The sequence below is a fragment of the Leisingera sp. UBA4491 genome (assembly GCF_002388965.1).
GTDB classification, from domain to species: domain Bacteria; phylum Pseudomonadota; class Alphaproteobacteria; order Rhodobacterales; family Rhodobacteraceae; genus Leisingera; species Leisingera aquaemixtae.
On the sequence record NZ_DGNN01000028.1, the window covers coordinates 167334 to 278429 of the forward strand.

Consider the following 111096-nt stretch of genomic DNA (forward strand, 5'->3'; position numbering starts at 1 on the left):
CATTGTCCAGAATGTTGCGCACCGCGTTTTGCAGCAGGATGGCATCGCCCTTGATGCTGACATCGCCATCGCTTTGGAAATGCAGGCCGATGTCCTTCAGCTCCGCCACCGGCTGCAGCCGCTCGGCCAGATCGCGGGCCAGCGCGGTCAGGTTGACCTCCTGCCGCTCCAGGCTGTCGGTGCGAAACGACACCATCGCGTGATCCAAAAGCTGCCCCGCCGCGCGGGAGCTTTCGTCGATGGCGCGGATCATCTCGCGCAGGCTGGCCCGGTTGTCTTCATTCTCCACCCGCATCAGGGTGACCTCAGCCTGGGCGCGCACCGTCGCCAGCGGCGTGCGCACCCGGTGCGCGGCCTCGGCGATGAAATCCTCGGACCGGGCCAGCGAGGCCTGCAAGCGGCGGATGAAGCTGTTGAGCGACAAGACCAGCGGCGACATCTCGGCGGGGACCGGGCGGGTGACCGGGCGCAGATCCTTGGGGCCGCGCCGCGAGATCGCCTCGGTCAGCGAGCGCAGCGGGGTGATGCTGGACTGGGCGGCCCACACCGCCAGGCCCGAGGCCAGCACGAAAAAGCCCACCCCCAGAAACAGCGCGGACCTGAACAGCTGTTCCAGCAAGGCCGCCTGGCCGGTGCGGGTCTGGGCCACCGACACCTGCACCGCCACCGGCGCGCCCTGCGCCGCCAGGCGGCGCGACACGGTCACCGCCCGGATCGTCTCCCCCTTGTACGCGGCAGTTTCGAACAGCGGCTGCCGCGGCTGCACCGGCTCTTCCGCCACCGGCAGATCGGCATATCCGGTCAGCACCCCGGCGGGGCTTGCGATCCGGTAAAACACCCGGTCATCGCTGACATTGCCCAGCATCGACAGGGCGGCATAGGGGATGTCGGCGGTGATCTCCCCCGCCTGCACCGACACGGAGTCCAGTATCGAGGTTGCCGAGGCCAGCAGGATCCTGTCGTGGCTTTCCTCCGCAACCGTGCGGACAAACCCCAGCACCGCGAAGAACAGCACCGCCGCCAGCAGCGCTGCGCTGCCCACCAGCTGCAGCAGCAGGCGGCGGCGGAGGGAGCCGCTGACATTGACCGCTGCGTTCATTCCAGGCTCAGCCGGTAGCCCAGGCCACGCACCGTGGTGATCTGCACGCCGGAGCCGGCCAGATGCTTGCGCAGCCGCGCGACATAGACCTCGATGGCGTTTTCCGATCCCTCCTCGTCATAGGAAAACAGCCGGTCGACCAGATTCGGTTTGGAAAAAATCCGGTCCGGCGCGTTCAGAAACACCTCCAGCAGCCGCAATTCCCGGTTGCGCAGTGCCACGGTCCTGCCGCCAGCGGACAGGGTTCCCGCCATCGGATCGAACTGCAGGTTTCCGAATCGCCGCAGGTTGGAACTGCCGCCGCCGCGCCGCCGCAGCACCGCCCGGCAGCGCGCCTCAAGCTCGGAAAAATCAAACGGCTTGGTGATGTAATCGTCGGCGCCAAGGTCCAGCATCCCAACCCGGTCAGACACCTCCGAGCGGGCCGTCAGCACGATGACGGGGGTTTCCTTGCGGTTCTCCCGATGCGCCTTCAGGAAGCTGCGCCCGTCCCCATCTGGCAGCATAATATCCAGTAAAATCAGATCGTAATCCGTCGTGCCGGAAAATGCAGAGGCGGTGCTCACATCCGGCGCGTGGTCCACAACATGCCCGTCCAGCCGCAGCCGGTCCAGAACCGCCTTTGCCAGGCTTTCGTTGTCTTCAACCAGCAGGAAGCGCATCGGCGCCGCTCCTTCCCAATCGGGCCTTGGCGGCCCCGTGACAGGTTTGTGTCAGCTTGCTGTGCTTCCTTCAGTCATGAGCGGCTTGACCGCGATTTGTCAAATGGGAGGACAACATGAACAAATGGACCCTGACCCGCCGCGCAGCGCTGGCGGCAACAGCGGCAGCACTGGCGTTCGCCACCCCGTCCTGGGCCGGCGAGCAGGTGGCCGACAGCATCCACTTCCTGATCCCCGGCGGCGCAGGCGGCGGCTGGGATGGCACCGCCCGCGGCACCGGCGAAGCGCTGACGGAGGCCAGGCTGGTGGGCAAGGTGTCTTATGAAAACATGTCCGGCGGCGGCGGCGGCAAGGCGATCGGCTACCTGATCGAAAACGCCGCCAGCAACCACGGCACGCTGATGGTGAATTCCACCCCGATCGTGATCCGTTCGCTCACCGGTGTGTTCCCGCAGAACTTCCGCGATCTGACCCTGGTGGCAGGCACCATCGGCGACTATGCCGCCATCGTGGTGGGCAAGGACAGCCCAATCAACTCGATGGAGGACCTGCTGGCCGCCTACAGGGCCGACCCGCGCGGCACTGCGGTGGGCGGCGGCTCGGTGCCGGGCGGCATGGACCACCTGGTTGCGGCCATGGTGATGGAGGCCGCGGGCGAGGACCCGACGGCGTTCAAATACATCCCCTATGACGCCGGCGGCAAGGCCATGGCAGCACTGCTGTCGGGCGAGATCGCCGCGCTCAGCACCGGGTTTTCCGAAGCCATCGACCTGGCCAATGCCGGCGAAGTCAAAATCATCGGCGTCACGGCCGATGCCCGCGTGGACAGCTATCCCGATGCGCCGACGATGAAGGAACAGGGGCTCGACACCACCTTCGTGAACTGGCGCGGTTTTTTCGGGGCGCCCGGCCTGCCTGAGGACAAGCTGGCGGCCTATCAGGACGCGCTTGCCAAGATGTACGACACCCCGGAATGGGAAGAGGTCCGCGCCCGCAACGGCTGGGTCAACATCCACAATTCGGGCGATGATTTCCGTGCCTTCCTGGAGGACCAGGAACAGGCCATCGGCGACCTGATGAAAAAGCTCGGCTTCCTCTGATCCCGGGTAGTACGCGGGGGCTTTGCCCCCGCACCCCCAGGATATTTCCAGCCAGAAGAAGCCTGCCCCTGCACAGCCGCTCACAGAGTGCCGGTTCCGTCCCCCGGCGCCGCACCCTGTGGTCAAAGCGCCGAGCACGGTCCTTCTTCTGGCCGCAAATATCCCGGGGGAGCCGCGCAGCGCGCGGCGGGGGCAGCGCCCCTTTTCCTTAAATGCCTTCACAATACCGGAGGAGCACATGGCACTCGACCGCTGGATTGCCCTGATCATCCTGATGATCTGCCTCGCCTATGGCTATGCGGCTTTCTTCACCATGGACGCCGCCCTGCCGCCGTTCATGAAACGCAACCCGGTCTGGCCCAGCACCTTTCCCAAGGTGCTGTCAGTGATGGCCGTTCTGGCGGCGCTCTTTGTGCTGCTGGGGTTTGAAAAAGGCGCTGACGATCCGAAGCCGATGGACATCAACTACCGCCGCCTGACGGAGTACAAGCTGGGCCAGGCGCTGGCGCTGCTGGGGCTGATGGCGGCCTACGCGCTGCTGCTGCGGCCCGCGGGCTTCCTGCCTGCCACCGTGGGCTTTCTGACTGCCGGCGCCTGGGTGCTGGGCGAGCGCAAGCTGCACATCCTGCTGCCGGTCACGGCCGGGGCGGCCGGCGTGGTCTGGTATCTGGTGCAGCAGGTGCTTGGGATTTTCCTGAGCCCCTGGCCCGCAATTCTGACAAACGGAGGCTGACATGCTCGAAGGCATCATGGCCGGGCTGGGAACGGCCTTTTCTCTCACCAATCTTCTGATGGTCATCGGCGGCTGCCTGATCGGCACCTTCATCGGCATGCTGCCGGGGCTGGGGCCGATGTCGATTATCGCCATCATGATCCCGGTGGCGATCTCCATCGGCGACCCCTCCGCGGCGCTGATCCTGCTGGCAGGCGTCTACTACGGCGCGATCTTCGGCGGCTCCACCTCCTCGATCCTGATCAACGCGCCCGGCGTCGCCTCCACCGTGGCGACCAGTTTCGACGGCTACCCGCTGGCGCGCCAGGGCAAGGCCGGCAAGGCGCTGACGGTGGCGGCGATCGCGTCCTTCTCGGGCGGCACCATCGGGGCGGTCCTGCTGATGATCTTTGCCCCGGCGCTGGCGACCGTAGCGCTGCTGTTCCATTCGGCCGAGTATTTCGCGCTGATGGTGGTGGGGCTGTCGGCGATTGCCGCCTTCGCCGGATCCGGCCAGGTCGGCAAGGCGCTCTTGATGACGCTTCTGGGGCTGATCATGGCGACGGTGGGCGAAGGCGCGCTGTTCAACATGCCGCGCTTTACCATGGGCATCATGGACCTGCAGTCGGGCTTTGGCTTCATCACCCTGGCGATGGCGATGTTCGCCCTGCCCGAAGCGATGTATCTGGTGCTGGACCCCTCCCGCTCCAGCTCCGGCAGCGGCAGCAGCGAGATCAAGGACCTGCGCATCACCAAGGCTGAGGCCAAGGCCATCGCCCCGGTGATCGGGCGCCAATCGATCCAGGGTTTTCTGATCGGCGTGCTGCCCGGCGCGGGCGCCACCATCGCGTCCTTCCTCGGCTACGCGGTGGAGCGCAACATTGCCCCGAAGGAGGAGCAGGAGCAGTTCGGCAAGGGCTCTCTGAAAGGCCTCGCCGCACCGGAAAGCGCCAACAACGCCGCCTGCACCGGCTCCTTTGTGCCGCTCCTGACGCTGGGCATCCCCGGCTCCGGCACCACCGCGATTCTGCTGGGGGCGCTGATCGCGCTAAACGTCTCGCCCGGGCCGCGGCTGATGGTGGACGAGCCGCAGATCTTCTGGGCGGTGATCATCTCGATGTACCTCGGCAACCTGATCCTCCTGATCCTGAACCTGCCGCTGATCCCCTATATCGCCAAGGTGCTGGCGGTGCCGCGCAACTACCTGATCCCCTTCATCCTGTTCTTCACGCTGATGGGGGCCTACATCGGCCAGAACAACGCCACGGAGCTGCTGATCCTGGTCGGCCTCGGGATCTGCGCGACAGTGCTGCGGTTTGCGGACTATCCGCTGGCGCCGCTGCTGATCGGGTTCATCCTGGGGCGGATGCTGGAGGACAACTTTGCCCGCTCGATGCAGCTCTATGACGGGCTGGGGTTCATCCTGGAACGGCCGATGACCCTTGGCCTGCTGGGCCTGGCCCTGATCCTGGTGGTTCTGCCCAGCTACCGCGCCCGGCGCGCCCGGCTGCGGGCCCAAGGCGCCGCCGACGCGGACTGATCCCAGGCGGGACAGTCCCCTGCCTGCCTCCCGGCTGCGCGGGCAGGCAGGACAGGGCGGTGATCAGGCCCCTGTGAGGGGGGCCTGAACCGGATGATGCCGTTACGCTGCCCCCTGCAGCTCATGCAGCGGACCGAATTGCGAGACTGGCGACAGATAGAACGCGGCCAGATCCTGGTTCACCGCTGGGTCGCAGGCCATCAGAAACGACCGGTACTCCCGCCCGTCGTCCTCGCAGATATAGCGCACCGCCTCCCTGCGCACGGAGTACCCGAACCGCCTCAGCAGCAGCCCCAGGCTGCGCGGCGACAGCGACATCATTTCCGAGGCGCCAAGGCTGAAGGCCGCCTGGCACAGGCCCGCGACGACCAGCTTGGTCTCGATGGACGGCTGCGCGGTGTCCGCCAGGGTTTCATCCATGACAAAGCGGGTGCATTCCCAGGTCCGCCCGGTCTCCGGGTAGGCGCTCAGCAGGCCGCCCGGGATGCCCTGGATCTTGCCGTCCCTGGCATCCTTCAGCATGTAGCTCCAATAGCCGTCGCTGCCGCCGCAGGACGCGGCCCGCGCCCCGGCGACAACCCGGCTGCCCTGCGTGACAATCGAATAGACGGCCCCCGGCCGGTCGTACTGGTCCTGCTCGAAGGTTCCGTCGTGGTCCAGGCCCCAGCCCAGTTCATCCACCAGCTTCTGCTTGCGCAGGGCAAGAAAGCCCTGATACGCCGCGTTAAAACCGGACCGCTGTTCGAAAGAAAAAATATGTAGATGCATGACGCTCTCCTTATTGCAGCGCCATGATCGAAGGGTCTTAGCCGTTTGAAATCCTGAAGTGTCAGATCAGTCCGAATTTTATTACTTGTGATATGAGCTGAGCGCTTGTTTTTGCGTCCAAAGCTTGCATCGCCGTCCGCCGCCGCGCCCTGACCGTTTCCAGTTTGACGCCCAAATTCTCCGCGATTTCCTGATCTTTGCAGCCATTGCACATCATCCGCAGCACATCCTTAACGGGAGCCGTGAGCGTGATGGACTGCGACGGCTCATACTCCAAAGCATGCAAGGCATAGAGGGCCGCACGGGCAATCCGCAGTTCCTCGTCCCGCCACTTGGGGCCGGAACAGCTGAGAACGGAGACCCGCCCGTCAGCGCTGATCGCCAAAGTGTTGCCGTGAACCAGCCCGTAATTTGCGGCATCCTCGAAAAAGGTTTTTGAAGACGGAAACAGCCGCTCCAGGTCGTTCCAGGTCACCCAGCCGGTGCTGCTCAACCCGAACTGGATGGTCGGGTCCACAAGCAGGTAGGCCTGATCGACATAGCGGTCCACCCAGCGCTGCGCATAGGTGCTGTGGACAAACACCGGCTCGACCCCGTCAAAGCCCACACCAATGGAGTAGCCGCTCTCCGAGATATTATCCAACGACCTTAAAAGAATGCCGCGAATATCACTTCTCATATTGTAATCCACACGCATAGTATGCAACCAAATGTTACGATACCGCAAAAAGCGATTATCACAAATGATAAATTTTAGGCCTGGACTCGACTATGCAAAAAGAGGAAATCACCGCGGCGACCCTGGAAGCGCTGCTGCGCACGGTCGCCAAGGCCAACCAGGAAAAGCCCCGCCAAGGAACCCGCCTGTTTGAACGTATTGTGGAAAGGATCGAATCAGCGCGCGCGGGCGCTGCTGATGAGCCGGTTAACTAGTTTCGCGTCGTCTTCGGTAAGATCCGCTGCCTTGTCCAGAACACTGCGGTCATCCGCATTCGGCTCATCTGAGAACAGATAAGCCATATCGATATTTGCGACCTCGCAAATCCGGATGATCCGGGCAACGGTGGGATTGAAGCGGCCATTCAGCACCTTGCTGACGTATTCCGGGTTGTTGCCCGCCGCCTCGGACACCTCATCATAGTCCAGCCCCCGGATGTCCAGCGCCTGACGCAGGCGCTGCCGCCAAAGCTCCACTCCCTCATCCGCAGAGAGTCGCGTTTTATCTTCGTGTCTAGTCATGCCCAGAACCATACACGGAACTATAGTTCCTGCAAATAGAATTATACGTCTATACTTCACTCATCCAGAGCAGGTATTTAAAAAGCGGGCGGCAGATTCCGATTTACACCTGCCCGCTGATAGAACTATATTTCTACCGCACCGAAGCGCCGGAGGACGCGATGACATTCAGCACCCCATATGCCCGGCGCAGCGGGCAGCACGGCCCGGCCATCCTGAAGACGGCCGCCGGACCCGCCAGCCGCGGCAGGCTGCCCGGCCATTTGCTGATAACGCTTGGAGGTTTTTTCACATGAACGCCAGCAGTGCGCCCCTTCCTGAAACGCAGGCGGAACGCATTCGGGCCGTGATCGCGGCAGCCCAGGACTATGCCCAGGCACGCGAAGCCTTTGATGCGGCCTCCGAAGGGCTGGAGCGCGCGCACCGCCAGAACTGCAGCACTGCCGGCCAGGACCTGGAAGAGCTTGACGCCGCAGCCGATGCCATCGGCAGAACCCAGGCGCAGGTCGCCGACCTGATTGCAACGCTGGTGACCGACGGCTCGCTGGAAACGCTCAGCAGGCTTCTGGCGGCCGAAGCCGCCCTGCCCGGCACGCCCAACGGCAGCGGCAACGGCGCCTAGACCCCGGCGTCAGAGCCGCCCGCCCGGCCCCGGCGCGGCAGCGGGCGGGACGTGCGGCCGCCCCGTTACGGCAGCAGCGCCAGCCGCTTCAGAAACTGCGACTTCACCGCCTCCGCGTCCACCGTCATGCAGACCTTCACCGGGTCGCGCCCGCTCTGTGGCGCGGCCAGCGTGGCGCCGGAGGTCTCCCCCTCGCAGGAAACCTCAAGCGGCACATCGCGCATCCCGAACAGCTCCGGATGGGTGCAGGCGATCACCGCCGCCGGGTCATGCAGCGAGCAGCCGTTCTTGCCCGCCACCTCGTGATAGAACTTGAGGTAGAAGTAAGACATCTCCTGCAGCATGCCGCCCAGCTCCGGCGACCTGGCCGCGATGGCCTCGAAATCCTCGGCCAGGCAAAGAATGCGGTGGGTGACGTCCAGACCCACAAACACCACTTTGGCCCCGCCCTGGCAGACCACGTCCGCGGCGTGCGGGTCGTGATAGATATTGGCCTCTGCGTGCGGCGTGATATTGCCGCCCTCCTCCAGCGAGCCGCCCATCACCACGATGGATTTGACGTTCCGGATGAACTCCGGGTCGCGCTGCATGGCCAGGGCGATATTGGTCAGCGGGCCGATCGGGCAGACCACCAGCTCGCCCTTGTGCTCGCGCGCCATGCGGCACAGGAATGCCGCGGCGTCCTCCTCCAGCGGTTTGCCCTTGGGCTCCGCCGCCGGAATGTCGCCAAAGCCTTCGTCGCCGTGCACATGCGACGAGGGGTTGAACGGCGGCAGCACCAGCGGCACGGTCGCGCCTGCGGCCACCGGCACGTCCAGTTCCGCCGCTTCCAGAAGGCGCAGCGCGTTGCGGGTGGCCGTTGCCGTGGTCACATTGCCGAAGATCGTGGTCAGCCCCAAGAGGTCGATGTCCGGCGCCGCGGCGGCATAGAAGATCGCCATCGCATCGTCGATGCCCGGATCGGTGTCGATAATCAGTTTCACCATCTGTCTGCCCCTTCGCTCACTTGAACTTGTCCATCAGCTTTTCCAGCGGCGAGCGGGTGTCCGGCGCCGTCTCCCCCCTGGCCGCATTCTCCGCCTTGGCCTCTGCCTTGGGCTTGGTGGTAGAGCTGCGCGGCGGCGCCACCCTCAAGGCAACTGCATTCATGAACTTGCCGCCATCGCCCTTCGCCAGCTCTGCCGCACCGTCGGAGATGCCGCGCATCAGATCGTCCAGCCAGCCCTCTTCCGCCTTGGGAAAGTCGCGCAGCACATAGCCCGCGACCGCGTCCTTGTGGCCCGGATGGCCGATCCCCAGCCGCACCCGGGCGTAGTCGGCACCGATGTGCGAATGGATCGAGCGCAGGCCGTTGTGGCCGGCATGTCCGCCGCCCTGCTTCATCCGCGCCTTGCCCGGCGCCAGGTCCAGTTCGTCATGCAGCACCACCACATCGGCGGGCGTCAGCTTGTAAAACCGCATCGCCTCACCCACCGACTGGCCGGAGAGGTTCATGAAGGTCTGCGGCTTCAGGAGCAGCACCTTCACACCGCCCAAGACCCCCTCGCTGATCAGCGCCTGGAACTTGGATTTCCAGGGACTGAACCCATGGTCCGACGCGATCTGGTCCAGCGCCATGAAGCCGATGTTATGGCGGTTGCGCTCATACTTCGGGCCAGGGTTGCCAAGGCCGACAAAGAGTTTCATGGGTTCTGCCCGCTTGCGTTTCAAGGAAACCGAGTGATGCCCTATTTGGGCCGCGGAATCCAGAGGCCGGCGCCCTCAGGCAAAGGCCCGGTCTGCCGCAAATGGCGACAGATCGACATTGGGCTGGCGGCCTTCCGCCAGATCCGCGATCAGCCGCCCGGTGATGCCGCTCAGGGTCAGCCCGATGTGCTGATGGCCAAAGGCATAAAGCAGCCGGTCCGATTGCGGGCTGGGCCCGATGACCGGCAGCGAATCCGGCAGCGTCGGGCGGAAGCCCAGCCAGTCGCTGTCCGGGTCCGGCAGCGGCCCCAGCATCTCGGCCCCCTTGCGGGCGATATAGGCCAGCCGGCGCTGGTTCGCAGGCGCCTCCAGCGCGGCGATCTCCACCGTGCCGGTCAGCCGCAAGCCCTGGGCATGGGGCACCGCGTAAAACCCCGCCTCGCCCCAGCCGACAGGCCGCGTCACCCGGTGCGCCTCGCCTTCATACATCAGGTGATAGCCGCGCTCGGTGCCCAGCGGCAGCTTGCCCGTGCCCGCGCCCTCGATCCGTTTCGAGAAGGCCCCGCCGGCAATCACCGCCCGGCCCGCCGTCAGGCTTTGACCGTCCGCCTGCACCTCGACCCCAGTGGCAGAGGCCCGCACAGCCTCCACCGGCGCCTGCAGCGTGGTGCCGCCCAGCTCCATGAAGGCCCGGTGCATCCGGGTGATCAGCTCCTGCGGGTCGCGCAGATGCCGGGCGGCGTGGAAATGCACGGCGCGTCTGACGGGCAGCCGCAGGCCCGGCTCCATCTCCAGCGCTTCCTCCGGGCCGACCTCGCGCCAGGGGACCCCCAGCGCGCGGCGCTGCTCCAGATCCGCCGCCGCCGCCTCCGCCGCCGATGCCGTCGACCAGACCGACAGCTGGCCGCGCGCCACCACCAGATCCTGGGCGCCTGCCGCCTCGATCAGCGGATTGATCCCGGCATCCGCATGGGCCAGCAGATCCGCCAGATGGCCCGCAATCCGGCGCGAGGGCGCGGCGCGGCAATTGGCCAGAAAGGACAGCATCCAGCGCGGGTTGCGCAGCGCATGGGCATAAGACAGCGACAGCGGGCTGTCCTTGGCGAACATCAGGCCGGGCAGGCCCGTCAGCACCGAAGGGGCGTTCACCGGCAGGCAGGCATAGGTCGCGAGCGTGCAGGCATTGCCATAGCTGGCGCCCGATCCCGGCGGGTTCGGATCCGCCAGCAGCACCCGGTGCCCGCGCATCTGCGCCCACAGTGCGCAGCTCATGCCGACCGCGCCCGCGCCCGCAATGGCAATATCGTAATCGGCCATGCCCTGCTCCCCTTTGTGTCAGACGGAACTGGGGCAGCGGCGCCGGGGAAAGTCAATCGCCTGCGCGATCCGCAGCGCACAAAAGAAAACGGGCCCCCGGATGGGAGCCCGCGAAACCGTTGCCCGGACGGGCGCGGGTCTTATTGTTCGACTTCGGTCGCTTCGACCTCTTCGTCTTCCTCGTCATCGGAGGAAGCCAGGCCGGCCGGCGCTGCGATGTTGGCAATCACGAAGTCGCGGTCGATGACCGGCTTGGAGCCAGCGGGCAGGTCGACCGACGAAATGGTGATCACGTCGCCGATGTTCAGGCCTTCCAGGTCCACCACGATCTTCTCGGGGATGTCACCGGCGGTCACGTTCAGCTCGACTTCCGGACGCACGACGGTCAGCATGCCGCCTTTCTTGATGCCGGGGGCCTTGTCCTCGTTGATGAACTCAACGTGGATGTACAGGTTGATCTTCGAGGTGCGGCGCAGGCGCATCAGGTCGAGGTGGGTCGGCAGGTCCTTCACCACGTCGCGCTGAACGTCGCGGCAGATCACGCGCACGTCGTCGTGGCCTTCCACTTTCAGGTTCCACAGAGTGGACTTGAACTGGCCGGCTTTCAGCTTTTTCAGCAGCTCGTTGAACGGAACCTGGATTGCCAGCGGCTCTGCGTCGCCACCGTAAACCACACCCGGAACCATGCCTGCGCGGCGCGCAGCGCGAGCGGCGCCCTTGCCTGTCCCCGCACGTTCCTGGACTACGAGATCAGGAATCTCTTTTGCCATCTTAATTCTCCAATATGTCTGCCGGGGTGCCTCCAAGGCTGTCACCCCGCGTGAAGCCGTGCCTATAGACCCGTTCAGCCATTTTGGAAAGGGGTTTCCTGCCGCCGCAGCCCTTGCAAACAGGGCTGCGGCCGCTTTTCGAGGGGCTCAGATCGACTTCAGATACTCCAGCAAGGCCGTTTTGTCCGCCGCGGACAGGCTGGTGCCGTAATCGTGGCCGCAGCGGCTGTTGCCCGAATCAAGCTGATCGCAGCCGGTGGTCTCGATCACCTGGTCAAAGGCGGTCTGCTCCGCCGCCATGCCCACCGCCTCGATATCGTAGTTCGGGCCGGGCTTGAAGGACGCCGGGCGGTCTGCGGGCGCGGTCAGCAGATCGCGCAGCGTCGGCACAGAACCGTTGTGCAGATAAGGCGCCGCGGCCCAGATCCCGTCCAGCACCCGGGCCTCGTATTTGCAGCCCGGCTCTGCCGCGGATTTGAGCATCCCTGCATTGTCGCCCGTCGGGAAGGCCTTGCGCAGGTCTTCGAACTCCGAGAGCGCATCGCGGTCGTCTTCGTTGCCCGGCGTCGCCTCTGCAGCCTTGGCGGTTGCCACAAAATCCTCACCGAAGGCCCCCAGCGAATGCTGCACGATGGCGCCGATCACCGACACCGCCAGCACGTCGAACGCCTTGGCCTCTGCGCCCAGCGTGGTGCCGGTCAGCGGGATCGACGCCCCCTCCAGCACGCCGGTCTTAACCGTGCGGGTCAGCACCCCGCATTCCCGCGTATCGGTGCCCGCATCCAGGATCGGCGTCTCCCAGGTGGTGTGGAAGATCGAGCGGAACTTGCCCTTCTTCTTGCCATGGCAGGCCACGCAGCCGCCCTCTGCCGCGGTCCGATTGAACACCGCCTCGCCCTGGGCGGCCAGATCATGGTCCAGCTCCCACGGCCACTGCGGCGCGCCGATGTCCCAGATCCATTCCTCCAGCGCCTTCAGCCCGCCCCAGTTGGCCGAGTTCTGCGAGATGTAGTCCCGGTTGAACAGCACCCCGGACTGCGGCTGCGGATGGAATTCGGCAAAGACGCCATAGACCTCGCCCAGGTTGCGCGACAGCCCCAGCAGATCGTTGCCGTTGGCGGAGAACCCCGGCCATTGGGTGAAGTCCTGCCGCGCCGCGTTCCACAGGAACGGGTAGCGGGTGGGCGCATCGGCCACCGCGATGTTTTCCGGAATCAGATGGTCGTCCGCCGGGTCGCCGAGATCCAGCCCCGCCAGCCGGTTGAAGATCATCGACACCGCATCCAGCCGCGCAGGCCCCCAGGCCGGGTCCGGCAGCGAGCGGCTGATCAGGGTGTGGAAGCGGTTGCTCCAGACCTCCACTTCTGCCTTCAGCGCGTTGCGTTCGGACACCGAAGCCCCGCTGCCCAGCACCTTGTCCGCAAAGGCGTCAAACGCCGCATCCTCTGCCAGCACGGCCAGCACCGCATCGTCCAGATCCTTCAGGAAGCTCTGGAAGTCGACGATGCCGGGGCCGCCGTCGATCCTGTAGGCGGTGCCGCTCACCTCAATCTGGCGGGTGTGGCAGGCGGAACAGGTCATGCCCACCGCCATATCCGCGCCGCTGCCATTGGTGGTGAACCCCGCGGGAAGGTCCGCCTCCTGCCGCCCGGTCATCGGCAGGTAGCCATAACGCGCCAGCGCATCGTGCAGGAATGTCCCGCCGCCGGGCAGGGTCAGCGCCCGCATCCAGCCAAGCGGCATGATGCGGGCGCCCTGGTCCTGGGTGTAGAACTGCTGGCGCAGGCTGGGCGTCCAATCGCTGCCCTGATTGACATAAACCGTCTGCGCCGCTGCCGGCGCGGCCATGGCTGCCGCGCCAATCGCGCAGGTTGCTATCAACGTCCTCATCAAATCCTCCGGATACAAAATTAACAACCCATGGTTGCGCTTCTGCGGGAGGCTTGGACAGGGAAATCTCCGTTCGTTTGTCTTTATTGTGCTGGCTTCACGGTTGCCAGCGGCCGCCAAAGTCCTCCGGGATCAGCAGGTTGTGGCGCCCCAGCCCCTCGACCGAGCGTTCGCCGCACAGTGCCATGGTGGTGTCCAGCTCCTTGCGGATCACTTCCAGCGCCGCGGTGACGCCCTTTTGGCCCATCGCGCCCAGGCCATAGACAAAGGCGCGCCCGATCATGGTGCCCTTGGCCCCCAGCGCCAGCGCCTTCAGCACGTCCTGGCCGGAGCGGATGCCGCTGTCCAGATGCACCTCGACGTCATTGCCGACCGCATCCATGATCTCCGGCAGCATCCGGATCGAGCTCAGCGCGCCGTCCAGCTGCCGCCCGCCGTGGTTGGAGACCACGATGGCATCGGCCCCCAGCTTGGCCGCCATGCGCGCGTCCTCGGCGTCGAGGATCCCCTTCAGGATCACCTTGCCGCCCCACATCTCCATCAGCTTTTCGACCTTGCCCCAGTCCAATGCCGGGTCGAACTGCTCCGCCGTCCAGGCGCCCAGCTGCGAGGTGTCGGAGACGCCGTGCACATGGCCCACGATATTGCCGAAGTTGCGCCGCTTGGCGCCCAGCATCTCGATACCCCAGGCCCATTTGGTCATCAGATTGGCAATGGTCCTGGGCGTCAGTTTGGGCGGCGCCGACAGTCCGTTCTTCAGATCCTTGTGGCGCTGGCCGAGGATCTGCAAATCCAGCGTGATCACCAGGGCGGAGCATCCGGCATCCTTGGCGCGCTGGATCAGGCGGCGGATATAGTCCTCGTCCTTCATGGTATAAAGCTGGAACCAAAACGGTTTGGAGGTCGCCTCCGCCACCTCCTCGATCGAGTTGATCGACATGGTTGAGAGCGTGAAGGGCACCCCGAAGTCTTCCGCTGCGCGGGCCGCCTTGATCTCGCCGTCGGCGTGCTGCATCCCCGTCAGCCCCACCGGGGCCAGCGCCACCGGCATCGCCACATCCTGGCCGATCATCCGGGTGGCGGTGGTCCGCCCGGACATATCCACCGCCACCCGCTGGCGCAGGCGGATCTTCTCGAAATCAGAGGTGTTCTCGCGGAAGGTCTGTTCGGTCCAGCTGCCGCTTTCGGCATAGTCATAGAACATCCGCGGCACGCGGCGTTCATAGATGCGCTTCAGGTCGTTGATATTGGTGATCACCGGCACCGGACTGTCTCCCGCTTTCGTTTGGTAAAGTTTTCTTACCAATCTGGACCAACAAAAGCAACGCCGCCTTTGCCGCACCCCTTGAGACGCAAAAACCACGCCAAAGGGCGCGGTTTCTTCAACTATTGGCGCATCTCGAATCTGGACCGCCCGGCGGCACCGCCGGGCAGCGCCCGACCCTCCCCACGGGAGGGCGCTTCGCACCCACCCAGGCTCGGGCGCTGCCCTAGGTGTCTTATTCGCCTGGCCCCTCAGCCCTTATGCGCGCCGTCCGCAAGCGACTTCACAAACGCCAGCACTTCCTCCGGGGACTTGCCTGCGCCGATCTGGCTGACGATGGCACTGCCCACCACCGCGCCGTCAGAGATCGAGGCGATGTTCTGCGCCTTCTCCGGCGTGTTGATGCCAAAGCCCACGATGATCGGAAGATCAGTGGCCGCCTTGATGCGCGCCACCTCGGGGCCGACGTCGCCGGCCTCGGCCTCAGCGGCGCCGGTGATGCCGGTGATCGAGACGTAATAGACAAAACCGGAGGTGTTCTGCAGCACCTTGGGCAGGCGCGCGTCGTCAGTGGTCGGGGTCGCCAGGCGGATGAAGTTCAGCCCCGCCTTCTGCGCCGGGATGCACAGCTCTTCGTCTTCTTCCGGCGGCAGGTCCACCACGATCAGCCCGTCGATGCCCGCGGCCTTGGCGTCCTCCAGGAACTTGTCCACGCCGCGGCTGTAAATCGGGTTGTAATAGCCCATCAGCACGATCGGGGTGGTGTCGTCGCCCTTGCGGAAGTCGGCTGCCAGCTGCAGCGTCTTTTCCAGCGTCATGCCGCCGTCCAGCGCCCGCTGCCCGGCCAGCTGAATGGTCGGCCCGTCCGCCATCGGATCGGTGAACGGCAGGCCCAGCTCGATGATGTCCACGCCCGCGCCCGGCAGCCCCTTCACCACCTCCAGAGAGGTGTCATAGTCCGGGTCGCCTGCCATCACATAGGTGACAAAGGCTTTCTTTCCGGCGGCGTTCAATTCGGCGAATTTGGCATCAATGCGGGTCATGGGCGGGCCTTGCTTTCAGGTTTCCGCTCCGGTGTGCCGAATGTTGCGCGGGAAATCAATCCCGCGCCGCGCGCCGGCCCGTGCGACCCGCAAGAAGGCCCCGGCTCAGCCGCCCAGCGGAATGTGCCAGCGCAGCGTCACCGAGTTCACGCCGGGGTTATCATCCGCGGTCGAGGCGTTGGATTTGTGGCTGAACGCCAGCGACACCGCCTTGCCGTTCTGGAACCGCTTGCCCACCGCCACCAGGGTGCGGATTTCAAAGGCAGAGCCAAGGTCGTTGGCATCGGAGCTTTCGTGGTAGGCGCCGGGCATCAAGCTGGACTCGATGAACCAGTCATTGTTCAGATCAAACACGCCGCTGATGCCGACGCCGGCAAACACGTCGCCGGTCTCCTGCACCTCCAGCGCGGCGCCGAAGCGCGCCGACAGCCGCCCGCGCTCGTGGAACGGCGCATGCAGGTAGTCCACTGCGAACATTGCGCCGTCTTCCGCCGCATCCCGGTGATAGTCGGAATACCCCAGCCCCAGCGTCACCTCCTGGGCGGCCGCGGGCAAGGCCATCGCAGCCGACAGTGCCGCCGCCAGCAAAGCTGTCTGTTTCATTTCGAGCCCCTCGCAGAATTATTTATTTTGCTTAAAGATATTTTATTGCAGTGGTTTTCCAAGCCACCTCACGAAAAAGCAATATGAGGGCCTGCTGTGCGGAGCCGCACAGAAGCCGATTGTGGCTCTTTTACCAGCCATACTCGGCTTGCGCGCCCGCCCAATGCTGCCTAGAAGCAGCTCCCAAATGGCATCAGGAGGCCGAAATGGGCTTTAAAATGGGAATCGTCGGCCTGCCCAACGTGGGCAAATCGACGCTGTTCAACGCGCTGACCAAAACCGCCTCGGCGCAGGCGGCCAACTTTCCGTTCTGCACCATCGAGCCCAACGTGGGCGAGGTTGCGGTGCCGGACGCACGGCTGGACAAGCTGGCGGAGATCGCCAAGTCGAAACAGATCATCCCGACCCGGATGACCTTTGTCGATATCGCGGGCCTGGTGAAGGGCGCGTCGAAGGGCGAGGGCCTGGGCAACCAGTTCCTGGCCAACATCCGCGAAACCGACGCGATTGCCCATGTGCTGCGCTGCTTTGAAGACGGCGACGTGACCCATGTGGACGGCCGCGTCGATCCGGTGGCCGACGCCGAAGTGATCGAGACCGAGCTGATGCTGGCCGATCTGGAAAGCATCGAAAAGCGCCGCGCCAACCTGGTGCGCAAGCTGAAGGGCAACGACAAGGAGGCCCAGCAGCAGGACCGGCTGCTGGCCGCCGCCCAGGCGATGCTGGAAGACGGCAAGCCCGCCCGCCTGGTCGAGGTCGACGCCGAGGATGCCAAGGCCTGGAAGATGCTGCAGCTCTTGACCACCAAGCCGGTGCTCTATGTCTGCAACGTGGGCGAGTCGGAATCGGTCGAGGGCAACGCCCATTCCGCCAAGGTGGCCGAGATGGCCGCGGCGCAGGGCAATGCCCATGTGATCATCTCTGCCCAGATCGAGGAAGAGATCAGCCAGCTGGACCCGGAAGAGGCCCAGATGTTCCTGGAGGAGATGGGCCTCAGCGAAGCCGGCCTCGACCGGCTGATCCGCGCAGGCTACGACCTTCTGCACCTGGAGACCTATTTCACCGTCGGCCCCAAGGAAGCGCGCGCCTGGACCATCCGCCAGGGCACTGCCGCGCCGCAGGCAGCGGGCGTTATCCACGGCGACTTCGAGAAGGGCTTTATCCGGGCCGAAACCATCGCCTATGACGACTTTGTCGCCATGGGCGGCGAACAGGGCGCCAAGGAAGCCGGCAAGATGCGCGCCGAAGGCAAAAGCTATGTCGTCAAGGACGGCGATGTGCTGCACTTCCTGTTCAACACCTGATCTGCAGCGTCCGCTGGACTGTCAGCCGCCCGTCAGCCCCGCTGGCGGGCGGTTTGCTTTTTGCACCCGCCTGCGGCAAGGCTGCAGAGGCGCGACCGCTGCCGCCGGAAATCTTGGGACCGGCGGCGCAAACGCGCTACAGTTACTTGTGCATGCAGCGAGGGCGGGTCATCCATGGAAAAAGAAGAGAGCATCAACGTACTGGGCAGCCCGCTGGCGCCTTGTTCCACTGCCCCGGTGACCGGCTTTTTCCGCGACGGCCATTGCAACACCTGCGCCGAGGATCACGGCAGCCACACCGTCTGCGTGGTGACCACGGCGGAGTTTCTGGCCTTCAGCAAATATGTCGGCAACGACCTGTCCACGCCGCGGCCGGAGTTCGGCTTTGCGGGCCTGCAGCCCGGCGACTGCTGGTGCCTGTGTGCCGCCCGCTTCCTGCAGGCCGCGGACGAGGGCTGCGCGCCCCAGGTGAATCTTGAGGCAACCCACATGCGGGCGCTGGACATCGTGCCGCTGAGCATTCTGAAAAGCTACGCCGCCGATCCGGCCTGATCCGCCCCCAGCGAAGGAGACTGCCCATGCTGCGCTTACTGGCCCTTCTCGCCGCACTCAGCCCCGCTGCGGCAACCGCCCAGCCCCATTGCAACGGCCAGACCCAGATCGACGCCAATTTCTGCGCGATGGAGAAATGGGAGATCGCCGACAGGGAGCTGAACCGGCTGTGGAGCCAGGTGAAGCCGGCCGCCGATGCCCGCGGCACCGGACAGGCGCTGCTGGCAGAGCAGCGCGCCTGGCTGAAACGGCGCGACGCCACTTGCGGGCCGGAGCAGGCCTCCGGCGGCAGCGCGGCACCGATGTTCTATTGGGATTGCATGGAGCAGGAGACCCTGCGGCGCAATCAGGTGCTGCGGGCACTGCAGTAGCCCGGCACAAGAAAGGCCCCGGAAATCCCGGGGCCTTTTGCGTGAGGCAGAGGCGGTAGGACGCCTGCCTTATTCCTCGAAGGTGCGCCCCTCTTCGGTGTCGGACATGTCAAAGCCCAGGTGCTTGGCGACGGTGAACACGTCCTTGTCGCCGCGGCCGCACATGTTCATCACGATGATGTGGTCCTCGGGCAGGTCCGGCGCGATCTTGGTGACATGGGCCAGCGCATGGGAGGGCTCCAGCGCCGGGATGATGCCTTCGGTGCGGCAGCTGAGCTGGAACGCCTCCAGCGCTTCCTTGTCGGTGATCGACACATACTGCGCGCGGCCGGTGTCATGCAGCCAGGAATGCTCCGGCCCGATGCCCGGGTAATCCAAGCCCGCGGAGATCGAGAAGCCTTCCTGGATCTGGCCGTCCTCGTCCTGCAGCAGATACGTGCGGTTGCCGTGCAGCACGCCGGGGCGGCCGCCCGTGAGGGAGGCGCAATGCTGCATCCGGTCATCGACGCCCTTGCCGCCGGCCTCAACCCCGATGATGTTCACCGAAGGGTCGTCCAGGAACGGGTAGAACAGGCCGATGGCGTTGGAGCCGCCGCCGATTGCGGCGATCACGGTGTCCGGCAGGCGGCCTTCGCCTTCCTGCTCGGCCAGCTGCCAGCGGACTTCCTTGCCGATGATCGACTGGAAATCGCGCACCATCGCCGGATAGGGGTGCGGGCCGGCCGCGGTGCCGATGCAATAGAAGGTGTCGCGCACATTGGTCACCCAGTCGCGCAGCGCGTCGTTCATCGCGTCCTTCAGGGTGCCGCGGCCAGAGGTCACCGGGATCACCTCGGCGCCCAGCAGGCGCATGCGGAACACGTTCGGCGCCTGGCGCTTCACGTCGTGCGCGCCCATATAGACGATGCACTTCAGCCCGAACTTGGCGCAGACGGTGGCGGTGGCCACCCCGTGCTGGCCCGCGCCGGTTTCGGCGATGATCCGCGTCTTGCCCATGCGCCGCGCCAGCAGGATCTGGCCCAGCACGTTGTTCACCTTATGCGCGCCGGTGTGGTTCAGCTCGTCGCGCTTCATATAGATCTTGGCGCCGCCCAGTTCGGCACTGAGGCGCTCGGCATGATACAGCGGGCTGGGACGTCCGACATAGTGTTTCCACAGATCGTCCATCTCGGCCCAGAAGGAGGGATCATCCTTGGCCTTGTTGTATTCTTCCTCAAGGCTCAGGATCAGCGGCATCAGGGTTTCCGAGACGAAACGCCCGCCGAAGATGCCAAAGCGGCCCTGTTCGTCCGGACCGTTCATGAAGCTGTTGAAAAGATCGTCGGCCATGGTTCTTCCCTCACTTTCGCAGCGCCCGCCATGACTATAGCGCAGCCGCGCCTTGGTAAAGGGAGATTGCGCAAGCGGGCGCATCCGGCCAGGGCCCCTGCCCTGCCGGTGTGTTCCTGTTCTGCTGTGCCGGCTGCCTGTCCTGAAGTGCGGACGGATAAGGATGGCGGCGCCGCCAAGGGGCGGAGGCGGGACGGGAGGGTTTCTCCCGCACGCTGAACGTTGTCTCTGCGTGCCCTTGCCAAAGGGCCCTGTTCCAAGGTGCCGGGGGTGTCAGGCCCGGCGGTGACCGCGATCAGGGGGCACTATGGCATCTGACGCCTAAAATCCGGTGAGGACGGCGTCCGCAGGGGGCGCAACACCCTGGACGGTGCGCTGCGGGGCAGCGGCGGCGCAGTGAGTATTTATGGAAAGATGAAAGCGCGGGCGCGGTGTTTCATCTTTCCCCAAATACTCAAAATCCGCCCCGGCAGCCTCCGCGCCGCCCGCGGCGGTGCGCAGCCCTCAGCCGCGGGCGGCCCGGGTGAAGGCTTCGATCAGGCCCGCATCTTTTTCGCCGGGGGCGCTTTCGACGCCGGAGGAGACATCGACCTGCCGGGCGCCGGTCATGCGGATCGCCTCGGCCACGTTTTCAGGCGTCAGGCCGCCGGCCAGCATCCAGGGTTTCTGCCAGTATTTGCGCCCGGCCAGCAGCCGCCAGTCAAAGGCAAGGCCGTTGCCGCCGGGCAGCTCTGCCTCCTTCGGCGGCTTGGCGTCGATCAGGAGCTGGTCCGCCACCTGTTCGTAAAGCGCGATCTGCGGCAGATCCGCGGCATCGGCAATGCCCACCGCCTTCATCACCGGCAGGCCGTAGCGGCTGCGCACTTCGGCCACCCGCTCCGGGGTTTCGCGCCCGTGAAGCTGCAGCATGTCGAGCGGCACGGCGCCGGTGATGGCGTCCAGTTCGGCGTCGCCGGCATTCACCGTCAGCGCCACCTTGCACAGGCCAACGGGCGCTTCGACCGCCAGCGCGGCGGCCTGTTCGATGCTGACGTTGCGGGGCGACTTCGCAAAGAAGACAAACCCGGCATAGGCAGCGCCCGCCGCGGCAACGGCGGCCACATCCTGCGGGGTGCTGAGCCCGCAGATCTTGACCCGGATGTCCGTCATGACCGGCTCAGCCTGCGTCTTCGAGGAGCGCCAGGACTTCGTCCTTGCCTTCGTTCTTCTGCTTTTTCAGCCGCTTCACTTCGCGGTTCAGCTTGCGGGCTTCGCGGGCCTTTTCGGCCGCTTCGCGGCGGTGCTTGTGCTCGCGGATCCATTCCCACAGGAAGCCAAGCACCAGCCCGGCGCCGACCCCGCCCAGAACCACAGCAAACAGCGGCAGCGAAATGCCCGGGTTGAAGCCGAACAGCTCACCCAGCGCCTCGGGCATCAGTTTGAGCTCAACAAAACTCCGGTTGGCAAGGCACACCGACACCAGCACGATGGCCAGAGATCCCAGAACCGCATAGCGAATGTAACGCATCAGGCTTTCCCGTTCAGGCGGTCCCTCAAGAGTTTACCCGTCTTGAAGAACGGCACATGTTTTTCCTCGACATGGACGGTTTCACCGGTGCGGGGATTGCGGCCGACCCGCGAGTCCCGCTTCTTGACCGAGAAGGCACCGAAACCGCGCAGCTCCACCCGGTCGCCCCGGGCCATCGCGTTGGTTACTTCCTCAAACACCGTGTTCACGATCCTCTCCACATCCCGCTGATACAGGTGCGGGTTTTCGTCTGCAATCTTCTGAATCAACTCAGAGCGGATCATGATCTGTTTTCCTCCCAGGATGCCGTGATGTTTTGGCTATTGTTCTGAGAGTATAGGAAAAATTCCTGGGCGGGGGAACAAAATGACGCATGCGGGACGGGAAAACCGGCAAGAGTTCACCCGCTTTCCAGCCCGCCGGGCCCGGATCGGGCGCCGCCGCCCGGCGCTGCATCGCGGCATCCGTGGTCCGGATGCCGCGGCGGTGCCGGTTGATTCGCGCCCCTCAGGCCGCCCGGCAGCGGCGCTAGTGGCAGGGCTGGCCCTGATGGCCGGCGCCCGCGGCGTCCGCAGGGCGCCAGGCCGCGGGGGGCGGGGCGGACCGGTCGCCGCCTTCCCGGAGCGGCGGGCGCAGGCGCCACGCCGGGTTCAGCCACACGGTGGCAGCCGCGGCCTCTCCGGCGGGGATAAGCGGGCCGTTTGCGGCGACGCTCAGATGCGAGGTGTCATGCTGCGCGGTGACCGCCAGGCGGTCCCCCGGCGCTGCGGCCTGCGCTTGGTCCAGCAGGAAGGCCGTGCGCCCCCAGTGCCCGCCGGAGTCCATTCCGTTTGCCACCCGGATGCCGGGCGCCAGCTGCATTTCGAAACTGACAAGGACCGCATGGACGGTGCCCGCGGCAGCACACATGAGGTCCGTTGCGGTGCGTGCGGGGGTCAGGTCCGGCCTGGTGAAATCAAACCGGAACAGCTCTGCCGCCGGGCCCAGAGGCCGCAGGCCGCAGGCCGCGAATTCGCCCGGCGTCAGCTGCGCAACGCGGGCAAAGCGGTGAAAGGCGCTCAGGTCGAAGCCTTCCGCCTCTTGCGGGCGCCACTGGTCCAGCAGGCCGCTGCTTTCCACGAGCTGCGCCTTCAGCGTTCCCCATTCCGGAACCGCACGCGCGTCTGGCTTGGCCAGCGCGGACATCGCATGGGTGAGCGTCGCAAGCGCACCCTCGCCCAGCAGGACGGTGTCGACGATTTCCGAGATCACAACGTCCGCCCGTTCGGGAATATCCGTGCCCACGGCGATGTCGTGCGACCATTTCGGGATCACGGTGATCCGGTCGCTGAGACCGTTGTCCGCGATGACACGGGTTGCGGCCTGGGCGATCAGCGGCTGCTGTTCGCAGGTGTAGACATGTTTCGCGCCGGCCCGTGCCGCCAGCATGGCCGTCAGGCCGGCACCGCAGCCGATATCCAGAACCACATCCCCCGGCCGCACCTTGGCGGCGATGGCCTCGGCGTAGGCGCGGTTGCGCGCGCTGTCGGCAAGCATCGGGAAATGCCAGCGGGGCACGAACATCTGGTGCAGCCGCTCCTGCAGCACCTGTGCCTCGTGGTGGCGGGGATCCAGCGTGAGGGCGTCGTCTAGGATCTGCGAGGTCCGCAGGCCGCCATCGTCCAGAGGTTCGGATTTTGCGCGCTGGACCAGTGTGTCCGCGTGCGGGGCGCCCGCGCCGTGAAAATCCTGCGCAGGGTCAGCCGAGTGTCTTTTCGTCAACTTTTAGTCTTCCCGATTTAAAGCAAATGCCATTGGTTTGCATATTCATCATGCGCCTCTAACAAATGATGAAGGGAAGGCCGGGGGCGGGGCGGCGGAGGCCGCGCCAAGGCCGTTTTGGCCGGGCCGCCAGGAGCCGGAACAGAAAAAGCCCCGCAGTCGCCTGCGGGGCTTTCCAGTTCAGAGCCGTGAGGCCGGGTCTTAGTCGCCCGACTTCAGTGCGGCGCCCAGGATGTCGCCCAGCGATGCGCCGGAATCCGAGGAGCCATACTGTTCCACTGCTTCTTTCTCTTCCGCGATCTCGCGCGCCTTGATGGACAGGCCCAGGCGGCGGGTCTTGGAATCGACGTTGGTGACGCGCACGTCGACCTTGTCGCCAACCGAGAAACGCTCGGGGCGCTGGTCGGCACGGTCGCGGGCCAGGTCGGAGCGGCGGATGAAGGACTTCATGCCTTCGTATTCCACTTCGATGCCGCCTTCTTCGATCGCGGTCACTTCGACGGTGATCACGGAGCCGCGCTTCACGCCGCCCACGGCTTCGGCGAACTTGTCGCCGCCCAGAGCTTTGATCGACAGCGAGATACGCTCTTTGTCGACGTCCACTTCGGAGACAACGGCCTGAACCACGTCGCCTTTGCGGTAGTTCTGGATCGCGTCTTCACCGCGCTCGTCCCAGGACAGGTCGGACAGGTGAACCATGCCGTCGATGTCGCCGTCGAGGCCAATGAACAGACCGAATTCGGTGATGTTCTTGACTTCGCCTTCGACCTGGGTGCCTTCCGGGTGAGTCTCGGCAAAGACTTCCCACGGGTTGCGCATGGTCTGCTTGAGGCCCAGGGACACGCGGCGCTTGGCACCGTCGATTTCCAGAACCATGACGTCGACTTCCTGAGAAGTGGAGACGATTTTGCCCGGGTGGACGTTTTTCTTGGTCCAGGACATTTCGGAGACGTGAACCAGACCTTCGACGCCCGGCTCCAGCTCAACAAATGCACCGTAATCGGTGATGTTGGTAACGCGGCCCTTGTGAACGGAGTTCAGCGGGTACTTGGCGCCAACCAGATCCCACGGATCTTCCTGCAGCTGCTTCATGCCCAGGGAGATGCGGTGGGTCTCTTTGTTGATCTTGATGACCTGAACCTTGACGGTTTCGCCGATCGACAGGATCTCGGAGGGGTGGTTCACACGGCGCCATGCCATGTCGGTGACGTGCAGCAGGCCGTCAACGCCGCCCAGGTCAACAAACGCACCGTATTCGGTGATGTTCTTGACGACACCGTCCACTGCCTGGCCTTCGGACAGGTTGCCGATGACTTCGGCGCGCTGCTCGGCGCGGGACTCTTCGAGGATCGCACGGCGCGAAACCACGATGTTGCCGCGGCGGCGGTCCATCTTCAGGATCTGGAACGGCTGCTTCAGACCCATCAGCGGGCCGGCGTCGCGCACGGGGCGGACGTCAACCTGCGAGCCGGGCAGGAAGGCAACAGCGCCGCCCAGGTCGACAGTGAAGCCGCCCTTGACGCGGCCGAAGATCGCGCCTTCGACGCGCTGATCATCTGCGTATGCTTTTTCCAGGCGGTCCCAGGCTTCTTCGCGGCGGGCCATCTCGCGGGAGATGACAGCTTCGCCACGGGCGTTTTCTGCCGAGCGCAGGAAGACTTCCACTTCGTCGCCGACAGCGATTTCAGCAGCTTCGCCGGGGTTTGCGAATTCTTTCAGATCAACGCGGCCTTCCATCTTGTAGCCGACGTCGATGATGGCCTGGCCGGCTTCGATTGCCAGCACTTTGCCTTTGACAACCGAACCTTCGTCCGGGGTGTCCATTTCGAAGCTTTCGTTCAGGAGGGCTTCGAATTCCTCCATCGATGCGTTTTGAGCCATGAGGTCTCAGGTTTCCTTTACTAACGGTTTTCTGGCCGGGCGGTTGTCTCCGCCGGTCTTGGTTAGCCCTACAGAACGTGGTCCGGAGCACATCTGATCAAACAAACACAAAGGGCCGAGGTGTTCCTCAGCCCTGCTCAGATGTGCCACCCGGACGTTGGCCGCCCTTGTATTGACAGCGCGCGTATAGGCGGATTCCCGGGGTTGCGCAAGGGAAAAGCCCTTTTGGGCAAGGCGGAGACGGCATTTGTGCAGCCCCTGCCCAGCCGTTCGGGCGCCGGGGCCGCTTCAGGCCCGGTCCGGGCGCCGGTATTCCTGCTCCAGCAGCACGACGCCCGTCATCACATAGTCGACCGACGCGCCCTCTCCCCGCAGGGGGAGCATGATTTCGGTGGAGCTGCGGTATTCCGGCAGCGGGCCGACATAGGGCAGCGAGACCAGCAGCGGCCGGGGGTTGGCGGCCACTTCGGCAAAGCAGGTCCAGATCATGGAGCCGGGGCCAAAGCCCGGGCGTTCAGACAGGCGGGTGCCGGCGACTTTGGTGCTTAGGGTATTAATGATCTTGCTGCGCACATAAAGCGCTTTGAAATCAGACAGTTCGCCACTCCCGGTCCGCTCGATTTCAAAGACCGCCAGGATATTGGTCGTCGTGCTGACATACGGCAGGCTCAGTTCGGCGAGCCGCGGGAATGCGCCCGCCTCCGAGGCGTTCTGCCAAAGCATAAGAACGGGTTTCAAAGCGGGATCCAGATCACTCGCAGAAAAATCAGCGGTAAACATGGAAACTGGCACCCCTTGCAATACTAACTGACAGCCCCAAGCCCAGCGGATATGCCGGAGGCCGAAAGGGTGCCTGCAGCCTAGTATAAAGCAGATGGAATGCATGAATAGTCTCCGCAGGCGAATTTTACCTGCGGAGAAACCGGCAGCGGGCGCGGCAAAGGCCGCCCGCCGCCGGGGATCAGCCCTCTCAGGCGATTTCGGTCACGATGGTGTCGCGGGACTTGCGGACCTTCTTCATCGGCAAGAGCCAGTCGCCGTCCTCCTGGCGGTAGCCCAGCGGCAGCAGAAGGACAGAGCGCAGGCCCTTGTCCTTGAGGCCGAGGATTTCGTCGATCTTCTCGGGCGAGAAACCTTCCATCGGGGTGCTGTCCACCTCAAGCTCGGCGGCGGCGGCCAGGGCAAAGCCCAGCGCGATATAGGCCTGGCGGGCGGCGTGGTCGTGGTTGGTGCTTTCTTCGCGCGGCAGGTAGGTCGCCTTGAGGTTCGCGTAATACTGGTTCAGCATCGGAACCTCGCCGCGCTCCTCGGTCATCTGGCGGGTCACCGCGTCGATGCGGTCTTCGGAGTAGTTGTCCCAGGCGGCAAAGACCAGCAGGTGCGAGCCGTCGGTGATCTGCGCCTGGTCCCAGGCGTGCGGGCGGATCTTGGCGCGGATCTCAGGATTGGTGATCACGAACACCTCAAACGGCTGGGTGCCCGACGAGGTCGGCGCCATGCGGATCGCCTCGATGATCTGGTCGATCTTCTCCTGCGGAACCGCCTTGGAGGGGTCCATCTTCTTGGTGGCGTAACGCCAGTTCAGCTTCTCGATCAGGGTGCTCTTGCTCATGGGTCCGGTCCTTTCGGTGGCCTTGCGGGAAGGGTGGTATAAATTTGTAACCGGCTATATAAGCGGTACCGGAAGGGGCACAAGAAGGCACAATTTTTAGCCCCGGTCACACGGAAGGAACCACCATGGCAGAAGGGCAATGCCCGGAGTGCGGGCGCATCAACGAGGTGCTGTCGCGGGTCGGCGACCGCTGGAGCGTGCTGATCGTGATCTCGCTGGCGCAGTACGGGGTGCTGCGGTTCAATGAGCTGAAGCGGCATCTGGGGATTTCCCAGCGGATGCTGAGCCTGACCCTGCGCGAGCTGGAACGCGACGGGCTGGTCAGCCGCACCTATCACCCGACGATCCCGCCCAAGGTGGAATACGCGCTGACGCCCCTGGGCGAGTCGTTCCGCGAGCCGGTCCGGGCGCTGGGACTGTGGGCGCTGGAGCATCTGCCGGTGATTGATGCCGCGCGGGCGGAGTTTGACGCCGCTGCGGAGGCGGAGAAGAAAACCGCCTGAGGCGGCAGGCCGCTATGCCGGCTTGCCCCGCCGCTGCGCCCGGACCGCCCAGACGCGGGCGTCCCGTTCCAGCATCGCCTGTTCGGCGGCATCCAGCCGGGCGGCTGCAGCAGCGGGATCGCGGCTGCCGCCCGCTTTGGTCCAGATCCTGAACGCGGAGGCCGGGCTCCAGGGCAGGCAGGCCGCAGCGAGCCACTGCCGCAGGGGCGGCGGCAGCGCGTCGTAGGCCTGCATCGGATTCCCCGCCCGGCGCCGCCGTTTCAGGCGCGACTTCAGGTTGCGGCCCGCCCCGCGGTCAGCCATTGCGCCGCCAGCCCGGAAACGGGTCGTCCAGGGAGGCCCAGGCCGGGTCGAAGCCGCCTGCGCTGCCGGGCATCAGGCAAGCATCCAGCCGTGCAGTAATCGCAGCCTTGTCCAGGCCTGCGCCAATGAACACCAGCTCCTGCCGCCGGTCGCCCCAGGTCTCATCCCAGTTCTGCAGGATTTCGCGCCGGGCCTCGGGATGGGCAGGCCAGCGCTCGCTTGGCACCGCGGCCCACCACAGCCCCAGCGGGCGGACCGAGGAGACCGCCCCGGCCAGCGAGAACTCCGCGGCCCACTCGGGGCGGGTTGCCAGCCAGAAATGCCCCTTGGCCCGAATCACGCCGGGCAGATCGCCGTTCAGCGCGGCGTGGATTCTGGCGGGATCAAAGGGCCGCCGGGCGCGGTAGACAAAGGAAGAGATGCCGTATTCTTCCGTCTCGGGCACGTGGTGTTCGAAGCCATAAAGCTCCTTGGCCCAGAGCGGATGCTCATGCGCGCGATCGAAATCGAAGCGGCCGGTGCCGAAGATCCGGTCTCCGTCCACTGCGGAGTAATCCGCAGGGATCACCTCCGCATCCGGGTTCAGCGCCCTGATCACGGCCATGGCTGCGGCGGTCTGGTCCGGACCTGCATCCGACACCTTGTTCAGGATGATCACGTCGGCGAATTCAATCTGATCGGTCAGCAGGCTGACCAGGGTCCGGCCGTCCTCCTCGCCCAGGCTTTCGCCGCGGTCGCTGAGGAAGTCATGACTGGCGAAGTCGCGCAGCAGGTTCACCGCATCGACCACGGTGACCATTGTATCGAGCCGGGCAACGTCCGACAGGCTGGCGCCTTCGGCATCGCGGAACCCGAAGGTCGCCGCCACCGGCAAGGGTTCGGCTATGCCGGTGCTTTCGATCAGCAGGTAGTCGAACCGCCCCTCCCCCGCCAGCCGGCGCACCTCTTGCAGAAGATCGTCGCGCAGGGTGCAGCAGATGCAGCCGTTGGTCATCTCCACCAGCTTTTCGTCCTGGCGCGACAGCTCCGCCCCGCTGCGCACCAGGGCGGCGTCGATGTTCACCTCGCTCATGTCATTCACGATCACCGCAACCCGGCGGCCCGCGCGATTGTTCAGAACGTGGTTCAGGAGCGTGGTTTTTCCGGCCCCGAGAAACCCGGAGAGCACTGTCACCGGCAGTCTGTCATCCCTCATGTTCGAATCCTATTATGTTATATCGTAACACCTAATGTGCGCAGACCTATCAGCTTCGGAAGCGGCCTGCAATTGCCGCAAGCGTCCGGCGGCCGCCAGTCCGCGGACGGCCGCGTATTCAAACGCCCCCGCCCGCCGCGCGGGCAAAAGTTTTCAGCAAAACTTTTGACAATTTTCTTTTCAAGAAAATTGCGCCGCCCGCTCTACGGTCTGCCGCCTAGAGGTCGATTTCCAGCACCCCGTCCGGCGCCTGCGCGCGGGACTGGCAGAGGATGATGGCGTCCTCGCGCTGCTTGTTCGACAGCACGAAGTCGCGGTGCTCGGCGTCGCCGGAAATCAGCCCGCATTTGCACACGCCGCAGATGCCGTCGGAGCATTTCACGTTCACATGGATGCCGTTCTCGGCCAGCGCCTCGGTGGCGGTTTTCTCCGGCGGCACCGCGATTTCGCGGCCCGATTTCGCCAGCCGGAGGGTGAAGGGATGGTTTTCGTATTCCGGCTGCTCCGGGACCGAGAAATATTCCATGTGGCGGGCCTCCTCGGGGAAGCCATTGGCCGCTGCCGCGTCCAGCACCGCCTGCATGTAGGCCGCCGGACCGCAGGTGTAGACGTGGCTGCCGGGGGCATAGTGCAGCACGTCAGACAGGTCCGCACGGGTGCCCTGGTCAGAGAAATGCAGATGCACCTTGTCTGCCCAGGGGACATGTTTCAGGTCTTCCAGAAACCCGGCATTTGCCATTTTTGAACAGGAGTAGCGGAATTCAAAGTCCCGGCCCAGCGTGTGCAGGCGGTGGGCCATGCCGATCATCGGCGTCACCCCGATGCCGCCGCCCATCAGGTAGGATTTGGCGGCGTCCTCCACCAGCGGGAAGTGGTTGATGGGTTTGGAGATGAACACCATCCGGCCTTCCTCGAAGATCCGGTGCATAAGGCGGGAGCCGCCGCGGCCTGCGTCCTCGCGCAGCACCGCGATCTGGTATTTTGAACGGTCCGCCGGGTCGCCCGACAGCGAGTACTGGCGGAAAAACTCAGGTGCGACCACCACGTCGATATGGGCGCCTGCGGTGGCTTGGGGCAGCGGGGAGCCGTCCGGCAGGGAAAACTCATATTTGGTGACGGCGTCCGTCATGTGTTCGGCCTTCGTCAGCCGAACCCGCATCACCGGCGCGTCGCCCTGAGCGGCGGTATAGACATGCTCGGGCGGCAGGCCCGCGGCGCGGCGGCGCTTGTGCTCATCGGCGGGGATCATGGCCTGATAGGCGGCAATCCCGGCCTCCCGGTCCATCGGTGCAGGCCAGGCGTAGGGCGGTGGCGCCAGCGGTGCGGGGTAGACGGCCAGGGTCTGATCCTCAAACTTCAGGTCCAGATCCTTGGAGAGCTTGCGGGCGTTGACCGGATGCTGCGAGGGCGCATAAGGCCCCTCTTCCACCATCTCCAGGTCCCACCACCATTTCTTGGCCGGGTTGACCTCGCCATTGCCCAGTGCGTCGTCGAGTCTTGCCAAGAGCGGCGCGCTGCCCGGCACATTCATCGCGGCCCAGCGGAACGGTGCCTCGGCAAACAGCCCTTCAAGGTTCCAGGGGCAGGTCTTCATGCAGCGGCCGCACATGGCGCCGCCGGGCACTGTGACGCGGTAGGTGGTGCATTTCTGGCTGTCGGATTTCCAGATCTCGTAGCCGTTGAACATCAGCTTGGGCCCGGCGGTGATGGCGCCGGAGGGGCATTCGCGGGCGCATTTGTTGCAAGCCTCGCAAAACCGCTGCAGGCCGAAATCGACCGGCTTGTCGTGGGTCATCGGCAGGCTGGTGGTGACCGCGCCGGATTTCAGGCGGGGGCCGAGGAAGGGGTTCAGGATCACCTCGCCAATGCGGGAGACCTCACCCAAACCAGAGAGCAGCAAGAGCGGAGGTTGCAGCACCTCGCCGTCCATCACCGAATGCACCCGCGCACTATAGCCCAGGTTGCGGATTTGCTGGGCGATCACCCCGCCCAGGAGCGAGAACCGCAGGTAGGCGCGCATCGACTGGGCACAGGCAATCCAGTCGTCGCCGGAGGCGCCCTCCATCGTTTCGTGACCCTGGTCGATGATGATGCTGATGGCGTTTTCGTGGTAGGGGGCCAGGGGCTCGCCCGCGGCATCGTGGGAGTAATAGGCCCAGTCCGGGCAACGTGAGATGCCCACCGCGTCGCAGCCGAGAAAATAGGCCGCGGTCTTGATATTTGCGGCGTTGCGGGCGGCATCGGCAGCGCTGGAATCGATGTTCGGCGCGGCGTTGCCGTCCTGCAGCAGCACGAAGGCCGCGAGCGAGGAGCGGAAAGCGAAGGCGGAGGAGGATTTGCGGACGTAATTGCCGTTCTTCGCCGCCTCCTGCGGGCCTTTGCCGAGGTCGCCGAACAGGGCGCGGGCGAACATGTCGGCGCGCTTCGGGACGCGCGCGACGTTCACCTCGTCGATGTAGGTGGTGGGATCGTCCACCCGTTTCAGGGTCTCGAACGGGTGCGGGCCGTCCATGAAGCGGCGCTTGGCGTATGGGTCGCGGGCGGCGGCGCTTTTGGCGTGGGCGCCAAGGCCCAGCCGGTACGCAAGGCCCGGTGCCTGGCCCGGCACCAGCGGCAGATCGGCGGCCAGTTCCAGCGTGGTGGTGACGGCCGCGATGCCGAAGCGGGTGCCGAGAAACGGATTGGTGAGGACGCCGTTTTCAAACGTGGCCAGCCCGGCCTGCACAGCCAGCTTGCCCAGATGCACATCCGTGGCGGCGCCGGTGTGGGCACGCGCCTCCCGCCCCAGGAGGCGGAGGTAATTGGCCAGCGTCACCCCGGTTTCCGCCGCCCGCAGGCAGGCGCGCTGGTCCTGCGCGTCCGCCAGCCATTCCGTGCCCTCCTCGCCTGTTTCGGGGTCGCGGGGGAACTCGTAGACGTAGACCAGCGCATGGGTGTGGTGGCGGCAATCCGCGTGCGGGGCTTGCATCGCCTCCCGCAGGTTCGCCATCACCACGTCTATGCCGGAGGCAAAGGTTTTGGTCTGTTTGCTGCGCAGGGTCTCCGCCAGCGCCGCCACATCCGGGTTTGCCAGCGGTGTGTCGAGCCAGGCAACGGAGGGCACGGCGCAGACACCCGCCAGCGAGGCATCGCAGAAGTACCCGAAAGCTTTCAGGTGATCGCTGCGCTCCTGCGAGCAGGCAGGAATGCCTGCGCGCTCCTTTTTCACCAGCCCGTCGCGGGTGGCGTCCAGTATCGCCTGATAATCGCGCATTGCGTTAACGAGGGACAGCGGCGCATCGGGGCGGCGGAAGCTGACCTGGGTCAGCGGCGGCAGTGCCTCCGCCTCAGCAGGGTCCGCCTGCCGCGCCAGGGTTTCCATCGGGTAAGGCCCAAGATGCACTGGCCGGTTGCGGTAGGAAAACAGTTTGCCCATGGCTGGCCCCCGGTGAATTACAGCTTGGCGACGATGCGCGGCTCGTCCGCAAGCAGCTTGGCGGCAGCGGTGCGCAGCTGGGCCAGTTCCTGCCCGGTGAGCTTAGCCTCGAAATAAGCTGCGTTTTCCTGCGCGATGGGCAGCACCTCTGCCAGCGCGGTGCGGCCGCCCGGCGTCAGCCGGACCTGGATCTTCCGGCCATCCTGCGCGCCGCCGCTGCGGGTGATGAGGCCGCGCTCCTCCATCTGCCGGAGCGTGCGCGAGGCCGCGGTGCGGTCGATGCCGATGAAGCTTGCGATTTCTGACGGGGCAGTGAGTTGCTCCCGCCCCGCGGCCAGCAGCACGCACCACATCACCCGGGTCAGACCGAATTCCGCGATCCGCTGTTCAAAGCGGCGCTCGATCACCCGGGCCAGCATGGTCACTTGATAGCCCAGGGAGCGGTGGAGATGAAATGGATCGTCAGGCATGATGGTTGGCAATGTCAACTAATTGATTGACGATGTCAACTATATGGCCGGATGCCGGGCTTTCCTGCTGAAGCTGCGTGGCTCGGGCTGCTGCAGCGGCTGGCGGCGCAGCTAAGACCGAGTCAAGTTCCTGAAGCCTGAAATTGATTTTGCCTGAACCGGACATAGGATGGCGGGCGGTCCTGGCCGCTTGTCAGCGGCGCAAGACCAGCCCGCACGCGCCCCCCGGCACGCACACCCTATGCCCGGCAGGCAGCCCCCCACCCCCACCCGGGCAAGCACGGTCTTCCCGCGGCGGGGCCTTGACCGTGCGGGCAGGCCGCTTCGCCATTCGTTAAACCGGCGGTTTGCCCTTCATTGCCCGGGCAATCATCGCGATGACGAACAGCACCAGGAAGATGAAGAACAGAATTTTGGCAATACCCGCGGAGGCGCCGGCGATGCCGCCGAACCCAAGCAGGGCCGCGATCAGAGCGATAACCAGAAATGTAAGCGCCCAACCAAGCATATCATTACTCCTTTTCAGCAACGCTGCTTCAGGCAGCATCCGCTAAACCAACCCGGCAACGCGGTTTTTGTTCCCTGCCCCGGGTTTCAGAAGCGCCAGCTGGGCCCGGATCATCTGGGTGGACACAGGCCGGGCAAGCACCGGCCACCGCAGGCAAGGCGAGTGCGAGTCCAGCTCGTTTTCGGCGGTGTTTCCCAACAGAACCAGGCGGCCGCCGCGGTCCTGCACCGCACTGTCGAAGTGAAGCCGGGTCACCTGCTCGGACCCCGCCTCGATAAAGGCGACGGCCACCTGCCGGTACCGCGACAGCGCCGTCAGCGCAGAATCATGCCCCTTCTGAATGCTGAGTTCGGCGGCCGGGTCGAAATCCAGAATGGCATCGCAAATATCACATGTTACCAGATAGTTCCGGGACATGATCAGATAAACCTGTGAGCAGCCTGGAGATAGCATTTCCATTGCACCAGCCTCCCTGTCTGCATAGAGTGTGTAGTTATTCCACACCCGGCGCATTAAACTGCGACATAGCTGTTAGGGGAGCGCCATGTCTTCGACTGCCTGCCGCCAATGCCCATTGCGTAAACGGGCCATCTTCACGCCGATGTCGCGTGAGGAGCTGCAGTTTACCCAGCAGTTCAAAACCGGCGAACTGGTGGTGGATGCGGGCACGACAATCCTTCTGGAAGGCTCCAACAGCCCGCAGCTGTATACGGTTCTGAAAGGAATGGGCACGCGCTACACCACCTTGGAGAACGGCCGCCGGCAGGTGATCAACTTTCTTTTTCCAGGCGATTTCGCCGGGCTGCAGGCCGGGCTGATGGGGGAAATGAAGCATTCGATCGAGGCCACCACCGCGATGACGCTGTGCGTGTTCCGGCGCACCGCGTTGTTTGAGCTGTACGAGCATCAGCCGCACCGGGCCTACGATCTGACTTGGATTTCCGCGGTCGAGGAGCATTTTCTGGGCGAGACCATCGCCTCGCTCGGCCAGCGCGACGCTGCGCAGCGGATTGCCTGGGCGCTGGTGCGGATCTACGAGCGGCTGAAGGCCGTGGGGATGGAGGCAAACGGCGCGGTGCCGCTGCCGTTCAAGCAGCAGGATCTGGCGGATGCGCTGGGGCTGTCGCTGGTCCACACCAACAAGATGCTGAAGACGCTGCGGGACAAGAAGCTGGTGCATTGGCAAAACGGCCAGCTGAAGATCAGCAATCTGCCGGCCCTGGCCACCGTGGCGATGATAGATCTTGCCGCGCCCGAACCGCGGCCGCTGATCTGACGCCGCAGCAGCACCCGGCCCGGCGGCCCGGGGATTTTCCAGACTGATCAAACTTCACATGCGCACGGTCCCGGCCGGAGGCGTGCAGCCGGCCTGTCCGGCCCGCCCGGCCGGTCCAGACTGTGCGCGTGCCTGCGGGCGGGAACGGGCCCGCAGCGCCATCCCGCACCCCAAACCTCAGGCTTAGGCGGTAGACCGGATGCGTTGAAAAACTGCAGCACCGGCACTGGAACCTTTCGCCGGCTGGCGGGTTGGGCTGGTACAAATCGCAACTGAAAGGACACGGCATGCTGTACTGGGCGCTCGTCTTCCTCGCCGTTGCAATTATTGCCGGCATCTTCGGGTTTGGCGGCATCGCTTCGGCCTCCGCCGGGATCGCACAGATCCTGTTCTTTATATTCCTGGTGCTGTTCGCAGTGGCGCTGATCATACGGCTGCTGCGCGGCTCCTCCCGCTGACGGCCGGGGCCGGCGGCGGCCGCTTCTGGCCGCCGCATGCTCACCAGCCTGCAGACCGGGCACCGCACTGATTGCCGCGTGGTTCGTGTTGAACCGCCGCAATCCTGACAGAGATGAAGGAGTACTTTATGACTGACGCACTTGCAGCCACCCCGAGCCCTGACACCGTCGAAACCGGTGTCCGCGACACTGGCCCGATCGCCAGCGGCCTGGCCGATGTGCTGGCGGACACTTACCGCCTTGTTTTCAAGACCCACGCCTATCACTGGAACGTGGAAGGCCCGGCCTTTTACTCAATGCACAAGCTCACTGAAGAGCAGTACGAGAACATGTTCGCTGCCGCCGATACGCTGGCTGAACGCATCCGCGCGCTGGGGCATCTGGCACCGTCGCGGATGGACGAGATTCTGAACCGCTCCAAAATCAAAGACGCCACCGGCGAACTGTCCGCCGGCGGGATGGCGCAAGACCTGGCCGCCAGCCACGAGCGGATCGCCCACCGGCTGCACGCGCTGGCCGAACTGGCGAGCAGCCGCCGCGATATCGTGACCGAAGATCTGGCCACCGCGCGCTCTGCCTTCCATGAGCAGGCCGCCTGGATGCTGCGGGCCCTCGCCAAGTCCTGACACCGGAACCGGTTTTGCCTTCCTGCCACCCTCCCGTCCTGCAGGAAGGCAGCAAGCCCCGCCCCGTTCTCCTCCCCGGGGCGGGGCCATTAACAACAGGCCGCCGCCGAGGGCCGGGCACAAAGAAGCCCGGACCGCAAAAGCGGCCCGGCCTGCCAGCCTCCCGCCCTGCCGGGCAGTGTCAGCTTTTCAGGGTCTCGGTGGAGGAGAAGAACATCGCTTGGCTCACCGCCGAGCGCACCTGTTCCTCGGTATAGGGTTTCGAGATCAGGAAGGCAGGTTCGGGCCCCTCGCCGGTCAGCAGGCGTTCCGGGAAAGCGGTGATGAAGATCACCGGGCAATCGCCGTGCTTGGCCAGGATGCCGTTGACAGCGTCGATGCCGCTGGAATTGTCCGCCAGCTGGATATCCGACAGGATCAGATCGGCGCTTTCCTTGGCGGCCAGGTCCAGCGCGCTGGCTTCGGTGCGGGCGATGCCGGTCACCTGATGGCCCATCTCTGTCACGATCGCCTCGAGGTCCATGGCAATGACGGCTTCGTCCTCGATAATCATGATCTTGCCCGCTGTGGCGCGCGACATCTCCTCGTATGCGATCGAGATCAGCTCTGATGCTTCGCTTTCAGCCACCCCCATGATGGTGCCTGTTTCGGCTGCGCTGAACTCCTCGATCGTGTGCAGCAGCAGCGCCTCGCGGGTGTTCGGTGTCAGCCGCCGCAGATGTTTCTGCGCCTTGGCGGCCAGGCCGTCATCGCTATCCTCGTCTGCCGACGGTGCGCCGGAGGAGGACCAGATCGCATGGAAGACACGAAACAGCGCCACTTTTGGAGACAGGACGCTGTCGTAATCGGCGTCACCGGCCAGGATCGCCTCCAGCGAAGCCAGTGCATATTGGTCGCCGCTGTTCTGGCTGCCAGTCAGCGCACGGGCATAGCGGCGCAGATAGGGCAAGTTTGCACCAATCTGGCTGGCGATCTGTTCTCCCGATTGAGCGGTCATTTTGTGATGTCCTTTTTTGCAATACACATGGAACTATACGCCTTAATATGCGTTTTGGTTCCAGAAAACCGCGCAAAAAACCGATGGATGGCATGACACAGCTACACCCCCCCCGGCCGCGCATGGAAACGGCCGACCGCGACATAGACGAAAACCTCAAGCGGGCTTTCGAAGAGATCGCTAATGAGCCCGTTCCTGACCGGTTCACCGATCTGCTGAAGCAATTGAAGGAAAAAGGCGCGTCGACTCCCGCCGCACCGGAACCTTCTGAGAAGGACCGCTCCGATGACTGACGCCGCACAGGACCCGAGAGACGACCTGGTCAACCACCTGGGCGCCCTGCGCGCCTTTGCGATCAGCCTGACCCGCAACGGCGCCACCGCCGATGATCTGGTGCAGGACACGCTGGTGAAAGCCTGGACGAACATCGACAAGTTCGAGAACGGGTCCAACATGCGGGCGTGGCTTTTCACCATTCTGCGCAACACCTATTACTCGCTGCGCCGCAAGCGCAAACGCGAGGTCGAGGACGCCGACGGGGCACTGTCTGCCACCCTTGCGCAGAAACCCGATCACGACGGGCGGCTGCACATGCGCGATTTCCAAGTGGCCTTTGCCCAGCTGAACGACGAACAGCGCGAAGCACTGACGCTGGTCGGTGCAGGCGGCTTTTCCTACGAAGAAGCGGCGGAGATGTGCGGTGTGAAGACCGGTACCATCAAAAGCCGTGTGAACCGCGCCCGCGCCCGGCTGAGCGAACTGATGGACTTGGGCGAAGACAGCAAAATGGAACTGACAGACACCGTCACCGCTGGGATCGTTGCCCAGCAGGGCGCCGCGTGATCAAAATGCCCCGGCTGCACGCAGGCAGCCTTTTGGTCCGGCTGGCGGCACTGATGACGCTTGCGTTGCTGCCGCTCGGACTGATTGCGCTGTACCAGACCAACGCGGTGGTGGAAGAAGCCACCCGGCTGTCGCACGCCTCGCTGCTGGACCGCACTGAGCGGGCCGCGGCGAGGGAGCGGGAGCTGCTTCAGCGCGCCGGCGGCGCGACTGAGGGTCTGGCCGCTGCAATCCTGCCGGTGGCGGACGACGCCGACAGCTGCACGCGGCTGCTCAAGGCATTTGCTGAAGGAGCGAACCCCTTCACGTTTGCCGCTTTCGTCTCCCTGGATGGCAGCGTTCAATGCGCCTCCGACGGTGTGACACGCGACCTGTCCGAAAAATGGATGTACCTGAAAGCCCAGCAGACGACCCGCCTGTCCTTTGCCTTGGGCCGCGACCTGGTGGGCGGGGGCAGCAGCTTCCTGCTGGCGACCAGCCCGGTGCTGCGGGACGGCATCCTGAAGGGTTATGTGACCATCGGGATTCCCCATAAGGTCAGCGCTGCACAGGCCGGAACGGAGGCGCCGGACACCGGCATTCAATATGTCACCGTTGATGCGCAGGGGGAAATCCTGTCAGCAAGCATCCCCGAGCAGCAGGCTCCGCTGGCCCTGCCCGTGTCGGTGCCCCGGCGCGACTTGGTGACCCTGTCCGGCGATACGTTTTTCGAGGATTCCCGCTCTGGCCGTGAGCGTTTTTTTGCTGTCAGCGAGATCCTTCCCGGGCAAGTGTCCGTGATCGGCAGCTGGCCGGTGGACAAAGCGATGTCGGCGGCCAGAAACCCGGTGTCGCTGATGACCCTGGCCTTTCCCCTGCTGATGTGGCTGGCCGGGATTTCGGTGGCGATCTTCGGGCTGCAGCGGATGGTGATCCGCCACCTCAGCGCGCTGCGCACGGCGATGCGCCGCTACGCACTGGGCGAGCGGGAAAACCCCACCCTGGACCTGGTTGCGCCGCCGCGTGAATTTGCCGAGGCGCAGCAGTCGTTCAACCGGATGGTCTCCATCCTCAGCGAAGCGGAGCGGCGGCGCGAGCTGGACCTGGAAGAAAAGACCATCCTGCTGCGCGAGGTTCACCACCGGGTGAAGAACAACCTGCAGCTTGTCGCCTCGATCATGAATATGCAGAGCCGCAACGCGCAGACGCCGGAGGCGCGGCGGATGCTGGCGCAGCTGCAGCGCCGCGTGCGCGGCCTGGCAACCATTCACCGCAGCCTGAACACCAATCCCGATATCACCACCGTCGACAGCCGCGACCTGATCGACGCGCTGATTTCCGAAATCGGCGCGATGATCCCAGGTGCCGGGCAGAAACTGGCCATCAGTACCGACCTGGTGCAGGTGCCGCTGAGCCAGGATCAGGGGGTGACCTTGTCGATGCTGGTGTCCGAGGCGATGACCAACGCGGTCAAAAACGCCGGGGTGCCCGCCGGCGGAAAGCCGGAAATCCGGATCAGCCTGCGCGAAACTGCGGAAAACTGGCTGGAGCTTGAGATTACCAACACCAAGGGGAAGCCGGTAGTGGCCCCCGAAGAGGCTGGCGACGGGACCGGCATCGGATCGCGGCTGATGCTGGCGTTTGCCACCCAGCTTGAAGGCGAGGCTGACACGTACGAGACTGAGGACAGCTATAGTTACCGGCTGGGATTCCCCGCGGCGGCCGGGGCTGTCCCGCCGGCGCCGCCAAACCAGGATCGGGAGAAACATGCCGCAGGAGCCGCAACCTGAACAGCGCCGCGAGGAATTCGAGGTACTGGTTACTGCCGAAGAGGCCTGGCCCGCGTTTGAACGTGCGGTGCTGGGTGCTCAGCGCGAGCTTCTTGCCAGTTTCCGCCTGTTTGATTTCGCCACCCCTTTGCTGAGCCCGGAGGCGCGGGAGACCGGGGACACCTGGGCGGATCTGATTGCCGATGCGCTGCGGCGCGGGGTCCGGGTGCAACTGGTGGTCAGCGATTTCGACCCGGTGATGGCGGCGCCGCTGCATGCCGCCGCGCAGAAGACGCTGACGCAGGCGCAGGAAATCATGGCGGGGCTCGCTCCGGAGCAGGCTGCGCTGCTGTCTGTCGCCGCCGCGCTGCATCCGACGCGGGCGGGGCTGCTGCCGCGGCTTGCGTTTTCCCCCTTTGTGCTGCGCAAACTGCGCAAGCTGCCCCGGCGGCTGCGGCCGGCTGCGGCCAGCCGCCCCGGGCTGCCGCAGCTGTACCCGGTGTCACACCACCAGAAGGTTGCGGTGATCGACCGGGAGGTTCTGTACATCGGCGGCCTGGACCTGAACCGGCGCCGCTATGACACCAAGGAGCACGATCTGCCCGCGCATGAGACCTGGGCTGATGTGCAGCTGATCCTGCGCGGCCCCGAAGCCGAAGAGGCGGCCCGCCATCTGGAGCGGTTCCGCGATGAAATCGCCCTGCGCAAGCAGCCGCCCGAGGGCCAGCTGATCCGGCGCACGATGTCCGCGCCGCGCCGTTTCGGGTTCTGGGCCTTGTCGCCCCGCACAGTGCTGAAGGAGATCGAGGAAGACCACCTGGCCGCCTTTGAGCGGGCGCAGAACCTGATCTATCTCGAATCCCAGTTCCTGCGCTCCAGCCCGATTGCGCGCGGGCTCGCCGCTGCGGCGCGCCGCAACCCCGCGCTGTCGCTGATCCTGATCCTGCCCGCCCTGCCCGATGACGTCGCGTTTGAAGGCAACCGCGATCTGGATGCGCGTTATGGCATGGCACTGCAGGCGGAGGCGCTGGACGAGGTGACGGAGGCCTTTGGCACCCGGGCCTGCATCGCCAGCCCGGTCCAGCGGCGCATGGCCGCCCGCGATGCGCCCGCCACCCTGTCGGGGTCGCCGATCATCTATGTGCACAGCAAGGTGCTGGTCACTGACAGGGATTTTGCCATGGTCGGGTCGGCCAACCTCAACGGACGGTCGATGCGCTGGGATACCGAGGCGGCCTTGCGGATCACCCAGCGCGGGCGAATTGAAACGCTGTGGAATAACCTGGCGCGGCATTGGTGGCAGGAAGATCTGCCGGCCGAGGCGCTGGATCCGGCCCATGCCGCGGCCTGGTGGCTGAAGGAGGTGCGCCGCAATCAGGTGCGCCGGCCGGAAGCGCGCCGCGGGCTGCTGGTGCCGCACGACCCCGGCAAGATGTCGGAGCTGCAGCAGCGGCTGCCGGGCGCCACGGAGGACATCGTCTGATCCCGGGTGCCCTGGGCCGGCTGCGGCAGCAGACATAAAAAAGGGCACCCGGGGCCACAACCCGGGTGCCTTGAAGGAAGCCCGAAACTGCCGGATCAAACCGGATAGGGGGAGGACTTCGGGCCGGTATCTGCAAGGTCAACGCCCCTGCCCCGCAAAAGTTCCGCTCATCCTGCAAAAAGAAAACCCGGCGTGCCCAAGGGCCGCCGGGTTAACAGAATACGCTGGAAGCGGAGCCTGGCTTATTGCGCTTCCTGCGCTTCCTCGGTGATTTCATCGCCAAGGTTCGAAACGTCCCGGCCGAAGCCTTCGGTGGTTTCGCAGGCCGCCAGTCCGGCAAGGGCCAAAAGTGCGATCAGGATACGCATGACGGCCCCCTTACTTCAGTTTCGACGCGACGTTGCTGGCAAAAGCGTCGATAATGGCGTTATAGAAAATTTCGCTGTCAACGGTCACCACGGCCGGATCGGTGCCTTCGGGATAATACGCGTTAACCTGATCCGCGGAGACGGTGAGGTCATAACGCATGTCCTTCGAGGCATCGGGCATGTCGATGTCCACGTCGCCCTTGAGCATCCATTCGCCCACGCCCAGCGCGTTCTCGAAGTTGCTTGCCAAGGAGACGGAGTCGATTTCGATATGGATTTCCGCGGCCTCTCCGGCATCTTCACCCGCGATCTGGCCCACGAGGTTTTCGGCCAGAGCCGTTTCCAGGTCGGTCTCAAGGCTGGTCCAGACTTTGGCAGCTTCGTAGTTCTCAATCGCGCTCAGGTCGGCGGTCACGTCGATTTCGGAAACCTGGGAGCCCGCAGCAGCTGCGGTGGCCATGGCGGCAACGAGGGCGGTGGTGCGGATCAGATGAGTCATTTTAATGCTCCTTTCCATGTCAGTCCCTCTTGGGGATCCAACACAGAAACGCGCCGCCGGTCTGAAAGGTTCCTGATGCGTGAACGAAAATACCGCCAATAACCGTTCTGCGCGAAATCTGGCCGACAGCAGGACAACAGCAGGACAGTCGCAGACGGAACTTTGCGGGCGGGCCAAACGTAGGTGTTGCGCAGAATAGCAGCCGGAGACAGCAACCGATGAACCCTTCGAAACAGCCCGTTGCCGCGGTCCTTCAGGAAACCAGCCGCATTGTCCGCGACAGCAGCGGACCGGTCACTGTTGCCAAGCTGACAGAGGAGCTTGGCCACCGATCGCTGTCAGCGGTTCTGGCGGTTCCGGCGCTGGCGGTGGTCTCGCCGCTGAGCGGGGTGCCGCTGTTCTCCTCCGCCTGCGGCGTCATGATCTGCCTGGTGTCGGGACAGATGCTGCTGGGGCGGACGCATCTTTGGCTGCCGCAATGGCTGGGCCGCCGCGAGATCAAGGGCAAGACCGTGCGTAGGATGACGGCAGGCCTGCAGCGGACCGCGCGGTGGCTGGACCGGCATTCCGGAAAACGCCTGCCTGCGCTGGTGCGGCAGCCCTTTCTGACTGTCATCCGGCTGGTCTGCTTGATCTGCGGCGCGCTGATGCCGCTGCTGGAGATCGTTCCCTTCTCGTCTTCGATCCTGGGGGCTGCTGTCAGCCTGCTGGCGGTGGCGATGCTGACCCGCGACGGGCTGATTGCCCTGCTGACCCTGTCCGGGCTGGGGGCTGCCGCGACGACGCTGGCGGCCGGGCTGATCTGACACCGGCGGCATGTCTTAAACACCCGAAAGGCCGGGCTCCTTTACGGAACCCGGCCTTGAAGGGCCGCCTGGCAGTTAAGTTTGCCCGAAACGCCGGTACGAGGCAGGAAACCGGCAAAGGGACGGAGGACAAACCGGCGGCTGTCAAAGGGGCTGGGCGGCCCCTTTGAAACTGGGTGTGTTAGTCAGCCTGGTACTCGGGCAGAGCGTCCAGTTCTTCGCGGGTCAGATGGGTGTTCACGCGGATGTCGCCATCAACCTTGCCGATGTCCAGGTCGCCCATGGTCAGCTCGACCGGCTTTTCGCCGATGCCCAGGAACCCGCCAACGTCGATGATCACCGCTTCGACAGAGCCGTTGGTGTTCACGATCACCTGCGACACCTCGCCGATGTGTTCGTCTTTGGAGTCGTAGGTCCATGCGCCGGTCAGGGCTTCTGCGGTCAGCTCGCCTTCGGCCAGCGGTTCCATGGCCGGGCCGTCCGCGTCAGGGTTGACGGCGTCCGACATGCTTTCAGCCGCGTTCTCGGTCTCGGTGGCCATCTCGCTGGCCTCCTGCTCCACTTCGGCAGCGCCAGCTTCGGCTTCATTTGCCAGCTCAGCAGCACCGGCTTCGGCTTCGGTCGCCAGTTCTTCGGCCTCGGCTTCGACCTCATTGGCCATCTCTTCAGCCTCTTGCTCCAGAGTGCCGGTGTCGGCCTGGGCCTCACCCGAGACGTTGGCTTCGCCGGAGACATCTGCTGCCGGAGTTTGGATCTGAACTTCGGCCTCGGCGTTGCCGGTGGCTTCGGTTTCTGTGCCGGCAAAGGCGGGCACTGCGGTTGCGACGATCAGCGAAGTCGAAAGCATAAGATGTTTCATCGGATTGATCTCCTGTCCAGTTTCACTCATCAGCGCGCTTGCGTTACAGCCACCCAACCCGCTGCGGACCCGCTTGGTTCCCGCGCCGCGCTAATTTTTTTCAAAAAAACGCGCCGGCGGACACGTGGCAGGCAGATTACTGCCTGACGCGGCCCGGCCAGCCGAGACGGCGCCGGATGGACGCGGCTCAAAAGCGGGAAAACATCAGCCGGCATTATCCTCATGCGCGCCCCTCAAGGGGCAGAACTTCGGAGGGCTGAAACGAAAAGGGCAGCCACAAAGGGCTGCCCAAACCGGTTTGAATGCTGTTCCGGCTTTACTCGTGTTCCGGCGCGTTGATCTCCACCGTGTCTGGCGGCGGCACCAGCATGCGGCCGCACCACAGCACCACCGGCAGCGCCACGATGGCCCCTACCGGGCCCCAGATCCACAACCCGAGAACAATCGCCCAGAACACAATGAGCGGATTGAGATCCAGCTGGCGGCCGACAAAGGCCGGGGTGACAAATTGCGCCTCGGTAAGGTTGATCGCGAGGAACACCAGCGGCGGCAGCACGGCGCCTGCGCCGCCGATCTGCGTCAGGCCAGCCACCGTCAGCCCGGCGAGCATGATCAGCGGGCCGAGATACAGGATGAAGTTCAGGATGGCCGCCGCCAGCCCCCAGATCCAGGCCCCCGGAAGGCCGATCAGCGCCAGCCCGGCGGCCGTGAGCAGGCCCAGCCCGCCGTTGACTATCGTGACCGCCGCGAAATAGCGCGCCACCGCACGCTCTGCCCGGAAGAAGCGGGCGGCATAGCTGCCCGCTTTTTCATAGAGCTCATTCCGGGTCAGCACGAAGAAAAACAGCGTGCCTGCAAAAATGAATATCTGCGCGCCAAAGTTCGGCGCCAGCCAGAGCGCATCCGTCAGCGTCGGCAGGCCGCCGCCCTCTTCCTCCGTTTCCGCGTCCGCAGCGCCTATTGTCTCCTCAATCTCGCTGCTGATGCTTTCGATGCCGCGCAGCAGGCCGGATACCATGTCGAGCCAGCCGCGGATTTCGTATTTGATCTTGGGGACCTGGCTGGCCAGTGATGTCATCAGCGGGTCCAGCGACAGGATCAGCAGGGCCAGCAGCGCCGTGGACAGCACCAGCAGGCTGCTGGCGACAGCCACCCGGCTGACCCCGATCCGTTCCAGCCGGTCAGCCAGCGGCGCGACCACCACGCCGACCACCAGGGCAAAAACGCCAGGCGCCAGAATCGGCTTCGCGAAATACATTGCCCCGCCCAGCAAAATCAGGGTGATGATCAGCAGCATTACACGGACGGAGCGTTTGGCGATAACTGTTTGCCACATGATCTAGTGTCCCGTGCCGCTGGGCTGCCTGTGGCGTCCAGTCTCCGGCGGCGGCAGGGCGGCGGCGGTGTGATCATTCGGCATAGGGGACCTCCCAGGTGACATTGGCCTTATGGCTCCGTTCGCGCAAGCTGCCGCGTCAGTTCCGGCCCTCCGGGGCGCGCCGCTGCGGGCGTCTGCGAGGCTGGTATGCGAGCAAGCTGGCGGGCCTGGGACACTTGGGCTGCGCGACGCCTGCAACGCCTTGGGCGCGTTCGGCTTGCATCATATCCCAGTCTGTTTCAGGTACCCGTGCGTTTTGGAGCAAACGCCTGTAATCCCGGTTCGGTTCCCTGAAAGACCGCCGCCGCTAACCTTTATCAGCCCTGGGTGACCAGCTGATAGCCAGGATGCGCCACAGCGCGCAGACTGGTGATCGGTTCCTCGCCGATCCAGGTGGTACGCTCCATGACAAACAAGGCATCGCCGGCATTGCTCTGCAAAACCTCGCTGTCGCTTTCGGTGCCGGGCCGCGCGTAGAGCCGCAAATCGCAGCGGCTGTAGGGGCGGTTGCGGACCAGCCATTCATTTGCGCTGTCGCGGGTCAGGTCGACGGATGCGATCTCGGGCACGGTTTCCAGGCAGATCCAGCGGTCTTCGAAAATATAGGGGCGGCTGTCGGCCAGATGCAGCGCCTCGACCCGCAGCATCGGGCGGGGCTCAGGCAGGCCGAAATTGGCCATGATCGCCGGGGTGGTCGCCTGCACCGACTGGCGGATCAGCTGATACTGGTAGACGCTGCCCTTCTGTTCGACCTCAAGCCGGGTGATCGGGATATTCAGCGTCGCGCGGGTGACCGGATCGCGCCGCACCATGGTGCCGCCTTTGCGCCGCCGCTCCACCACCCCGCTTTCGGCCAGATCCCGCATGGCGCGGTGCACGGTCGAGCGGGCACAGCCGAAACGGGCCGCAAACTCTTCGTCGCGCGGCAGCTTGTCCCCGGGCCCGTAGGTCGAATCCAGGATCATCTGCCGGATGCTGTCCCGGATCTCCGTCCAGGAATGGCGCCGCTTGTCCGTCAATATTCATCTCCCAGGCCGCGCGGGACAATGTTCGCTGCTGCTCCATATTTCATCGTGCGGCGAAAGGCGAACGGGAACAGCGCAACCGTGATTGACAAGAATATGTAGCTACATATTAATGTAAAGCACTTACAAAACAAGATCGACTCTGCGCCACCGGCCCGCGGCCACCGCAGATCCACCGACAGACGGAGGAACGGAACATGCAAAGACGGAAGTTTCTGAAAGCCGGCGCCATGGGCGCGGCGGCCACGGCGCTAGCCAGCCCGGCCATTGCCCAGGGCAAGATGCAGTGGAAGATGGTGACGGCCTGGCCGAAGAACCTGCCCGGACCCGGTGTGGCGGCGCAGATGCTGGCCGACCGGATCACCACGCTGTCGGGCGGCCGGATCGAGGTCAAGCTGTTTGCCGCGGGCGAGCTGGTCCCTGGCCGCGGCGTGTTCGACGCGGTGTCCGAAGGCACCGCAGAACTGTATCATGCGGTTCCGGCCTATTGGGGCTCCAAGTCCAAGGGCATCCTGCTGTTCGGCTCGCAGCCCTTCGGCCTGCGCGCGGACGAGCAGTTCGGCTGGCTGTACCACGGCGGCGGTCAGGCGCTCTATGACGAGATGTACGGCCGGTTCGGCATCAAGCCGTTCCTGTGCGGCAACTCCGGCCCGCAGTGGGGCGGCTGGTTCAAGACCGAAATCAACTCCGCCGAAGACCTGAAGGGGCTGAAGTTCCGCACCACCGGCCTGGCGTCGGAAATGGCCTCGAAACTGGGCATGGCGGCGGAGGCCACCAGCGGCCCGGCGATGTTCCAGGGCTTGCAGACCGGTGCGCTGGACGCCGGCGAATTCATCGGCCCCTGGACCGACAGCGCGCTTGGCTATTACCAGGTGGCCAAGAACTACTACTGGCCGGGCGTGGGCGAGCCGTCCTCGGCCGAGGAATGCGGCGTCAACGCCAATGCCTTTGCCGAACTGCCGGAAGACCTGCAGCAAGTAGTGTCGCTGGCGTGCGAGAGCCTCTACAATCCGGTCTGGACCGAATACACCACCAAACACGCGCAAGCGCTGAAGAAGATGGTGGATGAGGACGGCGTGCAGGTGAAGATGTTCCCCGAGGACGTGATCGCCGCGATGGGTGCCGCCGCCAAGGAAGTGATTGCCGAGCTGCAGGAAGACGAGGACGAACTGGTGCGCCGTATCACCGAGAGCTTCCTGACCTACCGCGACAGTGTCGGCGGCTACATGACCTATGCCGACAACGGCCAGATGAATGCCCGCGCATCGGTGATGGGCTACTGATCTGTGCAAAGGCTGCCGGCGCCCGGGAAGACCGGGCGCCGGCTTTTTAATGGGGAGAGACGCAGGATGCTACGGGTTGCGGATGCGCTGGACGGCATCAACCGGGGTCTGGCGATGGTGATACGCTGGCTGGCGCTGCTGATGGTGCTGGCGCAATTTGCCATCGTGGTTGGACGCTATGTGTTCGGGGTGAACTCCATCGCCGCGCAGGAAAGCGTCCTGTACATGCACGCCACCCTGTTCATGCTGGCGGCCGGCTATACCCTGCTGGTTGATAAGCATGTGCGCGTCGATGTTTTCTATGCAGGTCTCAGCCCCCGGGCTCAGCGCCGTATCGACATATTCGGCCATCTGGTCCTGCTGCTGCCGTCAATGGCGGCGCTGCTGTACTGGTCGTGGCCGTCGGTGCGCAATTCCTGGGCCATTCTTGAAGGCCCGATTGCCGTCGGCGGCCTGGAGGCCGTCTTCCTGCTGAAATCGCTGATCCCCGCCTTCTGTGTGCTGGTGATGCTGCAATCCTTCGCCCTGCTGATCCGGCTGTTCTCGGAAAGATCCCCTCAATGACGGAATATCTCGACCTGGTCATGTTCGCAGCCCTGATGGCAGCGATCCTCATGGGGTTTCCGGTGGCCTTCTCGATTGCGGGCGTTGCCATCCTGTTCGCCTATCTCGGCTGGGTCCTGGGAGTGATGGACGTTTCGCTGCTGGGGGCGCTTGGCCAGCGCGCCTTCGGGCTGCTGAGCAATCAGGTGCTGATCGCCATCCCGCTGTTTGTGCTGATGGGCGCGATCCTGGAAAAAAGCCGCATCGCCGAAGAGCTGCTGGATACCATGGGGCGGCTGTTCGGCCAGCTGAAGGGCGGTTTGGGCATCTCGGTGGTGCTGGTGGGGGCGCTGCTGGCGGCCTCGACCGGCATCGTCGGCGCCACGGTGGTGGCGATGGGCATGATCGCCCTGCCCGCGATGCTGCGCGCGGGCTATGATCCGCGGGTGGCCTCCGGCATTGTCTGCACGGCCGGCACGCTGGGGCAGATCATCCCGCCCTCGACGCTGCTGATCATCCTCGCCGACGTGATGTCCAACGCTTTCCAGCAAGCGCAGTACGAGCAGGGCAAGTTTTCGGTCGAGGCCCTGTCGGTGGGCCAGTTCTTTGCCGCGGCGCTGGTGCCGGGGCTGGTGCTGGTGGTGCTGTACCTTCTTTATATTCTGGTCCGGGGCTTCCTGCGGCCGCAGGACATGCCTTCTGCCCCGGCAGAAATGGCCCGCCCCAGCCGCGGTGAGGTGGTGCGCGCGGTGGTGCCGCCGATCCTGCTGATCTTTGCCGTGCTGGGTGCAATCCTTGGCGGCGTGGCCACCCCGACGGAGGCGGCCTCTGTCGGGGCAATCGGTGCGCTGCTGATGGCAGGCCTGCGGGCGGGCGGCCCGGTCCGGCTGATCCTGATGGGGGCGGCCGCGCTGATCCTGCTGGGCATTCTGTCGGGCGTGCATCCTATCCGTCTGCAGCGCAGCGACCTGAGCACCGGCGATTTTGCGGCCGGGCTGTTTTACGCGCTGCTGACGGCTGCGGGGGCCATTGCGGTGATCGCCGCCCTGCGCAGCGGACTGAAAAAGCGCATCCTGCATGAGGCCGTGACCTCAACCGCGACGATGACCGCGATGATCTTTGCCACCATCCTGGCGGCGGGCATGTTCTCGCTGGTGTTCATCGGGCTGGGCGGCGAGGAGCGGGTGGCGCATATCCTGGGCAACATGCCGGGCGGCCCGTCCGGGGCGCTGCTGTTTTGCATGCTGTTCATCTTTGTGCTGGGCTTCTTCCTCGATTTCGTCGAGATCTCGGTGATCGTGCTGCCGCTGGTCACACCGACGCTGATCCTGATGGGGCATGACCCGGTCTGGCTGGGCATCCTGATTGCCATCAACCTGCAGACCAGCTTCCTGACCCCGCCGTTCGGCTTTTCGCTGTTCTACCTGCGCGGCGCAGCGCCGGAGGAGGTCACCACCCGCCACATTTATCAGGGGGTGGTGCCCTTTATCGGCTTGCAAGCGCTGGGGGTCCTGCTGGTCTGGCTGATCCCCGGCCTGGCAACCTGGCTGCCGGCGGCGATTTTTTAACGCTCCGACGGAAACGGCAGCGGGGCTGCCGGCCGCAGCCAGGCAGCCCAAACCAGCGCCGGCTCGGGTGGGATGTGCCTGGCTACTCTGCCGCCGGAGGCTTGCGCGGCGCGGCCAGCTGCTCCCTGAGACTCATGGGGGCGGCGGGCGGCTCATCGAAGTTCAGGCCTTCCTCCAGATGGCGCAGATGCTCATCCGCAAGCCGGACCAGTTCATCCGTCTTGCCGGCCTCCAGCGCATCGACGATCCGGTCGTGCTCATCCTCGGCGCAGGAGGAACTGCCAGTGGGGGAATAAAGCCCCAAAATCAGTGTGCTGCGCATGGTCAGCTCTGACAGGAACCGCTCCAGCACAAGATTGCCAGCGATATGGGCAATCCGCATGTGAAACTGCCGCGAGGCGCGCAGTTCCGCCGGTTTGTCACCCGCCTTGCGCGCCTTGGCTTCCTCCTGAATATTGCCGCGCAGAAAAGCGATGTCCTCTGCTGAGGCCTGGCCGGAGGCGTGGCGCGCAATCGTGCGTTCGATCGCGCGGCGGGCCTGGAAGATGTCGCGCGCCTCTTTCGGCGAAGGTGTCATCACAAAGGCGCCGCGGTTCGGGCGCAGCTCCACCACCTGCTGCGCCGCCAGCGAGGCGAGCGCCCGGCGCACATTGGCGCGGTTGCAGGAAAACAAATCGCTCAGCGCCTGTTCACCCAGCTTGGTTCCGGCCGGGAGTCGCTGCTCGGAAATCGCATCGAGAATCGCATTCACGATCTGATTTTCGGGAGAATCCTTCATCGGGCCTCAAAAAAGTTTTCCTGCGCTGCCGCAACTTAAGGGCCGTCAGGGCACTTGGCAATGGCGCCAGGGCAGGCGCAGGCTTGACCTGTTATCACTAATTGTTAACAATAAATGATAACAAAGGAGGAGCGCATGAAAATCCTGGTCGTCAATCCCAACTCCACCGAGTCGATGACGCGGAAGATTGTTGAGGCCGCTCAGGCCGCTGCCAGCCCCGGCGTGACCATTCTGGGCGCAACCGCAGCCGGCGCGCCTGCCAGCATCGAAGGCCATTTCGATGAGGCGATGTCGCTGCCCGGCCTGCTGGCGCAGGTGGCGGCGGGTGAGGAACAGGGCGTGGACGGCATTGTCGTCGCCTGTTTCGACGACCCCGGCATAGGCGCCTGCCGCGAGCTGGCCACCGGCCCGGTGCTGGGCATCTGCGAAGCGGCGGTGAAGGCGGCCAGCATGCTGGCAACCTCCTTCACCGTGGTCACCACGCTGCCCCGCGCGGTGCCTGTGATCGAACATCTGATCCACGGCTATGGCCTGTCACACCAGTGCCGCCGGGTGCGCTCTGCCGCGATCCCGGTGCTGGCGCTGGAGGAAGAAGGCCCGGACGCGCGTCAGAAGATCCGCGCCGAGATCCTGCGCGCCATCGAAGAGGATCATTGCGAGGCGGTTGTGCTGGGCTGTGCCGGCATGGCCGATCTCACCCAATGGCTCAGCCAGGAAACGGGCATCCCCGTCATCGACGGGGTCAGCGCGGCAACGCGGATGATCGAGGCGCTGGCAGGCTGCGGCCTGAAGACCAGCAAGATCAACGCCTATGCGCGCCCCAACCGGAAATAGTGGTATCGTCAGGGAGGAAGACATGACCATGAATGCAGAATTGGAAGCCATCGCCAAAGGCGGCGGCATCGGGGAACACAGCGGCAAGGGGATCGGGGAGGAGAGCCTTGCACCGCAGGAAACCCGGATCATGGATCCGTGGTCCTATCTGTTTGCCTGGCTGGGCGGCTGCGTGTCGATTGGCACCTTCACCATCGGCTCCGGCCTGGTGGGCACGCTGAACCTGCTGCAGACCTTTGCCGCGATTGCAATCGGCTGCACGGTGATCGGCCTCGCGCTGATGATCAACGGGCAGGCCGGCCACAAATACGGCATCCCCTTCATGGTGCAGGCGCGCTCTGCCTTCGGGTTTGCCGGCACCCGCCTGCCCGCGCTGGTGCGTTCCGTTCCCGCAATCGTCTGGTTCGGCTTTCAAAGCTGGATCGGCGCCGGGGCGCTGAACCTCGTCTCCGACACGCTGTTTGGCTATGACAACATCGTGGTTTTCTTCATCGGTTTCCAGCTCTTGCAGATCGGGCTGTCGGTGCTGGGCTTTCACGGCATCAAATGGCTGGAGAACATCGGCTCGGTCTTCATCATCGGCTCGCTGGTCTACATGTTCATCAGCGTGATCAGCAAATACGGCGAGGAAATCTCCGCCAATCTGGTCAATGTCGAAGGTACCTGGGGCGCGCCCTTCTGGGGAGCCACCATGCTGTTCCTGGGCATTTACAGCACCATGATGCTGAACGTCTCGGACTATTCGCGCGAGCTGCGCCAGAACGTCGGACCGTTCCGCCAGGTGGCGATCTATGCCAACTCGATCCTGCCCGCGACGCTGTTCATGGGTCTGATCGGCCTGATGGTCTCCGGCGCGACTGGTGAGGTCGACCCGATCAAGGTGTTCTCCAGCGCGGTCGACAACAAGCCGCTCTTGGTCATCACCCTGCTGTTCATCGCCTTTGCCCAGGTCACCACCAACATTCTGAACAACGTGGTGCCGCCAGCCTATGCGCTGATGGATATCTTCAAGATCAAGTTCAAGACTTCCGCGGTGATCGTCGGCCTGCTGGCCTTTGCCACCTTCCCCTGGGAACTGGTCAAGGACGAATCCGCCGCGGGCCTCAGCCTGTTCATCCAGACCTATTCCGCCTTCCTTGGACCGATCTTTGCGATCCTGGTGGTGGACTACTTCATCCTGCGCAAGCAAACGCTGGATCTGGACAAGCTCTATGACGAGACCGGCCCTTACCACGGCGTCAACTGGGCCGCGGTGATTGCGATGGGCATCGGGGTTGCAGCGGCGCTGATCTTCTCCGGCATTTCCTGGTACGCCAGCCTGCTGCCTGCCGGTCTGTCCTATTACCTGCTGATGCAACATCTGCCGTCGGCCAAGCGGTTCATGAGCTGACCGCACTGCAACGCGCTAAAAGGAGGGCTCCGCTGCTGGCGGAGCCTTCTTTCTTTTTAGACACAATTTTTTGATCCGGGTTTGATCCGGCGGCAGGCCAACCGAGCCAGTGGAGGTATCGGAAAAACGGCTGCTTGCCGGCAGTTCCTGTGCCGCCCCGCCGAACAACATGTAAATGCACATATGTACGAAGCGTGGGACTGGGCTAGATGCCGCTCTAGATGCCTCGTTCAAAGGGCTTTCAAATTTGCAAATACATGTATATTTTGACACGCAGTCCATAACCGGACGCGAAAAGCGGCGTTCAGACCGCGCACAACGGGAGAAAAAGAATGACTGCAGCCAATACATTGGACGGCCTGGGCGCGATGATCCTGTCCGGACAGGTCGAAGTGGTGGACTGCTCCGGCACCCTGGGGCCTGAGACACCGATCCTGCGCCTGCCCGAGGATTTCGCCAAGAACACGCCCAAGGTCGAAATCCACAAGATCAGCGAATACGACGAGAACGGCCCGTTCTTTGCCTGGAACTGGATGGTTCTGGGGGAGCATTCCGGCACCCATTTCGACGCCCCGCACCACTGGATCACCGGCAAGGACTATAGCGACGGCTATACCGATACGCTGGATGTGCAGCGCCTGGTGGCGCCGGTCAATGTGATCGACTGCTCCAAGGAAAGCGCCGAGAACCCGGATTTCCTGCTGACGGCCGACCTGATCAGGGCCTGGGAGGCGGAGCACGGCGAGATTGGCGCGGGCGAATGGGTGGTGATGCGCACCGACTGGGACAAGCGCGCCGGTGACGAGGACGCCTTCCTGAACGCGGATGACACTGGCCCGCACAGCCCCGGGCCGACCCCGGACGCGGTTGAATACCTGCTGTCGAAGAAAATCGCCGGCTGGGGCAGCCAGTGCATCGGTACTGATGCAGGCCAGGCCGGCGGGATGGAGCCGCCCTACCCGGCCCACAACCTGCTGCACCGGGACAACTGCTTTGGCCTGGCCTCGCTGGCCAATCTGGACAAGCTGCCGCCCAAGGGCGCGCTGCTGATTGCCGCGCCGCTGAAGATCAAGCGCGGCACCGGCAGCCCGATCCGGGCTCTGGCTCTGGTGCCGCGGGGCTGAGGCAGGTAACGCGCCCGCATCACCCCCGGAGCCGGCGCTGATGCGCTGGCGGCGGCTCCGGCTCTTATCAGGCGTAAAGGAAAGATGCATGACTGCAAATGAAACCGCAGCACCGCAAGCTGCCGCGGAGGCAACATCCCCGCTGCCGCGGCTGGGGGAGATCGGGCTGGAAAACTTCCCGCCTTACCTGATGAACCGCATCATGGGGCGCTACAACGCGGCCCTGCGCGAGGAGATGGCGGCGCATGGGCTGACCACGGCCAAGATGCGGGCCTTGGCGGTCCTGTCGGTGCTGGACGGTCTGCTGATCCGTGACTTGTCGGTGTATGCGGTGGTGGAGCAATCCACCCTCAGCCGGGCGCTGGATGCGCTGGAGCGCGACGGGCTGGTTCTGCGCCAGTCCGATCCCGATGACAGCCGCGCCACCCGCATCGTGATGACTCCGAAGGGCCGTGAAACCCACGAGGGGCTTTGGCCGCATGTGGCGGAGGCCTGCGCGCAGATGTTCAAGGGCATCGACCCGGAGGAACAGCGCGCCTTTACCGCCACGCTGCAGAAGATCCTGCGCAACGTGCGCGTGAACCAATTCTGATCCCGGACCGCAACCAAGGAGGCGCCAATGGCCGAAAGATCGTTCAAGGCTGAGGTCGAGCATCTGCGCCAAGGTGCAGGCAGCAGCTTTACCGGCGAGGGCATTCTGGCCATCACCAAGGCGCTTCTGGAAAACGGCGTGGGATACGTCGGCGGCTACCAGGGGGCGCCGATCTCGCATCTGATGGATGTGCTGGCCGATGCCGAAGACCTGCTGGGCGAGCTGGGCGTGCGCTACGAGGCCAACGCCTCCGAAGCCGCCGCCGCGGCGATGCTGGCGGCCTCTGTCCACTACCCGATCCGCGGCGCGGTCACCTTCAAGGGGTCGGTCGGGGTCAACGTGGCCTCTGACGCGCTGGCCAATCTCGCCTCCTCCGGGGTCACTGGCGGCGCCATCATCATCGTCGGCGAAGACTACGGCGAGGGCTCCTCAATCATGCAGGAGCGGTCTTATGCCTTTGCGATGAAATCGCAGTTCTGGCTGCTGGACCCGCGCCCCAACCTGCCGTCCATCGTGAAATCGGTGGGCGACAGCTTTGCCCTGTCGGAGGCGTCGAACACGCCGGTCATGCTGATGGTGCGGATCCGCTCTTGCCATGTGACCGGCACCTTTGAGTGCCGCGACAACCAGCCGCCGCCGCTGACCGTGCGCGCGGCGCTGTCCAATCCGCAGCGCGATTTCAAACGCGTGGTGCTGCCGCCGATGTCCTATCAGCATGAGCAGGACAAGATCGAAAACCGCTGGCCCGCGGCGGAGAAGTACATCCTGGAGAACGGGCTGAACGAGCGTTTTGGCCCGCGGGAGGGCAAGGTCGGGCTGATCTGCCTGGGCGGTATGTACAACAGCGTGATCCGCGCGCTGCAGCGGCTGGGGCTGGCGGATGTCAGCGGCAGCACCGATGTGCCGCTCTACGTGATGAATGTGGCCTACCCGCTGGTGCAAAGCGACCTCCTGGACTTCTGCGCGGGCAAGGACGCGGTGCTGATGGTGGAGGAGGGCCAGCCCGAATTCATCGAACAGCAGCTGGGCAACATGCTGTTCAAGGCGGGCAGCCAGACCAGGCTGGAGGGCAAGGGCATCTTCCCCAAGGCTGGCGAATACACCGGCCAGGTGATGATGGACGGGCTGGATGATTTCTTCCGCAAATATGCCGCCCATCTGCTGCCCGGCCAGGTGCGCGCGCCCAACACGCCGCAGCCGGAGATCCCGGATCTGAGCCAGACCGTGCCGATCCGCCCGCCGGGGTTCTGCACCGGCTGCCCGGAGCGGCCGATCTTTGCCGCGATGAAACTGGTTGAGCAGGAACTGGGCCGGCATCAGATTTCGGCGGACATCGGCTGCCACCTGTTTGCGGCACTGCCGCCGTTCGAAATCGGCGGTCAGACCATGGGTTACGGGCTGGGACCGGCCTCCAACGCGGCCTTTGACGGCGGCGGCGAAAAGCGCGCAATCTCGATCATCGGGGACGGCGGGTTCTGGCACAACGGCCTTAGCACCTCGATCGGCAACATGGTGTTCAACAAGTCGGACAGCGTGGCGATCATCGTCGACAACTACTATTCCGCAGCCACCGGCGGCCAGGATATTCCGTCGAGCCGGGCGAAGAACGCCAGCAAATCCACCAACAACCCGATCACCAAGGCGCTGGAGGGCGCGGGCGTCAAATGGATCCGGCAGATCGACCGGACCTATGACGTCACCAGAATGCGCGAGACCATCCGCGAGGCGCTGACTACCGATTACGACGGGCCGAAAGTGATCGTCGCTTCCTCCGAATGCATGCTGAACCGGCAGCGCCGCGAAAAGCCGCAGCGCAATAAGGCGATCAAGGACGGCGCGCGGGTGGAGATCCCCCGCTTTGGCGTTGATGAGGACATCTGTACTGGCGATCACGCCTGCATCCGCCTGTCCGGCTGCCCGTCGCTGTCGCTGAAGACGCTGGACGACCCACTGCGCGACGATCCGGTGGCGCATATAGACCAGTCCTGCGTCGGCTGCGGCAACTGCGGCGAGGTGGCGGACGCCGCCATTCTCTGCCCCTCCTTTTATGAGGCGCGCGTGGTGCATAACCCCAGCAGCTTTGAACGCTGGACGGCTGGGTTGCGCAGCCGCGTGATCTCCTGGCTTCAGACCCGCCGAGCGGCGCGGCGCCTTACCTTCAACGGCACCGCCTCCGGGAGGATTGCACCATGACCATCGAAATACCGGTCCGCCCTCAACCGGCCGATCCGCGCCTGCAGGGCGTCATTAAGGTGGCCATTCTTGCCGTCGGCGGACAGGGCGGCGGGGTTCTGACCAACTGGATCGAGTCGCTTGCCCGCAGCCAGGGCTACAGTGCCCAGGCCACCAGCGTTGCCGGCGTCGCCCAGCGCACCGGCGCGACCATCTACTATATCGAGATGGCGCCGGGCAGCGTGCCGCACCCTGTGTTCTCTCTGGCGCCGGCACCGGGCGACGTGGACGTGATGGTCGCCGCCGAGATGATGGAGGCCGGCCGCGCCATCATGCGCGGTTTCGTGACCCCGGACCGCACCACACTGATCGCCTCGACCCACCGGGCACTGGCCGTGTCCGAAAAGATGGTGCCCGGAGACGGTATCGCCGATGCCGATGAGGTGCGCGCAGCCGCCGAAACCGCGGCCCGAAAGCTGGTGATGGCCGATATGGACAGCGCCGCAGTCCGGGCGGGTTCGGTGATTTCCGCCTCGCTGTTCGGGGCCCTGGCCGGCTCAGGCGCGCTGCCCTTCCCTAAAGCCGCGTTCGAGGACGCAATCCGCGCCAGCGGCAAAGGTGTCGAGGCCAGCCTGCGGGCCTTTGCCGCCGGTTTTGACCTGGCGGAGCAAGGCGAGCAGCCGGAAGCCGCACCCGCGGAAGAAGCCCCAGCAAAGGCGGCGGGTCCACACAAGGCCTTGGACGCCTGGAACGGGCTGATGGCGCGGGTTTCCCGGTTTCCGGCAGGCGTGCAGGAAACGGCTGTGCCGGGACTGCGCAAGGTGGTGGACTTTCAGGACACGGCTTACGGCGCCGAATACCTGGACAGGCTGCAGGGTGTACTGGACCGCGACAGCGCGAACCAGGGACACGCGCTGGGCCGCGAGGCGGCGAAATATATCGCCAATGCAATGGCCTATGACGACGTGATCCGGGTTGCCGACCTCAAGACCCGCAGCACCCGCTTTGGCCGTATCGAGAGCCAGATGGGATCGCAGGGCAAGCTGATGACCCTCACCGACTATCTTCACCCCCGCGCAGAAGAGATCGCGGGGCTGCTGCCCGCCCGCCTGGGCGCGCGGGTTGAAAACAGCCCCAAGTGGATGGCCCGCCTCGACACGCTGTTCAGCAAAGGCCGCCGTATCCGCACGGACAGCCTGCGCGGCTTTGCGGTGCTGTATCTTCTGGGCGGTCTGCGCGGCTGGCGCCAACGCAGCCTGCGCCACGCGCAAGAGCAGGCGCATCTGGACCAATGGCTGGCCGCCGCGCTTGGCTATCTGCCGCAAAGCTACGGCATGGCGGTCGAGGTGATCCGCTGCCGCCGCCTGATCAAAGGCTATTCGGACACGCACGCGCGGGGGCATTCGAAGTTCGACACGGTGATGCAGGGCGCCACGCTGGTGGCAGGGCGCGAAGACGGGCCGCAATGGGTGGCCCGCCTGCGCGAGGCCGCCTTGCAGGACGAAAAGGGAGAGGCCCTGGACGGCGCGCTTAGAACCATCCGGAGCTTCGCGGCATAGCCGGGCCAAGGCGGCCGGCAGGTCGCGGGGGGCCGGATGCGCGGCTATTGCGGCGGTAAGGGAAGGACAGAGGCCGCAAAAACCCGAATCAGCCGGGCCGCCAGCCCCCTGGTACAGCTGCACCACCAAAGTTTTTTATGCGTTTGCATATAAACTTACTTGAAGCTTAAAACTTCATGCTTGAAGGTGAGACAGCCTGGACCTAGGCTTTTTCAAGGGCGCCCGGAAAACAAGGGACAGCAAACCGCCCGGTCTGCGCGCCGCCACACATCCAGGGAGACCAACATGACATTCCGCACACTTTCCGCCGCCGTCCTTTTAGGGGCTGCCACGCTCACCACCGCCCCTGCCCAGGCCGGGGAAGTCACGCTGAAGGCGGTGACCGCCTTTGCCACCGGGACAACTTTTTCCCGTGATTTCGAAGCCTTCGTTGATTGGGTCAACGAGAACGGAGAGGGCGTGGTGCAGATCGACCTGCTGGGCGGGCCGGAAGCCGTGCCGCCCTTTGAACTGGGCAATGCGGTGCAGGCAGGGATCGTCGACATCGCCAACAACACCACCGCCTACTATCCGAACCTGCTGCCCGCCGGCGACGCGCTGCACCTGGCGCAGAACACCATTCAGGACCAGAGGGCGAATGGCTGCTACGAGTTGATCGACCAGGTTCACCAGGACCAAATGGGTGTGAAATACCTCGCCCGCGTAGGCGATAACATGAATTATCATCTATATTTGACCAAGCCGCTGGAAGGCCCGGACCTGACCGGACTGACCATCCGCACCACACCGGTCTACCGCGCCATGTTCGAAAAACTGGGGGCCACGCTGGTGCGCACGGCACCGGGCGAGGTCTATACCGCGCTGGAGCGCGGGGCGATCGACGGCTACGGCTGGCCCAGCCAGGGCGTGCTGGACCTTGGCTGGCACGAACAGACCGCCTATCGCGTCGATCCCGGTTTCTATCAGGTGGACGTGAACTTCCTGGTGAACCTCGACAGCTGGAACGGCCTGAGCGATGAGCAGCGCGCCCTGCTCGAAAAAGGCGCGGCCTGGATCGAAGAGCAGAACGCCGAGAACATCGCCCGTAACGAGGCCGAGGCCAAAGCCCAGGCCGAGGCGGGGATCAAGACCATTACCCTGGACGGCGAGAACGGGAAGCTGTGGAGCGAGACCGCGCAGACCGAAGGCTGGGGCGAAGTGATGAAGACAGACCCGCAGCTTGGGGAAAAGCTGCAGGCCTGCCTGCTGAAGTGATGGGACCGGGGCGGCCTGGCGCCGCCCCGCCTCTGTGCTCATGACCTGCTTAGACCGCAGTTTCGGCGCCCTGCTCACCGGCCTGGCCGTGCTCAGCGCTGCCATTCTCGCCGCGATCACCCTGGTGATTCCGCTCAATGTGCTGTTGCGCAACCTCGGCCTGCCGGTGATCTACGGCGCGCTCGACGCCATTGAATACGGGCTGATGGCGGCGGCATTCCTCGGGGCGCCCTGGGTGCTGCGCCTCAACGCCCATGTGCAGGTTGACCTGATCACCCATGGCCTGCCGCCGCGCGCCCGCCGCAGGGTCGTTCTGGCGGCCTGCCTGCTGGGCGCGGCAACCTGTGCCGTCCTTGGCTGGGCCGGGCTGCAGGCGCTGATGCAATCCTATGCCCGCGGCTCCATGGTGCGCACGGCGTTCACCTTCCCGGAATGGTGGACGCTGACAGTGCTGCCGTTGTCGATGGCGCTGTGCACCCTCGAATTTCTGCGCAAGATCTTCCGCCCTGAAGCGGCAGACGCGCCGCTCTCCGGCCTCTGAAAGGACTGCCGATGGACTGGATCCTTACTCTGTCGCTGATGCTGGGCGGCCTGGCCGCGCTGCTGCTGATCGGTCTGCCGGTGGCCTTCGCCTTTATCACCGTCACCATGATCGGCGCTTACGAGGTTCTGGGCGGCGACCGAGGCCTGCTGCAGCTGGCGCGCAATGCCACCCAGTCAATTGCCAATTTCCAGATGGCGCCGATCCCGCTGTTCATCCTGATGGGAGAGATCCTGTTCCAGACCGGCATCGCCCACCGCGCCATCGACGCGATCGAGCGGGTGGTCACCCGGGTGCCCGGGCGGCTGTCGGTGGTCACGGTGTTCGGTGGCACCATCTTTGCCGCGCTGTCAGGATCGACCATCGCCAATACCGCCATGCTGGGCTCCACCCTGATGCCGGGGATGCTGCAGCGGGGCTATCACCCGACCATGGCGATGGGGCCGATCATGGCCTCGGGCGCCATTGCCATGCTCATTCCGCCGTCGGCGCTGGCGGTGCTGGTCGGCAGTCTGGCAGGGATTTCCATCGCCGGGCTGCTGGTGGCGGGCGTCATGCCTGCGCTGCTGCTGGCCGCCGCCTTCGTCGTCTATATCGTGACCCGCAGCCTGCTGGATCCAACGGTGGCGCCGCCGGACGACCTGCCCCAGATGAGTCTGGGAGAGCGCTGGCGGCCCTTCCTGATATATGTGGCGCCGCTGTCGGTGCTGTTCGCCGTGGTGATCGGCAGCCTGCTGCTGGGGTTCGCCACGCCTACGGAATCCGCCGCGCTTGGCTGTCTGGCGGCGCTTGCCACCGGTGCGGCCTACCGCTCGCTGTCGTTTGACAAGGTCGCCAAGGCGCTGATGGAAACCGTGAAGCTGTCGGTGATGATCTTGTTCATCATGGCCGCCAGCCAGACCTTTGCCCAGGTGCTGTCCTTCAGCGGCGCCACCAACGGGCTGATCAAGGCGATCAACGCAGTGGACCCGACCCCCACCATGGTGCTGGTCGGCATGATCGTGATCCTGCTGCTGCTCGGCTGTTTCGTCGATCAGGTGTCGATGCTGATGGTCACCGTGCCGGTGTTTGTGCCGCTGGCGGCACAGATGGGGATCAACGAACTGGTGCTGGGCGTGGTCTACCTGCTGACCATGGAGATCGGCCTGCTGACCCCGCCCTTCGGGCTGTTGCTGTTCGTGATGCGGGGCGTGGCGCCGGAGGGCATCGGGATGAAGCACATCTATGCTGCGGTCACGCCTTTCCTGGTGATCAAGCTGGCGGTGCTGGCGTTGGTTGTCTGGCAGCCGGCCGTGGGCACCTGGCTGCCGGGGCTGATGGCAAGATAGGCGGCCGCCTTTGCGGCGGGGCTGCGGCTGTGCTGCCTGGAACCTCCAATCAAGGCGGGTTTCCTTCCGCAGGTCAGGTGCGGCAGCCGTCGGGCGTGCCGGAGGGCGCCCCTTGTTCGGCGCCCAAGGCAGCTTAACTCTAGTGCGACGTCTCTGAGAAGGTTGCAAACGGGTACCGCATTTTGACCGCTACACGCCCCCCGGAACAGCTGCTGCATCCGCGCCCGGAGGGGCTTTACTGCCCGGCGGGCGATTTTTTCATCGATCCGGTGCGGCCAGTGCCGCGCGCGATGATCACGCATGGCCATGCCGACCATGCGCGTGCAGGGCACGGCACCGTCTGGGCCAGCCCGCAGACGCTGGACATCATGGCGATCCGTTACGGCGAGGCGTTTTGCGACACCCGTATTCCAGTAGAAGGCCAAACGGAGGCGGGCGGCATTCGCGTGGCATTCACGCCGGCCGGCCACGTTCTCGGGTCCTGCCAGATCACGGTGGACGATGGCAGCACCGCCATCACCGTCTCCGGCGACTATGCGCGGGCTGACAACCCGGCCTGCGCGCCGTTCCAGCTGGCACCCTGCGATATCTTCGTGACCGAGGCGACCTTTGGCCTGCCTGTCTTCAATCATCCCGCGCCGCTTTCCGAGATCGAAAAACTGCTGCGGTCCGTCGCCGCGCAGCCTGACCGCTGCCATCTCGTCGGGGCCTACGCCTTGGGCAAGGCGCAGCGGGTCATAGCACTGCTGAGGCAGGCAGGCTGGGAGCAGCCCATCTATATCCACGGCGCGTTGCAGCGGCTGTGCGACTACCACATCGAACAGGGCATTGACCTCGGCGACCTGCGCCCGGCGACAACCGGTGACGGCAAGGCAGCCTTCAAGGGGCAGATCATCCTTGGCCCGCCCTCGGCGTTTGCGGCAACCTGGGCGCAGCGCTTTCCCGATCCGGTCATCTGTTTTGCAAGCGGCTGGATGCAGGTGCGCGCCCGGGCCCGCCAGCGCGGAGTTGAGCTGCCGCTGATCCTCAGCGACCACGCCGACTGGCAGGATCTGACGAGGACCATCCAGGAACTGGCACCGCAACAGGTGTGGGTCACGCATGGCCGGGAGGACGCGCTGGTGCGCTGGTGCGAGTTGAACCAGATCGCCGCCCGCCCGCTGCGGCTGGTCGGCTATGAGGAGGAAGCGGACTGATGCAGTCTTTTGCCCGCGTTCTGGAGCAGCTTGCCTTTACGCCGTCGCGCAAAGCCAAGATCGCGCATCTTATAGAAGCTTTCCGCACGATGCCGGACCCTGAACGCGGCTACGCGCTTGCCGCCTTTACGGGTGATCTTGCGCTGCGCAATGTGACGCCCTCCCTTCTGCGGGGGCTGGTGGCAGAGGAGACAGATGCCGAACTGTTCCGCCTGTCCTATGAGTTTGTCGGCGACCTGGCAGAGACCGTTGCGCTGATCTGGCCGCATTCCGGCACGGTGGCAGACATGCCCCTCGCCGATGCGGTGGAGGAATTGGCCGCCACCGGGAAGGCAGAACTGCCTGCCTTGATTGCCCGCCGCCTGACGCACATGACGCCTTCGCAGCGCTATGCCTATCTGAAACTTGCCACGGGGGGCTTGCGTGTCGGGGTGTCGGCTCAGCTTGCCAGGACTGCGCTGGCCCGTTTTGGCGGTATTGAGGTCACCGAGATCGAAGAACTTTGGCACGGGCTTGCCCCGCCGTATCTGCCCCTGTTTGCCTGGCTCGAAGGCGGTGAAAAACCGGTAAGCCTTGCGGCTGCCCCCTTCCGGCCTGTGATGCTGTCGACGGCCACCAATCTGGAGGATTTGGCAGAGTTCGCACCGGCCGATTTCACTGCGGAATGGAAATGGGATGGCATTCGCGTTCAGGCGGTGAATGACAGCGGCACGCGGCGTCTCTATTCCCGCACGGGAGAGGACATTTCGCGATCATTTCCCGATGTTACCGGCGCCCTCAACTTTGAGGGCACGCTGGACGGCGAACTGCTGGTCAAGCGCGGCAGCGGCGTCGCGCCGTTTGGCGATCTGCAAAAGCGTTTGGGCCGCAAGAAGCCCGGCAAAGCTATCCTGGAAAGCCACCCTGCAGCTTTCCGTGCCTATGATCTGCTGTTTTGGAATGGCGAGGACTGGCGCAAGCGGTCGCTGGTCCAGCGGCAGGCCAGACTGCGGGATGTTGTGGCTGAACTCGGCGATCCGCGCATTGATCTCTCCCCTCCTCTTGCGTTTGCAAGCTGGGAAGACCTGGCAGAGCTGCGCGCAAACCCGCCCGAAAGCGTGGTCGAAGGCGTCATGATCAAGCGCCGCGGCAGTGCTTATGTCGCCGGGCGCAAACGCGGCAATTGGTTCAAATGGAAGCACGATCCGATGCTTGTTGACGCCGTCATGCTGTATGCGCAGCGCGGTCATGGCAAACGCTCGGGCTATTATTCGGATTTCACCTTTGGCGTGTGGCAGGGGGACCAGCTGGTGCCCGTGGGCAAGGCGTATTTCGGCTTCACCGACGCCGAACTGAAGGAGCTGGACCGGTTCGTGCGCAACAACACCACGGACCGGTTCGGGCCGGTGCGCGCCGTCAAGCCCGAGCTGGTGCTGGAGGTCGCCTTCGAAGGCTTGAACCAATCCAGCCGCCACAAGAGCGGCCTGGCCATGCGGTTTCCCCGCATCAACCGGATCAGGACGGACAAACCCGCATCAGAAGCCGGCACGCTGGATGAGCTGAAACAGCTTCTTTGAGTAAGGGCTGTCAGGTTTAGCACTTTGCCGCCTTGCGGCACGACCGTCGCTGACAAGTGGTCTGCGTGGTCAGGTCACATTACACGGCCTGACCATGTTCCGCTGTGCTTGCCTCCTTCAGCCACATCCGTTCGGGAACAGTTCTGCCGAAAGGCGCGGAAGCGCTTGGGCAGCCTTATCCCTTTACCACTAGCGCCGATTGCTGGCCTGTCATCCTGCGGACCTCAGCCACTGCCTCGGCGAGTGCCGGGCCAACTTCTTCGGAGATCCGCTGGTCAGACAGCTGCTGTGAAGTGGAGCTTGCCAGAAAAGCCACCGGCTCACCCAAATCAGACGGACGGTATGGCACAGCAGCGGCGTTGATGGTCTCGGAAAACCGGTCTTCGCCTCGCACCTGGGTGTAGCCTTCAGCCAGGATCTCACCGTGCGCGGCAGTTCTGATTGCCGCAAACTCCGCCAGCAGGTCTTCGGGCTCATCCCCGCGGCTCTCAAGAAAGCGGGCAAATTCCTCATCGCTGAGCGCCCCCAGATACGCTTTGCCGCTGGAAGAAGTATGCAACGGCATCCGGTAGCCGACATCCAGCCAGATCGAGGAAGAGTTCACCGGCCGCCAGGCTCTGGTGAGCAGCATCCGCCGGTCGTCCTTGATGCTGATCGCTGTCAAGGTACCTGTTGCATCCGCCAGCCGCTGCATCACCGGCGAAGCAATCTCTACAAAGGCAAATGAGGCTGCCGCGATGTTCCCCAGCGCCAGAGCCGCCGGACCCAGGCGGTATTTGTCGTGCCGCCGTCCATGTGTCAAATATCCAAGCGCACACAGCGTGAAGGTCAGTCTCGACACTGTCGGGCGCGGGATGCCGGTGCGTTCGGAGATTTCAAGATTTCCCAATCCGTCATCGGTGGGACGGAATGCCCTCAGGATTGTCAGACCCCGCGCCAGTGTGTTGGCAAATCTTTTATCCGATGAATCGGCTGGCATTGCATTCTCTGTGTCTGTTTGGGGTCGCGCCCGTTCCGGGCTGCCGCTGTTCACCAGCCGGATACTACTGAACCGCATTTGACAGTACCAGAGAGATTGACGGGAAAGCCACCAGCAGCAGCAGCACGACCACGTCAATGCTGAGGAACCGCCAGATGCCGGAAAACACCATCCCGACCGGGGCATCCTTGCCGACGACATTTGACAGGACAAAGACGTTCAGCCCCACAGGCGGCGTAATCAGGCCGATCTCAAGCAGCTTCACCACGACCACACCAAACCAGATCAGGTTCAGCCCGTAGGACTCCACCAGCGGCACGACCAGCGGCAAGGTCAGGACCATGATACCGATCGGATCCAAGAACATTCCCAGCACCAGATAGACTGCGCAGATCGCAAGAAGCAGCGCAGCCGTCGAGAACTCAGCCTCAGAAACCCACTCCACCAGCGCCGGCGCCATTCCAGTCAGCGCGATGGCCGCAACAAATATCTTGGCACCCGCTGCCACAAAGAAAATCGCGGCAGTTTGCACACAGGTTTCCCGCACAGCCTGCCAGATTCCGGACAAATCCAGCTGCCGCTGCGCGAGGCCGATCAGCATGGTCAGAACCACGCTCACCGCCGCTGCCGCGGTAGCGGTAAAGTAGCCGCCGTAAATCCCGATCACAATTACCGCAAAGATAACCGCCGCGGGCCAAGCCCTGCGGAACGCTTTCACCTTGTCCGCTATGCTGGCCGCTTCGCCGCAGGCGGGCACCGCCGACGGGTCCGCTCTGATCCACATCGCGATTACCAGAACAAAACCGGCCAGCGTCAGCAGCCCCGGCAGGATGCCGGCAATGAACAGCTTGTTCACCGAGGTCTCGGTAAAGATCGCATAGATGATGAACAGGATGCTCGGAGGGATCAGAGAGCCAAGTGTGCCCCCGGCAGCGACGCTGGCGGTTGCCAGCCTTGGATCATAACCAAGGCGCAGCATTTCAGGCGTGCAGATTTTACCCATGGTCGACGCACATGCCAGACTGGAACCGGTAATCGCGGAAAACCCGCCGCACCCCATGACCGAGGCTACCGCAATGCCGCCTCGCACCCGCAACAGCCAGACCTTTGCCGCATCATACACCGCCGTTGTGATTCCGGCACGGTAAGCGATATTGCCCAGCGCAATAAACAGCGGGATCATCGACAGGTCAAAGGAATGCAGCAAGTCGAACGAGTTGTTGAAGACCAGAGCCGATGTGGCCCGGAACGCGCGCTCCGGCAAGAAAGTACCGGTCCGGAAGGCGAAAATCGAAAAGGCCGCCACAGACGCCACGCCGATCAGGGCAAAGGCAATCGGCACACGAATGGCCAGGAGGACAAGCATTACAGCAAAGGCCACAAGGCCGATCAAGGCAGGATCCACGGTCAGTCTCCTCGGCAGATCTTTATGTTTTCAGATGGATTTCAGTTTCCGTTCGGGGCGATTTCGCCGCCGCGCAGCAGCGCCAGGCCATCGGCTGCGGCCATTACGGCAAGCCGCAACCATGCCAGCGCGATGCCCAGCACAAAGGCCAGACGCCCCGGCCACTGCGGCAGGTTCAGGTCACCGTAAAACACGTTGCCGGTCTGCCATTGGTGCAGGAAATCCCTGCCGCCGGAATACAGGATCGGCGACAGCGCCATCAGCCCGAACAAGGTGCCGAACACTGTCAGCCACCCGGACACGCGCGGCGGCAGCGCTTGTGTCAGGAACTCCACTGCGATGTGCGCGCGCTGCGCAGTTGCGGCAGCCAAGGGCATCACAATTGCCAGAACCATCAGTTCGCGAACGATGACAATGGTGTCCGGCACAGCGCTGCTGAACACATTGAGTGCCACAACATCCGCAAAGATCAACAGCGCCAGCAAGATGATGGCTGCTGCCGATACATCTACAAATACACGTTCCAGCCTGCTCATAGTCGCATCCTCCCTGGAGTTGCCGGGCAGCCCCAGCCGCCCGGCTCTTGTTTGGCCTGGCTCAGTTGCTGCGCATCCAGGGGTAGCCCTTGGCTTCGAATTCCGCAGTGTATTGAGCCACCGCAGCGATATAGGTTGCCATCAGCCGGTCCGCATCCAGGCCGACGCTGCGGGCATTTTCCATCCAGTCGGCAATGAAGGGTTCGGCTGCGGCATTGAGCAGTGCCTTGTCAGCCTCGCTCAGCTCGATGACTTCGATCTGGCGGGCGGTGCCGCCTGAGATCATCGCCTGCATTGCCTTGTCATTGGCACCCGTCACAATCTTGGCGAACTGGTCGGCCAACTCCTCGCCCGCCTGCATCAGAACCTGCTGCTGGCCTGCCTCCAGGCTGTCAAAGACCTGCTTGTTCATGAACATGCCATAGCCGCCGATCTGACCCCAATTCAGGACGGTGTAGCTGTCGATCACCTCCTCCCATTTGAGTGACGGAATGATGTAGTCGTACCCCTGGCTGCAATCGATCAGCCCAGTATCCAGGCCCTGATACGCCTCATAAACCGAGAGGTTCACGGGGGTTGCACCCATTTCTCCGAAGACCTTGCCGTAAACTCCAGCGCCGCGGACCTTCTTTCCCTTGATGTCCGAAACCGAACGGATCGGTGCACCGGTGCAGGCCACGTTCACAGCCGACGCGGTGAACGTGCCGATGTATACGAGGTTCTGGCGTGCAAGGTGCTCGGTGATCTGGGACTCTGAGCGCATAAGGTGGTCAGCTGCACGCATTGCAACCCAGGCATTTGGTCCGCCAATCGGAAAATCAGCCAGTGAATAGGCCGCCATCCCCTTCTGGAAATAGGCCGCGATGATGGAGCCTGCGTCTGCAACCCCGTCGCCGATCCCCTGCAGCGCCGCGCTCGCCTTGAACAGCGCTCCGCCCCACTGGACGTCCATCCGCAAATCGCCGCCGGACAGCTCGCCGATCCTGCTGTTATACCACTTCAGCGCCGCAGGAACCGTGCCACGGTCTGGACCACTGTGGCCGTAATAGATCACGGTTTCCGCAGACGCTGCGGTTACCCCAAGGCTGGCTGCAATGGTCAGCCCTCCCAGAAAATTTTTCACCATTCCCATGACTGGCCTCTCCTCCTCCAAAGTCACTTTATATATTTCACTATGTGGAATTATGATCTCACGTCTAGAAATTTATTCCACATACCAGAATTTTAGGGCATGTCCGCGTTTACCGCGCAGCGGATCAGCAAGCCCGCTTCTGCCCTTCCGCAGCCAAACAACGGAATCAGCGGTTCACACGACCACGTCCAGCTCGCTGGCGAATGTTTCGATCAGCTTCGCCTTCAGGATTTTCCCGGTCGGCGCAGCAGGCAGCGCCTTGGCCACAATAATCCGCGCAGGCCGCTTGTAGGGCGCCAGCCGGTCATGCAGAAAAGTCTTCAGCTCTTGTTCTGTCACGCCGCTGCCAGTGGCGGCGCTGACAAAGGCCAAAACCTCCTCGTTCCCTTCGACAGACCGCCCCACGACGCTTGCCACGACCACATCCGGATGCTCGGTCAGGGCCGCTTCAATTTCGACCGGGTAGACATTGAAACCGGACCGGATGATCAGCTCCTTGGTGCGCCCGGCAATATGCAGCCTCCCTTCATCGTCAAACCGGCCCAGATCGCCGGTGCGGAAAAACCCGTCCTTTGTAAAAGCTGCTGCGGTCTGCTCCGGGTCGTGGAAGTAGCCCTTCATAACCTGCGGGCCGCCCACCAGGATTTCGCCGATCCCCTCTTCGGGGGTGGCGCCCGCTGCGTCCAGATCAAGCTTGAGGCTGCATTCCCCCATCGCCAGACCGACGCTGATGTCAGGATCGCCAATGCCGTTACGGGTCGCACAAACACCCGCTGCGCCCTCGGTCAGCCCGTATCCGTTCTGCAGCGGCAGGCCATAAAATGCCTCTGCCTCGCGTTTCCAAGCCGGATCCAAGGGCGCGCCGCCCGAAGACACAAACCGCAGTTTGTGCCCGTCATAGCGCGGCTTGCCGTGGGAGCGGGCATAGTTGAACAGATGCGCATGCATCTGCGGCACTGCAGGCAGCAGAGTGACATCCTCCTGCAGTGCTTTATAAAGACGCTCTGCCGAGAATTGCGCCTCCATCCGCATCGCTGACTGCGCAAAGGTGACCGAAAGCATAGTCACCAGCCCGAAGATATGGCTGAGCGGCAGCGCCAGATAGGTCACATCCGAGTTCTTGATGCCCCGCACCTCTGCCGAGGCCGCGGCCCCTGCAATAAGGTTGGCGTGGGTCAGCATTGCCGCTTTGGGAGTGCCGGTGGTGCCCGAGGTGTAAAGCAGCAAGGCAAGCTGTTCGCGCCCGTCCTCTGACACCGGCTCCGGAGAGGCTCCTGCCCGGGGCATCAGGGCCGCAGCACCAAAGGCGCCGTGAACATTCTGTGCCCCATAGTGGCCCGCGTGGGCACGCGCCGCTTCGGATGAAGCCGCTGAAAACAAAATGGCGCTGGGATCGGAATGCGCAATGATCCGGTCCAGTTCCGCCGTGGTCAGCCGGGCGTTGATGGCTACAGCCGACGCGTCCAGCATGCTTGCGCCAAAGAAGAACGCAATCGCCTCGGCACAGTTCTCGAACACCAGCACCACGCGGTCGCCTGCCCGAACACCCGCTGCCTTCAGCTGCGCCGCCGCGGCCAAAGCCGCTTCGAGCATTTCCAGCCAGCTCAGGCGGCGGCCATCCTGATCCGCAAGCGCCAGGGCATCCGGGCGGGTCTCAGCTGCTGCTTCCAGCAGCCCATGTACACGGTTGTGCATGTCACTTCTCCTCCCATTTGCCATCACGCTGCCACACCCAGCCGCGCAAATGCCGTCAGCGCCTCGGCTTCCAGCCTGCCGACGATTTCGGCAAACGGTTCCACCTCATCGACAAAGCCCAGCGCGTGGCCTGCCGACAGCAGGCCTTGGGACACGTCGCCGGTTGCATAGGCATTGCGCCCTATCTTGCCGGACACGTGCTGAAGCAGCTCTTGGATACTGATTTCGGGGTTGTCGCGCTCAAGCCGGGCGACTGTTTCAGTGGTCTGGTTGCGCAGGCTGCGAACGGTGTTGCGGACGGATTGCATCGTCAGCTGAGTGTCCAGCTCGCTTGCGTCAATCATCGCTTGTTTATAGTCCGGATGCGCGGTCAGCTCACTTGCAACCAGGAACCGGGTTCCCATCACCACGCCCGAAGCTCCCATCACCAGCGCTGCCAGGATCTGCTTGCCGTGACCAATGCCACCGCCGATCAGCCAGGGGATGGTCAGCCGGTCCCCCGCCAGACCCGCATTGACCATGCTGCCGATCATGTCCATGCCGGGGTGCCCGCCGCATTCGGCCCCGACGATCGAGACCATGTCGACCCCCACCTGCTCGGCCTTCACCGCATAACGCAGGCTGGGCACCTTGTGCAGCACAGTGATCCCAGCGTCCTTTAGGATCGGCATGAACGCCTCCGGGCTGCGGCCCGAGGTTTCCACAAACTGGATGCCTTCGTCTGCGATCAGGCGGAACACTTCTTCGGTTTTCTCCCCAGGAACCAGCTTGGGGATCATCGAGACATTGACCCCAAAGGGCTTGCCGCCGCACATCTCGCGGCAGCGGCGGATCTCGGCACGGAGGTCCTTCGTTTCGGGGAAACTGGCGGCGGTGATGAAAGAAATGATTCCAGCCCGCGCCGCTGCGGACACGTACTCGGCATTGGCAAGCCATTGCAGGCCGCCCGCCACAACCGGCAGGCGGGTGCCATAAGTCCGGGTCACGGGCGTGTCGAAAATCGCCGGCAGTGCAGAAGAATGCATCATTTCGGTCTCCTTACCGGAATACTGGGGATGTTTTTGTGAGAAAGGCACCAATGCCCGCCTGGGCCTCGTTTCCGCCGAGGGCTTTGGCCATGGCATCGCGTTCATGCGCGAGCTGCTCTTCGAAGCTGGCGGTTTCCGCCTGATTGATCAGACCCTTGATAACGGCGATCGCCGTCTCAGGCCCTTTGGCAACGGCGGCCGCCAGCGCCTCGGCTTGTGCTACTGCGGTGCCTGCGGCGGCCAGTTCGGTTATTGCACCCAGCTGGTGCATGCGCTCGGCGCTCAGCGGCTCGGCCAGCATCGCCATCCGCGCCACGGTCGCCCGCGGCAGCGCCTGCGTCAGTGCATAGGTAGCGCCGCCATCCGGCACCAGGCCCGCTTTGACATAGGCCAGGGTGAACTGCGCCCTTTCTTCCGCCACGATCATATCCGCCGCCATTGCCAGCGACAGACCGGCCCCTGCCGCGCCGCCTTCCACCGCCGCGATGACAGGTTTGGGGCAGGTGCGGACGGCTCGGATAAGGGCATTCAGCTTGCCGATCTGCACCTGGCGTGCCTCATAGGGCATCTCACGGCGTTCCTTCAGCATGTTCAGATTGCCGCCGGAACAGAAAAATCCGCCTTCCCCGGCCAGGATCACTGCCGCAATTGCTGGATCAGAAGCCGCCCTCGAAAGACCGTCCTGCAGACCCTGGTAGTATTCATACGACAGCGCATTTCGCATCGCCCTGTTGCAGTTCCAGATAATCAGGGTCCCGCCGCGGACCTCATGCCGGTAAAGCGCGCTCATGCCGCTGCCTCCGTTCCTGTATTCCGCATCCGCTTGAAGACCCCGGTGGACGCCGCGATCAGCCGGCCCTCTGCGTCCCGCAGATCGCAGGCGACAAACTTGGTTGTCCTGCCGCCGCCGGTAATCCGGCCGGATGCGCGCACCGCCCCCTGCCGGGCCAGCGCCATGTAGCTGACGTTCAGCGAAAGGGTTACAAAGGGCGTCAGCCCTTGCGGATCACAGGACAGGCTGGCGGTGATCCCGCTGGCGGTATCCAGAAGCGTTGCTGCGACCCCGCCATGCAAGCTGCCTTGACGGTTCAAATGCAGCGGGAAAATCTCCATCATGCAGTGCGCCTCAACTGCCTCTGCATTGATTTCGACGTCATAGCCCATTGCCTGAAACAGAGGGATCAAGGGTCTGTCGAGAGGCATCGCCGGCATGTGTCACCCCGCCTTGAGCGCGATAAAGCGCTCTAAATGATAATCCGTGTCGCCGAACAGATGGTCGATCATCGTCAGGCGGCGGGCGAAATGGGACAGCGCGTATTCATCGGTCATGCCGATACCGCCATGCATCTGAATGCATTCCTCGGCCACCAGCGCCCCGGCCCGGCCAATGAGGTTCTTGGCGGCGCTGGCGTGGATTTCGCGCCGGCCGCGCGGCTGATCCAAGTTGCCCGCCAGGTTGATCACAGCCGAGCGCGCTTGTTCCACTTCGATCAGCATATCCGCCATCCGGTGCTGCAAGGCCTGGAATTTGCCGATCGGCATGCCGAATTGCCTGCGTTCCTTCAAGTAGGTGAGGGTCAGATCCTTGGCCGCCTCCATCGCGCCCAGCGCTTCGGCGCAGATGGCTGTGAGGCCGCGGGCAACAGAGGCTTCCAGCGCCTCCAGCCCCTCTCCGGCAGCGCCCAGCCGCGCCGTGTCCGCCAGCCGCACATCATCCAGCGCAACCGTCGCAGACGGGATGCCGTCCATATTGCGGTGGCCGCTGACAGTCACGCCCGGCGTGTTCACCGGCACCAGAAACAACGAAATACTTGCCGCATCCGCCGCAGCGCCGCCCTCTCGCGCCGACACCACCAGCGACTGCGCCTCTGCGCCATACAGCACATGGGTCTTGATGCCATTCAGAACGATGGCATCGCCTTCGGCAGCCGCCGTGGTCTCCACATGGTTCAGGTCATAACGCGATCCTGTTTCGCCCTGGGCCAGCGCCGCCACATGGGTTCCGGCGATGATCTCATCCACCAGCACTCGCTGCCGTTCATTGCCGAGGGCCGCGATCAGCCCGCCTGCCAGCGCTGCCGGCAACACAGGCTCAATCACACCGGCACGGCCCAGCTCTTCGAACACCACCATCAGGTCAAAACCCTGGCCGCCGAACCCCCCCTGACCCTCGCTGAACATGGCGCCCAGCACACCCAATTCGGCCAATCCCGCATAGATCCCGGCGTCATAGGGCTCACCCGCTGCAATCATCGCGCGGCGGTTCTCATGCGCGTATTTGTCCGCCAGAAACCGCTGCAGCGTATCGCGGAGCATCATCCGTTCTTCGGTCAGATTGAAATCCATGTCGCCTGCTCCCGTTACAGCCCCAGAATGGCCTTGGTGATGATGGTGCGCTGCACCTCGTTCGAACCGCCAAAGATCGACAGCTTGCGCATGTTGAAATATGAGGGCGCCGCTGCCGCCGCATGATCCGGACCCAGCGCCGCTGCATTGCTGCCGCCATCCAGAAAGTCAGGCTGGAACGGCAGCGCATCCGGCCCCATGGCGCGGCGCAAGAGCGACGTCAGCTCCTGCCGGATCACCGTGCCCTTGACCTTGAGCATCGAGCTTTCAGCGCCCGGCGCCTGCCCGTTGGCCGCAGCCGAGACCACCCGCAGATTGGTGGTCGCCATCGCCATCAGATCAATCTCCGCCTGCGCTATCCTGGCCGCGAAATGCGGGTTCTGCGCCAATGGCCGGCCGCCGGAATTTACCCGCGCGGCCACGTGTTTCAGCGTCGTCAGCAATGCGTTGGAGAACCCCACCCCGGCAATATTGGTGCGCTCATGGGTCAGCAGGTACTTGGCATAGGTCCAGCCCTTGTTCTCCTCGCCCACCAGGTTCTCCGCAGGCACCCTGACATTGTCAAAGAACACTTCGTTCACCTCCGGCTCGCCGTCGATCAGCACGATGGGGCGCACCGTGACGCCGGGGGTGTCCATGTCGATCAGCAGGAAAGAGATCCCTTCCTGCTTCTTGGCGTCCGGATCGGTCCGCACAAGGCAGAAAATCCAGTTCGCGTGCTGGCCCAGCGTGGTCCAAGTCTTCTGGCCATTGACCACATAGTGATCGCCGTCACGCACCGCGCGGGTCTTCACTGCCGCCAGATCGGACCCGGCGCCCGGTTCGGAATAGCCCTGGCACCACCAGTCCTGCCCGTTCAAGATACGCGGCAGGAAGCGCTGGCGCTGCTCCTCCGAGCCAAAGGCCAGCAGCACCGGCGCCAGCATCGACAGGCCAAACGGCAGGCTGCGCGGGGCATGGGCGAGGCAGGCTTCCTCCTCAAAGATATGGCGCTGCACCGCATTCCACTCGCAGCCGCCATAGGCCCGCGGCCAGTTCGGGGCCAGCCAGCCTCGCGTATGCAGCAGGCTGTGCCACAGCTCGATGTCCGCCTTGGCCAGCCGCTTGCCCAGCCGCACCTTTTCGCGCAGCTCATGCGGCAGGGTATCCTCCAGCCACTGGCGGACCTCCGTCCGGAACGCCTGTTCTTCTCTGGTGTAATTCAAATCCATCGCGTAGGCCCCTCAGAAGATTTCAAACAGGCCGGCCGCGCCCATGCCGCCGCCGATGCACATGGTGACAACGCCCAGTTTGGCACCGCGCCGCCGCCCTTCCAGCAGCAGGTGCCCGGTCATCCGCGCGCCGGTCATGCCAAACGGGTGGCCGATCGAGATCGAACCGCCGTTGACGTTGCAGATCTCCGGGTCGATCCCCAGCCGGTCGCGGCAGTACAGCGCCTGCGAGGCGAAGGCCTCGTTCAGCTCCCACAGATCAATGTCGCTGACCGTCAGCCCGTGCCGCTGCAACAGGCGCGGCACCGCATAGACCGGGCCGATGCCCATTTCATCCGGCTCGCAGCCTGCCACGGCAAAGCCCTTGAAGGCGCCCAGCGGCTCGGCGCCTTCCCGTTCGGCCGCCGCGCTGTCCATCAGCACCAGCGCCGCCGCCCCGTCGCTGAGTTGCGAGGCATTGCCGGCAGTGACGAAATGCCCCTCGCCCTGCACCGGGGCCAGACCAGCCAGCCCCTCCAGCGTGGTGTTCGGCCGGTTGCAATCATCCATGGCAATGGTCACCTCCTTGCGGGTGATCTCGCCACTTTCCTTGTCCTTCAAGGCCTGTGTCACAGTGATTGGCACGATCTCACCGTCGAACTTGCCTGCCGCCTGCGCCGCTGCTGTGCGCTGCTGGCTGGCCAGCGCCAGCTCATCCTGTGCGGCGCGGCTGATGCCATAGCGTTTGGCGACGATGTCGGCGGTCTGGATCATTGGCAGATACAGCTCCGGCTTATTCTCCAGGATCCAGGCTTCCTGCGCCTGCGGCGGCCGTGCGGGCGGCATCTGACTGATGCTTTCCACCCCAGCGCCGATCGCGGCCGGCGCGCCCTCCATCACAATCGAATGCGCCGCCATTGCAACCGCCTGCAAGCCCGAGGAGCAGAAGCGGTTCACTGTGGCTGCCGAAACCGACACCGGCAGGCCCGCGCGGATCACGGACTGACGGGCGATGTTGGACCCGGTCCAGCCCTCAGGGTAGCCGCAGCCAACCAGCGCGTCCTCGATCAGATCCGGCGCAATACCTGCGCGCTGCACCGCGTGGCTGATCGCGTGGCCGGCCATGGTGGCGCCATGGGTTTCATTGAAGGCGCCGCGGTAGGATTTGGCCAGTCCGGTGCGCGCGGTGGAGACGATGACCGCCTGTTTCATAAAAAGCTCCTTCAGGTATTGAGGCTGGCAAATGTCCGGCCTTCGGCGGCCAGACGCTCCAGCAGCGGCGCGGGTTGCCAGAAGATCGGATCTTCCTCGTGAAAACGGCTGATATCCTGCAGGATCCGGTCCAGCCCGGTGGTGTCGGCATAATGCATCGGCCCGCCGCGCCAGCGCGGAAACCCGTAGCCGTTCAGCAGGGTCACATCCACATCCAGCGGCCGCAGCGCAATGCCGTCGCCGACCACGCGGGCGGCCTCGTTCACCATCGCGGCCATGTAACGGCTGATGATGTCCTTTTCGCCAATGCTTCGCGGGGTGATGCCCTTTGCCGCACGCTCAGCGGCGATGATTTCTTCCACCTCCGGGTCCGGCCGGGCTCTGCCTGCCCCATCTTCGTAAATGTAGAATCCGCGTCCGCTCTTTCGCCCGAACCGGCCCAACTCGCACAGCCGGTCGGCAAATTCCGGATAAAGCTCGCGCGGATCGCGATAGCGGGCAAGGCGTTTGCGGTTAGCCCAGCCGATATCCAGTCCTGCCAGATCTCCGACGGCAAAAGGCCCCATGGCCAGGCCGAAGCCAGTCAGTGCCCTGTCCACCGCGTAGGGGCTCGCCCCGGCCAGCACCATTCCATAAACGGCCTTGCTGTAATGCGACAGGATCCGGTTGCCGATAAACCCGTCGCAGACCCCGGCACGCACCGCCACCTTCTTCAGCCGTTTTGCCAGCGCAAATCCAGATGCGACCGCATCAGGAGCAGTTTCAGCGCCCACCACCACCTCGAGCAGCCGCATAACATGCGCGGGCGAGAAGAAATGCAGCCCGATTACGTCCTGCGGGCGGCTGGTCATCGCGGCGATCGCATTCAGATCCAGATAGGAAGTGTTTGACGCCAGAATGGCACCGGGCCTGCAGACCTGATCCAGCCGGGTAAACACGTCCTTCTTAACGTCCATGCTCTCGAACACGGCCTCGATCACCAAGTCAGCCGGTGCGAAATCCTCGAAACAGGTGGTGGTGCGGAAATACGCCGCCAGAATGGCCTCACGCTGCGTACCGGCCAGTTTGCCGCGATCCACCGCATTGCCCAGCATCTGCCCGACACTGGCTGCGGCCTTGGCTGCCGCCGCTTCATCGCGCTCGGCCAGGGTCACATCCAGTCCGCTGAGCAGGGCGCTGACAGCAATTCCCGCCCCCATAGTGCCGCCCCCGACAACCCCGACACGCCTGATCGCGCGCGGCTCCACGCTTTCAGCCTCCGGCAGTTTTCCAACCTGGCGTTCGGCAAAGAAGGCGTGGATCAACGCTTTGCTTTCATCAGATGCCATCAGGTCCTGAAACAGCGCGCGCTCTTTCTTCAAGCCCTCGCCGAACGGCAGTGTCATTGCTGCCTTCACGGCCTCCAAACAGGCCAATGGCGCAGTCGCCCCGCGAGCCGCCTTGGCCGTTTCTGCTGTGATTGCCTCCAGCTCCGCAGGCTCCAACCGGTTGCACGGCAGACTGCCGGCCCGGCGCGGCTCCTTGCCTGCCGCGATCAGTTCGCGGGCAAAGGCAACCCCTTCGGCGCAGGCATCGTTGCTGCTCCCAATCCGGTCAATCAGCCCTAGGGACAGCGCTGCATGCGTATCAACGGGTTTGCCGCCAGTGATCAGCCGGGCCGCATCTGCAGCCGGGATCAGCCTCGGCAAACGCTGCGTTCCACCAGCACCCGGCAACAATCCCAGTGAAACTTCCGGCAGACCGAAACGGGTGCCCTTCACTGCAACACGGTAATGCGCACCCAATGCCACCTCCAGCCCGCCGCCGAGTGCGTTCCCGTGCATCGCTGCGATGACAGGCACTGGCGCTGCCTCGATTTCGCTGATCAGATCCGGCAGGAACGGGGCTTGGGGCGGCTGGCCGAACTCGCGGATGTCTGCCCCGGAAAAGAAGCTGCGCCCCGCGCAAAAAATAACGACCGCGCTGGTCTGCGGCTTGTTCAGCGCCGCGCGCAAACTGTCCCGCAACCCAGCACGTACCGCGTGCGAAAGAGCATTCACCGGCGGGTTGTCTACCCTCACGACCGCAATGCCGTCGTCGAGTGTCAAATTGACTAGGTTCCCCATCTCTTCCCTCGCCCGTTGTTCGCAGAGTCTCTTGGTTTAGCTTTGGTACCCAGCCCGACCTATAATTTCAATATGTAAAATTACATTTCTATTTGCGGAATTATATGAGCGCGGTGCTGACTCGGCGTTGCACCCGCCGCTACCACCTTCCGGGGACCGGAAACGGCTGCTCCAGCTGAAAAACCAGCATTTCCGGGACTATTCAGGTACCCCCGCTCGCGCAGCGCACCGGCGTGGCGCGCCCGGCATGTCTCGGCAGCGCCTGGATGAGCCGGGTGTCCACGCAGCGCTCCAGCGGATGCATTTGGGAGTAACTTTCGTCATCTGGTGGCACGATCTCCGCAGAGCTCTAGAGCCAGGCCGCAAATCGCTTGCAAACCCCCAAGTGGCAGGTCTGCAACGGCGGCCCGGGATAACGTGCCGGCATTTTCGCGCACATGAGTGAGCGAAGAAGTGCAGCCGGTGCCAGATACTGACCAGTCACGGGGAAAAACTTTGTCTGCCGGGGGAGGATTGCCTCGGCCAACAGCACGTACCCGGCTTTCGACACCGCGAAACGAGCCCCGCTTCAGCCCAGTGCAATCAACGCAGAGCCCCTATCGCGGAGTGGTTTACTGCAAGCGCAGATAGTGAACCTATCAATGCCGGGCACGCCTCATCGCAGCTTCCGTGAAGCTGCCGTTCGCTCCCATTTGCAGCATTTCTCTATGATGCACGGCCGCAGAGGGACATGCCAGGACGCCCTGGAAAACCGCGGCCGCAGCCGGTGTGCTTCAGCCAGCAGCGCTGCGGTAGACAAGAGCTGTATCAGCCCGGCTTCCGCCCGCTTCGAGAAGTTCAAGCACGGCCTGATGCCGGGGCGACTTGCGGCAGACGGGATCGGTTGCGCCAGCGTCCCCTGCCAGGGCCAGCGCCTGGCAGCGGCAGCCGCCGAAATCGGTGTCCTTGCGGTCGCAGCTGCGGCAGGGCTGCGGCAGCCAATCGGTGCCGCGGTAGGCATTGAAGGCCGCACCGCCGTACCAGATCGCCGCCAAAGGTTTACCGCGGACATTGTCAAAGTCCAGATGCGGGATGGTCTGGGCCGCATGGCAGGGCAGCACGGTGCCGTCCGGCGCGATGTTCAGCCCGGCCGTGCCCCAGCCCCCCATGCAGGCCTTGGGGTAATCCGCATAGTAGTCGGGCGGCACGAAATCAAACGCCAGCACCCCGCGCAGCCGCTGCTCGGCCTCGGCAACGATGCGTTTGGCGGCCTCTGTCTGCGCGCGGGTCGGCAGCAGCTGCGCCCGGTTGCGGGACGCCCATCCGTGGAATTGGACGCAGGCAACCTCAAGCCGCCGGGCGCCCATTTCGACAGCCATTTCGATGGTGCGCTCCAGATCGTCCAGATTGTGCCGGTGCATAACGGCGTTCAGCGTCAGGGGAATGCCCCGGGCCTTGATTTCGGCCGCGATCTTCATCTTGCGGTCAAACCCGCCCTTGTAGCCGCCGATCCAGTCCGCGAGCTCTGCAGTTGTGCCTTGCAGGGACAGCTGGATGTGGTCCAGCCCTGCGGCCTCCAGCGCATCCAGCCGCTTGGGCGTCAGGCCGATGCCGCTGGTGATCAGGTTGGTGTAAAGCCCGCAGCCCTGTGCCGCAGCGGTCAATTCCGTCAGGTCTGGGCGCGCGGCAGGCTCGCCGCCGGACAGGTGCAGTTGCAGGACGCCCAGTTCGGCAGCCTGGCGGAAGGCATCCGCCCATTCGGCGGTGGTCATCTCCGCCTCGCGGCCCAGCAGGTCCTGCGGGTTAGAGCAATAGGGGCAGGACAGCGGGCAGCGGTGCGTCAGCTCAGCCAGCATCGCGATGGGAGGAGGCACGGTCATGACCGCACCGCCAGATACATGCGGGCCCGCAGCCCGGCCAGGAAGCGCTGCACGTCCCCGGCGATCTGCTCCGCCGGGGCATCGTATGCCTCCGCCAGACCGGCAACGATTTCCTTGAACGAAGCGCTGCCATCCACCCGCGACAGGATCGCCTCGCCGATGGCATCCAAAGCAATGGCCTTTTCCGGGCAGAGCAGCACTGTGCCGCCCCGCACCTTATCCGTAATCATCCGCACCCCGCGCGGCAGATAGGGGCGGTCCTTGGGGGCAAGCGCCAGTGTCATGTCAGCCCCTCGCCCGGCTGCCAGGCGCCCGGCGGGATCCGCCCCGGCTCCACATAGGCGCCCCAAAGTGCATCCAGCTGCGCCCACAGGACATTGGTCTTGAAGATCAGCGCCTCGCAGGCGCCGTCTTCCTTTTCCGGGGTGTTGGCCTTCTCCAGCACCCAGGCCAGGCCGAATTTCACGTCTTTCGGCGCCTCAGTCAGCCGTTTGCGGAAATAGGACAGGCTGGCGGCATTGGCAAAATCGTAGTGCTGCAGCAGGCCTTCGATCCGCCGTTCGTGGATGGAGGGGGCGAACAGTTCCGTCAGCGACGAGGCCACCGCCTGCAGGAGCGGCATGTCGCGGACATAGCGGATATAGGCGTCGACAGCGAATTGGGTGGCCGGCAGCACGCCCCGGCCGGAGGCCACGTAGTCAGGGTCCAGCCCGACCGCTTCGGCCAGCCGCAGCCAGCGGCGGATGCCGCCGCCCTCGCTGATGCCGCCATCATGGTCTTCGATCCGGCTGCGCCAGGCCCGGCGCATGGCGGGATCAGCGCAGCGGGACAGAAAGGCCGCGTCCTTCATCGGGATCGCCGCCTGATAGGCCCAGCGGTTGATCACCCAAGCGCGGACCTCGTCGGGCGAACACTCCCCGCCGTGCAGCCTGTGGTGAAACGGGTGCTTATCGTGGTAGCGCGCCGCGCCGATGGCGCGCAGGCGGGCCTCAAGCGGCTCTCTGGCGGGCATTTCCCGGGGGTAGGCATTCATAGGGCGATCTCCATCCCATCCGCTGCAATTGTCCACCCGGCGGCCAGCACCTGCGCGCGCTCGGCGCTGCCGGGCTGCCAGACGGGATTGGTGTTGTTGATGTGAATGAAGGTCTTGGCGGCATCCACACTCCGCAAGCTGGCGATGGAGCCTTGGGGGCCGCTGATGGAGATATGCCCCATTCGCTGGCCAGTCTTGGTACCCGTCCCGCTCTGGATCATCTCCTGATCGTGCCAGAGCGTGCCGTCAAAGAAGATCTGATCGGCATCTGCCAGTATCTCCAGCAATTCAGCGGAGACAGCGGAACAGCCGGGGATGTAATAGGCGGTTTTCGTGCCGTCGCTCAGCCGAACGCCGACGGTCTGCTCGCCCATCAGATCCGTCTCCACCTGCCCGCCTTCCAGGAACAGCGGCACCTTGCCGGGCACCGCGAAGACCGTTGCCTGCAGGCCCGGAAGCAGCTCGAAGCCCTCGCTCAGCCGCACCGGATGGTGGCCAACAGCCGCCGGGAGGGCGTTGAACACCGGGTTGGCCGCCAGCACATCCAAGAGGCCGGCCGTGGCGAACAGGGAAAACGGCGATTGCTCCCGCAAGGACAGCAGCCCCGCGATGTGGTCAATGTCGCCATTGGTCAGCAGCACTGCGCGCAGCGGGCTGTGGCGCAGCGACTGCGGGTGCATGGACGGGCAGTTCTGCAACTGAACACGGATGTCGGGAGAGGTGTTCATAACCGCCCAGTTCTGCCCGTCCAGTGTCACGGCCAGCGAGGACTGGGTGGCGGAAGCGATCCTGCCGAGACGCGCGTCCCGGCAGTTCCGGCAGCCGCAATTCCACTGCGGCAGACCGCCGCCCGCTGCCGCGCCAAGAACCAGAAACCGCATGGCCGTTTTCCTGTTTCGCGATCAGAACAGATCGGGTTCGTATTCGCGGCCCTCGTCCTCGGACGGGGAGTACATGTTGATTTCCATGCCGCAGTTGATTTCTTTCAGTTTCGGGGCAGACCAGGCCATTGCATCCTCCTTTGCTGGCTTTAATCCCGTCAGCCTACCCCCCCCGTCCCCGGCCCCGGTATTGGCCTTTGGTCGTAGGGACGGTCTCAGACTTTGGTCCAATGGCACGGGGCGTATATGCCCGGCAGACTGCCAGCCATGCGCGTATCCCGGCTCATACTCTGGCTTCAGGCCTGGCTGTTTGCGGCCAGTGCGCTGGCGGCGTCACCATTACCGCGCGAGGAAATCAGCGCTCTGATCATGCCGCCGTTCTCCCTGGGGGAGCCGGTGAACGGCAAGGGCGTCTATACCCTGCTCAACTCCGGCGGGGCGGAGGCGGGCTATGCCTTCGAAACCGAACCCCTTGCCCCCCTGCCCGGGTTTTCCGGCGCGCCGGTCAACGTGCTGGTACTGCTGGACCTGGATGGCAATTTTCTGGATGTCCGGCTGATCAGCCATAACGAGCCGGTCTTTGTCTCAGGGCTTGGCCCGGCCCCGTTCCACAGGTTCTTCGAGCAGTATCCCGGCCTGTCGGTCTTTTCGGCGATCACCGTCGGCACCCCCTATGGCGAGACAGATTCCGGCTCATCGCTGGTCTATCTCGACGGGGTGAGCAAGGCGACCGCGTCGGTGCGGATCGCGCATGACTCGGTGATGGCCGCCGCGCTGGCGGTCGCGCGCGAGAAGATGCACGGCGTCATCACCGCCCCCCCGGCCCGGCCGGACCCGGACCACAGCGAGCCGCTGGACTGGGCGGCGCTGGTGGATCAGGGGCTGGCCACCCGTGCCACCGTCTCCAATGCGGAGGTAGACGCGGCGTTCGCCGGCACCCTCTGGGCCGATGACGATCCGGAGGCGCAGCAGCACCCCGAGGCGCCCTATCTGGATCTCTGGATCATCGACCTCGGGCCGCCGTCAATCGCTCAGGCGGCACTGTCGCGCGCCGGTTACGACGAGCTGCAGGATTTCCTGGCGATCTCCCCCGAAGATGAGCCGCTCTTGCTGATCGAGACCGGCCGCCACGGGCTGGTCAGCCCGGAGTTCATCCGCAACACCGCCCCGGACCGGGTGTTTGCAACGCAGAACGGACTGCCGGTGGCGCTGCGCGACAGCGACCTGCTGGTCGAGCTGTCGCCGGATCTGCCCGAGCCTTTGCACGACGGCACGGCAATGATCCTGCGGGCCGACCGCCGCCTCGGCTTTGACCCGGCGCAGGCGTGGACCCTGCACGCCCAGGCGGTGCGTGCGCATGGCATGTTCCAGCCCGAAACCGGCACCGTGGAATTCCCTGCCACCCACCGGACCCCCGAACGCTTTTTCCTGCGGGCCGAGACCCTGGCGCCGGTGCCGCCCTGGCTGGAGGCACTGCGCAGCCGCCGCACGGACCTGATCGTGCTGGGCGTGCTGCTGACCACGCTGACCGCCGCACTGCTGCTGGCGCAAAGCCGGATCGCCGCCCGCAAGACCCTGACCCCGCTGCGGCTGACTGTGCTGGCGGCTGTCACTCTGTTCATCGGCTGGTGGGGCCAGGGCCAGCTGTCCATCGTCACCGTTCTTGGCGTGCTGCGCGCCACGGCCGAGGGCGGCAGCTTTGCCTTTCTCGCCTACGACCCGTTTTCGCTGCTGATCTGGGGTTTTGCCATCCTCGGGCTTGTCTTGTGGGGGCGGGCCCTGTTCTGCGGCTGGCTGTGCCCGTTTGGCGCGCTGCAAGAGTTCGCCCACCATCTGGGCCGCAGGCTGGGCGTGCCGCAAACGGGCCTTTCGCCGGCCTGGGACGGGCGGCTCAGGTATTTGAAATACGGCGTTCTGGCCGGGCTGGTTTCGCTGGTTTTCCTGGCGCCCGCGCATGTGGACACCGGGGCGGAGGTCGAACCCTTCAAGACCGCCATCACCACATTTTTCCTGCGCGAATGGTATTTCACAGCCTACGCCGTTTTCTGGCTGGCGGCGGGGCTGGTGCTGTTCAAGCCCTTCTGCCGCTACCTGTGCCCGCTGGGCGCGGCCATGGCGGCAGGCGGGCTGCTGCGGCGGCGCAACTGGATCGCCCGGCGCGCCGCCTGCGGCAGCCCTTGCCAGCTGTGCCGGGTGAAATGCGCCTATGGCGCGATCAAACCATCCGGCGCGGTCCGCTATGACGAATGCTTCGGCTGCCTCGACTGCGTGTCGATCTACGATGACCCGTCCCGCTGCGTGCCGCTGATCCTGTCGGCGCGCAAGAAACAGCAGCTGGAGGCCGCGGAATGAGCGCCAAACTGACCCGCCGCCGGTTCCTGGCTATCTCTGCCGCCGCCCTTGGTGCAGCGCCACCGGCGGCGCGGGCCGCGCCCGTCACCTGGCAGGGGTTTGCCCTGGGGGCCGAGGCGCGCCTGACCATCCATGCGCCGCCGCCGCTGGCAGACCGGGCAATTGCCGCCGCGCTATCGCAGCTGCGGCAGGCCGAACAGCTGTTCAGCCTCTACGATCCGGCCTCCGCGCTGTCGCGGCTGAACCGGACCGGGGTTCTGAAGAACCCGCCCCCGTGTTTTCTGGATCTGGCCCGGCTCTGCACCCGGATGCACGCGGCAACGGCAGGAGTGTTCGACCCCACGGTCCAGCCGCTTTGGCAGGCGCTGGCGCGCGGAGACGGAGTCCGCAAGGCTGCCCGCCTCTGCGGCTGGCACAAGGTGTCGGTGACAGCACGGGAAATCCGGCTGGCGCCGGGCCAGGCGCTGACCTTCAATGGCATTGCCCAGGGCTATGCCACCGGCATGGTCCGCGCCGCGCTTGGCCGTTTGGGGCTGGAGCGGGTTCTGGTCAACGCCGGCGAGTTTGCCGCCCTCGGCGGCCCGTTCCGCATCGGGCTCGCCGATCCGGAGCACGGCGTCTTTGCCGCCCGCAGCCTGACCGGCCGCGCCATCGCCACCTCCAGCCCCGGCGCGCTGCGGCTGCGCGGCGCCGCGCATATCCTGCACCCCGCGCTTGACCGGCGGCCGCTATGGGCCACCGTCAGCACCGAGGCCGGAAGCGCCGCGCTGGCGGATGCGGCCTCCACCGCCTTCTGCCTGATGAGTGAACGTGAAATCAGTGCCGCGCTGGCGCGTCTTCCGGGCGGCACCAGCGTTACCCTGCTGGCACAGGATGGCAGCCACATAACGCTGGGATGAACGGGATCAGCGCAGCTCAGGCGGACGGTGGCTGAGGCCGTGGGCCGCAAAGATGGCGGCAATCCGGCCGTCCTGCAGCGCGGCGGCAATAGCATCTTCTACCGCATAGGCCAGCGGGCGGTAGGAAAAATGCACCGCCACCCCGGCGGTCCAGGTGCCCGCGGAGAAGCCGGGCAAAGGCGGCGAGTGGACGGCGGTCTGCGCGGTCAGCCCGGCCTCCAGCTGCGCCAGCGGCCCCATCGCGGCCTTGGTTTCAGCCCGGTCCAGGCCTGCCATTGCCGCTGCCGCCGTCGGGTAGCGGCGGATATTGCCGCTCAGCTGGCCGCCGGGAAAGGCCGAAAGGTAGAAGTCGGCGATGGAATCATTCTCCACCGCGACGCTGTCGAAGCGGAAATAGGCGGGCAGCGGCGGGTCTTCGGGATAGGCGTCCCGGCGGTAGGCGATAGCGACCTCCTCGACGTGGTACTGGCCGGTGAACACCACCTGTTCGACCCGGCAGGCAAATTCGCTGTCATAGGGCACATGCAGCATGACGTTGGCGACGCTGCCGCCCACAATCGGTCCTTTCCAGATCCAGTTGCGCAGGTCCGCGTCCAGATTTTCGCCCGCCGCGACCAGGGTGAACCGGGCCTCGACCCCCAGCTCCGCAGCAATCAGCCGGGCGAGGTCGATGTCGGCGCCTTTGATGCGTCCCGCCTCCTCGTAGGACCAGGGGGGAAAATCCTCGTAGGCCGCAAAGGTGATGAAGCCGCGCTCGAGAATGGTCTCAAGATCCTGCCCGACGATATCGCGCGAGGCGTTCTGCGGCTTGGGCTGCGGCACATGGTCCGCACAGCGGGTCTGCCCGGCCTGCGCCCAGCCGCAGGCCAGCGCCGCAATCGTAAGGAAACCGGCCAGCTGCTGTCTCATGTGCCGCCGCCCTCCGCCCTAATGCGCCGCCGAGAGGCCGACAGTCAGGGCCTCCGCAGCCCCGGCAAAGTCCGGCTGCGCGCCGCCGATCAGGCTTGCCGCCCGGTAGGGTGCGCTGTCAGCGACCGGGGCGCCGGAGCCGGTTTCGACACCCTCCGCGATTTCCGAAAGCTCTGCCTGCAGCGCCGCCGCATCACCGCCGCCGCCGCTGGCCAGGGACGTCAGTTCGTCGCGGATCTCCAGCAGCCGGCCGGTGGCCTCGTCCAGGGCGCCATCATCGGGCCGGGTTTCCAGATAGGTGCGGATCGCCCAGGCGGCCTTCTGCCCCAGCAGCTCCCCGAAGGCGGGCATTTTGGTGATGCCGTTCTGGGTGTAACCGGTGCGGAAGCGTTCGACGAACCACTCGTCGCCCATCTCCTCCGCCTCCAGGTAGCGCAGGTCAGGCGCCAGCCCGCCAGAAACGCCGCCCAGCCCGTGGCAACGGGCGCAGTTCTGGTTGTAGCCGCTGCCGCCTATATCAATCGCCGCCTGCCAGACCTCCGCCTCCTGGCCGCGATAGGGGTTTTCGGTCAGCCATTCCTCGCCCACATCGGGCAGGGCATCGGTATTCACCGGCTGCGGCGCGACGTCTCCGTGGGCAAGCGCCGCTGTGGCAAGAGCCGCGAGCCCGAGGGCCGTAAGAGGCAATTTGAACATGAGTTCCTCCCGTAAGTTTGTGCTTGCCGAAAGCATAGCCAGCCCGGCCGCTGCCCCGATACGCGACTTAAGTTGGAGAACAGCGCAGGCGGCCTACGACCTTGGTCCAATGGCAGCGGGCCTCTGGGCGGCAGTACGCTCGGCCCATGCAGCCAGAACCGGGTGCCCCCATGCGCTTCCTGATCACACTCCTGATGGCCCTTTGCCCCGCCGCCCTTGCCGCCGCCGGGCTTGAGGTGCCGGTCATCTACCTGAAGCAGCAGGAACAGCAGCCCCCCACCCTTTCCAATCTCGACCCGCAGCCCGCGGACCTGGGCGAAACCGGCGCCCGGCTGGGGCTGGCCGACAACCGGACCACCGGCAGCTTCCTTGGCCACAGCTACAGCCTGGAGACGGTGGCGGTGCCGACGGGCGGCGATTTTGCCGCGGCGGCGCGGGCGGCGCTGAGCCGCAGCGCGCTGCTGATCCTGGATGCGCCCAAACCGGCGCTGCTGGCTGCCGCCGCCCTGCCGGAGGCGGAGGAAGCGCTGCTGTTCAACACCGCCAGCCCGGACACCGGCCTGCGCAGCGGCGACTGCCGCCGCAACCTCTTGCACACCCTGCCCTCGGACCTGATGCGCAGCGATGCGCTGATGCAGTTTGCGCTGACCAAGCGCTGGACCGGCCTCGCGCTGATCTCCGGCAGCCACCCGCAGGACCAGGCCTTTGCCGCTGCCCTGCGCCAGAGCGCCGCCAAGTTCGGGCTGGAAATCACAGCCGAGCAGACTTGGGACTATGGCGCCGACATGCGCCGCAACGCCGCCCAGGAGGTGCCGCTGTTGTCGCAGAGCCTGGGCCGCCACGACCTGCTGCTGGTCGCCGACGAGCTTCAGGATTTCGCCCGATACCTGCCATACAACACGTGGTTGCCGCGGCCGGTTGCCGGCTCCGAGGGCCTAGTGCCCGCGGCCTGGGCGCCGGTGGTCGAGCAATGGGGCGCCGCGCAGCTGCAGTCGCGGTTCCAGGACCTGGCCGGGCGCAAGATGCTGGCACGAGACTACGCCGCCTGGGCCGCGGTGCGCAGCATCGGCGAGGCTGTGACCCGCACCGGCTCAGCCGACGCGGTCGTCCTGCGCCAATACCTGCTATCGGACGCATTCGAGCTGGCGGGTTTCAAGGGCCGCTCGCTCAGCTACCGCAGCTGGAACGGTCAGCTGCGCCAGCCGATCCCGCTTGCCACTCCCCGCGCGCTGGCGGCGCAGGCGCCCTTGCCCGGTTTCCTGCACCAGCACAGCGAACTTGACACCCTTGGCCTTGATGAACCCGAAAGCCGCTGCGGAGCCTTCCAATGACATTTGCTGCAAAACCCCTTGCCGCGCTCGCCTTTCCGGCGCTGCTGGCCGCCGCGCCCCTTGATGCCCAGGAAATCTGGGTCACGAATGAAAAGGACGACACCATCAGCGTGATCGACATCGGCACGCTGGAGGTGGTCCGCACCATCGCAACGGGAGAGCGGCCGCGCGGCATCACTTTCTCCAAGGACTTCTCGCGAGTCTATGTCTGCGCCTCCGACAGCGACACGGTTCAGGTTCTGGATGCCGTCACCGGCGAGATCCTGCACGAGCTGCCCTCGGGCGAGGATCCCGAGCAGTTCGTTCTGCACCCGAACGACCGCCATCTCTACATCGCCAACGAGGATGACGCCGTGACCACGGTGGTCGACACCGAAACCCGCAAGGTGGTTGCCCAGATCAACGTCGGGATCGAGCCAGAGGGCATGGCCGTCTCGCCAGATGGCAAGATCGCCATCACCACTTCCGAGACCACCAATATGGCGCATTGGATCGACACGGAGACGCAACAGCTGTTTGCCAACACGCTGGTCGACGCCCGGCCCCGCCATGCCGAATTCACCGCCGGCGGCAGCGCGCTGTGGGTCTCTTCCGAGATCGGCGGCACCATTACGGTCTTCGACACCGCCACCCAGACCGAGACCGGCAAGATCGCCTTCGAGGTCAAGGGTGTGCATCCCGACCGCGTGCAGCCGGTGGGGTTTGCCTTCACCGAAGATGAAAAGACCGCCTTTGTGGCGCTTGGGCCGTCCAACCATGTGGCGGTGGTCAATGCGGAGACGCTGGAGGTGGAGGACTACATCCTGGTCGGCCGCCGGGTCTGGCACATGGCGTTTTCCCCCGACAAGTCGCTGCTGTTCACCACCAACGGCGTGTCCGGCGATGTGACCGTGATCGACACCGCCAAGCGCCAGGCGCTGAAGTCGATCAAGGTCGGCCGTTTTCCCTGGGGCGCGGCGCTGCGCCCCTGAGACCTGCCGCGCCCCGGCGGCGCGGCGTATCCAGACAGGAGGATCTCCGATGCTGAACCCCCGCCTATTCGCCGCGGCGCTGTGCCTGGCGCTGCCCGCAGCCGCCCTGGCCGGTGACGATGATGATCCGGGCAGGGCCGGCCTCGGCCTCGCCGGGCTGCTGTCCGCCAGCAACAAAGAGGACCTGCCGCCCATCATCCTGTCGGCGGGGATGCCGCTGGCCGAGGCGCCCTGGGTGCTGAAATCCGGCACCTATTACGAGTTCGAGATCCAGGGCGACGGCAGCCAGGAGCTGGCGCTGACGGGCGCGGAATTCTTCCGCGCGGTTTGGATCGACGAGATCGTGGTGGAGGGCCTTGAGATCCGCCCGCTGGGACTCGACAGTATCGAATTCGACGAGGCGGGCGAGATGGAGATCGGCTTCATCGCGCTGAAGCCTGGGAATTACCATCTCAAGGTGCCCGGCTCCACCGGCGATACCCAGCGGCTGGAGATCACCATCCAATGACCGGGCTGCGGGTGGAAAACCTGAGCTATGCCTACGGTGCCCGGCAGGCGCTGGACGGGGTCAGCTTCCGGGTTGAGCCCGGCACCTTCTGCGCCCTGCTCGGCCCCAACGGCGCGGGCAAGTCGACGCTGTTTGCGCTGCTCACCCGGCTGTTCGCCGCGCCGCAGGGCAGGATAGAGATTGCCGGCCACGACATGGCCCGTGCCCCGCGCAAGGCGCTGCGGCAGATGGGTGTCGTGTTCCAGCAGCCGACACTGGACCTGGACCTGACGGTGCAGCGCAACCTCAGCTATTTCGCCGCCCTGCACGGGCTGCGCGGCGCCAGGGCGCAAGCCCGGATCGAGGCCGCGCTGGAGCGGCTGGAGATGCGCGGCCGGCTGGGCGAGCGGGTGCGCGACCTCAATGGCGGCCACCGCCGCCGGCTGGAGATTGCCCGCAGCCTGATCCACCACCCCAAGGTTTTGCTGCTGGATGAGCCAACGGTGGGGCTGGATGCGGCAACCCGGCGCGCGATCACCGCCCATGTGCATGACCTGTCCCGGCGCAAGGGGCTGACGGTGCTTTGGGCCACCCATCTGACCGACGAGGTGGACGATGCCGACCAGCTGCTGATCCTGCACCGCGGCAGGCTGGCTGAAGACGGCACCGCCCGGCAGCTGCGCGGCGGGCTGGGGCTGGCGGACCACTTTCTCAGGCTGACGGGAGAGGCGGCGTGATGGACTGGCTGGCCGCCCTGACGGCGATCACGCAACGCGAGGCGCTGAGGTTCATTGGCCAGCGCGGCCGCTTTGTCGCGGCACTGGTGCGGCCGATGCTGTGGCTGGTTGTCTTTGCCGCCGGTTTCCGCGCCGCGCTTGGGCTGTCGATCACCCCGCCCTATGCCACCTACACCACTTACGAGGTCTATATCGTGCCGGGGCTGTGCGGCATGATCCTGCTGTTCAACGGCATGCAAAGCTCGCTGTCGATGGTCTATGACCGGGAGATGGGCTCGATGCGGCTGCTGCTGACCAGCCCGCTGCCGCGCTGGTGGCTGCTGGTCTGCCGCCTGCTCGCCAGCACTGCGATCTCGGTTCTTCAGGTCTATGTATTCCTGGGACTGGCAGCGCTGTTCGGCATCCGCTTCAGCTGGGGCGGTTATGCCGCACTGCTGCCCGCCCTGGTCCCCGCCGGGCTGATGCTGGGGGCGCTGGGGCTGGCGCTGTCCTCGGTGATCCGCCAGCTGGAGAACTTTGCCGGGGTGATGAATTTCGTGATCTTTCCGATGTTTTTTCTCTCCACCGCGCTCTACCCGCTGTGGAAGATGGCCGAAAGCTCGGCACTGCTGCGCGACATCTGTGCCGTGAACCCCTTCAGCCAGGCGGTCGAGCTGATCCGCTTTGCGCTCTATCAGCAGCTGAATGCCGTCGCGCTGGCTTGGGTGCTGCTGTCGGGGCTGGTCTGGCTGGGGCTGGCGGTCTGGGGCTACGACCCGGCCCGCGGGCTGATCCGCAAAGCCGCGAAACCGGGCTGAGCGGCCCCTGACCGCGCCGTATGCAAATGCACCGCAAACCCGGGCCGCAAGGCACCGGGCGCTGCCGCGTTGCGCCGCCGTCCCGCCCCGGCTGCCGCCCGCATACGACCATTGTGCAATACCGCCCGCCCGGTGCGCCCTGAATACTGTGGCAAGCCGGCAGCCCGCACCGGGCCGTGGCTGTTGAGGATCAAACGAAAGGGAGGAAGCCAATGAACCGCTTTATCGCGGCGGTCGCCGCAGGGACCATGATGGCGGGCGTCAGCCACGCCGGGGTCACCGAGGACGACCTCAGGAATGACCAGACAACCACCACCCAGGTGGTGACCAACGGGATGGGGCGGCACCTGCAGCGCTACAGCCCGCTCGATACCCTGAACAAGGACAACGTCGCAAACCTGGTGCCCGCCTGGGCCTTCAGCCTCGGCGGCGAAAAGCAGCGCGGCCAGGAAACCCAGCCGCTGATCTATGACGGCATCATGTATATCACCGGCTCCTACAGCCGGGTCTACGCCATCGACGTCGAGACCGGCCGCGAGATCTGGCAGTACGACGCCCGGCTGCCCGAAGGCATCCTGCCCTGCTGCGACGTGGTGAACCGCGGCGGCGCAATCTATGGCGACACCTTCTATTTCGGCACGCTGGACGCCCGCATCGTGGCGCTGGACCTCAAGACCGGCGACGTGAAATGGCGCAAGAAGGTGGCCGACTACAAGGCCGGCTATTCGATGACCGCGGCACCGCTGATCGTCAACGGGCTGGTGATCACCGGCAATTCCGGCGGCGAGTTCGGCATTGTCGGCGAGGTGCAGGCGCGGGATGCCGAAACCGGCGATCTGGTCTGGACCCGGCCGGTGATCGAGGGCCACATGGGCACCTTCAAAGGTGAGGACAGCACCATGACCGGCACCCTGAATGCCACCTGGCCGGGCGACATGTGGAAGACCGGCGGCGGCGCCACCTGGCTCGGCGGCTCCTATGATGCGGAGACCGATACGCTGGTCTTCGGCGCGGGCAACCCGGCGCCCTGGAACAGCCACCTGCGCAACGCCGGCACTCCGGTCGAGGGCAACGCGGGCGACAACCTCTATGCCGCCAGCCGCATCGGCATCGACCCTTCCAACGGCGAGATCAAGTGGCACTTCCAGACCACCCCGCGCGAGGGCTGGGATTATGACGGCGTCAACGAGGTGGTCGCCTACACCGACCGCAGCGGCAACAAGCGTTTTGCCACCGCCGACCGCAACGGCTTCTTCTATGTCCTGAACCGCGACGACGGCAAGTTCGTCAGCGCAACGCCCTTCGTCAAGGACATCACCTGGGCCAAGCGCATCGACGAGACCGGCCGCCCGGTGTTCAACGAGGACAACCGCCCCGGCAACCCGGCGGATGCAGCCGACGGCAACAAGGGGGAGGTGATCTTTGCCTCGCCGTCGTTCCTGGGCGGCAAGAACTGGATGCCGATGGCGTTCTCCCAGAACACCGGCAACTTCTATGTGCCTTCGAACGAATGGGGCATGGATATCTGGAACGAGCCGATCAGCTACAAAAAGGGCGCCGCCTATCTGGGCGCGGGTTTCACCATCAAGCCGAACTACGAGGACCATATCGGCAGCCTCAAGGCGATCGACCCGGACACCGGCGAGATCAAGTGGGAATACAAGAACGACGCGCCGCTTTGGGCCGGGGTGATGACCACCGCTGGCGGGCTGGTGTTCACCGGTACCCCCGAGGGCCGCTTCATCGCCTTCGACGACGAAACCGGCGAGGAGCTGTGGTCGTTCCAGACCGGCTCCGGCATCGTCGGCCAGCCGGTTACCTGGGAGCAGGACGGTGTGCAGTATGTTTCGGTCGTCTCCGGCTGGGGCGGCGCGGTGCCGCTGTGGGGCGGCGAGGTCGCCAAGAAGGTCAACTACCTGAACCAGGGCGGCATGGTCTGGACGTTCCGCCTCCCCCGCCAGCTGGCGCAAGCGGACTGATCCCGCACCGGCTGAAGATAAATGCAATGAACTCAGGCGCGTCTCCTGCGGGAGGCGCGTCTTCCATATGCGACTTTAGGCGTATACCGCTGCCGCTGCCCGCTTGATAAGCTGGCAGGAAAACAACAGCTCTGGTGCAGATATGCCGACACACACGGACACGCCGAAAACCCCAGGGTTCAATGCGGCGCTGCTGGTGGATGACCACCCGCTGTTCTGTGACGCTCTGGCGATGACATTGCAGGCGGTGACCGCGATCAGCAGCATGCACACTGCGCCGGCCCTGCAGGCTGCGCTCGACATGATCGCCGGGGGCATCCGCATCGACCTGGTGGTGCTGGACCTGAACCTGCCCGACGTCAACGGGCTGGACGGGCTGCTGCGCCTGCGCAAGGTGACGGACTGCCCGATCCTGGTGGTCTCCTCCATGGCCGACAACCGCATCGTCAGTTCGGTGATCCATGCCGGCGCTAACGGCTTCATTCCCAAGCACAGCCAGCGCGACGTGTTCCAGAAGGCGGTGGAGGCGATCAACCAGGGCAAGGTGTTCCTGCCCGACGGATACGTGCTGCTGGAAGACAGCGCCGGCAGCAGCGACGACGTGCTGCAGCGGCTGTCGCAGCTGACCAACCAGCAGGCCCGGATCCTGCAGTTGATCTGCGAAGGCAAGCTGAACAAACAGATCGCCTATGACCTGTCGATCGCCGAGACCACGGTAAAGGCCCATATCACCGCCATCATGCGCAAGCTAGGCGTGCAAAGCCGCACCCAGGCGGTGCTGGCCGCCAAGCAGGCGAGTTTTGCAAACGTCTTGCAAGACACGCCGCCGTCCGCCTAGTCTGGCGGACGAAATTCGGGGAGGAGAAAGGCGATGGGCCCTGTCCATGGTCCGTCGGGTGCAACCATGACGGAACCGCAGGTTGTCCGGTCCGGCTCGGTTGACTGCCGGGCGGCGGACGCTGTCGAACAACTGGCACAGGCGCTGAACCCGAACGGCCTTTCGCTGGTGGTTCTGTTTCTGTCTCCGGACACCGACGTGGCGCGGCTGATCGACGAGGCGCAGCGCCGGTTTGCCCCTGCGCAGGTTGTCGGCTGCACCTCTGCGGGGGAAATTTCAGCGGCCGGCTATGTCGAAGGCGAGATCGTCGCCATCGGCTTTGCCCAATCGCATTTTCAGACCCGCACCATCCTGATCGAGGACCTCGACAGCTTCGATCCGCACAGCGTGATCGAGCGGATGATCCGCAACCGCAGCCACATGGCGCAGGAGCCCGGCAGGTGGATCTCCGACTTTACCTTCCTGCTGGTCGACGGGCTTTCCACCAAGGAGGACGCGCTGACCTCGCAGCTGTCGGTGGGGCTGGGGCCGGTGGCCTTTTTCGGCGGGTCGGCGGGTGACGGCACCAACTTTGGCAAGACCTATGTGCTGCATGGCGGACAGGCCCATTCCAACGCTGCCATCCTGATCCAGGTGCGCAGCCGCTGCCCGATCAAGGTCTTCAAGACCGACCACCTGATCCCCTCTCAGAAGCGCATGGTGGTGACCGGGGCCGATCCGGCCCGCAGGGTCGTGCATGAAATCAATGCCGAACCCGCCGCCCGCGAATACGCCCGGGTGCTGGGCAAAGACCCGGAGCAGCTCACCGCCTTCACCTTTGCCGCCCATCCCGTCGCCGTGCAGTTCGGGGATCAGCACCATGTGCGCGCCATCCAGCGGGTTGCCGACAATGACGAGCTGGTGTTTTTCTCCGCCATCGACGAGGGCGTGGTGCTGACCCTGGCCGAGCCGGAGGACATGGTGATCCACCTGGAGCGCGAGATGGCCGCGCTCAGCGCCAGCCGCCGCCCCGAGATCATCCTGGCCTGCGACTGCATCCTGCGGCGGCTGGAAGCGCAGCAGAAACAGGTCTCGCAGGACATTTCCCGCATCCTGCGCGACAACCGGGTGGTGGGCTTTTCGACCTATGGCGAGCAGATCAACTCGATGCATGTCAACCAGACCCTGACCGGGGTGGCGATCTACCCGCCCGAAGAGGGCTGAGCGATGGTGCATGAGCTGATCGACCCCCGCGACACGCCGGAGCGGCAGAACCAGAAGCTGCTGAAGATCGTGGAAACCCTGATGCGCCGGGCCGAGCAGAGCTCGGATGCCTCCGGCGAGGCCTATGCCCAGTTCCAGCGTGCGGTGATGCTGGAGGAGGAGGTGCGCGTGCGCACCCGCGAGCTGGAGCACGCGCTGGACCTGCTCAACGAGTCAAACGCCAGGCTGGCGCTGGCCAATGCCGAGACCGAGGCCGCCCGCGCCAACCTGGCCAATGCGATCGAGACGGTGCAGGAAGGCTTTGCCCTGTTTGACGCGCAGGACGTGCTGGTGATGTGCAACACCCGCTTCGGCAAGCACATGGCCGATATCTACCATCTGCTGCGGCCGGGATTGAGATTTGCCGACTACGTGAACCTTGTGGCAACCAGCGTCCATCTGGCGCTGCCGGAGGGGGAGAGCGCCGAAGGCTGGGAGGCCTACCGGATCGCCCGCCACAAAGACGACCATGCAGTGTTCAACGTGATGATGGCCGGCAACAGCTGGCTGCAGGTCAGCGAGCACCGCACCCCGGACGGCGGCACCGTGATCCTGCAGACCGACATCACCGACATGATGCGGCTGGAGCGGCAGGAGCGCGAGCGGCTGCTGGACGACCAGTCGCGGGTCATCAAGGCAACCCTGGAGCATCTGAACCAGGGCGTCTGCATCTTCGACGCCCAGAACCGGCTGGTCGGCTGGAACCGCCGCGCCGGAGAGCTCTTGTCGATGCCCGCGGGCAAGTTTCAGCTGGGCATGTTTTTCGCGACCCTCTACCGCCAGGCTGCGGACAGCATCCGCATCCTGGGCGGCACCCGGCTGGACGACGTTGAGGCCTGGGTGGCCAGCACCGCCAAGCGGGCACCCCTGTCGTTCGAGATCGGGCTGGGACGCGACCGCATCCTGGCAGTGTTTGCGCAGCAAATGCCGGACAAGGGATTTGTCATCAGCTTTACCGATGTGACCGCCGAACGCGCCGCCGTGCGCACCATTTCCCAGGTCAACGAAACGCTGGAACAGCGTGTTGCTGAACGGACTCTGGAACTGGAGGACGCGCTGTCGGAGGCGGAGCGTGCCAATGCCTCCAAATCGAGGTTCGTTGCCGCCGCCAGCCACGACCTGCTGCAGCCGCTGTCCGCCGCCAAGCTCTATGTCGGCTCGCTGGAGGACGACCTGCAGGACGCGGGCCTTAGAGACCGGGCGGCCAAGGCCGGCAACGCGCTGGTCGCGGTCGAGCGTATCCTAGGCGCCCTGCTGGACATCTCCAAGCTCGACTCCGGCCTGGCGGCAATCGACCGCACCGCCATCAGCCTGGGCAGTCTTCTGGACCAGCTGAAGGACGAGCTGGAACCGGTTGCCCGGCTCAAGGGGCTGGACTTCCGGGTCGTGCGCAGCGGCGCAGTGGTGGAAAGCGACGCCGCCTACCTGCGCCGCATCCTGCAGAATCTCGCCTCCAACGCGGTGCGCTATACCGGCAGCGGCAAGGTGCTGATCGGGGTGCGGCAGCGGCCCGGCCGGGTGCTGCTGGAGGTCCGCGACACCGGCCCCGGCATCCCACCGGAGCATCAGGACAGGGTGTTCCAGGAGTTTCAGCGGCTTAACGCCAAGGCCAGCCCGTCGGACGGCATGGGGCTGGGCCTCGCCATTGTCGAGCGGGCCTGCCGGCTGCTGAAACATCCGCTGAACCTCACCTCGGAGGTCGGGCGCGGCACCTGCTTTTCGGTGGAGCTGCCGCTGAGCACGGCGGCGCGCGCGCCGTCACCCCTGCCAGTCCCCGGTGCCGGCGCCGCGGTGCCGTTCGAGCACCGGATCGTGGTTCTGATCGAAAACGACGCCGACCTCAGGGCGGCGCTGGAGATCACGCTGGACAGCTGGGGGCTGAACGTGCTGCCCTGCGCCAGCTGCGCCGAGGCCAGAGCGCTGCTGCAGGAAATCGACATCAGCCCGGATGCGATCATCGCCGATTACCAGCTGGACGACGGGGCACTGGGAACCGGTGCGATTGCCGCGCTCAGGGCGCAGCACGGGCCGGTCCCGGCCTGCCTGGTGACCGCCAACCGTTCACCGGATCTGGCGGCTGCCTGCGCCGGGCTGAACGCGGCGCTCTTGCACAAACCGATCGACACCGGCGCGCTGCGCGGCTTCCTGGAGCGTGCGCTGACCTGACCAAATCGCGGCGCGTCTCAGCGCAGGCACACGTCCGAGCGGGTCAGGAACCGCTTTCCGCTGCCGTTCTCCAGCGAGAACATCCCGCCGATGCCGTCAATCGCGTCGATCACCAGGCTGGTGTGCTTCCAGCGCGCGTGCTGATCGGCATTAATATAAAACGGCACGCCGCCGATCTCCCCCACCAGCACATCGCTGCCGCCGATGATGTAGTCGCCCTGCTGAAAGCACATCGGCGCAGACCCGTCGCAGCAGCCGCCGGACTGGTGAAACAGCAGATCCTGCCCGAACCGCGCCTTCAGCGCGCCGATCAGATCCAGCGCCGCCTGTGTTGCCGTCACCGTCATGCCGGTTGTTCCGGTCATTGCAGTCTCCCCCGGCTGAATGAAAAAGGAACGGCCCCGGACACCCGGGGCCGCCTGCAGCGCAACTTGCTCAGAAGAAGCCCAGCGCGTTGGGGCTGTAGCTGACCAGAAGGTTCTTAGTCTGCCGGTAGTGGTCCAGCATCAACTTGTGGTTCTCCCGGCCGATGCCCGACTGCTTGTAGCCGCCAAAGGCCGCATGCGCCGGATAGGCGTGATAGCAGTTGGTCCAGACCCGGCCCGCCTGGATGTCGCGGCCAAAGCGGAAGGCGCGGTTGGTGTCGCGGGTCCACACCCCGGCGCCCAGACCGTAGAGCGTGTCATTGGCGATCTCCAGCGCTTCGGCATCATCCTTGAAGGTGGTGACGGACAGCACCGGCCCGAAGATCTCCTCCTGGAAGATCCGCATCTTGTTATGGCCTTTGAACACGGTCGGCTCGATATAGTTGCCGCCTTCCAGCCCCTCCAGGGCAGAGACATTGCCGCCAGTCAGCAGCTCGGCGCCTTCGTCCTTGCCCAGCTGCAGGTAGGAGGCGATCTTCTCCTTCTGCTCGGCCGAAGCCTGGGCGCCGATCATCGTGTCCATGGACAGCGGGTTGCCCTGTTTCACCGCCTTCACCCGTTCGATGGCGCGGGCCATGAAGTCGTCGTAGATCGACTCCTGGATCAGCGCCCGGCTGGGGCAGGTGCACACCTCGCCCTGGTTCAGGGCAAACATGGTGAAGCCTTCCAGGCATTTGTCGAAATAGGCGTCATCCGCGCTCATCACGTCTTCAAAGAAGATGTTCGGCGATTTGCCACCCAGTTCCAGTGTCACCGGGATCAGGTTCTGGCTGGCATATTGCATGATCAGCCGCCCGGTGGTGGTCTCGCCGGTAAAGGCGATCTTGGCGATCCGGTTCGACGAGGCCAGCGGCTTGCCCGCCTCCAGACCGAAGCCGTTGACGATGTTCAGGACGCCCGCAGGCAGCACCCCGGCGATCAGTTCCGCCAGCACCATGATCGAGGCCGGGGTCTGCTCCGCCGGTTTCAGCACCACGCAGTTGCCCGCTGCCAATGCCGGCGCCAGCTTCCACACCGCCATCAGCAGCGGGAAGTTCCACGGGATGATCTGCCCGACCACGCCCAACGGTTCCGGGATGTGGTAGGCATAGGTGTCGGCATCGATTTCGGAGATATGGCCTTCCTCGGCGCGGATGCAGCCCGCGAAGTAGCGCCAGTGGTCGACACAGAGGGCGAGGTCGGCGTGAATTGACTCGCGGATCGGCTTGCCGTTGTCCAGCGTCTCCGCCGCCGCCAGCAGCTGGGTGTTCTCCTCCATGATACCGGCGATCTTCAGCAGCATGTTGGCGCGCTCGGTGGTCGAGGTCTTGCCCCAGGCCGGAAACGCCGCGTGGGCCGCGTCCAGGGCCGCCTCGACATCCTCGGCGTTTGAGCGGGCCACCTCGCAGATCACCTCGCCGTTAATCGGGGTGGTGTTTTCGAAATACTGGCCCGAGCGGGGTTCGGTAAATTCGCCGTTGATAAAGTTGCCATAGCGCGGCTTGAACGGAAATTCGACGCCCAGATGCGCCGTGTCCAGTGCCGGATTGGCCAGCCCGTTCGTGTGGATGTTCATGCCATTCCTCCCAAGAATTGATCCAAGAAATGCAGCGGAACTGGCGGCCATGCACCTTCTATTGCAGGCACTCGGTCCGGTGCTGCTTCAAGGCTTAGACCATCGGCAATAGCCGCGGTATTCGACCAAAGTCCTTGCCGGCCGCCGGGCGGATTGCAGCCAGTCGCCGCTTAGGCATTTGATCCCGCGGCTTGATGGCGTGATCTTTTCGTTGGAGTGGAAGGAGGCACCATGGGGTAGTTTGGTCACGGCAGCGCCGCGACCACGCACGCTGTCAGAACAGCAATACAGCGATCGCAAGCTTCGATCGCGGAGCTGAGCCGGGAGCTTGGGATCAATCCGAAGACGGTGGGAAGATGGCGGAACAAAGACTGGCCCAACGAGCCTCATTTGAACCGCGCGGGGTTTACCGGAGGCTGATTCCAGTCAGTTAGGCTGCCAAAAAATAAACCTCAGCAGGAGCTTGGCGAAGTGCTGGTCCGGAACAATAAAAGCTGTGCTGTCCGAAGGGTTTCAACGGCGGCCAGGCGAACCGGATCTTACTGGAACAGCGGTACGCCATGTATTTGAAGACTTGCAGCGCCGGCAAATCCGTTCACCGAACCCTTCACTCCAGAAAACAGAATTGCACCGCAAGCAACGGCGCTCCCGTGGCACGTCTCCGCGGGCAGGTGCCACAATAACCTCTGGTTCGTTTTTATCAGTCATGACGTGGTTCCTTGCGGCCTGACGAGTCCGGTGCGGGACTGGCACGTTTACTGGCGCGATTGTCTGCCAGAGGTGCCAGCCCTTCGTTCTCTGCAGCTTGGATTGCAGATGCGCCTGAAGGGCCTGCCCGTTCAGCATTCCGGGCAGCTTGGTCGCGACCCTGGTCCGAGACGCACTCGCCAAGGTACAGGCGGCGAACCTGGGCTTCTGACACCCCGTCGGCCTGCATGACCAAGCGCACCATTGGGTCGGCAAGCATTTCGTCAAGGAAGTACTGCGACAGATCCTTGCCCGTCAGCTTGTCCTTGGCTTGGGCGCTTTCGAGGTCCGCCAGTGAAACCGTCAGGTTGCGCGCTAGCCCGGGATGGGACGCGCGCGGGTGCAACTGTATCAAAACAGAAGCTTTCCAAGCTTGTGGTGTCAGGTGGCCCGGAGGTGCGGACAATTCGGTTTCAATGCCGTATTCCCCAGCTGGAAGTGTCTCGTCGAATCCAGGCAGGGTGAAAGGGCGGGAGAATATTGCGACAGCCTTGCGTTTCATCTGATCCATTTTCCAGTTCTCCTTTGCTGCGGTGCTGTTCTAGCCGCTCTGGCAAAGCGGAGTTGCCGCGGGCTGGCGGCATCAGGGGCCTTTAGAGGGCCGTCGGGGCTGGTCTGGAACATGCAAGCGGATCTGAACCCCGCTCTCTCTTTCCTGCATTCGCGCCAGCCGAATTGTTCGGAAAAACCGCGTCACCGGTGCTCGGACCATTGAAAGAGATGTTGCGGCCGATCGATTGCGAGCCACAGTTTTCAGGCTCGCCGTGAGGCGAAGAAAGCACCCGCAGTCACATCTTATATAGGTATTCCCGGCTCAAATTGCTACGGGGCGCCGCAAACTCGAAGGCGCTGAACGAGGCTTGGAGCTGCACTGCCAAGGAACCGCTGGTATCACAGCAGAGCCGCGTGCCGCCCATTGCGGCTGGCTGTACGACCGTCTGCTGCATGCCTGCCGCTGCAAATGACCTTTTCAACATCGGGCGCGGCCATGGCGCGAAGAAGGGCGCTGTAATTGACACGCAGCCTTATCTCGCTCCCGATGCGCAGCGGGCAATTGGTCGTTTCCACGACGAGGTGATCGCTGGTCGCTCCGATGTAGGAAACCGCTGCGGGAAAAGTGAGCCCGGCAGGATCTGTGTCTTGCAGCCCGACGGCCAGGATCGACCGGGTTTTCCAATGATTGCCGGGTACCAGGCTTAGCGCTGACAATGCGGGGTCGGACAGCTTCAAGGGAGCCAGCTTTGATTTCGCCTTCGTCTCGATCACCTCTGCCTGCAGGACGAAAGCGTCCGTGTGAAGCCCGCTTATCGGGTTCCCGGATACCGGATCGGTGCCGAGCAGGATGGCCTCACCTAGGCGCAAACTGTTCACCCTTCCCGCCGGTCCCGTACCAAGCGCCCACAGAAGATTTGCGGAACTGCCTCCGGCGACCACATCAACGAAGGGACCGCATACTTCTTCGGTGCCGTTCGCAAGCGATGAGAGTGCTGCCATATCCTCAGCAGTGGGCGCCGGGCCGGCCAGGCAGGCAAAGTTCGCACCGATGCCTCTGAGCAGCGCGCCCGGTGTCCTGGTGACCTGAAGCGCGATGTCGGTCAGATCCTCAGGCATAATGCCTTCGCGAAGATCCCCCATCTCCACCATCAGGATGATCCCATGATTAGTGCCTTGGCGCAGGGCAGCAGCGGCGAGGCTGGCGATGACCCCGGGTTCAGTGTTGCAACTGGCTTCGCAGGACGAAACAACGCGCTCCACCTGGCTCAGCATGGGTGTCCGGATCATCAGGACCGGACAGGTTATTCCTGCCGCGCGCATGCGCTCAACATTTGCCATCCGCGCATCAGCCAGCCCTATTGCACCGCCTGCAAGCATGGCTTTTGCGATGCCCGGGTGGCCGCATACGGCTTTGGTTACCGCCGTCACAGTGATCCCGCGGGGCTTCAGGCGGTCGACAAGCACGCGCGTATTCTGGCGGATTTTGCTCAGATCTATTTCCATGCGCGGCGCGGTCATAACGCGGCCTTCCCCGGCACCGGCCGCAATTGAGGATAAGCGGACAGAACCAGTTCAGCCAGATGCGCCGGAGGGCAGCTCAGGGCGTCGCTGACCGGCAGGTCCAGTTTCCGCGCATGGTCCCTGATCGCGGCATTGATCCCTGCGTCTGTCAGCCCTTCATGGTTGAGGGTCACGCCGATTACCTTCGTGTCCGAAAACGCTTCGATCAGGGCAATCTCGTCACTGGGATCTGGCATTGCCATCTCTGGGAAATCGCAGCGGTGCGCCCGCGCTGGTGCATGCTGAAGGATTACCGCGTCGGGCTGGCTGCCGCGCAGAATGAATGCAGATGTGCAGAACGCCGGATGGCTGAGTGCGCCCTGGCCTTCGATCAGAATGACATCCGGCTGTTCGCTTTCGTACGCCGCAAGCACAGCCCCTTCCAGTTCCCCGCAGCAGAATTGCGGCGGCACCGCGTCCATTGCGACGCCATATCTGGCCCCCTGCATCAAACCTGTTTGGCCGGTGCCAACCAGAACCGTCTTGATGCCTTGCGCATTCAGTGCCCTGGCGAGGAGGGTTGCCGTGGTCCGTTTTCCAATCGCGCAGTCGGTTCCCAAAATGGCGATACGGATCGCCTTTACACGCGCAATACTGCCGTCGAACAGGCGCATGTCCTTGCTGAGCTTCGGTTTTCGGATATCCCGGACAGTGACGTTCCAGGATTTTGCGGCAGCAATGATCTCCGGATCTTCGCTAAGGTACTCATGCAGGCCAGAGACGATATTCATTCCCCGCGAAATCGCCTCCAGAACGACCCGCCGGTCCTCGCCAGCGAGTTTCCCGTTGGACGGCGCCATCCCGTAAATCAGCGTATCAGGGACTGTGCTTTGGTGGGCAATGGCTGCGTCAAGGCTGCCGAAAATAGGAATCCGGTTGAACCCGCCATCCAGGATTTGCCCGCTGTCACTCCCGTGGTGCCCGCTGTCGATCACTGAAAGTATCCGATAAGCCTCTGAGTGGCGAACCAGCCCGTTTGCAGTTTTCCCGTCATTCTCGGCGAAGTTTCCTTCGCAGTACACTATTGCAGTGGGAACGGGGAGGAACGGCAGTTTGCCTGTGCTTCCAGTGTCCCCAGATTGGAAGGGTGAGCGTAAGCGCCCATTGCTGATATTTCGCCGGACTGAGAGTCCGGCCTTGGCTGCGGGGTCCATGATTTGTCCTTTGGATTGAAACAAGCGCTTGGCATTCACGTGCCCGCCGCAAGTTATGACGCTGCCAATCGGGGCAGCAGAAGGTGCAACTCCTAGTTGCTCAGGGCGCAGCGGCCTCTTGTCCGCTGAAAGCTCTTGTTGCACTCCCATCGGTTGCCTGACCTGTCGAGATGAGCGTTTTCAGGCAGATCTATGAGAATGCAGCGCTCTCCAGACACCTCGTAACCGCGGGCGCACTTCCACCCTGATCTGTAAGGTGCATCGTCGAAGAATGCATTTTCAGGGACAAACACGGCTGCGCATGTCCCGTCCTGTTCAAAGAACCCGCGCTCGCATGTCCATGGACGCCCGTATCTTGAGCCGTTCAGGTAGGCGTGTTCCGGCACTTCGATGGTAAGGCATTTCTCCCCTTTTGCCTCAAACCCTCGATTGCACTGCCAGGCTGGCGCGCTGGTGTCGTTCGTCAGATAGGAATTTTCCGGCAGGGCAATTTCCTGGCAGATGTCGTCGATCTTCCGGTATCCGCGCAGGCAATTCCACCGCTTGCCGGTAGGATCGAGATACCCGCCGTCCGGGATGAAAACTTTGTCACACGATGCGCTTTCGACCTCGATATACCCATGCAGGCACTCCCATCCCGTCCCATAAGGCTTGTTCGTCGGGTACGCGTTTTGCGGCACAACAATTTCAACACATGTATTGCCGGCGGGGCGGTATGACAGATTGCATTCCCACCCGCCGCCGTAACTTCTGGCATGGGCGTTTTCAGGTATCGAAGACGTGCCTGGCTGCGAAAAGACTGGCACTGACGAAATCAGCAAAAGACCGGACACAGCTGCAAAACGTCTGACCAGGCGCCTCAGGAAAGCCCAAGGCGCAATTTTTATATCCGGCGCTTTACCGGAACTCGCAAACACCGGCATTGTTGCAGACTCACGATGCATCAAGATCCAGCCCGGCAAGGCATGCCTGTGCAAGAGCACGGTTTGGCAGCTCTGAGCCAGGAACCGTTGCCCAGCCTGCTTCCATAACGGCATCCCGGCGCTTGTAAGACATTGCCTCCTGGATTGATGCCAGTTTGGCGGTCCGGTCGGTATCTGTGTTCGCCTGGTCGATGCAAACAGGCACCAAGGCAGCGATCAGCTCGTCATGGGATCGGGAATTGGCCATTGCATCTGCTTGGCTTCCAGTCACCCAACCGCCCCAGGAAAAACCTGCGATGGTAATGGCGACCGCGCCAATAAATGCGCCGTAAACACCAGGCCTAAGCCATTCGGGGTAAGTCATATCTGGTCCTCCTGCGGGAAAAGCGCCGCGTCGCTATGATTGATGTTTTGTGTCAAATCCGCTGTCGCGGCTTTGCGCAGTTTCCAAGTCATTCTGGGTGATCAGGCGCAACTCGGTCCGGCCTGCACGGCCGCCCCTGCCATGGACCAGCAGATAGGTTGCTGCGGTCCGGTAGGCCACGAAGCTGAGCCCCTGAATAAGCTCTTCTTCCACGATGACTTCGTAGGCTCCGGCAGGAAGTTCGTCTTCATAACCGGCCAAGGAAAACGGATGGGAAAACGTCACCGTCAATCTGGACGACCGTGTGTTCATCCTGGTTCTCATTGAATTCCTGTTTGGCTTTTTTGGATGCCTCTGCCGCAAAGAGGCTTCCTGGGATCTTCAGGGCGTGATCCCGGCAAAGCTAAGTATCATCAAAGACCTTAAGGTGGGCGCGACGTTCACGCACTGATCGATGTTAGCGCCTTTCAGGTTTTCAAGTTTTGCCGGTACCAAGCGAGACTGCGGCTGCCTGGAGCGGCCAGTCCCACCCCGCTGCCGATCTGCGTCGAGGTAATGCAGTCACTAATGCACTGACGCGCACGCGCGCAGGCATAGCCTTTATCCACGACTTGTTTCTCAGACGAGCGCAACCGGCCTGTGCAGAGCCCCCGAACCGGGAAGCCGCTAGCTAACCTGTGTCAGTACATGCAGGCCCTATCCCGGATAGGAAGACTAAACCGGCGCCTTATTTTGCTGGTGTGTGATTGTTTTCGAGTGCCAAAGAAGCGCGGGGTATGTGCAGGTCCAAACCGGTTCGGCACATAGTTCGCGCTTCTTATTCTCGGAGACCTCTGAAAGGAAATGAAATGACACCCGAAACAAGATTGCTTTCTGTGAAGCTGGATTCGGTACGGGCAGCTTGCGAAAGAGCCTCTGCCGGACCGAAGAAAGACGCGGCTTGGAAACATTACCGTCTTGCGGAAAAGGCGCACAGCGATGAAAACCATACCGAAATGTACAGGGAGCTTGAGGCAGCGAAACAAGTTCTCGCGTAACCTCCCCGTTTTGCTCCCGCTCCCCTGCTGCCCGGGCTTCACCCAAGGGCGGCCGTTTCATTTCAGAAGCGGTCCAGTCTGATCCAGGTACGCCGGATCGAAATCCGCCAGCACCATGAGCCTGTCAATGTCTCCGAACTTCACATAGCCCCTCTGGAAGGTGACCAGTTCCCGTTCCCGAAGCTGACGCAGAACACGATTAACATGGACTGCGGTCAATCCCAGAGCGTCGGCAAGATGATACTGGGTCAAGGGGCAGGCATAGCCCTCCTTGCTCCCCAGTCCGACGAACGCCAGCCGCGCACCAAGTTCCAGCAGAAAATGTGCCATTCGCGCATCTGCGTCGCGGCGCCCCAGCCCGACAAGGTGCTCGACAACCATCGCTTCATCCCGGGACGCCGCCCAAAGTATGGCTGCCGCCAACCTCGGGGTGTCGGCCAAAGCACTTAGCAAGTCACCTGCCATAACCTCGGCTGCTTCGATCTCCACAACAGGCTCGATGCTATGGTCAGAAGTGCGCAGCAGAACGCTGCGCAATCCCAAAAAATCACCCGGTATCTGAAAGTCGACGATCTGGCGCGATCCCTCCGGCTGGATCTTGTAGGAGCAGGCCCAGCCCGAAGCCAGAATGTAGGCGGCTTGTCTGGGCTCTCCCTGATGCACAAGGTCACAACCTGCCGCAAAGGTTTTCCGGCGCTGATGCAACTGAGCCAGCACAGCCAGTTCATCTTCTGACAACACGGCAAATGCCGATAGCTTCCTTGCGAGCGGGCTTTCTTCGATCGAGTTCATAACCCCTCCTGAGCTGGCCCGGTGGTATTGAGCACCGCAGGTCACCGGGACTGCTTTGGATCAGTTCGGCCTGCTTCGTTTCCTGCGAGGGTAATGAAGATAACCTCTCTGTCAGCTTATCATGGCACGCAATGCAGGAAAGGAAGGGTTGAAATGTCCGAGCGGACCGACTGTGCAGGAATGGCCGCGCTATCGATCTGCGAGGCATTGCTGCTGGCAATGAAAGACCTTCAGGTACTGCCTGAGCATGAAGTCATTGGTGTTCTTCGTGATGCCGCGGCATTTCATGATAACGCGGGTGGAACGGGAACTGATGCGGTAAGTCACCAAGCTGCTGCGTCATTAATCCATCAGATTATTGCCAACGGGAATCCCGTCCGGCAACCTCGAAGATAACTCACGCGGCCGAGTCATGACCGGGTTCCCTCCTCATCGGGAAGACAGCTCCCAAAACGCTTGAGCATCAGAAGGCTAAGTTGTGGACTCATTCAGTTCCAAAGCCGGTAGCAACAAGGGCTGCAAGCGCGATTGCTGTCCTTCGCCATCGTGACGGCCTTCGCCGGTACAGCATGACCAATAACGGCGCCAAGCGATCGTTCTGAAACGGATACGCCCCGTGATCCCAATGCATGAACTCCGGGAATTTCATCGTTGCTGGCCGCGTTCTGTACCCTCTTCGAAAGCTGGCCGAACAAGGCTTCAGCAAGCTCTGAAACTTCCGCAAAACCGCAAGCCTCTGCACCAAGACAGCCGGGAGCACTCCGGGCGTCGCAGAAGTCACATCACTCCACCTCAGGTTGCACCGTATTCTGGCATAACCTGATTGTCTGGAGGGGGGGCTGCCCGGATCCGAGCTTTGGATATCTGACGACAATTGCTGCGCAGCCAAAGGTTTCGTACAGTTCCAGCATTTCCGGAAGCATTCTGAGGCCGCAAGACACTGTCCCGGCAGCCGGCTTGGAAACATCCACAGCTATCGTGACAGGAGTCGAGGGAAGCATGCCCTGGCGGAGCAGCCCGTCGCGTTCGGTCAGGGGAGTGCCTGTCTGCGCAGCGGCGGCACAGGCGGCGGTGATCCCGGGAACGATCTCCGCATCGATGCCGGCATCGCGTGCGGCGGCCGGCTCTTCAGCAGCGCGGCCGAAGATACTGCCCCCCCGATTTCAGGCGCAGAACCCGGCGGCCCTTCAATGCCTCTGCCAAAATGACCGCGTTAATCCTGTCCTGCAGTCAGTCATGGGCGCCGGCGTGTTTGCCAACAAAGACCCTTTTTGCCGAAGGCGGGCCAGTTCCAAGACCTCACCATCAACGAGGCGGTCAAAAAACCGTGTCAGCCTGCTGCAGTCTTTGCAATGCGCCAAGCGTCAGCAGGTCGCGTGCGCCGGGGCCTGCCCCCACCAGAGCAAGTGAACCCGGTGCGTTTCAAGTTTCAGGGGGAGCTGTCATCAGGAGCCGTCCTATTCCGCGGCCTGCCGGAACTGGCGCCGCGCTAGCAATTCAGCGATGTCAGGACGGCAGGAGCCGCAGTTTGTTCCCGCGTGCAAGGCAGTGCCGACGTCCGCAACGCTCACCAGCCCGCCGCTTTGGATGGCGGTCAAAATGGTGTTGGCCCCGACGTTGAAGCAGGCGCAGACCACCGGGCCGGGGTCGGGCCGGTCTGCTGCCGGAATGCCGGTCAGAACACCTTCCGCGCTGGTGCCCGGCAGTCCCGCCATGTAGTCCCGGCTGACCGCCACCGGGTCCGGCGCGGTGAACAGCGCTGCCATGACCTTGCCGTTATGAAACAGCGCCAGCCGGGTACTGCCTTTGCCGCTGTCTGTCATTAACTGCACCCTGGCCTCGGGCTGGGCGAACAGATCCCGTGCCGCGGCCTCCGGATCAGCAAGCGGAGACACCCCGGCCAGTTCTGCACGGTACCCGGCTGCCGTGCGTGCCATGGCCCAGTACTCTGACCGGGGAGCCATCGGCCGACAGGATACGGCAAACCCGTACCAGGCCGGCTGCCAGCGCTCCGCCGCGACGACGGCGGCCTTGCTTTCCGGCTGCCCCGAAACAGGATCAATGGCAGCGGCGACAAGGGTGTCAACACGCGCCGAAGGAGCGGTTTCGCCGGTCCAGTGGATCGGCACGAACAGATCGCCAGGCTGCACATCGCCGGTGATCCGCGCGCGCAGGATCGCCTGCCCGTGCGGGCTGCTTAGGCGCAGCAGGTCAGCGGGCTGTACTCCCAGCCGCTGGGCGTCCTCCGGGTGGATATCGGCAAAGGGTTCGGCCAGATGCCCTGAAAGGCGGGCGGCTCGTCCGGTGCGGGTCATCGTGTGCCACTGGTCGCGGATACGGCCTGTGTTGAGGCGGAACGGATACTGGCGGTCCGGCGCAGACGCCGGAGGGCGCCAGCGGACCGGCAGCATGCGGGCCTTTCCGTCCGGGTGAAAGAACTGCCCGTCCGCAAAGAACCGGCCGCCCTGCCGGTTCCGGCTCACCGGCCAGCGGACCGGGCCCAGGCTCTCGTAGTCAGAATCGGATATGCGGCTGAGGCCGGAAATGTCGAAATCCAGCCCGAAGCTGCAGGCCAGGCCAGACAATGCGGCATGCTCCCGGAAGATCTGCGCCGGAGACTGGTAATCGAAGGCTGCACTCCCGCCCATCCGCCTGCCCGCGTCTGCCAGAATGTCCCAGTCCGGGCGCGCTAGGCCCGGCGGCGGCAAGACAGCGCGCTGGCGGCTGATGGTGCGGTCCGAATTGGTGGCGGTGCCATCCTTCTCGGCCCAGGCGGCGGCAGGCAACAGCACATCCGCCAGCCGCGCGGTGTCGGTTGCCGCGGTGATGTCGCTCACAACGGTGAAGTCGCAGGCCTTGATCGCGGCCCGCACGGCACCGGCCTCAGGCATGGTGACGGCGGGGTTGGTATGGATGATCCACAGCGCCTTGAGCCGCCCGTCGCCTGCCGCGCGGAACAGGTCGACCGCCTTCAGCCCGGGCCGGTCCGGCATTGCGGGGGCACACCAGAATTCCTGCACCGCCGCGCGGTGGCTGCGGTTTTCCAGATCCATATGGCAGGCCAGCATATTGGCCAGTCCGCCAACCTCGCGCCCGCCCATCGCGTTCGGCTGGCCTGTCACCGAGAAGGGGCCGCAACCGGGTTTGCCAATGCGGCCGGTTGCCAGATGGCAGTTCAGGATCGCGTTCACCTTGTCCGTACCGGAGGTGGACTGGTTCACTCCCTGGCTGAAGATGGTCACCACCTTTTCAGTGCCCATCCAGAGGCGGCAGAAGGCTGCGATTTCGCTGTCAGACAACCCGGTGACGGAGGCATCGCTCGCAAAGGCGGATTCCAGCGCGCCTCCCAGCCCCTCCACATGCTGCAAATACTCCGCGTCCAGCGCGCCGCCCTCATAAAGCGCGGTCAAAAGCCGGTTGAACAGCGCCACGTCGCTGCCTGCCCGAAGTTTCAGATGCATGTCCGCCTGATCGCAGCTCGCCGTGCGGCGCGGGTCGATGACCACCAGCCTGGTGCCGCGCTTTTCGCGCGCGGCGAGGATGCGCTGGTACAGAACCGGGTGGCACCAGGCGAGATTGGAGCCCGCGAGGACGATCAGGTCCGCCTGGTCGAGGTCATCATAGGTGCCAGGCACCGTGTCGGTGCCGAAGGCGCGTTTGTGGCCCGCGACGGTGGAGGCCATGCACAGGCGCGAGTTGGTGTCGATATTGGCGGAGCCGAGGAATCCCTTCATCAGCTTGTTGGCGACATAGTAGTCCTCGGTCAGCATCTGGCCCGACAGGTAGAACCCGACGCTGTCCGGGCCGTGCCGGTCCACCGCCTGCCGGAACCTGGCGGCCACGAGGTCCAGAGCACTGTCCCAATCCGTCTCCTGACCGTTCACTTGCGGGGCCAGCAGGCGGCCCTCCAGCCCCAGCGTCTCCCCCAGCGCCAGCCCCTTGGAGCAGAGCCGCCCGCGGTTGGCCGGGTGGTCCGGGTCGCCGCGCACCGACAGCCCGCCCGCGCCGTCCGGGCGCAGCAGCACGCCGCAGCCGGTGCCGCAATAGGGGCAGGCGGAGCGGGTTTCCCGGCAATCCGCACCGGGCATCACGCGGCGCTCCGCTTGCCGATTGCATCCCCGTCGATCAGCAGGCGTCCGCCGTTGACCTGTACCGGGTAGGTGCCGATCCGGCCTTCATCTGCTCCCTGCGCCTGGCCGGTGTTCAGGTCGAACACCCAGTTGTGCAGCGGACAGGTGACGCTTTGGCCGTGCACGATGCCTTCAGACAGCGGGCCGCCCTTATGCGGGCAGCGGTCATCGGCGGCAAAGACCTCGTCCTCTCCGGTGCGGAACAGGGCGACGCAGCCCATGGGGGTCTTCACCACCCGCGCGCCCTGCAGCGGGATGTCGTCGATTTGGCCGATGTCGATCCAGTTCATTCCGCAGCCTCCAGTGTGAGATTGGCAAGCGGCGCGTATTGCGCCCGCGTGGTGCTGTTCTGTGCGTGCTCCGCCCAGGGATCCTTGCGGTAGACGGATTGCGACAGCGCAAACCGCTCCGCCAGCGCCCTGCGGTTCTCAAGGTCGTCGACGATCTGCGCCTTGACCCAGTCAAGGCCGACCCTGGCCAGCCATTTGTAGATCCGGTCCAGATAGCGGGCATTTTCGCGGTAGATCTGGGTCATAGCAGAGATCACCTCGACCGCCTCCTCCTCACTCGTCACCTTGCACAAGACCTCAGTGCCCTTGATCTCCATCCCCGCAGCGCCGCCGACGTGAATCTCGTAGCCGCTGTCGACACAGACGACGCCGATATCCTTGCAGGTTGCCTCGGCGCAGTTGCGCGGGCAGCCGGAGACCGCAAGCTTCAGCTTGTGCGGCGTCCAGGACCCCCACAGGTGTTTCTCCAGCTTGATGCCCAGCCCAGTCGAGTCCTGGGTGCCAAAGCGGCAATGGTCGGTGCCGACGCAGGTCTTCACCGTGCGCAGCCCTTTGGAATAGGCATGGCCCGAAACCAGCCCGGCGCGGTTCAGATCGGACCAGATGCCGGGCAGGTCCTCACCCCTGACACCCAAGAGATCAATGCGCTGGCCGCCAGTGACCTTGACCGTCGGCACGCCGTATTTGTCGGCGGCATCGGCGATGGCGCGCAGCTCGTCCGGGGTGGTGATGCCGCCCCACATCCTCGGCACCACGGAGAAGGTGCCGTCCTTCTGGATGTTGGCGTGCTTGCGTTCGTTGACAAAACGGCTTTGCGGGTCGTCCCGGTACTCCAGCGGCCAGTCCGCCAGCAAGTAATAGTTCACCGCCGGGCGGCAGACATGGCAGCCGTTGGGGGTGGTCCAGCCCAGTTCCTGCCAGACCGCGGCCTGGCTTTTCAGCTCGCGGCTTTTGATCAGGCGGCGGACGTCCTCGTGGGTGTGGCTGGTGCAGCCGCAAACGGGCTGGGCCTGGGGCGCCGCGTAGTTGTCGCCCAGCGTCACCGACAGGAGCTGTTCAACAAGCCCGGTGCAGGTGCCGCAGGAGGCGCTGGCCTTGGTCGTGGCGCGGATCGCGCCGAGGTCGCTGGCGCCGCCTTCGATGGCGCTGGTAATCTGTCCCTTGCAGACGCCGTTGCAGCCGCAGATCTCCGCCTCAGGCGGCAAGGCTGCAACGGCTGACAGAGGGTCCGCGGAGGCCCCCCCCTGGAAGGCCGGGCCGAAAATCAGCGTTTCGCGCATCCCGCTGATGGGGGTGCCGTCCTTGATCAGCCCGAAGAACCAGCCGCCATCGGCAGTGTCCCCGTACATGACGGCGCCGACCAGCCGGTCGCCTTCAATGACCAACCGCTTGTAGATGCCGCGGGCGGGATCGCGGAACACGATATCCTCGCGCGTCTCGCCTTCCGCGAAGTCCCCGGCGCTGAACAGATCGCAGCCGGTGACCTTGAGCTTGGTGGCCAGTTCCTTGACCGCAAAGGCATTCGGCCTTCCCAAAAGGCTGTCCGCCAGAACCTTGGCCTGATCATAAAGCGGAGCCACCAAGCCAAAGAGATGGCCGTCGAATTCCACACATTCGCCCACCGCATAGATATCCGGGTCGGAGGTCTGCATCTGCGCGTTCACCTCGATGCCGCGCGCCACATCCAGATGCGCGTCGGTGGCAAGCCG

111 protein-coding genes and 1 pseudogene (2 of these 112 running past the window's edge) are annotated in these 111096 nt (G+C 64.3%); 45 read left to right on the forward strand and 67 right to left on the reverse strand.

Annotation, left to right across the window (positions count from 1 at the left end):
* On the reverse strand, positions 1-1099 hold the 5' portion of the coding sequence (locus B2P87_RS17125; protein WP_141889388.1) for a sensor histidine kinase. 287 nt of this gene lie to the left of the window's left edge; 1099 of the gene's 1386 nt are visible here — the first part of the coding sequence; its start codon is at positions 1097-1099; its stop codon lies off the left edge, out of view.
* Positions 1096-1761 carry a response regulator transcription factor gene (locus B2P87_RS17130; RefSeq protein ID WP_058286260.1) on the reverse strand — a complete coding sequence of 222 codons (666 nt, stop codon included), beginning with the start codon at positions 1759-1761 and terminating at the stop codon, positions 1096-1098. Before B2P87_RS17130 ends, B2P87_RS17125 begins: the two co-directional genes overlap by 4 nt.
* A 116-nt stretch (positions 1762-1877) precedes the next feature.
* Between B2P87_RS17130 and B2P87_RS17135 the strand changes: the two genes are divergently transcribed.
* The 3 genes from B2P87_RS17135 to B2P87_RS17145 all read left to right on the forward strand — a co-directional run bounded on the left by B2P87_RS17135 (position 1878) and on the right by B2P87_RS17145 (position 5113).
* On the forward strand, positions 1878-2861 hold the full coding sequence (locus tag B2P87_RS17135) for a tripartite tricarboxylate transporter substrate binding protein (protein WP_141889387.1): 984 nt from the start codon (positions 1878-1880) through the stop codon (positions 2859-2861).
* 238 nt (positions 2862-3099) lie between these two features.
* Positions 3100-3594 carry a tripartite tricarboxylate transporter TctB family protein gene (locus tag B2P87_RS17140; RefSeq protein WP_141889386.1) on the forward strand — a complete coding sequence of 165 codons (495 nt, stop codon included), beginning with the start codon at positions 3100-3102 and terminating at the stop codon, positions 3592-3594.
* A gap of 1 nt (position 3595) precedes the next feature.
* A complete protein-coding gene (locus B2P87_RS17145; protein WP_141889385.1) occupies positions 3596-5113 on the forward strand; it encodes a tripartite tricarboxylate transporter permease in 1518 nt (505 codons plus the stop codon).
* A gap of 102 nt (positions 5114-5215) precedes the next feature.
* On the opposite strand, the gene B2P87_RS17150 is transcribed toward B2P87_RS17145, so the two are convergent.
* Both B2P87_RS17150 and B2P87_RS17155 read right to left on the reverse strand, forming a co-directional pair.
* A complete protein-coding gene (locus B2P87_RS17150) occupies positions 5216-5881 on the reverse strand; it encodes an acyl-homoserine-lactone synthase (RefSeq protein WP_141889384.1) in 666 nt (221 codons plus the stop codon).
* A gap of 61 nt (positions 5882-5942) precedes the next feature.
* Positions 5943-6578 carry a helix-turn-helix transcriptional regulator gene (locus tag B2P87_RS17155; RefSeq protein ID WP_082649529.1) on the reverse strand — a complete coding sequence of 212 codons (636 nt, stop codon included), beginning with the start codon at positions 6576-6578 and terminating at the stop codon, positions 5943-5945.
* A gap of 74 nt (positions 6579-6652) precedes the next feature.
* Here B2P87_RS17155 and B2P87_RS17160 point away from each other — a divergent pair, with 74 nt between their 5' ends.
* The gene (locus B2P87_RS17160; protein ID WP_158509262.1) at positions 6653-6814 is read left to right on the forward strand and encodes a hypothetical protein; all 162 of its coding nucleotides are present in this window, start codon (positions 6653-6655) and stop codon (positions 6812-6814) included.
* Here the strand turns inward: B2P87_RS17160 and B2P87_RS17165 are convergent.
* Entirely contained in the window at positions 6776-7120 is a 345-nt protein-coding gene (locus B2P87_RS17165) for a helix-turn-helix domain-containing protein (RefSeq protein WP_058286413.1), read from the reverse strand. The two genes, B2P87_RS17160 and B2P87_RS17165, sit on opposite strands and share 39 nt — an antisense overlap.
* Before the next feature lie 346 nt (positions 7121-7466).
* Between B2P87_RS17165 and B2P87_RS17170 the strand changes: the two genes are divergently transcribed.
* The gene (locus B2P87_RS17170) at positions 7467-7742 is read left to right on the forward strand and encodes a hypothetical protein (RefSeq protein ID WP_260010329.1); all 276 of its coding nucleotides are present in this window, start codon (positions 7467-7469) and stop codon (positions 7740-7742) included.
* A 65-nt stretch (positions 7743-7807) separates the two neighbouring features.
* Here the strand turns inward: B2P87_RS17170 and B2P87_RS17175 are convergent, their stop codons facing one another.
* The 8 genes from B2P87_RS17175 to B2P87_RS17210 form a co-directional block, all read right to left on the reverse strand.
* On the reverse strand, positions 7808-8728 hold the full coding sequence (locus tag B2P87_RS17175; RefSeq protein ID WP_141889382.1) for a nucleoside hydrolase: 921 nt from the start codon (positions 8726-8728) through the stop codon (positions 7808-7810).
* A gap of 16 nt (positions 8729-8744) precedes the next feature.
* Positions 8745-9428 (reverse strand): aminoacyl-tRNA hydrolase, encoded by a 684-nt coding sequence (gene pth / locus B2P87_RS17180; RefSeq protein WP_141889381.1) that lies wholly within the window; start codon positions 9426-9428, stop codon positions 8745-8747.
* Positions 9429-9503: 75 nt separating this feature from the next.
* The gene (locus B2P87_RS17185) at positions 9504-10745 is read right to left on the reverse strand and encodes an NAD(P)/FAD-dependent oxidoreductase (protein ID WP_141889380.1); all 1242 of its coding nucleotides are present in this window, start codon (positions 10743-10745) and stop codon (positions 9504-9506) included.
* A gap of 140 nt (positions 10746-10885) precedes the next feature.
* Positions 10886-11515: a 50S ribosomal protein L25/general stress protein Ctc gene (locus B2P87_RS17190; RefSeq protein WP_141889379.1), complete on the reverse strand. Its 630-nt coding sequence runs from the start codon at positions 11513-11515 to the stop codon at positions 10886-10888.
* A gap of 147 nt (positions 11516-11662) precedes the next feature.
* Entirely contained in the window at positions 11663-13405 is a 1743-nt protein-coding gene (locus B2P87_RS17195; RefSeq protein WP_141889378.1) for a di-heme-cytochrome C peroxidase, read from the reverse strand.
* Between the two features lie 97 nt (positions 13406-13502).
* Positions 13503-14669, reverse strand: a complete 1167-nt coding sequence (locus B2P87_RS17200) for an alpha-hydroxy acid oxidase (RefSeq protein WP_141889377.1) — start codon at positions 14667-14669, stop codon at positions 13503-13505.
* A 251-nt stretch (positions 14670-14920) separates the two neighbouring features.
* A complete protein-coding gene (gene trpA, locus B2P87_RS17205; protein ID WP_141889376.1) occupies positions 14921-15712 on the reverse strand; it encodes a tryptophan synthase subunit alpha in 792 nt (263 codons plus the stop codon).
* Positions 15713-15817: 105 nt separating this feature from the next.
* Positions 15818-16315: an acyloxyacyl hydrolase gene (locus B2P87_RS17210; RefSeq protein WP_141889375.1), complete on the reverse strand. Its 498-nt coding sequence runs from the start codon at positions 16313-16315 to the stop codon at positions 15818-15820.
* A 206-nt stretch (positions 16316-16521) separates the two neighbouring features.
* Between B2P87_RS17210 and ychF the strand changes: the two genes are divergently transcribed.
* The 3 genes from ychF (at position 16522) to B2P87_RS17225 (ending at position 18542) form a co-directional block, all read left to right on the forward strand.
* Positions 16522-17619: a redox-regulated ATPase YchF gene (gene ychF / locus B2P87_RS17215; protein WP_058286246.1), complete on the forward strand. Its 1098-nt coding sequence runs from the start codon at positions 16522-16524 to the stop codon at positions 17617-17619.
* Positions 17620-17793: 174 nt separating this feature from the next.
* Complete coding sequence (locus B2P87_RS17220; RefSeq protein WP_058286245.1) at positions 17794-18171, forward strand: DUF2237 family protein; 378 nt, start codon at positions 17794-17796, stop codon at positions 18169-18171.
* Positions 18172-18197: 26 nt separating this feature from the next.
* Positions 18198-18542: a lysozyme inhibitor LprI family protein gene (locus B2P87_RS17225; RefSeq protein WP_141889374.1), complete on the forward strand. Its 345-nt coding sequence runs from the start codon at positions 18198-18200 to the stop codon at positions 18540-18542.
* Between the two features lie 69 nt (positions 18543-18611).
* Here the strand turns inward: B2P87_RS17225 and trpB are convergent, their stop codons facing one another.
* From trpB to B2P87_RS17265, 8 genes are all read right to left on the reverse strand, one after another.
* Positions 18612-19871: a tryptophan synthase subunit beta gene (gene trpB / locus B2P87_RS17230; RefSeq protein WP_141889373.1), complete on the reverse strand. Its 1260-nt coding sequence runs from the start codon at positions 19869-19871 to the stop codon at positions 18612-18614.
* Positions 19872-20375: 504 nt separating this feature from the next.
* Complete coding sequence (locus B2P87_RS17235; protein WP_141889372.1) at positions 20376-21020, reverse strand: phosphoribosylanthranilate isomerase; 645 nt, start codon at positions 21018-21020, stop codon at positions 20376-20378.
* Positions 21021-21027: 7 nt separating this feature from the next.
* Positions 21028-21378 carry a lipopolysaccharide assembly protein LapA domain-containing protein gene (locus B2P87_RS17240; protein WP_008555367.1) on the reverse strand — a complete coding sequence of 117 codons (351 nt, stop codon included), beginning with the start codon at positions 21376-21378 and terminating at the stop codon, positions 21028-21030.
* Positions 21378-21662, reverse strand: a complete 285-nt coding sequence (ihfB, locus tag B2P87_RS17245; protein ID WP_008557618.1) for an integration host factor subunit beta — start codon at positions 21660-21662, stop codon at positions 21378-21380. Before ihfB ends, B2P87_RS17240 begins: the two co-directional genes overlap by 1 nt.
* Before the next feature lie 244 nt (positions 21663-21906).
* A complete protein-coding gene (locus tag B2P87_RS17250; RefSeq protein ID WP_141889371.1) occupies positions 21907-23139 on the reverse strand; it encodes a 50S ribosomal protein L11 methyltransferase in 1233 nt (410 codons plus the stop codon).
* 201 nt (positions 23140-23340) lie between these two features.
* Complete coding sequence (gene rpsA, locus B2P87_RS17255; RefSeq protein WP_141889370.1) at positions 23341-25020, reverse strand: 30S ribosomal protein S1; 1680 nt, start codon at positions 25018-25020, stop codon at positions 23341-23343.
* A 288-nt stretch (positions 25021-25308) separates the two neighbouring features.
* A complete protein-coding gene (locus B2P87_RS17260; protein WP_244270205.1) occupies positions 25309-25743 on the reverse strand; it encodes a hypothetical protein in 435 nt (144 codons plus the stop codon).
* A 247-nt stretch (positions 25744-25990) separates the two neighbouring features.
* Positions 25991-26632, reverse strand: a complete 642-nt coding sequence (locus B2P87_RS17265; RefSeq protein WP_141889369.1) for an NAD(P)H-dependent oxidoreductase — start codon at positions 26630-26632, stop codon at positions 25991-25993.
* Between the two features lie 125 nt (positions 26633-26757).
* Between B2P87_RS17265 and B2P87_RS17270 the strand changes: the two genes are divergently transcribed.
* Positions 26758-27135 (forward strand): winged helix-turn-helix transcriptional regulator, encoded by a 378-nt coding sequence (locus tag B2P87_RS17270; protein ID WP_141889368.1) that lies wholly within the window; start codon positions 26758-26760, stop codon positions 27133-27135.
* 12 nt (positions 27136-27147) lie between these two features.
* Here B2P87_RS17270 and B2P87_RS17275 read toward each other — a convergent pair whose 3' ends face one another.
* From B2P87_RS17275 to B2P87_RS17300, 6 genes are all read right to left on the reverse strand, one after another.
* Positions 27148-27438 carry a DUF6525 family protein gene (locus B2P87_RS17275; RefSeq protein WP_141889367.1) on the reverse strand — a complete coding sequence of 97 codons (291 nt, stop codon included), beginning with the start codon at positions 27436-27438 and terminating at the stop codon, positions 27148-27150.
* Positions 27431-28633 carry a GTP-binding protein gene (locus B2P87_RS17280; RefSeq protein WP_141889366.1) on the reverse strand — a complete coding sequence of 401 codons (1203 nt, stop codon included), beginning with the start codon at positions 28631-28633 and terminating at the stop codon, positions 27431-27433. The genes B2P87_RS17275 and B2P87_RS17280 overlap by 8 nt, the downstream gene beginning before the upstream one ends.
* 217 nt (positions 28634-28850) lie before the next feature.
* On the reverse strand, positions 28851-32048 hold the full coding sequence (locus tag B2P87_RS17285; RefSeq protein ID WP_141889365.1) for a 2Fe-2S iron-sulfur cluster-binding protein: 3198 nt from the start codon (positions 32046-32048) through the stop codon (positions 28851-28853).
* Positions 32049-32065: 17 nt separating this feature from the next.
* A complete protein-coding gene (locus tag B2P87_RS17290; protein WP_141889364.1) occupies positions 32066-32518 on the reverse strand; it encodes a MarR family winged helix-turn-helix transcriptional regulator in 453 nt (150 codons plus the stop codon).
* A 334-nt stretch (positions 32519-32852) separates the two neighbouring features.
* Entirely contained in the window at positions 32853-33026 is a 174-nt protein-coding gene (locus B2P87_RS17295) for a DUF1328 domain-containing protein (protein ID WP_008557019.1), read from the reverse strand.
* Positions 33027-33068: 42 nt separating this feature from the next.
* A complete protein-coding gene (locus B2P87_RS17300) occupies positions 33069-33443 on the reverse strand; it encodes a hypothetical protein (RefSeq protein ID WP_244940766.1) in 375 nt (124 codons plus the stop codon).
* Between the two features lie 127 nt (positions 33444-33570).
* Between B2P87_RS17300 and B2P87_RS17305 the strand changes: the two genes are divergently transcribed.
* From B2P87_RS17305 to B2P87_RS17315, 3 genes are all read left to right on the forward strand, one after another.
* Positions 33571-34302 carry a Crp/Fnr family transcriptional regulator gene (locus B2P87_RS17305; RefSeq protein ID WP_141889362.1) on the forward strand — a complete coding sequence of 244 codons (732 nt, stop codon included), beginning with the start codon at positions 33571-33573 and terminating at the stop codon, positions 34300-34302.
* A gap of 287 nt (positions 34303-34589) precedes the next feature.
* On the forward strand, positions 34590-34760 hold the full coding sequence (locus B2P87_RS17310) for a DUF1328 domain-containing protein (RefSeq protein ID WP_008556398.1): 171 nt from the start codon (positions 34590-34592) through the stop codon (positions 34758-34760).
* 128 nt (positions 34761-34888) lie between these two features.
* Positions 34889-35386: a Dps family protein gene (locus B2P87_RS17315; RefSeq protein WP_141889361.1), complete on the forward strand. Its 498-nt coding sequence runs from the start codon at positions 34889-34891 to the stop codon at positions 35384-35386.
* A 181-nt stretch (positions 35387-35567) separates the two neighbouring features.
* Here the strand turns inward: B2P87_RS17315 and B2P87_RS17320 are convergent, their stop codons facing one another.
* Entirely contained in the window at positions 35568-36383 is an 816-nt protein-coding gene (locus tag B2P87_RS17320) for a response regulator (protein ID WP_058286230.1), read from the reverse strand.
* Between the two features lie 47 nt (positions 36384-36430).
* Between B2P87_RS17320 and B2P87_RS17325 the strand changes: the two genes are divergently transcribed.
* From B2P87_RS17325 to B2P87_RS17340, 4 genes are read left to right on the forward strand one after another with little or no spacing between them, the layout of a single operon-like run.
* Positions 36431-36676 carry a NepR family anti-sigma factor gene (locus B2P87_RS17325; RefSeq protein ID WP_141889360.1) on the forward strand — a complete coding sequence of 82 codons (246 nt, stop codon included), beginning with the start codon at positions 36431-36433 and terminating at the stop codon, positions 36674-36676.
* Positions 36669-37226 carry an RNA polymerase sigma factor gene (locus tag B2P87_RS17330; protein ID WP_141889359.1) on the forward strand — a complete coding sequence of 186 codons (558 nt, stop codon included), beginning with the start codon at positions 36669-36671 and terminating at the stop codon, positions 37224-37226. Before B2P87_RS17325 ends, B2P87_RS17330 begins: the two co-directional genes overlap by 8 nt.
* 5 nt (positions 37227-37231) lie before the next feature.
* Positions 37232-38995, forward strand: coding sequence for a sensor histidine kinase (locus B2P87_RS17335; protein WP_244940836.1), 1764 nt, complete (start codon positions 37232-37234; stop codon positions 38993-38995).
* On the forward strand, positions 38973-40457 hold the full coding sequence (locus B2P87_RS17340; RefSeq protein ID WP_141889358.1) for a phospholipase D family protein: 1485 nt from the start codon (positions 38973-38975) through the stop codon (positions 40455-40457). The genes B2P87_RS17335 and B2P87_RS17340 overlap by 23 nt, the downstream gene beginning before the upstream one ends.
* A gap of 242 nt (positions 40458-40699) precedes the next feature.
* On the opposite strand, the gene B2P87_RS17345 is transcribed toward B2P87_RS17340, so the two are convergent.
* Entirely contained in the window at positions 40700-40825 is a 126-nt protein-coding gene (locus B2P87_RS17345) for an entericidin A/B family lipoprotein (RefSeq protein ID WP_058286226.1), read from the reverse strand.
* Between the two features lie 10 nt (positions 40826-40835).
* Complete coding sequence (locus B2P87_RS17350; RefSeq protein WP_141889357.1) at positions 40836-41324, reverse strand: hypothetical protein; 489 nt, start codon at positions 41322-41324, stop codon at positions 40836-40838.
* 218 nt (positions 41325-41542) lie between these two features.
* Here B2P87_RS17350 and B2P87_RS17355 point away from each other — a divergent pair, with 218 nt between their 5' ends.
* Positions 41543-42130: an exopolysaccharide biosynthesis protein gene (locus B2P87_RS17355; RefSeq protein WP_141889356.1), complete on the forward strand. Its 588-nt coding sequence runs from the start codon at positions 41543-41545 to the stop codon at positions 42128-42130.
* 181 nt (positions 42131-42311) lie between these two features.
* On the opposite strand, the gene B2P87_RS17360 is transcribed toward B2P87_RS17355, so the two are convergent.
* The 3 genes from B2P87_RS17360 to B2P87_RS17370 all read right to left on the reverse strand — a co-directional run bounded on the left by B2P87_RS17360 (position 42312) and on the right by B2P87_RS17370 (position 45386).
* On the reverse strand, positions 42312-42989 hold the full coding sequence (locus B2P87_RS17360; RefSeq protein WP_167510228.1) for a PRC-barrel domain-containing protein: 678 nt from the start codon (positions 42987-42989) through the stop codon (positions 42312-42314).
* Between the two features lie 316 nt (positions 42990-43305).
* Positions 43306-44325 carry an AI-2E family transporter gene (locus tag B2P87_RS17365; RefSeq protein ID WP_058286222.1) on the reverse strand — a complete coding sequence of 340 codons (1020 nt, stop codon included), beginning with the start codon at positions 44323-44325 and terminating at the stop codon, positions 43306-43308.
* Between the two features lie 359 nt (positions 44326-44684).
* The gene (locus B2P87_RS17370; RefSeq protein ID WP_058286221.1) at positions 44685-45386 is read right to left on the reverse strand and encodes a GntR family transcriptional regulator; all 702 of its coding nucleotides are present in this window, start codon (positions 45384-45386) and stop codon (positions 44685-44687) included.
* Between the two features lie 203 nt (positions 45387-45589).
* Here B2P87_RS17370 and B2P87_RS17375 point away from each other — a divergent pair, with 203 nt between their 5' ends.
* The 3 genes from B2P87_RS17375 (at position 45590) to B2P87_RS17385 (ending at position 48786) form a co-directional block, all read left to right on the forward strand.
* On the forward strand, positions 45590-46675 hold the full coding sequence (locus B2P87_RS17375; protein ID WP_058286220.1) for a TRAP transporter substrate-binding protein: 1086 nt from the start codon (positions 45590-45592) through the stop codon (positions 46673-46675).
* A 66-nt stretch (positions 46676-46741) separates the two neighbouring features.
* On the forward strand, positions 46742-47239 hold the full coding sequence (locus B2P87_RS17380) for a TRAP transporter small permease subunit (RefSeq protein WP_058286219.1): 498 nt from the start codon (positions 46742-46744) through the stop codon (positions 47237-47239).
* A complete protein-coding gene (locus B2P87_RS17385) occupies positions 47236-48786 on the forward strand; it encodes a TRAP transporter large permease (protein ID WP_141889354.1) in 1551 nt (516 codons plus the stop codon). The genes B2P87_RS17380 and B2P87_RS17385 overlap by 4 nt, the downstream gene beginning before the upstream one ends.
* An 82-nt stretch (positions 48787-48868) precedes the next feature.
* Here B2P87_RS17385 and B2P87_RS17390 read toward each other — a convergent pair whose 3' ends face one another.
* Positions 48869-49564 carry a GntR family transcriptional regulator gene (locus tag B2P87_RS17390; protein WP_141889353.1) on the reverse strand — a complete coding sequence of 232 codons (696 nt, stop codon included), beginning with the start codon at positions 49562-49564 and terminating at the stop codon, positions 48869-48871.
* 135 nt (positions 49565-49699) lie between these two features.
* Between B2P87_RS17390 and B2P87_RS17395 the strand changes: the two genes are divergently transcribed.
* The 11 genes from B2P87_RS17395 to B2P87_RS17445 all read left to right on the forward strand — a co-directional run bounded on the left by B2P87_RS17395 (position 49700) and on the right by B2P87_RS17445 (position 63110).
* Positions 49700-50398 carry an aspartate/glutamate racemase family protein gene (locus tag B2P87_RS17395; protein ID WP_058286216.1) on the forward strand — a complete coding sequence of 233 codons (699 nt, stop codon included), beginning with the start codon at positions 49700-49702 and terminating at the stop codon, positions 50396-50398.
* A 22-nt stretch (positions 50399-50420) separates the two neighbouring features.
* The gene (locus B2P87_RS17400; RefSeq protein WP_208764514.1) at positions 50421-51788 is read left to right on the forward strand and encodes an NCS1 family transporter; all 1368 of its coding nucleotides are present in this window, start codon (positions 50421-50423) and stop codon (positions 51786-51788) included.
* A 332-nt stretch (positions 51789-52120) separates the two neighbouring features.
* Positions 52121-52912 carry a cyclase family protein gene (locus B2P87_RS17405; RefSeq protein ID WP_141889352.1) on the forward strand — a complete coding sequence of 264 codons (792 nt, stop codon included), beginning with the start codon at positions 52121-52123 and terminating at the stop codon, positions 52910-52912.
* 88 nt (positions 52913-53000) lie between these two features.
* Positions 53001-53504, forward strand: a complete 504-nt coding sequence (locus tag B2P87_RS17410) for a MarR family winged helix-turn-helix transcriptional regulator (protein WP_058286214.1) — start codon at positions 53001-53003, stop codon at positions 53502-53504.
* Positions 53505-53531: 27 nt separating this feature from the next.
* Positions 53532-55697, forward strand: coding sequence for an indolepyruvate ferredoxin oxidoreductase subunit alpha (locus B2P87_RS17415; RefSeq protein WP_141889351.1), 2166 nt, complete (start codon positions 53532-53534; stop codon positions 55695-55697).
* Entirely contained in the window at positions 55694-57235 is a 1542-nt protein-coding gene (locus B2P87_RS17420; protein WP_141892012.1) for an indolepyruvate oxidoreductase subunit beta family protein, read from the forward strand. The genes B2P87_RS17415 and B2P87_RS17420 overlap by 4 nt, the downstream gene beginning before the upstream one ends.
* A gap of 285 nt (positions 57236-57520) precedes the next feature.
* Positions 57521-58489 carry a TRAP transporter substrate-binding protein DctP gene (gene dctP / locus B2P87_RS17425; RefSeq protein WP_141892011.1) on the forward strand — a complete coding sequence of 323 codons (969 nt, stop codon included), beginning with the start codon at positions 57521-57523 and terminating at the stop codon, positions 58487-58489.
* A 40-nt stretch (positions 58490-58529) separates the two neighbouring features.
* A complete protein-coding gene (locus tag B2P87_RS17430; protein ID WP_259964176.1) occupies positions 58530-59030 on the forward strand; it encodes a TRAP transporter small permease in 501 nt (166 codons plus the stop codon).
* 11 nt (positions 59031-59041) lie between these two features.
* Positions 59042-60358 carry a TRAP transporter large permease gene (locus B2P87_RS17435; RefSeq protein ID WP_141892010.1) on the forward strand — a complete coding sequence of 439 codons (1317 nt, stop codon included), beginning with the start codon at positions 59042-59044 and terminating at the stop codon, positions 60356-60358.
* A gap of 182 nt (positions 60359-60540) precedes the next feature.
* On the forward strand, positions 60541-61554 hold the full coding sequence (locus B2P87_RS17440; RefSeq protein ID WP_141892009.1) for a ligase-associated DNA damage response exonuclease: 1014 nt from the start codon (positions 60541-60543) through the stop codon (positions 61552-61554).
* Complete coding sequence (locus B2P87_RS17445) at positions 61554-63110, forward strand: cisplatin damage response ATP-dependent DNA ligase (RefSeq protein ID WP_141892008.1); 1557 nt, start codon at positions 61554-61556, stop codon at positions 63108-63110. Before B2P87_RS17440 ends, B2P87_RS17445 begins: the two co-directional genes overlap by 1 nt.
* A gap of 175 nt (positions 63111-63285) precedes the next feature.
* Here the strand turns inward: B2P87_RS17445 and B2P87_RS17450 are convergent, their stop codons facing one another.
* The 17 genes from B2P87_RS17450 to pqqA form a co-directional block, all read right to left on the reverse strand.
* Complete coding sequence (locus B2P87_RS17450; RefSeq protein WP_349678063.1) at positions 63286-64167, reverse strand: IclR family transcriptional regulator; 882 nt, start codon at positions 64165-64167, stop codon at positions 63286-63288.
* Positions 64154-65494 carry a TRAP transporter large permease gene (locus B2P87_RS17455; protein ID WP_141892007.1) on the reverse strand — a complete coding sequence of 447 codons (1341 nt, stop codon included), beginning with the start codon at positions 65492-65494 and terminating at the stop codon, positions 64154-64156. The genes B2P87_RS17450 and B2P87_RS17455 overlap by 14 nt, the downstream gene beginning before the upstream one ends.
* Positions 65495-65535: 41 nt before the next feature.
* Positions 65536-66030 carry a TRAP transporter small permease gene (locus tag B2P87_RS17460; RefSeq protein ID WP_058286204.1) on the reverse strand — a complete coding sequence of 165 codons (495 nt, stop codon included), beginning with the start codon at positions 66028-66030 and terminating at the stop codon, positions 65536-65538.
* A 61-nt stretch (positions 66031-66091) separates the two neighbouring features.
* Positions 66092-67162 (reverse strand): C4-dicarboxylate TRAP transporter substrate-binding protein, encoded by a 1071-nt coding sequence (locus tag B2P87_RS17465; protein WP_141892006.1) that lies wholly within the window; start codon positions 67160-67162, stop codon positions 66092-66094.
* Between the two features lie 174 nt (positions 67163-67336).
* A complete protein-coding gene (locus tag B2P87_RS17470) occupies positions 67337-68857 on the reverse strand; it encodes a class I adenylate-forming enzyme family protein (RefSeq protein ID WP_141892005.1) in 1521 nt (506 codons plus the stop codon).
* A 23-nt stretch (positions 68858-68880) separates the two neighbouring features.
* A complete protein-coding gene (locus B2P87_RS17475) occupies positions 68881-69885 on the reverse strand; it encodes an NAD(P)H-dependent flavin oxidoreductase (protein WP_141892004.1) in 1005 nt (334 codons plus the stop codon).
* A gap of 10 nt (positions 69886-69895) precedes the next feature.
* A complete protein-coding gene (locus B2P87_RS17480; protein ID WP_141892003.1) occupies positions 69896-70675 on the reverse strand; it encodes an oxepin-CoA hydrolase, alternative type in 780 nt (259 codons plus the stop codon).
* The gene (locus B2P87_RS17485; RefSeq protein WP_141892002.1) at positions 70672-71097 is read right to left on the reverse strand and encodes a PaaI family thioesterase; all 426 of its coding nucleotides are present in this window, start codon (positions 71095-71097) and stop codon (positions 70672-70674) included. The genes B2P87_RS17480 and B2P87_RS17485 overlap by 4 nt, the downstream gene beginning before the upstream one ends.
* A gap of 3 nt (positions 71098-71100) precedes the next feature.
* The gene (locus B2P87_RS17490; RefSeq protein WP_141892001.1) at positions 71101-72231 is read right to left on the reverse strand and encodes an acyl-CoA dehydrogenase family protein; all 1131 of its coding nucleotides are present in this window, start codon (positions 72229-72231) and stop codon (positions 71101-71103) included.
* 14 nt (positions 72232-72245) lie between these two features.
* Complete coding sequence (locus B2P87_RS17495; protein WP_141892000.1) at positions 72246-73442, reverse strand: acyl-CoA dehydrogenase family protein; 1197 nt, start codon at positions 73440-73442, stop codon at positions 72246-72248.
* A gap of 12 nt (positions 73443-73454) precedes the next feature.
* Positions 73455-74633, reverse strand: a complete 1179-nt coding sequence (locus tag B2P87_RS17500) for an acetyl-CoA C-acyltransferase (protein WP_141891999.1) — start codon at positions 74631-74633, stop codon at positions 73455-73457.
* Between the two features lie 11 nt (positions 74634-74644).
* A complete protein-coding gene (locus B2P87_RS17505) occupies positions 74645-76738 on the reverse strand; it encodes an FAD-dependent oxidoreductase (protein ID WP_141891998.1) in 2094 nt (697 codons plus the stop codon).
* 773 nt (positions 76739-77511) lie between these two features.
* Complete coding sequence (gene pqqE / locus B2P87_RS17510; RefSeq protein ID WP_141891997.1) at positions 77512-78597, reverse strand: pyrroloquinoline quinone biosynthesis protein PqqE; 1086 nt, start codon at positions 78595-78597, stop codon at positions 77512-77514.
* The gene (gene pqqD, locus B2P87_RS17515; protein WP_141891996.1) at positions 78594-78881 is read right to left on the reverse strand and encodes a pyrroloquinoline quinone biosynthesis peptide chaperone PqqD; all 288 of its coding nucleotides are present in this window, start codon (positions 78879-78881) and stop codon (positions 78594-78596) included. The genes pqqE and pqqD overlap by 4 nt, the downstream gene beginning before the upstream one ends.
* Positions 78878-79630, reverse strand: a complete 753-nt coding sequence (pqqC, locus tag B2P87_RS17520) for a pyrroloquinoline-quinone synthase PqqC (protein WP_244940763.1) — start codon at positions 79628-79630, stop codon at positions 78878-78880. The genes pqqD and pqqC overlap by 4 nt, the downstream gene beginning before the upstream one ends.
* Positions 79627-80511, reverse strand: coding sequence for a pyrroloquinoline quinone biosynthesis protein PqqB (gene pqqB / locus B2P87_RS17525; RefSeq protein ID WP_141891995.1), 885 nt, complete (start codon positions 80509-80511; stop codon positions 79627-79629). Before pqqB ends, pqqC begins: the two co-directional genes overlap by 4 nt.
* A gap of 21 nt (positions 80512-80532) precedes the next feature.
* Positions 80533-80640 carry a pyrroloquinoline quinone precursor peptide PqqA gene (gene pqqA, locus B2P87_RS17530; protein ID WP_027236494.1) on the reverse strand — a complete coding sequence of 36 codons (108 nt, stop codon included), beginning with the start codon at positions 80638-80640 and terminating at the stop codon, positions 80533-80535.
* 138 nt (positions 80641-80778) lie between these two features.
* Here pqqA and B2P87_RS17535 point away from each other — a divergent pair, with 138 nt between their 5' ends.
* The gene (locus B2P87_RS17535) at positions 80779-82863 is read left to right on the forward strand and encodes a 4Fe-4S binding protein (protein ID WP_141891994.1); all 2085 of its coding nucleotides are present in this window, start codon (positions 80779-80781) and stop codon (positions 82861-82863) included.
* Positions 82860-83762 (forward strand): FAD:protein FMN transferase, encoded by a 903-nt coding sequence (locus B2P87_RS17540; RefSeq protein ID WP_141891993.1) that lies wholly within the window; start codon positions 82860-82862, stop codon positions 83760-83762. The genes B2P87_RS17535 and B2P87_RS17540 overlap by 4 nt, the downstream gene beginning before the upstream one ends.
* Positions 83763-83768: 6 nt before the next feature.
* Here the strand turns inward: B2P87_RS17540 and B2P87_RS17545 are convergent, their stop codons facing one another.
* Both B2P87_RS17545 and pedF read right to left on the reverse strand, forming a co-directional pair.
* Positions 83769-84671 (reverse strand): substrate-binding periplasmic protein, encoded by a 903-nt coding sequence (locus tag B2P87_RS17545; protein WP_141891992.1) that lies wholly within the window; start codon positions 84669-84671, stop codon positions 83769-83771.
* 18 nt (positions 84672-84689) lie between these two features.
* Positions 84690-85367: a cytochrome c-550 PedF gene (gene pedF / locus B2P87_RS17550; protein ID WP_208764513.1), complete on the reverse strand. Its 678-nt coding sequence runs from the start codon at positions 85365-85367 to the stop codon at positions 84690-84692.
* A gap of 170 nt (positions 85368-85537) precedes the next feature.
* Between pedF and B2P87_RS17555 the strand changes: the two genes are divergently transcribed.
* The 9 genes from B2P87_RS17555 to B2P87_RS17595 all read left to right on the forward strand — a co-directional run bounded on the left by B2P87_RS17555 (position 85538) and on the right by B2P87_RS17595 (position 95915).
* Positions 85538-86698, forward strand: coding sequence for an ABC transporter substrate-binding protein (locus B2P87_RS17555; RefSeq protein ID WP_141891990.1), 1161 nt, complete (start codon positions 85538-85540; stop codon positions 86696-86698).
* On the forward strand, positions 86695-87669 hold the full coding sequence (locus B2P87_RS17560) for a YVTN family beta-propeller repeat protein (RefSeq protein ID WP_141891989.1): 975 nt from the start codon (positions 86695-86697) through the stop codon (positions 87667-87669). The genes B2P87_RS17555 and B2P87_RS17560 overlap by 4 nt, the downstream gene beginning before the upstream one ends.
* A 49-nt stretch (positions 87670-87718) precedes the next feature.
* Positions 87719-88177: a hypothetical protein gene (locus tag B2P87_RS17565; protein ID WP_141891988.1), complete on the forward strand. Its 459-nt coding sequence runs from the start codon at positions 87719-87721 to the stop codon at positions 88175-88177.
* Positions 88174-88893, forward strand: a complete 720-nt coding sequence (locus B2P87_RS17570; protein WP_141891987.1) for an ABC transporter ATP-binding protein — start codon at positions 88174-88176, stop codon at positions 88891-88893. The genes B2P87_RS17565 and B2P87_RS17570 overlap by 4 nt, the downstream gene beginning before the upstream one ends.
* Positions 88893-89690 carry an ABC transporter permease gene (locus B2P87_RS17575; RefSeq protein WP_141892143.1) on the forward strand — a complete coding sequence of 266 codons (798 nt, stop codon included), beginning with the start codon at positions 88893-88895 and terminating at the stop codon, positions 89688-89690. The genes B2P87_RS17570 and B2P87_RS17575 overlap by 1 nt, the downstream gene beginning before the upstream one ends.
* A 212-nt stretch (positions 89691-89902) precedes the next feature.
* Positions 89903-91669 carry a PQQ-dependent methanol/ethanol family dehydrogenase gene (locus tag B2P87_RS17580; protein ID WP_141891986.1) on the forward strand — a complete coding sequence of 589 codons (1767 nt, stop codon included), beginning with the start codon at positions 89903-89905 and terminating at the stop codon, positions 91667-91669.
* 142 nt (positions 91670-91811) lie between these two features.
* A complete protein-coding gene (locus B2P87_RS17585; RefSeq protein WP_058286182.1) occupies positions 91812-92507 on the forward strand; it encodes a LuxR C-terminal-related transcriptional regulator in 696 nt (231 codons plus the stop codon).
* Between the two features lie 66 nt (positions 92508-92573).
* Positions 92574-93710: an FIST N-terminal domain-containing protein gene (locus tag B2P87_RS17590; protein WP_244940762.1), complete on the forward strand. Its 1137-nt coding sequence runs from the start codon at positions 92574-92576 to the stop codon at positions 93708-93710.
* Between the two features lie 3 nt (positions 93711-93713).
* Complete coding sequence (locus tag B2P87_RS17595; RefSeq protein ID WP_141891984.1) at positions 93714-95915, forward strand: PAS-domain containing protein; 2202 nt, start codon at positions 93714-93716, stop codon at positions 95913-95915.
* A 17-nt stretch (positions 95916-95932) separates the two neighbouring features.
* Here the strand turns inward: B2P87_RS17595 and B2P87_RS17600 are convergent, their stop codons facing one another.
* Complete coding sequence (locus B2P87_RS17600) at positions 95933-96280, reverse strand: DUF779 domain-containing protein (protein WP_208764512.1); 348 nt, start codon at positions 96278-96280, stop codon at positions 95933-95935.
* A 70-nt stretch (positions 96281-96350) separates the two neighbouring features.
* Positions 96351-97895 carry an aldehyde dehydrogenase gene (gene adh / locus B2P87_RS17605; RefSeq protein ID WP_141891983.1) on the reverse strand — a complete coding sequence of 515 codons (1545 nt, stop codon included), beginning with the start codon at positions 97893-97895 and terminating at the stop codon, positions 96351-96353.
* 285 nt (positions 97896-98180) lie between these two features.
* Here adh and B2P87_RS20070 point away from each other — a divergent pair.
* Positions 98181-98282, forward strand: a pseudogene (locus tag B2P87_RS20070) (IS481 family transposase); the annotation flags it as partial.
* 313 nt (positions 98283-98595) lie between these two features.
* On the opposite strand, the gene B2P87_RS17615 reads toward B2P87_RS20070, so the two are convergent.
* The 6 genes from B2P87_RS17615 to B2P87_RS17640 form a co-directional block, all read right to left on the reverse strand.
* On the reverse strand, positions 98596-99153 hold the full coding sequence (locus B2P87_RS17615) for a hypothetical protein (protein WP_244940761.1): 558 nt from the start codon (positions 99151-99153) through the stop codon (positions 98596-98598).
* A gap of 380 nt (positions 99154-99533) precedes the next feature.
* Positions 99534-100655, reverse strand: coding sequence for an alanine/ornithine racemase family PLP-dependent enzyme (locus B2P87_RS17620; RefSeq protein WP_141891982.1), 1122 nt, complete (start codon positions 100653-100655; stop codon positions 99534-99536).
* On the reverse strand, positions 100652-101632 hold the full coding sequence (locus tag B2P87_RS17625) for a DUF1611 domain-containing protein (RefSeq protein ID WP_244940760.1): 981 nt from the start codon (positions 101630-101632) through the stop codon (positions 100652-100654). Before B2P87_RS17625 ends, B2P87_RS17620 begins: the two co-directional genes overlap by 4 nt.
* A gap of 311 nt (positions 101633-101943) precedes the next feature.
* Positions 101944-102813 carry a hypothetical protein gene (locus B2P87_RS17630; protein WP_286853033.1) on the reverse strand — a complete coding sequence of 290 codons (870 nt, stop codon included), beginning with the start codon at positions 102811-102813 and terminating at the stop codon, positions 101944-101946.
* Positions 102785-103138, reverse strand: coding sequence for a hypothetical protein (locus B2P87_RS17635; RefSeq protein ID WP_141891979.1), 354 nt, complete (start codon positions 103136-103138; stop codon positions 102785-102787). The genes B2P87_RS17630 and B2P87_RS17635 overlap by 29 nt, the downstream gene beginning before the upstream one ends.
* A gap of 33 nt (positions 103139-103171) precedes the next feature.
* Positions 103172-103450 (reverse strand): hypothetical protein, encoded by a 279-nt coding sequence (locus tag B2P87_RS17640; RefSeq protein ID WP_141891978.1) that lies wholly within the window; start codon positions 103448-103450, stop codon positions 103172-103174.
* A gap of 536 nt (positions 103451-103986) precedes the next feature.
* Between B2P87_RS17640 and B2P87_RS17645 the strand changes: the two genes are divergently transcribed.
* Positions 103987-104175, forward strand: coding sequence for a hypothetical protein (locus B2P87_RS17645; protein ID WP_141891977.1), 189 nt, complete (start codon positions 103987-103989; stop codon positions 104173-104175).
* 57 nt (positions 104176-104232) lie between these two features.
* On the opposite strand, the gene B2P87_RS17650 is transcribed toward B2P87_RS17645, so the two are convergent.
* On the reverse strand, positions 104233-104967 hold the full coding sequence (locus B2P87_RS17650; RefSeq protein ID WP_141891976.1) for a Crp/Fnr family transcriptional regulator: 735 nt from the start codon (positions 104965-104967) through the stop codon (positions 104233-104235).
* Positions 104968-105120: 153 nt separating this feature from the next.
* Here B2P87_RS17650 and B2P87_RS17655 point away from each other — a divergent pair, with 153 nt between their 5' ends.
* Positions 105121-105363, forward strand: coding sequence for a hypothetical protein (locus B2P87_RS17655; RefSeq protein ID WP_141891975.1), 243 nt, complete (start codon positions 105121-105123; stop codon positions 105361-105363).
* Between the two features lie 386 nt (positions 105364-105749).
* On the opposite strand, the gene B2P87_RS17660 is transcribed toward B2P87_RS17655, so the two are convergent.
* From B2P87_RS17660 to nirB, 5 genes are all read right to left on the reverse strand, one after another.
* Entirely contained in the window at positions 105750-106115 is a 366-nt protein-coding gene (locus B2P87_RS17660; protein ID WP_333867904.1) for an SAM-dependent methyltransferase, read from the reverse strand.
* A gap of 169 nt (positions 106116-106284) precedes the next feature.
* Entirely contained in the window at positions 106285-106365 is an 81-nt protein-coding gene (locus B2P87_RS20030) for an SAM-dependent methyltransferase (protein WP_244940834.1), read from the reverse strand.
* Between the two features lie 59 nt (positions 106366-106424).
* Entirely contained in the window at positions 106425-109055 is a 2631-nt protein-coding gene (locus tag B2P87_RS17665) for a nitrate reductase (protein ID WP_141891974.1), read from the reverse strand.
* Positions 109055-109387 carry a nitrite reductase small subunit NirD gene (nirD, locus tag B2P87_RS17670; RefSeq protein ID WP_141891973.1) on the reverse strand — a complete coding sequence of 111 codons (333 nt, stop codon included), beginning with the start codon at positions 109385-109387 and terminating at the stop codon, positions 109055-109057. Before nirD ends, B2P87_RS17665 begins: the two co-directional genes overlap by 1 nt.
* Positions 109384-111096: the 3' portion of a nitrite reductase large subunit NirB gene (nirB, locus tag B2P87_RS17675; protein WP_141891972.1), read on the reverse strand. 729 nt of this gene lie beyond the right edge of the window; the window shows 1713 of its 2442 coding nt (coding positions 730-2442); its start codon lies beyond the right edge, outside the window — the gene reads right to left on this strand; its stop codon occupies positions 109384-109386. The genes nirD and nirB overlap by 4 nt, the downstream gene beginning before the upstream one ends.

Coding starts and splice junctions, on each gene's coding strand:
- B2P87_RS17130 (WP_058286260.1), bottom strand. CDS start 1,761: ATGCGCTTCCTGCTGGTTGAAGACAACGAAAGCCTGGCAAAGGCGGTT.
- B2P87_RS17135 (WP_141889387.1), top strand. CDS start 1,878: ATGAACAAATGGACCCTGACCCGCCGCGCAGCGCTGGCGGCAACAGCG.
- B2P87_RS17140 (WP_141889386.1), top strand. CDS start 3,100: ATGGCACTCGACCGCTGGATTGCCCTGATCATCCTGATGATCTGCCTC.
- B2P87_RS17145 (WP_141889385.1), top strand. CDS start 3,596: ATGCTCGAAGGCATCATGGCCGGGCTGGGAACGGCCTTTTCTCTCACC.
- B2P87_RS17150 (WP_141889384.1), bottom strand. CDS start 5,881: ATGCATCTACATATTTTTTCTTTCGAACAGCGGTCCGGTTTTAACGCG.
- B2P87_RS17155 (WP_082649529.1), bottom strand. CDS start 6,578: ATGCGTGTGGATTACAATATGAGAAGTGATATTCGCGGCATTCTTTTA.
- B2P87_RS17160 (WP_158509262.1), top strand. CDS start 6,653: ATGCAAAAAGAGGAAATCACCGCGGCGACCCTGGAAGCGCTGCTGCGC.
- B2P87_RS17165 (WP_058286413.1), bottom strand. CDS start 7,120: ATGACTAGACACGAAGATAAAACGCGACTCTCTGCGGATGAGGGAGTG.
- B2P87_RS17175 (WP_141889382.1), bottom strand. CDS start 8,728: ATGGTGAAACTGATTATCGACACCGATCCGGGCATCGACGATGCGATG.
- pth (WP_141889381.1), bottom strand. CDS start 9,428: ATGAAACTCTTTGTCGGCCTTGGCAACCCTGGCCCGAAGTATGAGCGC.
- B2P87_RS17185 (WP_141889380.1), bottom strand. CDS start 10,745: ATGGCCGATTACGATATTGCCATTGCGGGCGCGGGCGCGGTCGGCATG.
- B2P87_RS17190 (WP_141889379.1), bottom strand. CDS start 11,515: ATGGCAAAAGAGATTCCTGATCTCGTAGTCCAGGAACGTGCGGGGACA.
- B2P87_RS17195 (WP_141889378.1), bottom strand. CDS start 13,405: ATGAGGACGTTGATAGCAACCTGCGCGATTGGCGCGGCAGCCATGGCC.
- trpA (WP_141889376.1), bottom strand. CDS start 15,712: ATGACCCGCATTGATGCCAAATTCGCCGAATTGAACGCCGCCGGAAAG.
- B2P87_RS17210 (WP_141889375.1), bottom strand. CDS start 16,315: ATGAAACAGACAGCTTTGCTGGCGGCGGCACTGTCGGCTGCGATGGCC.
- ychF (WP_058286246.1), top strand. CDS start 16,522: ATGGGCTTTAAAATGGGAATCGTCGGCCTGCCCAACGTGGGCAAATCG.
- B2P87_RS17220 (WP_058286245.1), top strand. CDS start 17,794: ATGGAAAAAGAAGAGAGCATCAACGTACTGGGCAGCCCGCTGGCGCCT.
- B2P87_RS17225 (WP_141889374.1), top strand. CDS start 18,198: ATGCTGCGCTTACTGGCCCTTCTCGCCGCACTCAGCCCCGCTGCGGCA.
- trpB (WP_141889373.1), bottom strand. CDS start 19,871: ATGGCCGACGATCTTTTCAACAGCTTCATGAACGGTCCGGACGAACAG.
- B2P87_RS17235 (WP_141889372.1), bottom strand. CDS start 21,020: ATGACGGACATCCGGGTCAAGATCTGCGGGCTCAGCACCCCGCAGGAT.
- B2P87_RS17240 (WP_008555367.1), bottom strand. CDS start 21,378: ATGCGTTACATTCGCTATGCGGTTCTGGGATCTCTGGCCATCGTGCTG.
- ihfB (WP_008557618.1), bottom strand. CDS start 21,662: ATGATCCGCTCTGAGTTGATTCAGAAGATTGCAGACGAAAACCCGCAC.
- rpsA (WP_141889370.1), bottom strand. CDS start 25,020: ATGGCTCAAAACGCATCGATGGAGGAATTCGAAGCCCTCCTGAACGAA.
- B2P87_RS17260 (WP_244270205.1), bottom strand. CDS start 25,743: ATGCTTTGGCAGAACGCCTCGGAGGCGGGCGCATTCCCGCGGCTCGCC.
- B2P87_RS17265 (WP_141889369.1), bottom strand. CDS start 26,632: ATGAGCAAGAGCACCCTGATCGAGAAGCTGAACTGGCGTTACGCCACC.
- B2P87_RS17270 (WP_141889368.1), top strand. CDS start 26,758: ATGGCAGAAGGGCAATGCCCGGAGTGCGGGCGCATCAACGAGGTGCTG.
- B2P87_RS17275 (WP_141889367.1), bottom strand. CDS start 27,438: ATGGCTGACCGCGGGGCGGGCCGCAACCTGAAGTCGCGCCTGAAACGG.
- B2P87_RS17280 (WP_141889366.1), bottom strand. CDS start 28,633: ATGAGGGATGACAGACTGCCGGTGACAGTGCTCTCCGGGTTTCTCGGG.
- B2P87_RS17285 (WP_141889365.1), bottom strand. CDS start 32,048: ATGGGCAAACTGTTTTCCTACCGCAACCGGCCAGTGCATCTTGGGCCT.
- B2P87_RS17290 (WP_141889364.1), bottom strand. CDS start 32,518: ATGCCTGACGATCCATTTCATCTCCACCGCTCCCTGGGCTATCAAGTG.
- B2P87_RS17295 (WP_008557019.1), bottom strand. CDS start 33,026: ATGCTTGGTTGGGCGCTTACATTTCTGGTTATCGCTCTGATCGCGGCC.
- B2P87_RS17300 (WP_244940766.1), bottom strand. CDS start 33,443: ATGTCCCGGAACTATCTGGTAACATGTGATATTTGCGATGCCATTCTG.
- B2P87_RS17305 (WP_141889362.1), top strand. CDS start 33,571: ATGTCTTCGACTGCCTGCCGCCAATGCCCATTGCGTAAACGGGCCATC.
- B2P87_RS17310 (WP_008556398.1), top strand. CDS start 34,590: ATGCTGTACTGGGCGCTCGTCTTCCTCGCCGTTGCAATTATTGCCGGC.
- B2P87_RS17315 (WP_141889361.1), top strand. CDS start 34,889: ATGACTGACGCACTTGCAGCCACCCCGAGCCCTGACACCGTCGAAACC.
- B2P87_RS17320 (WP_058286230.1), bottom strand. CDS start 36,383: ATGACCGCTCAATCGGGAGAACAGATCGCCAGCCAGATTGGTGCAAAC.
- B2P87_RS17325 (WP_141889360.1), top strand. CDS start 36,431: ATGCGTTTTGGTTCCAGAAAACCGCGCAAAAAACCGATGGATGGCATG.
- B2P87_RS17330 (WP_141889359.1), top strand. CDS start 36,669: ATGACTGACGCCGCACAGGACCCGAGAGACGACCTGGTCAACCACCTG.
- B2P87_RS17335 (WP_244940836.1), top strand. CDS start 37,232: ATGCCCCGGCTGCACGCAGGCAGCCTTTTGGTCCGGCTGGCGGCACTG.
- B2P87_RS17340 (WP_141889358.1), top strand. CDS start 38,973: ATGCCGCAGGAGCCGCAACCTGAACAGCGCCGCGAGGAATTCGAGGTA.
- B2P87_RS17345 (WP_058286226.1), bottom strand. CDS start 40,825: ATGCGTATCCTGATCGCACTTTTGGCCCTTGCCGGACTGGCGGCCTGC.
- B2P87_RS17350 (WP_141889357.1), bottom strand. CDS start 41,324: ATGACTCATCTGATCCGCACCACCGCCCTCGTTGCCGCCATGGCCACC.
- B2P87_RS17355 (WP_141889356.1), top strand. CDS start 41,543: ATGAACCCTTCGAAACAGCCCGTTGCCGCGGTCCTTCAGGAAACCAGC.
- B2P87_RS17360 (WP_167510228.1), bottom strand. CDS start 42,989: ATGAAACATCTTATGCTTTCGACTTCGCTGATCGTCGCAACCGCAGTG.
- B2P87_RS17365 (WP_058286222.1), bottom strand. CDS start 44,325: ATGTGGCAAACAGTTATCGCCAAACGCTCCGTCCGTGTAATGCTGCTG.
- B2P87_RS17375 (WP_058286220.1), top strand. CDS start 45,590: ATGCAAAGACGGAAGTTTCTGAAAGCCGGCGCCATGGGCGCGGCGGCC.
- B2P87_RS17380 (WP_058286219.1), top strand. CDS start 46,742: ATGCTACGGGTTGCGGATGCGCTGGACGGCATCAACCGGGGTCTGGCG.
- B2P87_RS17385 (WP_141889354.1), top strand. CDS start 47,236: ATGACGGAATATCTCGACCTGGTCATGTTCGCAGCCCTGATGGCAGCG.
- B2P87_RS17390 (WP_141889353.1), bottom strand. CDS start 49,564: ATGAAGGATTCTCCCGAAAATCAGATCGTGAATGCGATTCTCGATGCG.
- B2P87_RS17395 (WP_058286216.1), top strand. CDS start 49,700: ATGAAAATCCTGGTCGTCAATCCCAACTCCACCGAGTCGATGACGCGG.
- B2P87_RS17400 (WP_208764514.1), top strand. CDS start 50,421: ATGACCATGAATGCAGAATTGGAAGCCATCGCCAAAGGCGGCGGCATC.
- B2P87_RS17405 (WP_141889352.1), top strand. CDS start 52,121: ATGACTGCAGCCAATACATTGGACGGCCTGGGCGCGATGATCCTGTCC.
- B2P87_RS17410 (WP_058286214.1), top strand. CDS start 53,001: ATGACTGCAAATGAAACCGCAGCACCGCAAGCTGCCGCGGAGGCAACA.
- B2P87_RS17415 (WP_141889351.1), top strand. CDS start 53,532: ATGGCCGAAAGATCGTTCAAGGCTGAGGTCGAGCATCTGCGCCAAGGT.
- B2P87_RS17420 (WP_141892012.1), top strand. CDS start 55,694: ATGACCATCGAAATACCGGTCCGCCCTCAACCGGCCGATCCGCGCCTG.
- dctP (WP_141892011.1), top strand. CDS start 57,521: ATGACATTCCGCACACTTTCCGCCGCCGTCCTTTTAGGGGCTGCCACG.
- B2P87_RS17430 (WP_259964176.1), top strand. CDS start 58,530: ATGACCTGCTTAGACCGCAGTTTCGGCGCCCTGCTCACCGGCCTGGCC.
- B2P87_RS17435 (WP_141892010.1), top strand. CDS start 59,042: ATGGACTGGATCCTTACTCTGTCGCTGATGCTGGGCGGCCTGGCCGCG.
- B2P87_RS17445 (WP_141892008.1), top strand. CDS start 61,554: ATGCAGTCTTTTGCCCGCGTTCTGGAGCAGCTTGCCTTTACGCCGTCG.
- B2P87_RS17450 (WP_349678063.1), bottom strand. CDS start 64,167: ATGCGGTTCAGTAGTATCCGGCTGGTGAACAGCGGCAGCCCGGAACGG.
- B2P87_RS17460 (WP_058286204.1), bottom strand. CDS start 66,030: ATGAGCAGGCTGGAACGTGTATTTGTAGATGTATCGGCAGCAGCCATC.
- B2P87_RS17465 (WP_141892006.1), bottom strand. CDS start 67,162: ATGGGAATGGTGAAAAATTTTCTGGGAGGGCTGACCATTGCAGCCAGC.
- B2P87_RS17470 (WP_141892005.1), bottom strand. CDS start 68,857: ATGCACAACCGTGTACATGGGCTGCTGGAAGCAGCAGCTGAGACCCGC.
- B2P87_RS17475 (WP_141892004.1), bottom strand. CDS start 69,885: ATGATGCATTCTTCTGCACTGCCGGCGATTTTCGACACGCCCGTGACC.
- B2P87_RS17480 (WP_141892003.1), bottom strand. CDS start 70,675: ATGAGCGCGCTTTACCGGCATGAGGTCCGCGGCGGGACCCTGATTATC.
- B2P87_RS17485 (WP_141892002.1), bottom strand. CDS start 71,097: ATGCCGGCGATGCCTCTCGACAGACCCTTGATCCCTCTGTTTCAGGCA.
- B2P87_RS17490 (WP_141892001.1), bottom strand. CDS start 72,231: ATGGATTTCAATCTGACCGAAGAACGGATGATGCTCCGCGATACGCTG.
- B2P87_RS17495 (WP_141892000.1), bottom strand. CDS start 73,442: ATGGATTTGAATTACACCAGAGAAGAACAGGCGTTCCGGACGGAGGTC.
- B2P87_RS17500 (WP_141891999.1), bottom strand. CDS start 74,633: ATGAAACAGGCGGTCATCGTCTCCACCGCGCGCACCGGACTGGCCAAA.
- B2P87_RS17505 (WP_141891998.1), bottom strand. CDS start 76,738: ATGGGGAACCTAGTCAATTTGACACTCGACGACGGCATTGCGGTCGTG.
- pqqE (WP_141891997.1), bottom strand. CDS start 78,597: ATGACCGTGCCTCCTCCCATCGCGATGCTGGCTGAGCTGACGCACCGC.
- pqqD (WP_141891996.1), bottom strand. CDS start 78,881: ATGACACTGGCGCTTGCCCCCAAGGACCGCCCCTATCTGCCGCGCGGG.
- pqqC (WP_244940763.1), bottom strand. CDS start 79,630: ATGAATGCCTACCCCCGGGAAATGCCCGCCAGAGAGCCGCTTGAGGCC.
- pqqB (WP_141891995.1), bottom strand. CDS start 80,511: ATGCGGTTTCTGGTTCTTGGCGCGGCAGCGGGCGGCGGTCTGCCGCAG.
- pqqA (WP_027236494.1), bottom strand. CDS start 80,640: ATGGCCTGGTCTGCCCCGAAACTGAAAGAAATCAACTGCGGCATGGAA.
- B2P87_RS17535 (WP_141891994.1), top strand. CDS start 80,779: ATGCGCGTATCCCGGCTCATACTCTGGCTTCAGGCCTGGCTGTTTGCG.
- B2P87_RS17540 (WP_141891993.1), top strand. CDS start 82,860: ATGAGCGCCAAACTGACCCGCCGCCGGTTCCTGGCTATCTCTGCCGCC.
- B2P87_RS17545 (WP_141891992.1), bottom strand. CDS start 84,671: ATGAGACAGCAGCTGGCCGGTTTCCTTACGATTGCGGCGCTGGCCTGC.
- pedF (WP_208764513.1), bottom strand. CDS start 85,367: ATGTTCAAATTGCCTCTTACGGCCCTCGGGCTCGCGGCTCTTGCCACA.
- B2P87_RS17555 (WP_141891990.1), top strand. CDS start 85,538: ATGCGCTTCCTGATCACACTCCTGATGGCCCTTTGCCCCGCCGCCCTT.
- B2P87_RS17560 (WP_141891989.1), top strand. CDS start 86,695: ATGACATTTGCTGCAAAACCCCTTGCCGCGCTCGCCTTTCCGGCGCTG.
- B2P87_RS17565 (WP_141891988.1), top strand. CDS start 87,719: ATGCTGAACCCCCGCCTATTCGCCGCGGCGCTGTGCCTGGCGCTGCCC.
- B2P87_RS17570 (WP_141891987.1), top strand. CDS start 88,174: ATGACCGGGCTGCGGGTGGAAAACCTGAGCTATGCCTACGGTGCCCGG.
- B2P87_RS17575 (WP_141892143.1), top strand. CDS start 88,893: ATGGACTGGCTGGCCGCCCTGACGGCGATCACGCAACGCGAGGCGCTG.
- B2P87_RS17580 (WP_141891986.1), top strand. CDS start 89,903: ATGAACCGCTTTATCGCGGCGGTCGCCGCAGGGACCATGATGGCGGGC.
- B2P87_RS17585 (WP_058286182.1), top strand. CDS start 91,812: ATGCCGACACACACGGACACGCCGAAAACCCCAGGGTTCAATGCGGCG.
- B2P87_RS17590 (WP_244940762.1), top strand. CDS start 92,574: ATGACGGAACCGCAGGTTGTCCGGTCCGGCTCGGTTGACTGCCGGGCG.
- B2P87_RS17595 (WP_141891984.1), top strand. CDS start 93,714: ATGGTGCATGAGCTGATCGACCCCCGCGACACGCCGGAGCGGCAGAAC.
- B2P87_RS17600 (WP_208764512.1), bottom strand. CDS start 96,280: ATGACCGGAACAACCGGCATGACGGTGACGGCAACACAGGCGGCGCTG.
- adh (WP_141891983.1), bottom strand. CDS start 97,895: ATGAACATCCACACGAACGGGCTGGCCAATCCGGCACTGGACACGGCG.
- B2P87_RS17615 (WP_244940761.1), bottom strand. CDS start 99,153: ATGGATCAGATGAAACGCAAGGCTGTCGCAATATTCTCCCGCCCTTTC.
- B2P87_RS17620 (WP_141891982.1), bottom strand. CDS start 100,655: ATGACCGCGCCGCGCATGGAAATAGATCTGAGCAAAATCCGCCAGAAT.
- B2P87_RS17635 (WP_141891979.1), bottom strand. CDS start 103,138: ATGACTTACCCCGAATGGCTTAGGCCTGGTGTTTACGGCGCATTTATT.
- B2P87_RS17640 (WP_141891978.1), bottom strand. CDS start 103,450: ATGAACACACGGTCGTCCAGATTGACGGTGACGTTTTCCCATCCGTTT.
- B2P87_RS17645 (WP_141891977.1), top strand. CDS start 103,987: ATGACACCCGAAACAAGATTGCTTTCTGTGAAGCTGGATTCGGTACGG.
- B2P87_RS17650 (WP_141891976.1), bottom strand. CDS start 104,967: ATGAACTCGATCGAAGAAAGCCCGCTCGCAAGGAAGCTATCGGCATTT.
- B2P87_RS17655 (WP_141891975.1), top strand. CDS start 105,121: ATGTCCGAGCGGACCGACTGTGCAGGAATGGCCGCGCTATCGATCTGC.
- B2P87_RS17665 (WP_141891974.1), bottom strand. CDS start 109,055: ATGCCCGGTGCGGATTGCCGGGAAACCCGCTCCGCCTGCCCCTATTGC.
- nirD (WP_141891973.1), bottom strand. CDS start 109,387: ATGAACTGGATCGACATCGGCCAAATCGACGACATCCCGCTGCAGGGC.